Origin of the sequence: Herbaspirillum sp. GW103, from assembly GCF_000261365.1 — a bacterium.
Taxonomy (GTDB): domain Bacteria; phylum Pseudomonadota; class Gammaproteobacteria; order Burkholderiales; family Burkholderiaceae_D; genus Herbaspirillum.
In genome coordinates this window covers 799,570-894,898 of the sequence record NZ_AJVC01000006.1, presented here as the reverse complement: position 1 = coordinate 894,898, position 95,329 = coordinate 799,570, and the positions used below count along the sequence as shown (strand labels likewise).

The following is a 95,329-nucleotide window of genomic DNA, read 5'->3' as shown; positions in this document are numbered from 1 at the left end:
GACCAGAGCATCCCGGTCGGCCTGCGTACCCATGCCGTCACGCGTGCCAGGCTGGTGGCGGCGGGCGCGCTGGGCTATCGGCTGGGGGGGCTGCCCGACTTTGCCCTGCAGCCGCCGGACCCGGCGCGATGGGCCTGGATGCCGGAGCAGCCATATGTCGTGTTCCTGCATGGTACCGCCCGTGCCGCCAAGCAATGGCCGCAGGACCGCTGGATCGCGCTGGGGCAGGCGCTGGCCGGGCGCGGCTTGCCGGTTCTGCTGCCCTGGGGCAATGCCCGGGAGCAGGAGGCCGCCCGCCAGCTGGCCGCCGATATCCCCGGCGCGATCGTGCTGCCTGCACTGCCAATGATGCAAGCCGTGGCCCTGGTGCAGCAGGCGCGCCTGGTGATCGGCCTCGATACCGGACTGACTCATATCGCTGCCGCCTACGGCAAGCCCACAGTCGAGCTCTACTGTGACTCGCCGCGCTGGAAGACCGAGGGCAACTGGTCCCCGGCTATCGTCAACCTGGGTGATCTGGGGGCGTCTCCACGTGAAGAAGACGTGTTGCGCACCGCGCTGGAGCTGTTGTCCTGAGTTTTATCGCCCCTTGGGAGTCACTTGGGCATGTGTTGAAACAGATCAAACGCTCCGCGCAAAGCATCAATTTTGCGTGACAAGCCGCATCTGGCCTGCCTTCCAGACGTGCCAGGGCCAAGCTGTCGGCCACACGGGCAGGGCGCTTGCGGGCATAATACGCGCCATGGAATCGCAAATTATCGAGATTGGCCTGACCGAATGGCAGGTCGAGCATCCCAATGAGGACTGGATCACTGCACTGGAAGCCGGGAAGGTGCTGTATTTCCCGCAGCTGGCTTTCCAGCTCATGGAATCCGAGCGCAAGCTGCTGGATCCGGCCGTGCGCGCCCCCAAGTCGCGCAACATCAGCCTTGACGCGCGGGGGCACATCAAGGGGGCTGCCGGTGGAGCCGAGCAGCAGCTGGCGCTGGCGGCGATGATCGGGCGCTTCCGCGAGCAGGCGCTGTCGCTGGTGCACACGCTGCTGCCCAAGTACCGTGATGCCTTGCGCATTGCACCGACCAGCTATCGTCCGATGCAGGTGGAGACACGCGCCCAGTCCTGGCGTGCCGATGACCGCCGCATGCACGTGGACGCCTTTCCCTCGCGTCCCAATTACGGTGAACGTATCCTGCGCGTCTTCACCAATGTGAACCCCGATGGCGTGCCGCGCGTCTGGCGCGTCGGCGAGCCCTTCGAGACGGTGGCCCGGCGCTTTCTGCCACGCGCCAAGCCTTACGTGCGCTGGCAGGCCAGTGTGCTCAAGGCGCTGCACGTGACCAAGTCCTTGCGTAGCCAATACGATCACCTCATGCTGCAACTGCATGACGGCATGAAGAGCGACATGCAGTACCAGCAGGACGCCCAGCAGGTCACCATGCCCTTTGCCGCGGGCTCAGTCTGGATCTGTTTCTCGGACCAGGCCTCGCACGCGGTGATGTCGGGCCAGTACATGATGGAGCAGACCCTGCACCTGGCACCGGAACAGCAATACGACCCGCGATCCAGTCCGCTGGCCATCCTGACGCGCCTGGTCGGCCATCCTCTGGTCTGAGATGCGGCTGCTGTATTCCCTCGTCTGGTGGCTGGTGCTGCCTCTGGTGCTGCTGCGCCTGTGGCGGCGCGGCCGCAAGGAGCCCGGTTACCGGGCGCATGTGGCGCAACGCCTGGGTTTTTATTCGCACGATGCGCGCCTGTCTGATCCGCAGGCTCGGTTCATCTGGGTACACGCTGTCTCGGTCGGGGAGACCCGTGCCGCCGAACCGCTCATCGATGCCCTGCTGCAGCGCTATCCGCAACACTCCATTCTGCTGACCTGCATGACGGCCACCGGCCGCGCCGCGGGGGCTCAGCTCTATGGCAAGCACGGGGCGCGCGTGGTGCAGAGTTTCCTGCCCTACGACACGGGGTGGATGTGCGCGCGTTTCCTGCGCCACTTCCGTCCGGTCGTGTGCGTGCTGATGGAAACCGAGGTCTGGCCCAATCTGATCGAACAGTGTCGCCGCCATCACGTGCCGGTGATGCTGGCCAATGCCCGGCTGTCGGAGCGTTCGCTGCGGCGAGGATTGCGCTTTGCCGCGTTGCTGCGTCCGGCGGCCGAGGCCATCGACAGGGTCGCCGCCCAGTCAGCCGCCGATGCCGAACGTTTGCGTGCCTTTGGTGCAGGCCATGTGGAAGTGACCGGCAGTCTCAAGTTTGATGTCCAGCCTCCGGTCGAGATGGTCGAGCGCGGGTTGGCATGGAAGCGGGCGCTCGGCGGGCGCAAGGTATTGCTGTGCGCCAGTACCCGTGAGGACGAGGAAGCCTTGATTCTGGATGCGCTCGCCAAGCTGGGGCAGACCGACTGGCTGACGGTGATCGTTCCGCGCCATCCTCAGCGCTTTGATGAGGTGGCCGGAATGATTCTGGCGCATGGCTTGCGGCTGCGTCGGCGCGCCGAGCTGGAGCAGCACAACGATTGGAGTCAGGTTGATGTCGTGCTGGGAGACTCGATGGGTGAAATGTTCGCCTATTACGCCTTGTGTGATGTGGCCTTCATCGGCGGCAGTCTCCTCCCGCTGGGTGGACAGAACCTGATTGAGGCGCTGTCACTGGGCAGGCCGGTCCTCATTGGTGTGCATACCTATAGCCGGGGACCAGTTGCCCTCGGTCTTCCAGCGCGGCGAGTCACAGTAGAGCTCGACTGTGGGCTTGCCGTAGGCGGCAGCGATATGAGTCAGTCCGGTATCGAGGCCGATCACCAGGCGCGCCTGCTGCACCAGGGCCACGGCTTGCATCATTGGCAGTGCAGGCAGCACGATCGCGCCGGGGATATCGGCGGCCAGCTGGCGGGCGGCCTCCTGCTCCCGGGCATTGCCCCAGGGCAGCAGAACCGGCAAGCCGCGCCCGGCCAGCGCCTGCCCCAGCGCGATCCAGCGGTCCTGCGGCCATTGCTTGGCGGCACGGGCGGTACCATGCAGGAACACGACATATGGCTGCTCCGGCATCCAGGCCCATCGCGCCGGGTCCGGCGGCTGCAGGGCAAAGTCGGGCAGCCCCTCCAGCCGATAGCCCAGCGCGCCCGCCGCCACCAGCCTGGCACGCGTGACGGCATGGGTACGCAGGCCGACCGGGATGCTCTGGTCGTGGAAGATTCGGGAGAGAGCTTCATATCCAGAACCTTCGGTCGCATTGGCCAGGCCGATCCGACGGCCCTGCGGGGCCAGGCGAGCCATACGCATCACCACGCTGGTCTTGAGCAGGCCCTGGGTATCGAAGACGACGTCATAGCGCTCGGTCTGCAGTTGCCGACGGAAGGCCCCGATCTCGGCGCGAGTCGCTGTCGAGAAGAGGGTCTTGCGCCAGCGACGCAGGGCGATGGGGATGATCTGGTGCACATGGCGGTTGAGGCCGACCAGGCTGGTGTAGCCTTCTTCGACGACCCAATCGATCTGGGCACCGGGGAAATGACGATGGATGTCCGCCACCATCGGCATGTTGTGGACGACATCTCCCAGCGAGGAGACACGGACGATAAGAATTTTCAAGGCTGACCCACGTTGGCGTGACTTTAATGGTGGGCCAGCATCTTACCTCATCGGCTGGTCAGAACGGCAGTGTCACATCGGGACGGGCGGCCAGGATGACCTTGCGGAATTCTCCCTGGATACGCTCCAGAGCCTCCGGCGTCTCGGCCTCGAAGCGCAGCACCACCACCGGCGTGGTGTTGGATGAACGGGCCAGACCAAAGCCGTCCGGGTATTCCACGCGCAGACCGTCGATGGTGATGATGTCCTGGGCGCCATCGAACCTGGCATCGCTTTGCAGCTTGCCGATGAGGGCAAAGTTCTCGCCTTCCTGCAGCTTCAGTTGCAGTTCCGGGGTGCTGACCGATTGCGGCAGGGCATTGAGCACGGCCGAGGGGTCGCTCTGGCGGGCCATCAGTTCCAGCATGCGCACGCCGGCATAGAGGCCGTCGTCGAAGCCGAACCAGCGATCCTTGAAGAAGATATGGCCGCTCATCTCGCCGCCCAGCGGGGCCCCGGTTTCACGCAGTTTGGCCTTGACCAGGGAGTGGCCGGTCTTCCACATCAGCGGCTGGCCGCCGCGCGCGGTGATCCAGGGGGCCAGGTGGCGGGTGCACTTGACGTCGTAGAGGATTTCCTTGCCCGGGTTGCGGGTCAGCACGTCTTCAGCGAAGAGCATCAGCTGGCGGTCCGGATAGATGATCTGGCCGTCCTTGGTCACCAGGCCCAGGCGATCGCCGTCGCCATCGAAGGCCAGGCCGAGTTCGTTGTCGGATTCCTGCAGGCAGCGGATCAGATCCTGCAGGTTTTCCGGATGGGCCGGATCGGGGTGGTGGTTGGGGAAGTTGCCATCGACTTCGCAGAACAGTTCGGTGACATCACACCCCAGGGCGCGGTAGATTTCGCCGGCGAAGGCACCGGCCACGCCGTTGCCGCAGTCGACGGCGATCTTCAGCGGACGGGCCAGCTTCACATCCGAAATCATGCGGGCAATGTAGGTCGCCTTGATGTCGTGCGTGCTGTAGCTGCCGGCGCCCTGCGGGAATTCGCCCTTGACGATGGCGTGGTACAGGGCCTGGATGGTCTCGCCGTGGATGGCCTCACCAGCCAGCACCATCTTGAAACCGTTGTAGTCCGGCGGATTGTGGCTGCCGGTAACCATGATGCCCGACTGCGTATCCAGCACGTGGGTACCGAAATAGACCATGGGGGTCGCGACCATGCCCAGATCGATCACGTCCACGCCGACTGCCTGCAGACCCTTGGCCAGCGCGGCCGAGAGCGAGGGGCCGGAGAGACGACCGTCACGACCGATCACGACTTTCTTCTGGCCCCGGGCCAGGGCGGCTGCACCGAAGGCCTGGCCGATCTGGAAGGCGACCTGGTCATCCAGGGTTTTGTCGATGATGCCGCGGATGTCGTAGGCTTTGAATATGGAATGTGCGGGAGCGTTCATAGTGGCAATGTGGGAGTAGTGATCAATCTCGGAGAACCGTTTTTCTTCTTTTCATCATCATCCAGCGTGGAGACCTGAACCGAACAATGCGGGAATACAGCCAAAGATACGCAATGATGAAGACCAATGTGCAAGCCATCAGTAGCCAGGTATTGCGCCAGAACAACGTCGCAGGCACCACCGCCAAGGACGAAAGTAGCCACAGGTACGGTGAAGTCATCGAATTGCCTCTGATTAATGCACGAGCATCTTCGCGCCCCACCGCCCAACGTACCAAGCGACGGAAGATAAGGCTGTGCAAGTGGATGCCGTCAGGCATCCCAGCGGGCGTGCCTCGCACGAACACACGACGATAGACCGAAAATAACGTTTCAAATACTGGATAGATCAGCAGCAGCAACGCGTACCAAGAAGAGACGTCTGGGTTGCGCATGACCAACAGGATCGAAAGCTCACCGAGAACGAAGCCCAGGAAATAGGCCCCTCCATCGCCAAGGAAAATCATCCCGGCAGGGAAGTTCCATATAAAGAACCCTCCAACTGCACCAGCCACCACCAAAGCTGCAATCAGCACAAATGTATCATTGACCTGAAAAGCCACATAGCCAAGCGACATGAGCATGCAAATGGTCACAACTCCAGCGAGGCCATTGAAACCGTCAATGATATTGATGGCATGCGCAACTCCTGCCACGGCAAGAATCGTCAGAGGCAGCGCAATCCACAAGGACGTGATATGCCAAGTCATGAACCCGAGATGGAGGTGACTGATGCGAGCGTCCATGAGCACGAAGCCCATCCATGCAGCGATGAAGGTCAGCCCCAAACGACGGATTGGACTAACTTTGCGGGTGAAGTCCTCGACAAGCCCCCCTGCGAACGCCACTGAAGAACAAAGCAGTAACATGCCAATCTGAAGCGCCAACTCCTTGGTCCGAAAGGCAGAAATACAGCAATTGACAGCCACGGCAGCGAAAATGCACAACCCACCGATACGAGGTACTGCATGAACATGCACTTTCTGGATGCCGTCTAAGTCAACATCCAACCCCGCCTCATGAAGGTGAGCATGACGAATTACCAACAGGGTAAAAATGGCGGAAATAACAAAACTGATCAAAAAAGAAGACATGTATCGAGCTACCTGTGGGAGCTACCTAGGGATAGTTCGCTGTTTGAATGAGCATTCTAACGAGCAACGAAATTCACATACTCTTGAGCATGTTATGGAAGGCCAAGAACCGCATTGTCGCATGACGGCGAGAGGTTAAACGCATTTACCACGAAGCAATAAGAGTACGCAAACAACAAATTTTCTCACCCAACAGGATGAAATGGAAAGAAATGTTTGGTTTAAAATGAATGCCCATTTATTGGGTTGCGCCGATGCCCTGGTACCTTATCCATACAAAACCGCGGCAAGAGAAGGTGGCTTTAGAAAATCTAGAGCGTCAAGGCTACGTTTGCCTGCTGCCGATGCTCAAAAGAGAGAAGCTTCGCAAGCGCGCCATTGACGCAACCGCTGAGCCACTCTTTCCACGCTATCTCTTCCTGCAAATTAACGACAAGACCGCAGGACGCGGCCTTGCACCAATTCGCTCTACACGAGGAGTGAGCCGACTCGTATCGTTCGGACCAACACCAGTAGAGGTGACTCCACGCCTCATTGAATGGTTGCGCTCATTTGAGAACAGGGCCCCTGAACCTGTGCCACTGTTTGTTCCCGGGGAGAAAGTTATAGTAACCACTGGCCCATTCAGTGGTCTCGAAGCCGTTTACAAAATGGCCGATGGCGTCCGAAGAGCAATGATCCTTATCGAAATTCTGCACAGGGAAGTCCAACTGAGCATATCGCCGGCAGACCTGCGCAAATGCCAATAGGCTGCAATACCACGAGAGAGCAAAAAATGCTGCCTGAAATCAACGACGTATGGCACAATCCGTTCGCCGCATGAACACCCCTGCACCGACCCGCGCTTGCTGAACGTTGAACAGTAGGGCGGTAGCGTGTCCGGCGCCCTACACTATCAAATACCTCTCCATGACACATCGTCCGGAATTTCAGGAAGACCTCCAGTTCCAAGTGTTACGTAGACTTCAGGAAAAGCCAGGAGTGAGCCAGCGGTCGTTGGCGCGCGAGTTAAATATTAGCTTGGGAAGTATCAATTTCTGTTTTCGCGCGCTGATCGAAAAGGGCTTGGTGAAAGTCCAGAATTTTAGCAACAGCAAGCACAAGTTAGGCTACGTCTACCTCCTCACGCCGTCTGGAATAACTGAGAAGTCGCAGCTGACGGCCGCATTCCTCAAGCGCAAGGTCGGTGAGTACGAGGCGTTGAAAGCGGAGATTGATCAGCTCAAAGCCGAGCTCTCTGACGATCAGTGCTGACTCCGGCGGCACGACCACCGCCCCCCTCCTGCTTAATCTAGAAGAAGAGAAATGAGTTTGCCCAGCAAAATATATGTCGCCGGCCACCGTGGCATGGTTGGTTCAGCCATCGTTCGGATGTTGCAGCAAGAAGGACAACAACAGATCATCACTCGTCAGCACAGTGAACTGAATCTAACTGAACAGGCTGCCGTGCGCGCCTTCTTCGAAGAAGAAAAGCCGGACCAGGTGTACCTCGCGGCTGCGAAGGTGGGCGGAATACACGCCAACAATACGTATCCCGCAGACTTCATCTATGACAACTTGATGATAGAAGCCAACATTATCGACGCGGCATTCAGAAACGGAGTGAAGAAACTGCTCTTCCTGGGATCGAGCTGTATCTATCCGAAGATGGCCGAGCAGCCGATGAAGGAAGATGCCCTGCTCACGGGCGTGCTGGAGCCAACCAATGAGCCTTACGCACTGGCAAAGATCGCCGGCATCAAGCTCTGCGAGAGCTATAACCGTCAGTTTGGCGCATCCCATGGAATCGACTACCGCAGTGTGATGCCTACCAATCTGTACGGGCCTGGAGACAACTACCACGGTGAGAATTCACATGTCATTCCGGCCTTGATACGGCGCTTCCATGAGGCCAAGGAACAAGGCGTTCCAAATGTCACGATCTGGGGCAGTGGCACGCCAAGGCGCGAGTTCCTCTATGTGGACGACATGGCTCGAGCCTGCCTGCACGTCATGAAACTGCCGCAGGCAACCTATAACGAGCAAACCCGGCCGATGCTCAGTCACATCAACGTGGGCTTCGGTGACGACGTCACCATTGGAGAACTTGCCAGATTGATCCGGCACGTGGTCGGGTATGAAGGCAACATGAGCTTCGATCCAACCAAACCCGATGGAACAATGCGCAAGCTTATGGACAGCTCGCGTCTGCAATCTCTGGGCTGGAAGGCCCGTGTCAGTTTGGAGGACGGGTTGAAAATGGCCTATCAAGATTTTTTGCAATCCAGCTCCGTGCATAAGTAACAGGAAACCATCCACCATGACCACACAACAACCTAAAGTTGCCCTCATCACAGGCATTACTGGCCAGGACGGCGCATACCTAGCCGAACTGCTGTTGGAAAAAGGCTATATTGTGCACGGCATCAAGCGTCGTACCAGCCTATTCAATACGGATCGCATCGATCATCTATATCGTGATCGCCATGAATCAGGCGTCCGCTTCTTCCTGCATCACGGCGACATGACCGACTCGTCTTCGCTGATCCGCATCATTCAACAGACGCAGCCGGACGAAATCTACAACCTGGCGGCGCAAAGCCATGTGGCCGTCAGTTTCGAGGAGCCCGAGTACACGGCCAACTCCGACGGCCTGGGCGTGCTGCGATTGCTCGAGGCCATCCGCATCCTGGGACTGGAAAAGAAGACGCGGTTCTACCAGGCCAGCACCTCTGAGTTGTACGGTCTGGTCCAGGAGATCCCTCAAAAGGAAACCACTCCCTTCTACCCGCGCAGCCCGTATGCTGTGGCAAAGCTTTACGGCTACTGGATCGTGGTCAACTATCGGGAGGCCTACGGCATCTATGCCTGCAACGGCATCTTGTTCAACCACGAATCTCCTCGTCGCGGCGAGACATTTGTCACACGCAAGATCACGCGCGCGCTCGCACGCATCAAGCTGGGACTTCAGGAATGCCTTTTCCTCGGCAATATGGACGCCAAACGCGACTGGGGTCACGCGCGCGATTACGTCGAAATGCAATGGCTGATGCTTCAACAGGAGAAGCCAGAGGACTTCGTCATCGCTACCGGCGAGCAATACAGTGTTCGTGATTTCGTCAATGCCGCCGCCGCAGAGCTTGGCATGAAGCTGCGCTGGGAAGGCAGCGATGTCAACGAGAGGGGTTATGACGAAAAGGGTGTCTGTCGCGTCGCGGTCGACCCACGCTACTTCCGCCCGACCGAAGTCGAGACGCTGCTGGGGGATCCAACCAAGGCCAAAGAAAAGCTCGGCTGGACGCCCTCAACCTCCTTCGCCGACCTGGTCAGCGAAATGGTGCGCGAGGATCTCAAGTCAGCACAGCGTGACGAACTGATCAAAAAACATGGCTACCGGGCCATGGATTACAAAGAGTGAGTTATGTCGCGATTCACCGTCATTGACCTCCCTACCTACAGCGAGCCCAGGGGTTCGCTTACGGTAATGGAAAATGCCCTCCCATTCCCGGTGGTACGAACCTACTGGATCTATGGTGCGGACGGCCAAACCCGTGGCGGCCACCGTCATCGCTACACGCGACAAGGACTGGTCGCTATCAGCGGAACCGTTTCCATCTACATGAATGATGGGAAGGAAAGCGAAACCATCGTACTGAACAAACCCAGCCAGTGCCTGGTGGTCGAGCCAGAAGCTTGGCACACCATGACCTTCGGCCCGGGATCGATGTTACTTGTGATGTCCTCCCATAGTTACGACCGAAGCGAATATATCGACACCCCCTATGAATAAGTCGCCATTGATCGAATACGAAAGCCTCGCCAAGTCGAATACGACCTTCATGGCTGAACTGGAAGCAGCCGCAACACGTGTCATCCGTTCGGGCTGGTACGTGCTGGGCCAGGAAGTTGCAGCCTTCGAAGCGGAATTTGCCAGCTATACCGGCGCGCGTCACTGCATCGGCGTAGCCAACGGTCTGGATGCGCTGATTCTCTCCATTGAAGCCCTGGACCTCCCCGCTCAAAGTGAAATCCTGGTCGCCTCCAACACCTACATCGCGACTATCCTCGCCATCTTGCGCGCTGGTCACCGTCCGGTTCTGGTCGAACCGGAATTGGAGACTTTTAATATGGACCCGGACCATCTCGCTGCTGCCATGAGCTCACGCACCCGTGCCATCTGCGTGACCCACATGTTTGGCAAGAGCTGCAGGATGGATGAGATTTCAGCCTTCGCCAATTCACATGGACTAAAGCTGGTCGAGGACTGCGCGCAGTCGCATGGCGCGAGGTACAACGGTCGAATGACCGGCACCTTTGGAGACAGCGGTTGCTTCAGCTTCTATCCGACCAAAAATCTGGGAGCGATCGGCGATGCTGGTGCCGTCATCACGGACGACGACGATCTGGCTGAGCGCCTGCGACATCTGCGCAACTATGGCTCGAAGCAGAAGTACGTCAATCGCTATGTCGGCGTCAACTCCCGCCTGGATGAGCTTCAGGCAGCCCTCCTGCGCGTCAAACTGCGCCATCTCGACCAGATGACGCAGCATAAGAGGGGGCTTGCGGAGATTTATCATCATGAACTACCACAGTGGCTTTCCAAGCCGCTACAACGGGATGCGGAATATGATGTCTACCACATCTATGGGGTACGTCATGCTCAACGCGACGCACTACGCCAGCACCTGCTGGAAAACGGAGTCAAAACCGAAGTGCACTATCCAATCCCACCGCACCATCAGCAAGCAATGCAAGGTCTTCTCTTCGGGGAATACCCCATTGCTGATGAACAGCACGCAACCGAGTTAAGCCTACCTATTTCCGTGGGTCATACCCATGATGAGATCAAATACGTATGCGATGTAGTTCAACGCTTCAAAGCCTGACGATGACAGCACCACGCACTCCCCAAATTAGCGAGGCAGAAAGCCTGACCATCGAAGCAGGACGCGCCGATGCGCACTATTGGCGCGACCTTTGGCGCTTCCGGGAACTTCTTACCTTCCTGGCATGGCGCGACATCCTTGTGCGCTACAAGCAAACCGTCATCGGAGTTGCTTGGGGTCTGATCCGTCCATTATTGACCATGCTGGTATTCACGGTCATTTTCGGCACGCTGGCCAACCTTCCATCCCACGGAGTCCCTTACCCCGTGTTAGTTTTTTCGGCACTCCTCCCTTGGCAATTCTTTGCCAATGCGCTCTCTGATAGTAGCAATTCCTTGCTTAGCAATGCAGGGATGATTTCAAAAGTTTACTTCCCACGCCTGATAGTTCCGGCCAGCGCTATCGTAGTCAGCTTGGTGGACTTTGCCATTACCTTCGTTTTACTGCTAGCGGTGATGCTCTGGTATGGCATCTATCCTGACTGGCGCATGCTCACACTACCGGTGTTCATCCTGCTGGCATTGGCTACTTCCTTGGGAGCAGGTTTGTGGTTCGCTGCGCTCAACACCAAATTTAGGGATTTCCGCTACATAGTGCCCTTCGTGGTGCAGTTCGGGTTATATGTTTCTCCCGTAGGATTCAGCAGCGAAATAGTGCCCGAGAAATGGCGACTGCTCTATTCGCTCAACCCCATGGTCGCGGTAATCGATGGCTTCCGCTGGGCAGTCATCGGCGGTTCGGCCCAAATCTACTGGCCCGGCTTCCTCACTTCAGTACTCTTCATTAGCGTACTGCTCTTCAGCGGGATCATGTATTTCCGCAAAACTGAAAAAACCTTTGCGGACGTCATCTGACATGCCAGCGATCAAGATCGAAAACCTCAGCAAAAGATACGTGTTGCAACACGAAACTGCGGAAAAATATGTAGCCCTGCGTGACGTCATCGCTGGCGGCGCTCGAAAGCTGATTCGAGGACTTCGCCATCCACTTGGTGGAGGACATGGAGCAGATGCGGAGAGCGAGGAATTCTGGGCACTGAGCAACGTGTCACTGGAAATACCCCAGGGTGAACGAATTGGGATCATCGGTCGAAATGGCGCGGGAAAGTCGACTCTCCTGAAGATCCTTTCGCGTATCACCGAGCCGACCCGCGGCAGAGTGACCCTGAACGGGAGAGTAGCGAGCTTGCTCGAAGTCGGAACTGGCTTCCACCCTGAATTAACCGGTCGCGAGAATATCTTCCTCAATGGAGCAATTCTTGGAATGAGCAAGGCAGAGATCCGCAGCAAGTTTGACGCCATCGTCGATTTCGCTGAAGTCGAGCGCTTCCTGGACACGCCGGTGAAACGCTACTCTTCCGGTATGTATGTGCGTCTGGCTTTTTCGGTCGCTGCTCATCTGGAGTCGGACATATTGATCGTTGATGAAGTATTGGCAGTCGGTGATGCTGGCTTCCAAAAAAAATGTATGGGCAAGATGGAATCGGTCGCCAATGACGGACGCACGATCCTGTTCGTTAGTCACAACATGGGGGCCATCAGCGAACTGTGCACAAGCGCAGCTCTGCTGCATAAGGGCCAATTGCTTATGCAGGGCGCAGTGCCGCAGGTGATCGAGCAATACTCCCGTCTGACTCTTAACGATCAGGAAACCGGGGTGCAATTCGCAGATGACGAGCGAAAACCCAGTTCTATCCTGTCGGTGAATATACGTAATGCACGCGGCGAAAACAGCAACTCCTTCGACATCGCCGACGAGATCGTCATTGAGGTCACCTATCGTGTCAAGCAGGCAGCTGCCGGACTGCAACTCACCGTAACGCTGTCGCGAAACATGGTCGATGTCCTGCATTCCTTTGACACGGACGACGACGACGTTCTGCCCTTGCGCGAGGAAGGCCTCTATCTGGCGACGTATCGAATACCCGGAATGACGCTGAAGGCTGGCTCCTACTCAGCGTCGACATCGCTCGGTACGCCCGAAAAATTGATCCAGAATATGGAGCATGTACTTTCATTCGACATCGAAGAATGGTCGATCAATACGACTTCCAAGAGCTATCGTCGTGAACGCCCTGGTCTTGTTATTTCCCCCGGAAAATGGATCACTTCCTCCGTCGAGGCCGCATAGACAATGAAATCTCCGGATGAACGAATGACGCCCGCCCGTCCCCGCTTGCTGAGCGGGTTTAAAGAGCGAACTACGCGACGTCAACGGCGAGCAAAGATCCTTTCCAAATTACGATGCTTATTGGCCCCCCTTCGCTATATCTGGAGAAAGTTGAAGTGAATGATCTGACCAAGTCGTGGAACTCGTTCTCGGATGAGATCGCTAAGAAATATCTGAAAACGTTTGGACATCCTTCAACTTCCTCCAAGGAATTGTTGGTGGACGTACTGGAAGAGTTAACACGAGGTACCCGGCCACCTTCGCTTATCGAATTGGGATGTGGAAATGCTCAGATTGCCGAGTATTTTGTTGAGCGGGAGTTCGAATGCTCTTACACCGGAATCGATTTCTCTGAAGTCCTTCTCGGCGCCGCCAGGCAAGCAGTGCCAGGCGGCACATTTATTCAGGACGACGTAAACACTTTGACAAAGGTTTCCGGCAGGTACGATATCGCTCTCTACTCTCATGTGCTGGAGCTACTCACCTCACCAGAGGAATCCCTCGCTGCGGCGAAGCGGCTTGCCGATAAGATCGTGATCAGGTTCTATGAACCTCCTGAGTTTGACATTGACTCTGTCGAGCTTCGCTGGATGGATGTCGGACAGAAGGAACAAGTACCATTCATCCGAAGAAAGATGTCGCGTGACTACTATCGCCTCATTCTCGCCAGGATAGGCTGCAAGAATGTTGATATCTACCGGGACACTACCAAGGATCAAGTACACGTCCTGACGTTTTGATGGTTTAGTTCATTTTTATCAGTTTAAGAATACCTTATTAAAGCCCCTATGGCGTGCATTGTTAAACTCCCGTCCGAGCAATCTGTAGGTGTTCTCTCGTTCACTACCCAAGAACGGGATCGCCTTATCCTTGCTGATGAAGCGCTACGCAACTCCATCATGTCGCTGAAGGGACGCTGGCTCATTGGTCTGCATCACAACTGGCACGATTATCAATTCAAATACGATCCATTGTTTGATTTCAGTATGGCTGGCGAGGAGGATCTGCGGGAAATCAACGGCCAGCACGTTCCATTGGTAGCGATGGACGCATGCAACTTTGTGCCCAATTGCTTCGCACCAGGCCAGTCAGAAAAATTCTGGGATATTTTGTACGTCGCCCGCGCAGTTCAATTCAAACGTATTCCTGAATTTTTCCAGTGCATTCGCGCCTTGTATGATCAGGGCCACAAATACCGGGTGTTATTTATCTGCCCAATCCCACCCTATGCACGGAAAGAAAGAAAGACCGTTTTCTACGACATCAGAAACGTCTACGACAACATGTTTTCCGACTCAGAGCAGAGCTTGTTCACTCTGCTCACGATTGACTACCGCTACCCCTTTCCCTTTGATTTGCCGACCTTAAGCCATTTTTACCGGTCCTCCCGATTATTCGTTCATACCGCTGACGACGAACGTAGGTGTCGTGTAGCGGCTTACGCGTGGGCAAGCGGCAATCCCGTGGTCGGGATGGATTGCGTAGCAGGGCTATTGCCGGAAGCAGCGAGAACAGCCCCATATTTCTACTCCGTAAAAAGTTATCAGGAGTTTCCGGAGCGGATTATCACCGCGATATCTGACATCTCCGCTAAAAAGCATTGGGATCAGACCCTGATGAATCAGCTCTTCGCCGAAGAACAATCTGTAGATACTTTTCATAAGTCGATTGCGCGCATCGCTGAGTCGAAGAATCTGCCATATGACATGAGCAGGATTTCGCGCAAGAATCTGAGTATCCGATTGGGGAGACATCATCTGGGTGAAGACGGCCCAAACAGTCTGGGCTCGACACTCACGGAGTTTATTCAATTCATCACGGATAGAGCGGTCGATGAAATCGAACAATACATCCACCTCCCAGATCCGGAGCGAGCGCTCCCTCGTGCAAAAAATACGGCGAAGAAAAATGTCTTCGGAATATTTGCTAAGCGTTGACAGTGTGCAATATAACCCATCTCAATTCTTGTACGAGAGCATAAGTGCGCGAACATAAACTTGCTTTTTCTCCCCTTTTCCACAAACTGAACATCAAGATCAATTACTTGGATGTCGGAGCACGTGGAGACGTTGCTGCTCCCTGGTCGCTCTTTGCAGAAGGCACTTTGAATGTGATTGGATTCGAGCCTGATCCAATTGAATGCCAACGCCTGCAGCGTATCTATCCGGCGAGGACCTACTATCCGCATGCCTTGTGGGCAAGCAGAGAAGAACGCACTTTCTACCTTTACGACTGGGAATCAACTTCGTCGATGTACCCGCCCAATCTCACTGCCAACGAGCAATATGCGGAGCGCCATTGGACCGGACGAAAACCCAAAAAAGAATTTAATGTTCAGTGCGTGGCGCTGGACGATGTTCTGGAGTCCAAAGATACACCTGACTTCATCAAACTTGATACGCAAGGTTCGGAAGCTGCAATTCTCAGCGGAGCTCAAAATGTTCTGCGAGACCATCATCCGCTCATATTGGCAGAGACATGGTGCACAGAAGTATATAAGGGAGCCCCGCTCTCTCATGAAATCATGCGATTGCTCAACGAGCACGGCTATGAAGTTTTTGACCTGAATGTAGCAGCAGCGTGGTCGCATCGTTCGGCTTATTTGAGTGAAATCAACTCTAAGTCGCGCACGGTGGGTTTTGATCTCTTGTTCATCAAGAGATCCGATCAACTACGATTCCAAGACCATTTAACCTTGCTTAAGTTTGTGGCCCTTTGCGAGCTATTCGGGTTCCGCGACTATGCTCTGCTTACCTTGGAACGCAGTTCGTTCAGCTCTCATCCGGACATTCACGAGGCGATTGAAATACTTACCTCCAATTCCCGATGGGAACTGTCGTGGCGACGGAAGGTATCCGTCACGCTGAAAAGACTCTTGCGGACACCCACAGCGCTATGGCCGCAATTGCATTGATATCCTATTGATTGCGGCGGCCTGACCTCTAAAACTTTTTTACCAAATATAGATCATGCTCGACCGCCTGACATCATCTTTCAGAAAACTCGCAAACGTTAGAAAAACCGGGCTTATCGCTCGTTGCGCGACTCGTCTCGACTATCGAGCCAACAGGGCTGAGCTAAACAAGAAGCTACATGAGAGAAGTATCAAAAACGACGATATCTCGATAGTTGAAAAATTGGAGAAAGTGGGAATTGTAATAATCCCTGACTTCTGGACATCGGAAAAATGCGATCAAGCCCGGCTAGAAATAGATCGTCTTATTGTCGAGTATCCGGTGTATGTCAACAAGAATGCTAAAGCCGACCAGCGTATTTATGGCGCCAATAACGCCTCAGCGCTCATCGACAGCTTTGGCAGCGATCCTCGACTGGGATCCATCGCAACAGAATTCAATCGCTCGGACACCATCAATGCCTTTACTTTGGCGGCCCGCATGCCTGCATCGTCAGGCAATCTCGGTTCTGGGGAGGGATGGCATAGAGATGCGTTCTTCCGGCAATTTAAGGCAATCATGTACCTCTCCGACGTAGGCCTTGAGAATGGTCCGTTCCAATTGCTAGAGCATTCTCAACAGCCAGGTCAGATTATCAAGGACATGAAGCGCGCAAATCTTGCATACATGCAATACCGCGTCGAAGAGCAGCAGATCGCCCGACTGGTAAGGCAGGATCCCCAAAGATTGCGCACCTTCACGGCAAAGGCTGGCACATTGATCCTGGTGGACACAAGTACTCTGCACCGCGGCATGCCCATTCAAACTGGCACCCGCTATGCTTTAACCAACTACTACTTCCCGATCGACGCGGTCGATCACAGTATGTACGAAAAATTCGACGTACTACCCAAAGCATGATCTACAGCAACGAAATCAGCGACGCACTCGACAAATTCCACAGCTATATTGCCCGCAATATAGCTGCCTGCAAGGATCACCCCGCTGCCAAGGTATCTGCCTTCTGGTCTGAACACTTTGCAGACCGCACAAATTTCCCGGATGTGCGTGACTTCTTGGTGTTCCGTCGTGGCGATTACGTCTATGGCATCGGCGATACCGTGCCTGGCTCACCAGAGCGCAAGCAACAGGAGTTCGCCATGACCTTGCGCAGCATTGGCCTGTTCACGCCCGCTGCACACCTGCAAGCACTGCGAGAACCTATCGTTGGGTCACCGCTTGTCTATACCCTTGGCGAAAATCAGCTTAGCACCAGCTACCTTCTCAACGCAGGTACCTCATGGCGAGTTACCGAACTGCTGCGTCAGCACGGTTTAAGCGACCGCCCTCTTCGCATCTGTGAAATCGGCGCAGGCTGGGGCGCCTGTGCAAGTCAGTTGCATCAGGTATGCGAAGTCGACAGCTATACCATAGTCGACCTGCCAGAAAACCTCTGTCTTTCCAGCACTTATCTGACTACAACGATGCCTGGGCGACAGTCGACTTTCATAGAATGCGACTCTGCATCTGGAGCACAAGGAAAGCTGAACTTCGCGCTTCCTCCTGCAATTGATTATCTGGACGGCCCGTTTGATGTCATCATCAACACGATGAGCTTCCAGGAGATGGACCGCGAAACCGTGGACACCTATTTTGCCTGGGCTGGACGAACCTTGGCACCCGATGGACTGCTCATCTCATTCAATGCACACGACAAGGCAGGCATACTGCGTCCGTCCGATTACCTAAGGAAGGACCTTGAAATCTGCCATCTCATGCCCTTCCGCAAGGTACCGGCCGGATATTTCAACACCATTCCTTATGAGTCGGTATTTCGCCGCACCAATACGGACACGGACGCCCATCAGCTCATCTCTAGCGCAGTTGACGCTCTGGGTGAGATGGTGCAGCTTGGTCTGGATGGTGATCTTGCTCCGCTGTCCAGAAGGGCATTGGTCGAACGCGAGCAAGCCGCGTTGATTCTATTGACCAGGATCCGTGATTTTTTCTACGCTCCGGATGAAAAAGTGAGACAGACCGCCCTGGCGAGGCTACTGCAAGAAAGCCCATGCGCACTGACACTCTTCCTGGGCGGCAACTACTGGTTCGCGCAAGGTTGCTTCGAACTGGCCTGTAAACTCCTCGAAGGCAGTCTGGAGCAAGGCCTGCAAGATTTTGCCGCGACACGCGCACGTGTCATGCTGGCTTGTCAGCAAAACAAAATGTCGGACGCAAAGTTTGTGGAGACCCTGGCGGGCCGAGCCGGAGGCTTGGACGAAGACATTTCTCGGATCGTCTCTGCAAGAGATATCTCGGCACTTCAGAATCATATTGCCCGTATATACGACTGCCCGGTCACCACACCCGTCCGATCGGCAGGGCTGGTAGGTAGTGTATTCGCCCGCCTGCGTGGATCATTGTTAAATAACTGAACTTCTCATGACTGATATCCAGGATCATCGAATCGTTGCCATCATTCCTGCGCGTGGCGGATCAAAGGGCATCCCCAAAAAGAATATTCATATGCTTGCCGGCAAGCCATTGATCACCCATACGATTGAGCAGGCATTACATTCTGAGCTGGTGTCTTTAGTGGTGGTATCAACGGATGACGAACGTATTGCAGAAATCAGCCGCATGGCTGGTGCACAGGTAATCCATCGACCGGTCGATCTGAGCAACGACACGGCTTCCTCTGAGTCTGCGCTGGTGCACGCTATCAAGCAATTGGCTAATGATCACGATATTTCGCCGGAACTTGTGGTTTTTCTACAGTGCACGTCACCACTTCGGCACCCCCACGATATAGATCGTGCGATCCGGACATTGCGAGAGAAGGGGGCAGATTCGTTACTGTCGGTCTCACCGAGCCATCGCTTTCTGTGGGAGGAACACAATGGCGAGGCGCGTTCGTTGAACTACGACTACCGCCAACGACCGCGTCGCCAGGATATGGCGCCACAGTTTGCCGAAAACGGATCGATCTACGTATTTCGTCCTGAGCAGTTGCTCGCGAGCGGCAATCGTTTGTCCGGCAAAATTGCACTGTACAAGATGGACGAGGATGCTGCCCTGGACATCGATTCACTCGTTGACATGCAGATCGCCGAGGCACTTTTGGCGGGGCGCCGAGGCTTGAAATGACTGTTGAGACCAGATCACCGGAGAGCCTGTGCAGTCTCAAGGAGCGCAGACTGTTAATCGTCGGCAGCGGCTTCATTGCCACACACCTTGCAAATGCCGCCCATGCGAAGTGGGGCTGGCAGGTGCAAATGATTTACCGAAACCACCGTCCAGCAGTTCCAGAAGGAATTAGGCTACATCAGCTGCCCTCGGACGTTACCACCCTCTCCAGTCTGGTCACCGCGGTTGCGCCGACTGACATCATCATTGCCCTCGGGTCTTCATTTGTTCCCGAAATCAATCGCGATCTCGGCGAAGCAATGCGACAGCATCTGGATGGTCCACTGATGGTCATGGATGCGATTTCACGCTTGCCAGTAAGGTTAGCTGGTCATGTCCTGATAATCGGTTCGGCCTCAGAATACGGTCAGTTCCCTGAACATCCGGTAGATGAGTCGTTCCCAACCAATCCTCAGGATCATTACGGACACCTGAAATTGACCTTGCATGAGCTAGGTCTGTACTATCATCGCCACCATGGCGTTCCCGTTGTACACGTTCGTCAGTTCAACGTAACCGGTACACGGCAAGATAGCAGATTCGTGCTGCCTTCCATCTGCAGGCAGATCGTCGAAGGAGCTCGACAAGGACGCAAAGAATTCTCAATCGTGGCAGGCAATACCACTGTCAGTCGCGACTTCTTGGCCATAGATGATCTCTGTAGAGCCTACCAGACATTGCTACTGCATGGACAAGCTGGCCAAGTCTATAACGTATGCTCGGGCCAGGCCCATCGCATCAGTGAACTTATCGACCTAGGCGGCAAGCTGGTAGGCGCACGTGTAGAGGTAAAGGTCAGTGAGCACTTGCTGCGCGAAAACGACAAAGTACAATCCATCATTTGCGGCAACCCGGCACGCCTTCAGGCGTTGGGCTGGTCACCCAAGACCAGCATGCGAGATCTGCTTGCAAGCATGATCGCACACTACAATTCCCAGGCTTGAGCCTGGCCTTCTAAAAGATCAACGAGGTTTATTCATGTCCCGCATCGCATCACTTGGTAGCGACGGCCTGTACGTTATTGCCGAAATAGGTATTAATCACAATGGTTCATTGGATGAAGCAATCTATCTAATGCGACAGGCAGCCGAAGCAGGCGCCGATGCCGTCAAATTCCAGAAACGCGCCCTATCCGAAATTTATGTCCAATCCTTGCTGGATGATCCGAACAGTGCCGAGTGGTCGTTCCAGTATCTGATCCCACAATTGCAAGTACTTGAACTGAGCGAGGAGGACTTCGCTGCGCTCAGAGAGGAAGCCAGACGATTGGACGTCGAATTCATTGTCACCCCCTTTGACCAGGTGTCCGCAGACTTCGTGGCGACGCTTGAATTGGATGCAGTCAAATTCGCATCCGCCGATTTGACGAACTGGCCACTAATTTCCCACACGCTTGGCAAGCTGCATTGCCCCGCCATATTCAGCACAGGGATGTGGGACGATGCGACGATTCGCAAATCTGCCGACTTCATCAGGGAGAATTTCAACAATCGATATGCGATGTTGCTGTGTCAGTCCACTTATCCTGCACCGCCAGAGTCCCTCAATCTTCGCTATATCAATTCGCTCTCAAAGATGGCGCCAATGGTCGGATATTCCGGTCACGAGCTTGGCGTACAGGCATCTCTGCTAGCCCACGCGCTGGGCGCCACCATCATTGAGAAGCACATCACCCGCGACATCCATCAGCTGGGACCGGACCATAAGGCCTCGTTGACGCCAGCTCAGTTCTCAGAACTCGTGCGACAGCTGCATCTGACCCGCACAATGCTGGGAAATAACCAAAAGGTCATCACGCAAGCGGAACACCTGAATCGCGAAGTATTCGCCAAGTCGCTGGTTGCCAAACGAGACCTTGCCGTTGGCGAAACCCTCAAGCTTGAAGATCTCAAATTCATGAGCCCGGGCAAAGGCATCACACCTGATCGGCTTTCTGAATATCTGGGCAAGACTCTGACGAGGGAGAAGAAAGCCAGCGACTATATTACCGAACACGATTTTCGTGAATCAATAATGGTGAGTGACTGGCCGAGCTTCACCTTCTCCAAAGACTGGGGTGTCAAGTGTCGCTTCCATGACTTTGAAATTTATAAGCAGCTCAAGACACCGGTCATTGAGTTCCACTGCTCCGATCGTGATGTCATCGACGAAGTAAAAGCCCATAGTGAGCATTCCGAACTTATCATTCACGCCCCCGAAATTATCGGCCGGGACCTCTTCGACTTGTGCTCGGACAACCCTGACGTCATTCGCAAATCCGTCGATATTCTGGAGCGAACGCTTGTCCGTACACGAGAACTCGCCCCCGGTTTCCGCCAGACAGCCAAACCTAAGGTGGTCTTGCATGTGGGTGGTATGAGCCTGCTGGACGGCAATTACGATTGCGGTGCGCTCACAGCCAAGTCGGAAAAGATCCTGCGCGATCTCGATCTTTCCGGAGTCGAATTGCTCCCGGAAAATCTCCCGCCTCGTCCCTGGTATCTTGGCGGCCAATGGCATCAATACGGCTACATGCGCCCCGAGGATATGGCTGCGTACTGCAAATCGCTATCGCTAGGCATGACCTTTGACATTTGCCATGCACAGCTTTACTGCAAGTACGCGGGTATCAGCCTGGTGGACTATGCCAAGATCGTGATGCCCTATATTCGTCATGTCCACATATCGGATGCACACGGCATTGATGGGGAAGGTGTACAGATCGGCGAAGGAGAATTGGACTTCGACGCACTCTTCCGGCATCTTGAAAAATTACAATTCAGCTGGGTACCCGAGATCTGGAGTGGTCATGTCAACCACGGTGCCGGAACTCACCATGCGCTCTGTTGCCTTGAGAAATACGGTCACTCTCACGGGCTGTGACTCCCAGGCAGCCAAGATGAGTATCGACTTCGGGCATGACGGATTTGACTATACGCGCGATCTGTGTGATGCCATTGAACGCTATACGAACGCCGCTCTCAGCCAGTCACCGAAAGGATTTCATTATCGGGGACTGGACCTTTTACCGGCCATACAGCGTCTTCTCTATATTCACTGCATCAACTCCGTAGCCCTGTTTGAGCGCTATCGTAACCGGCCAAGCTCTCGGTCGCAATTGCAACTGAACACGCTGGACGACCTGGTTGCACCGTTCTTAGTCGACGCGCCAGCCATTCCGCGTGGCACCCGCCCCTCCCATATGTTTCATGTGGTGGCCCGCAGGATTTACGGCCTCGTGCGCGAGCGCCTGCAGAGACGTGTTGAACGCGCCAAGGAGGTCACTCGCAATCAAATCTTGTTTCATATCGGCAATCAAAAATTTGTACGGTATCTGAGCGCCATAACGAATGAACTGACTGACCATTCCTATGCGTTCTTGACCACCGGTAACGCATGCCTGGCAGAACAACTGCAGCAGCAGGGCAGACCTAGCATTCATTGGCCGGACCGGGGTGCGACTTTTCAATCTGTGACAGCAGCTCGGAAACTCGCTCCGTTCGAGCCATTGGTGCATGAAGCGGATCGACTGATCGAGGCAATTCACCGCCTCCAGCCCGCGTGTGTTGTCGTTGTAGAGGGAAATGCTCCCGCAGACGCGCTGATGGCAGAGGTTTGCAGAAAGCTTGGGGTGCCTTGCTACTGCATTCAGCAGGGCTGGTCGCCCTACATCCATACGGGATTTCGGAATATGCGTTTTACCGAAATGTTGGTGTGGGGGCCGTTATTTGCGGACATGTTGCGTCCCTTCAATCCGGGTCAACAATTCAGGATTACCGGAAGCCACATCCTGGCCCGTAGCGCTGCCTCTTCGGATGCAGGAAATCTCTTCAGCTTCTTCCTGCAGGCGCCATGTGCTTTACTCGGGCATACGGAATTTGAGGCATTTGTGACCCTCGCGGAAGACATCGCGGCTCTTTTCCCCAGCGCACAATTTGTGGTCCGTGAACACCCAGGTTATCCCTTGCAGGCAGAACGAAAACGCACCTTCAACCAACTGAACAATGTGCGCTTCTCGGATCCGGCACATGAATCGCTGTCGGATCTGATCAGTAGATCGGCCCTCGTGATCAGCGTATTTTCTACCGTGTTGCTGGAAGCTCTTGCACTCGATGTGCCATCCCTGATTTGCAGTATCGGTGCAATGAAGCGCTATCAACCCGAAATTGCGGCGGAGGGCGCCGCACTCGAAGTATCCAGCATTGATGAAGCCAGAGAGGCCCTGTCGAAATTGATCAGTACACCAAATCTGCTGGATGAAATGAAGCAGCGTATCCCAGCAGTGAAAGGCAAGTTCTTTTCTCCGGGAACGGCAGCGCAAACCATTTCTTCCATCCTGGAATCGACCATATCTGGCACCGCAGATAGACAACCAGGATCATTCTGACTTTATTCACCCGAATGAACATACTTAACCGGTTTTATTTTTCCCTCAGGCGCTGGCTGGCACACAGAAATGGAGCCACCCTGCAGCCACGAGTAACGTTTTATGGTGCAGCCCAGATCATCCGGCATCCTGGTAGCGTCATCAGCATTGGGGCTGATGCCGTCATCTGTTCTGACTCACGCTTTACCGCGTTAGCGCTGGATCACCCTGTCAAACTCTCTACAACGCGAGCCGATGCGCATCTTAGTATTGGGGCAGATGGTGGTATGAGCGGGGCATGTATCGTCTGCGCGAAACGCATTGAAATCGGAAATCAAGTCCTACTCGGTGCAAACGTACTCATTGTCGACACCGATTTTCATCCTCTGGCTCCGGAGAACCGGCGTCATAGTGATGAACTCGATAAGATCGGTACAGCGCCAGTAGTCATCGGTGATAACGTCTTTGTCGGTACTCGAGCCATCGTGCTCAAGGGAGTTGTCATTGGGAAGGACAGCGTGGTAGCTGCTGGTGCAGTGGTGACCGCCGGGACCTATCCCGATGGCGCAATTTTGGGTGGAAATCCAGCGCGCATCATTGGAAGTGTCTATCAAGTATGACCATTCATGTATTAATGCCAGTATTCAACCGCCTCGATATGACGAAAGCCATGTTGAGTTGTCTGCTGGCACAGAGAACAGATGAACCCCTGCATATTGTCGTGATCGACGACGGTTCCACCGACGGCACCGCCGAATTTCTGCGTAACCAGCCTCACGTCGAACGCCTGGAAGGCGACGGTTCCCTCTGGTGGGGCGGGGCCATTGATCTTGGAATCAAGGCTATCCAGAATCGGAGTGCGCCTGAGGACTGGGTATTATTCGTCAACAACGACACGCATATCGAGCCAGACTTTGTCCAGACCTTGCTTGATACGGCAAGGAACAACCCTCAGTCGGCAGTGGGCAGTACGGTGCGTAACGTCGAACGTCCCCACGAACTGCTATCGGTGGGCGCGGTAATCAATCCCTGGCGTTTCAAGGTCCAGGACGCCATGGCAATACGGCCCATAGCGGAGCTGGAGCGAGGTGACAGCGTGGAAGTCGATGCCTTGAGTGGCAGAGGCGTATTGTTCCCCTTGCGAGCCGTTACAGAGGTCAGAGGAATGCGTCCGCGACGACTACCCCACTATCTGGCTGACTATGAGCTGTCCCTGCGTATTCACAGAGCCGGATGGAAACTGCTGGTGAGTATGCAGGCTCCGGTTTACTCCTCCAACGAATTTGGAAATAGCTTCAAAGGCAAGAGTCTTCGCGAAGTACTGTTTTCGGTACGGTCGCCAAGCTATGTGCCGGCCAATCTAAGTTTCTGGTGGAGCGCTAGCAATCTTGTTCAAAAAATGACTCTGCCGGCGCGAGTGCTGGCCTATTTTATGGGACTGGCCATAAAGAAATAAAATGAAAATCACGATTCTAGACACATACTACCCCGCATTCCTCACAAACCATTACCTAAACGTTCCTGAGACGGGTAAGCAGAGCTATTCCCAGCAAATGATCCAATTGCTGGATCAATGCTTCGGCACATCAGATTTTTATTCGCGTCATCTCAACGCACTTGGCTGGGAAGCACAAGACCTCATTGTCAATTGCCTGCCGCTTCAGGAAACATGGGCCAGGGAAAATGGCATCCGCTTCAGTTCGGTGGCTCTGCGTGTCCGGCCGCGTTTCTTCCGTCTCCCCCTGCTGGGACGCTGGCTAGCCTCCCTGCCTGGTCTTGTAGAAATAGCCACCGCGCAGATCATACGCAACAAACCGGACGTTCTCTATTGCCAAGATCTTAGCTTCTTGCCCCCGTCCGCCATGGCGAAGCTGCGACCGCATGTCGGCATGATCGTAGGACAGATCGCCTGCCCCTTGCCTCCATCAGCGTTTCTGCAGAGTTACGACCTGATCCTGACATCTTTCCCCCACTTCGTACCCCGCCTGCGGGACATGGGCATTGCATCGGAATACTTCCGAATAGGATTCGATACACGCATCTTGGAAAAGTTGGGCAAGGTCGACAAGAACGTGGATGCAAGTTTCGTAGGTGGCATCAGCCGCCATCACGGGAAAGCGGTACCGGTACTTGAGTACTTGGCAGAGAAGACACCTATCGAGTTCTTTGGATATGGCTCCGACAGCCTGCCTCCAAATTCGCCCATCCGTCGCAAGCACCATGGTGAGGTCTGGGGTCTAGATATGTATCGTTCACTTGCTCGCAGCAAAATTACGCTCAATCGCCATATCAATGTTGCGGAAAATAATGCGAACAACATGCGTTTATATGAGGCGACAGGTGTCGGCGCGCTCCTCTTGACGGATCGCAAAGACAATCTGGGCGAGTTGTTCGATGTCGGCCGTGAAGTGGTCGCCTACTCTACTCAGGAGGAAGCGGCGGAACTGATCACTTACTTCCTCGCGCATCCGGAGGAAGCCGCTGCCATTGCTGCCGCAGGGCAACGACGGACCCTCTCGGAGCACACCTATGAACAGCGCATGAAGGAACTCGCTCCCATCCTACAGCGCCATTACAGGAGAAAGAGATGAAGCAGGCCTTACTAGCGCTGTTGTCACGCTTTCCCAAGCTGAAGCGTGCGCTGAGTCGGCTACGCAGCCGTTACGCAAATAGCGGATCTGTGTCGCATGGGTATCGACCCATCCCCAAATCGAATATTCACCAGGAAAGCGCCCGCCTGCGTTCTTCGTGGCAATCACAAGATCTGCCCGCCCGCCAGCGAAAGCTGGTCAACCAGCAACTAGCTGACTATACACGGGGGGTTGCAATCGATGTCTTCGATGTTCTTGTTGGCGCCTTGCGTACCATCAATCCTGCAGGCCGTCCTATGACTCTGCTGGAAGTCGGCTGCGCCAGCGGTTTTTACGGCGAGGTATTGAAGATCAAGCAGATGCCGGTGATTTACAGCGGCTGCGACTATTCACCTGCCTTCATCGAGCTCGGCAAGCGTTATTATCCTGAGATGCCTCTCTATGTTGAGGACGCCACGCAGATGAGTTTCAAGGATGCGAGTTTTGATGTTGTCGTCTCCGGCTGCTGCTTGCTGCATATTCCGGGATTTGAACAGGCCGTCGCGGAAACAGCGCGAACTTGCCGGGAATACGCCATATTCCATCGCACCCCTGTCCACACAAACCGCCCACATCGGTATTTTCAGAAACAGGCTTATGGAGTCGAGACCGTAGAAATCCATTTCAACGAAGAAGATCTGCTGCATCTATTCCTGCAGTATGGACTGGAATGTCTCCACACCTATACATTGTCGCAGGAGTCCGACCCCGATGACCCCTCGGTGATTCATTACACCCGTACCTATGTCTGCCGTAAAATCGCCCATGCCATCATCTAATACCCGCTACTTCTGCACCCTCTTCGACAGCGGCTACTTGATCAAGGGACTGTCCATGCTGCGCAGTGTGCACAGGCATTGTGACAATGTCAGGATCTTCGTACTCTGCATGGATGGCGAGGCGCAACGTATCCTGGAAAAGCTGCAGCTCCCTTATGTCACCTGCATACCGCTAGCGGACGTCGAGACGGATGAGTTGCTGAAGGTCAAGCCTGATCGCGGAGTGGCTGAGTATTGCTGGACTCTATCCCCATGTCTGCCTTGGTATTTGCTGCAAACCTATCCACAGATCGACTTCATTACTTATCTCGATGCTGACCTGTTGTTTTATTCTTCGCTACAACCGCTATTCGAAGAAATAGCCGACGCCTCTATCGCCATCATAGAGCATCGATTCAGCCCACGCCTTCAGGACCGCATCGTTAACGGACGATTCTGCGTCGAATGGGTCAGTTTCCGGCGAGACGACCAGGGTATGTCCTGCCTGTCACGATGGCGAGAACAGTGCATAGAATGGTGTTACTACCGCCTTGAAGAAGGTCGCATGGGTGACCAAAAGTATCTGGACCCTTGGCCTGAACTCTACAGCGGCTGCCACATCATCATGCACCCGGGGGCTGGCATCGCTCCCTGGAATTATTCGCAATATCAATTCGCATGCGATAGCGAAGGTAACATCATGGTGGACGGCACGCCTCTGCTGTTTTATCACTTCCATCAGTTCCAGCTGCTTGACGACGGGAGTTTTGATCGTCTCTCGACGTTCTACACTGCAGAGCGTCCTGAACCAGGTCAAGTCTACGAGAGATATGAGGCCGATCTGAAACTGCGGATTGCCGAGGTTCGTGCAGTGGCGCCCGGATTCAGAGGCGGATTCAAAAGAATCGGCAAAGTACGGGGACGCCGTTGGGTGCAACGTTTCGCACCGCGCTGGCTCAAGGATCTTGCGCGCAAAGTCATCCGTTATTGATGCCCTCAAGTCCCAGCACATGAACACCCCTAAGTCACTCAGGATTTCGGTCATCACCGTTTGCTACAACAGCGCATCCACCCTCGAAAAGGCCTTGCGATCGGTGGCAGATCAAAGCTGGCCATTGATCGAACACATCGTCATTGATGGAGGATCCACTGATGGCACCCTGCAAATCATCGAGAAATTCGGCCCGCATCTGGCCAAGATCATCAGCGAGCCAGACCAGGGTATCTATGACGCGATGAACAAAGGGCTGGCACATGCGAGCGGCGATATCATCTGTTTCCTGAATGCCGATGATCATTACGCATGGCCAGGCGCACTTGCAGAGGTCGCGCAACAGATGCAGGAGCACCACCTAGAAGCCCTGCTCGGCGATGTGGCATTCTTTCATGCTGACAATCCGGAACGCATCGTGCGTCGCTATCGCTCGGACCGTTTTCATCCAGCACGCCTGGCCTGGGGCTGGCAGCCCGCGCATCCCGCTCTATTCTTGCGCCGCTCCGTCATAGAGCGCGTTGGACGGTTCAAGACCAGCTATCGGATCGCAGGGGATTTCGAATTCATCTTGCGCGCCTTTCATGACACAGACCTGCGCTATCGCCACTTTTCCACAATATTCGTGCGCATGCAGACTGGAGGCGCCAGCACCGGCGGTATTAAGTCGAAGATCCGCCTCAACCGGGAAGTGCTACGAGCTTGCCGCGAAAACGGGCTGCGCACCAACATGCTCAAGATCCTTTCCAAATATCCTCTCAAGCTGCTCGAACTTGTCATCCGTTGACAAGGCAGCGGACATTGGCCCGAATCCTTCACCTCTTCTCGACATAAGAACTTCATGATCCTAGTCACTGGCGGCGCCGGCTTCATCGGTAGCAACTTCGTACTCGACTGGCTCGCTACTTGCGATGAACCGGTCGTCAATCTCGACCTGCTTACCTATGCAGGCAATCTCGCCAACCTGGCCTCGCTCAAGGGGGATGCACGACATCTATTCGTGCATGGCGATATCGCCGATGCAAAGTTGTTGAAGCGCCTGCTGGAGCAGCACCGGCCCCGCGCAGTGGTCCACTTTGCAGCCGAATCGCATGTGGACCGTAGCATTCATGGTCCCGAAGCCTTCGTGCAGACAAACGTGGTCGGCACCCAGCGCCTTCTGGAGGCCGTGAAGCAATACTGGCAGGCACTGGACGGGGTGGCGGCCTCAGCGTTCCGATTCCTGCACGTTTCCACCGACGAAGTCTACGGATCGCTGGAGAAGAGTGCTCCAGCCTTTACTGAAACCCATCCGTACGAGCCCAATAGTCCGTATTCAGCAAGCAAAGCCGCGAGCGACCACCTGGTCCGCGCTTACCACCATACCTACGGTCTGCCTACACTGACCACCAATTGCTCCAACAACTACGGTCCCTACCACTTCCCGGAGAAACTGATCCCGCTGTGCATACACAATGCACTCAAAGGGAAGCCCCTTCCCATCTACGGTGACGGCCAGCAGATCCGCGATTGGCTCTACGTGAGCGACCATTGCAGTGCGATTCGCCGGGTACTGGAAGCCGGCACCACCGGGCAAACCTACAACGTAGGCGGCTGGAATGAGAAGGCGAACCTGGATGTGGTACGGACGCTGTGTGCGACGCTAGATGAACTGCAACCACGTGCCGATGGGCAAGCCTATTCGAGACAGATTACCTTTGTGAGCGACCGCCCTGGGCATGATCGTCGCTACGCCATCGACGCCGGCAAACTTGAGCGCGAACTCGGATGGCGACCGGCAGAGACCTTCGAAACCGGAATCAGAAAAACGGTACGCTGGTATCTTGACCATGCGGACTGGGTAGAAAATGTAACCAGTGGCACCTACCGCACGTGGATTGATCAGCAATACGGAAAATAACCATGACCCAAGTACGCAAAGGCATCATCCTCGCAGGTGGTAGTGGCACACGCCTGTACCCGATGACCAAATCGGTCTCTAAGCAGCTCATGCCGGTCTACGACAAGCCGATGATCTACTATCCGCTGAGCACCCTCATGCTGGGCGGTATCCGGGATGTGCTCATCATCTCCACACCTCAGGACACACCGCGTTTCGAGGATCTGCTGGGTGATGGTAGTCAATGGGGCCTGAATCTGCGTTACGCTGTGCAAGATTCGCCGGATGGACTGGCGCAAGCCTTCCTGATTGGCAAGGACTTCATCGACGGGGATCCTAGTACTCTGATCCTGGGTGACAACATCTTCTTCGGAAACGAACTTACTCAGATGCTCAAGCGTGCCCGCGATAGCGTCGATCGCGCCAGTGTGTTCGCCTACCACGTTCAGGATCCTCAACGTTACGGCGTCGTCGAATTCGATAAACAGCAGCGCGCCCTCAGCATTGAGGAGAAGCCGACGGTCCCCAAGAGCAACTATGCCGTCACGGGGCTTTACTTCTATGACAAGCAGGTGTGCGATGTGGCAGCCTCCATACGTCCCTCTGCTCGTGGTGAACTCGAAATCACTGATATCAACAAGTTCTACCTCGAACATCAACTGCTCGACGTCGAGATACTGGGACGCGGTTATGCCTGGCTGGATACCGGCACCCACAGCAGCATGCTTGATGCCGCTAATTTCGTGGCCTCGGTACAGCAACGCCAGGGACTGATGGTGTGCTGCCCGGAGGAAATTGCCTTCCTCAATCGCTGGATTGATCGCGAACATATCCTGAAACTGGCGGCCCCTCTGGTCAAGACTGATTACGGTCGATACCTGATGCGCCTCGTTCAATAAAATGATGAACAGCCACGCTCGTTCGGATTCGCGTGTCTACGTCATCGGTGACCTGCAGGGATGCAATACGCCGCTGCAGCGCTTGCTGGCCAATATTCCGGAAGAAAACCAGCAGCAGCTCATCTTCGCCGGCGACCTCATCAACCGCGGCCCCCAATCCCTGCAAACCCTGCGCACCGTGATGCAGATGGGCGAGCGCGCCCGGGCTGTTCTGGGCAATCACGACCTGCACCTGCTGGCCGTGGCCTGCGGTATCCGACCCGCGCATCGCGACGATACCCTGGATGACATCCTCAATGCCCCCGACCGCCAAGAGCTCATCGACTGGCTGCGCCACCGGCCCCTGGCCATCCACCAACAGGGCCACCTGATCGTCCACGCCGGCGTGCTGCCGCAATGGGATCTGCACCAGGCCCTGGCCCTGGCCAACGAAGTGGAAACCATGCTGCGCAGCGACCAGTGGATGGTCTTCCTGCGTCACATGTACGGCAACCAGCCCGAACGCTGGTCCGATGAGCTCGTCGGCCACGACCGCCTGCGCTGCATCATCAATGCCTTCACCCGCCTGCGCTTCTGCCAGGCGGACGGGACCATGGATTTTTCGGTGAAGGAAGGTGCGGCAGCAGCGCCGGACGGCTTGATGCCCTGGTTCGAGGTGCCGGGACGACGTACCGAGGACGTGACCGTGGTCTTCGGGCACTGGTCCACGTTGGGACTACTGATGCGCCCCAACCTGATCGCTCTCGATACAGGCTGCGTCTGGGGCGGACAACTCAGTGCGGTGCGACTTGAGGATCGGGCGCTGTTCCAGGTGCCGTGCCCGCAGGCACGCCGGCCGGGCTGAGCGACTCCAGAGAATAGCCCAAACCCGTGGCAATGACTTCACGTGCCGTGCGCGCAAGGTCGCGCCGATGCGCACCCTCGGTGCTGATGAGCGGCAATTGCTTCAGTTCGGCCCTCATGCCGCGCGCCTTGAGGATGGTGACGATGCTCTCGGCAATGGACATCTCGCCGATGAAGTCAGCCGCACCATGCAGCTTGCCCCCGGCATCCACATACCGCAGCGCGTACGGCTGCACCGGTGCTCTCGCATCGATGGCAGCCTCGAACAGGTTCGCGTGGAAGGGCAAGAGCGTCCCTTGTGCCGCCGTCGTGCCTTCAGGAAAGAAGGCCACGTGTTCATCCTTTTCGATACTCTCGACCAGACCTTTGAAAATGCGCCGCACATCGCTGGCCTTGCCGCGCGAGATGAAGATGGTCCCGGTCTTGGCGCACAGCCAGCCGATGAGCGGCCAGCCGCGAATTTCCGACTTGGCCACGAAGCGACAAGGCTGCAGCGAATTGACCACGAAGATATCGAGCCAGCTCACGTGATTGGATACCAGCAGCGAACGCGGGATAGGCAACGGGCTGTCGATACGCACCTCGATACCGCAGATGCGCAACAGCTTGCGTGACCAGCGCCGGATATGCGCCTCCCGGCCCTTCTCGGAAGTGAACGGGAACAGGAAGGCGCACACCGCCATGCCCTTGAAGAGATGTGCGATCAGGCGCAGCAGACGAAAAACGAACATGGCGTAGTCGGATCGTGATCAGGTCGAGGTCGACGAAAAAACCGCTTAATCGAAAATCAAGAACGCACTTGCCCGAAGACAAGCATCGATCAAGTGAAAATCAAACGTCACAATATCAACGCTCGAAGGCAATGTGCCCCGACACGATGGTCGCCTTGACCACGCCAGGCAACTCGTAGCCCAGGAACGGGGTGTGCTTGCCCTGGCTGGCCAGGGCGGAACCCTGTACCTTCCACAGGATGTTCGGATCGAACAGGCAGAGGTCGGCCACGCTGCCCACGGCCAGATTGCCGGCCTTCAGGCCCGCCACCTTGGCGGCGCGGTGGGTGACCTTGGAGATGGCCTTGGACAGCACTTCCTTGCCCTCGCCTTCTGTCTCCAGCGCCCACTTCAGCGACAGCGACAGCAGCAGCTCCAGGCCGGTGGCGCCCGGCGAGGCTTCGCCGAAGGGCAGCAGCTTCTCGTCGTCATCGACCGGGGTGTGGTCGGAGCAGACGGCATCGATGGTGCCATCCAGCAAGGCGGTACGAATCGCTTCACGGTCGCGCTGCGAGCGCAGTGGCGGCGTCATGCGGGCGTTGGAATCGAAGAAGCCGATGTCGAGGTCGCACAGATGGATATGGTGTACGCCCACGTCGCAGGTCACCGGCAGTCCTTCGCTCTTGGCCTGGCGCACCAGCTCCAGCCCCGCCGCCGAGGACATGCGGCAGAGGTGAACACGGGCGCCGGTGGCGCGCATCAGTTCAAAGAGGGTGTAGAGCGCAATCGTTTCCGACATCACCGGCACCCCCGACAAGCCCAGGCGCGAGGCGGCCGGACCGCTGTGGGCGATACCCGAGCGCCCCAGGTGCGGGTCCTGCGGACGCAGCCAGACGGTGTAGTTGAAGGTCTTGGCATACTGCAGCGCCGAGAGCAGCACCGTGGTATCGGTGATGGGCTCTTCGGCTTGCGAGAAGCCGATGCAGCCGGCGTCGGTCAGCTCGGCCATTTCGGTCAGCGCCTTTCCTTTCAGGCCGGCGGTGAGCGCGCCCAGCGGATAGACGTGCGCCTGGTTCAGCGAACGGGCGCGGTGCTTGAGCATTTCCACCAGGCCGGGTTCGTCCAGCACCGGATCGGTATCGGGCGGACAGACCAGGCTGGTCACGCCGCCCTGGATGGCGGCCTGCATCTCGGACTCCAGCGTGGCCTTGTACTCGTAGCCGGGCTCGCGCAGGCGCGCCGACAGGTCCACCAGGCCGGGGGCCACGATCAGGCCGGTGGCGTCGATGGTCTTGTTGGCCACGAAGTCGGCCGGGGCCTGGCCCACACCGACGATCTTGCCGGCGGCCACATACACATCCTGCTGGGCATCGATGCCGTTGGCCGGGTCGATCAGGCGGCCGTTCTTGATATGCAGTTTCATCAGTTCTTGTCTTCTTAACGGATCGTTCAAAACGTCGCGGGGATAGTCGTCGTCAGCCTGGGATTCAATTGCCGGCCACGATGCTCATGACCGCCATGCGCACGGCGATGCCGAAGGTCACCTGCGGCAGGATCACGGCCTGAGCACCATCGGCCACGGCTGAATCGATTTCCACACCACGGTTCATCGGGCCAGGGTGCATGACGATGGCATCCGGCTTGGCCAGGGCCAGACGTTCCGGTGTCAGGCCATAGCTCTTGAAGAACTCCTGCGCCGAGGGCAGCAAGGCCCCGCTCATGCGCTCGTTCTGCAGGCGCAGCATGATGATCACGTCCACATCCTTCAAGCCCTCTTCCATGTTGTGGAAGACGCGCACGCCCATCTGCTCCAGGCCGCTGGGCAGCAAGGTGCGCGGGCCGATGGCGCGCACTTCCGGCACACCCAGGGTGGTCAGCGCGTGGATATCCGAACGGGCCACGCGGCTGTGCAGGATATCGCCCACGATGGCCACACGCAGGTTGGTGAAGTCCTTCTTGTAGTGACGGATGGTGTACATGTCCAGCAGACCCTGAGTCGGGTGCGCGTGGCGGCCATCACCGGCGTTGACCACGTGGACGTGCGACTGCTTCGTATCGATCAGGTGCTTGGCGATCAGGAAGGGCGCGCCCGATTGCGCATGACGCACCACGAACATGTCGGCGTGCATGGCCGCCAGGTTGTCGATGGTGTCCAGGAGCGACTCGCCCTTGCTGGTGCTGGAAGCCTGGATGTTGAGATTGATCACGTCCGCCGACAGACGCTTGGAGGCGATCTCGAAGGTGGTGCGGGTGCGCGTGGAATTCTCGAAGAACAGGTTGAAGACGCTCTTGCCGCGCATCAACGGCACCTTCTTGACTTCGCGGTCACCGATGCTGACGAAGGACGATGCGGTATCGAGGATGTGCGTCAGGATCGAGCGCGGCAGACCCTCGATGGTCAGCAGGTGTTGCAGTTCGCCGTTTTTGTTGAGTTGGGGATTAAGCATGGACCACCGTGAGTGAGAAGCGGCCGTCGTCGGCGCGTTGCAGTTGCAGGTTTTCTTGTTTGGTGAGTTCAACCGAGGTCGCCACGAAATCGGCGGCAATGGGCAGCTCGCGACCACCGCGGTCTACCAGCGCCGCCAGCAGCACGCGCGCCGGGCGACCATAGTCGAACAGTTCGTTGATGGCCGCACGCGTGGTCCGACCGGTATAGAGCACGTCGTCGACCAGCAGGATGGTAGCCCCCTCGACATCGAAGGGAATCTGGCTGGGCTTCACATCGGCGCGCAAGCCCTTCTCGGAAAAGTCGTCGCGATAGAAGGACACATCGACGAAGCCCAGGCGTTCGCCCAGGCCCAGTTCAGCCGCCAGGCGTTCGGCCAGCCAGGCGCCGCCCGAGTGGATGCCCACCAGCGCAACCTCGGTTGCGCCCTGCAGGCCGGCTTGGATCTGCTGCACCAGGGTCTGGTACAGCGCTTCTGCATCAAGCTGGGAAGGTGTTGTGCTCATGAATGTGCGTCGTCAAAGTATTGCTGCAAAATGATGGCGGCAGCCTGGTCATCGATCTGCTCGCCGCGCTGGTGCTGGATCACTGCCGAACTGTAGCGTTCATCCACCAGCGTGACTTCAAGTCCGTAGCGGCCGTGCAACTGGTTGGCAAAGCGGCGGCAGCGCACGCTCATCTCATGCTCGGCGCCGTCCGGATGCAGGGGCAGGCCAACCACGCAGCGCGCCGGTTGCCACTCCGCGATCAGGCGCGCAATGGCCGCGAACTTACCGTCGTTGGTCGCTTCGCTGATCACCGCCAGCGGCTGCGCCTGCTTCAGGCCCGTATTGCCCACGGCCACGCCGATACGCTTCAAGCCGAAGTCGAAGGCCAGGATGGTGTCCAAGCGTTCCTGCTCCTCAGGCCCGTCCGGCATCGCCAGACAGCATCACCGGGTCGATGCCCAGCAGCGCCAGTGCCGCCGTGAAGCGTTCCTCCACAGGCAACTCGAAGATGATGGACGGGTCGGCCTTGACAGTGAGCCAGCCATTGCGACCGATCTCGCCTTCCAGCTGGCCGGGGCTCCATCCCGAGCAACCCAGCGTCACCAGCACGCGCTGCGGGCCGTCCCCATGGGCGACTGCTTCGAGCACGTCCTTGGAGGTGGTCAGCGCCACTTCATCGGTGACCTGCAGGGTCGAGGAATATTTCTCCGAGGTCGAATGCAGCACGAAACCGCGCTCCACCTGCACCGGACCGCCGAACATGACCGGGCGGCGATACAGCTCGGGCATGGCATCGGGGGTGTCGGGCCGGATTTCCAGCTTGAGGTTGATGCGGTCGAACAGCACGTCCATGGTCATGTCGGTGGGCTTGTTGATGACCACGCCCAGCGCGCCGTTATGGTTGTGTTCGCACAGATAGACCACGGTGCCGCCGAAGATCGGGTCCAGCATGGACGGCATGGCGATCAGGAAATGGTCGGTCAGGTCCAGCTCCAGAGGCGGACGAGCCTCCTCGGAGGCAGCGTCCTCCCCCTCCGCCTGCTTGCCGTCATCGGCGGAGGCGGCATCGCGGGAGCTGGAGTCGGAATGGAACGGGTCGAAGGCGCCAAAGGAATCCACGGATTCGTCGAAATCCTCGGCTGAGAAACTGAAGGGAGAATTGCGTCTCTTGATCATCCCGGCATTTTAGCAGTTTTGGCCGGGATCCCATGCGGCTCATGGGCAAGCGCCCGTAAAGGCGGCCGCAAGCAGCCGCCTTTACACGGCCCTTAGTTGCTACAAAGCATCTTTCTGACGGCCTGCCGCGCTTGCGCTGCCAACTCGGTCAGATCCACGCCGGCAATGAGGTCATCGCTCACCACGGCGCGACCACCGACCCACATTGCCTTCAGGAAAGGTCGCCCACCCGAGACCACCGGCCCGATGGCCGGATCATGCAGGCCGAAATAGCGCGGATCATCCAGCCGGTACAGGACGATGTCAGCCTGCTGACCGACCTGCAGCCCCTGCAGTCCGTCCAGCCCCAACACGCGCGCACCGCCGGTGCTCCCCCAGCGCACCACATCTTCCACCGTCGCCTCGTCGGCCCCTCCTTCGAAATGGCCGCCGCGCACGGCCGGTATCGCCTCCTGTCCACGCCGCGCGCGCTGCATCAGCCAGGCGGCATGGGTTTCCGAGATCATGTCGGCAGCCTCGTTGGAGGCAGCACCATCCACGCCGATCGATACCGGCACGCCCGCCGCCTCCAGCGCGCGAATCGGGGCAATGCCACTGCCCAGCCGACCGTTGCTTTGCGGGCAATGGGCGATGCCCGTTCCGGTACTTCCCAGCAAGGCAATTTCCTCGGGATCGAGCTTGACCAGGTGCGCAAACCATACGTCCGGCCCCAGCCAGCCAATGCGTTCGCAGAATTCCACGGGACGGCAGCCGTGCATGGCTTGTGCGCTGTCCTGGTAGCCGACCGTCTCCGAGAGATGGCTGTGCAGGCGCAAACCCATTGCGCGGGCCGCCTTGGCGATCTCGCCCATTTCCTCGGGCGCCGCCGAATAGAGCGGCGTGGTCGGCGCCATCACCACGCGCCGCATCGATGCGGGCGCGGGATCATGGAAGCGCCGCGCCAGGCGCTGCATATCGGTGAGGAAAGCATCGAGGCTCTCCGGTCGCAGGGCACTGGGCAACTCCGCTTCCAGCTGCCGCGTGCGGGTCGCCGTCCCCCGACACAGCACGAAACGCAGGCCCAGTCGCTCGGCCTCCTCGAAGAGAATCTCCGAGGTATCGAAGGGCATGCCGGGGTAGTACAGGTAATTGTGATCGGCAATCGTGCCGCAACCCGAGCGCATCAATTCCACCATGCCGATGCGCGCGGCCAGGCGGAACAGCTCGGCATCGAACCTGGCCCGATAGCGATAGGGCGTGGCCGCCAGCCAGGGCGTGAGCGTGGCATTGATGCCCAGCGGATCCCCCTTCAACAGCGACTGGAACAAATGATGGTGGGTATTGACCCAGGCCGGATAGGCCACGCAATCGCTGGCATCGATCACGCTGTCACCCGGCAGCGCATCGAGCCGGCCGATGGCGGCAATGACGCCGTCGCTCACGCGGATGTCCGGACCGGCGTGGCGCGCAGCCTCACCGGGCAGGCCGGTCATGATGGCCTGCAGGTTCCTGATCAGGAAAGTGTTCATGAGGATTCGGCTCCTTGAGTTGGGATCATCATGCCATCTCGCTCTCATGCCAGCCAGCCAGCATGGCGCGGGAAAGCGCGCTCATGAGCCAGAACAGCAGGATGCCGGTCAGCGTGATCAGCAGCAAGGCGGCGAAGAGGCGCGGAATGTTGAGCTGGAAGCCCGCCTGCAGGATCTGATAGGCCAGCCCCGAACCAGTGCCGCCCGTGCCGGCCACGAACTCTGCCACCACGGCCCCGATCAGCGCCAGCCCGCTGGAAATGCGCAGGCCGCCGAAGAAGTAAGGCAGGGCGCTGGGAATGCGCAGACGCCGCAAGGTCTGCCAGCGCGTGGCCTTGTTCAGCCGGAACAGGTTGAGCAGGCCCGGATTGACGCTGCGCAGTCCCAGCGTGGTGTTGGAGATGATGGGAAAGAGCGCCATGATGGTAGCGCACACCGTCAGCGCCGCCGTGGTGTCCTTGACCCAGATGATGATCAGCGGCGCAATGGCGACGATGGGCGTGACCTGCAGGATGATCGCATAGGGGAACAGACTCACCTCGATGAAGCGGCTCTGCACGAACACGAAGGCAATCGCCACGCCCAGGATCACCGCCAGCACGAAGGCCAGGAAGGTAATCTTCAACGTCACCAGCAGCGAATCCATCAGCATGCTCCAATCGGCCACCAGTGTCTTGGCGATCAGCACCGGCGTGGGCACCAGGTAAGGCGGCACCTCCAGCAGCGTGCACACGATCTGCCAGGTCAGCAGCAGCGCAATACCGATGGACAGGGGCGCGGCCACGCGCCAGAAACCGGGACGATTGATCAGCGGATCAGTGTTGGGCTTCATGGCCGCCTCCCTGCTGGTTGGCCAGCGTCAGGTAATCCGAAAGCGTTTTGCAATACTGCATGAAGGGCGCCGAAATGCGAAAAGCTTCATCACGCGGACCAGGCGCATCGATGGCCACATCGGCAATCACCCGACCGGGGCGGGCCGCCATCACGATCACGCGCGAGGACAGGAACACTGCTTCATAGATGCTGTGGGTGACGAACACCACGGTGAGATCCTGCCGGCTCCAGATATCGCGCAGGTCGGCGTCGAGCTTGTTGCGGGTGAATTCATCGAGCGCACCGAAGGGCTCATCCATGAGCAGCAGGTTGGGCGATGTCGCCAGCGCACGGGCGATCGAGGCACGCATCTGCATGCCGCCCGAGAGTTCGCGCGGCAGCACCTTGTGGAATTTTTCCAGGCCGACCAGCTTGAGCGCCTCGGCCACGCGCGCATCGGCCTGCGCGCGCGGCACCTGGCGCAAGTCCAGCGGCAGACGTGCATTCTGCTCCACCGTGGCCCAGGGCATCAGCGTGGCCTCCTGAAACACCATGGCCAGGGTACGCTCAGGAGTGCCGACCGTGGCCAGGTTGCCGCCCCACCAGCGGAGATGGCCGTGGGAGGGCTCTTCCAGCCCGGCAAACATCTTCAGCAAGGTGCTCTTGCCGCAGCCCGACGGGCCCAGCAGCGAGACGAACTCACCGCGTCCGATATCGAGCCTGACCTCATCGAGCGCTCGGGTGCCATTGCGATAGGTCTTCTCGACCCGCTGCGCCGACAGCACCGGCGGTGCACCAGCAACTGCGGCCGCACTCTCCTGCTCCCATGCCGCGGCCTGCGACATGGCGTGTTCATCTCTGTCCATGGGATCTCCTGACGGGTTCATGCAGCGGGGTGGATGCGGAACACTTCGGATTCGCCGTGCTCTTCCAGCAATTGCAGCAACATGCGGCGCATGATGAGACCCGGACGGTCCGAGGCCATATGGAATTCCTGACGGCGACGCACGTCGATGCAGGCGTCGGGATCGGTGGCCTCCAGAATCTCCCGGTCCTCCACCAGGATGGGCGCATCCCAGGCGATCAGCTCGGCTTCGGAACACTGCTCTTCGGTATCGTTGCGATACAGCCATTGCGACAGCATGATGGCGCCGTCATCGATGGGCGTGGCGCAGTTGTAGATGATGTGGTGCCGGCCGCTCTCCGGATAAGTGCAGCCGAAGCGGCGCACGAAGGGCAGATACCAGCGGTTGAACATGTGGCGTACCGTGGTGTCGGCGGTGCTGCCGGTCACGCGATGGCTGGCCGGGACGTTCTTGATGGGCACACGGGTTTCGGCTTCGAAGCCGTAATCGGTTTCGTTGATCTCGTACTTCTCGGGCTTGGGCTGGTCGTACAGGCCGAAGGTGGCGCGGTGCACGTAGCTGAAGTGAGAATTGTCGAAGGAGTTTTCCATCATGCGCAACGGGCTGGTTTCCCAGCGCTCGTAGAACTGGAAGATGCGGCGGTAGCCCGGAGCGCCATCTTCGGGGAAATCGGGAATGTCGCGCAGCGGTTCTTCCAGTGCCACCCACACGTAGCCGTAACGTTCCTTGCAGAAATACGATTTCACGCACGCGCCCGAGGGCACGCTGCCATCCACGCTCTGCGGCACGCGCACGCAGGCGCCTTCCCCATTGAAGGTCCAACCGTGATAACCGCAGACGATGTTGCCGTTCTCCACGAAGCCTTTCGACAGCTTCGCCGTACGATGGCAACAGCGATCCTGCAGGGCGGCGGGCGTACCGTCCTCCTTGAGCCACACCACCAGCTTCTCGCCCAGCAGGGTGAAGGGCTGTGGACCGTCCTTCAATTGCGAGACGGGCATGAGCGCGTACCAGAACTTGCGCAAGACTTTTTGTTGGGTCACCAGCATGATGCTGCTCCTTCTGCTTGGACTGCGGACATCATGGTCCGCAGTGGTCCGGCCGGCGTGCCAACACGGTCGCCTTCGCCGGAAAATCTGTTCAGGCCGCCACCGATCCGAAGGTCTGCCGCACCTTCATTTCCAGGTACTCGCCGATGGTGCAGGGCGCATGGCGCGCCGGTCGTTCGGTGCTGCAACAGCTCGGCAGGCAGGCCACCACGGCGGCCTGGTCGCCATCCTGGAAGAACGGCAGGGAATAACGCGGCGCACTGCCGGCATTGAGAACGCGATGCGGATTGCTGTGATACAGGTCATTGCTCCAGCGCTGCAGCAGGTCACCAATATTGACCACGAAGCTGCCATCGATGGGTGGCGCGCTCACCCACTGACCATCGGCATTGCAGATCTCCAGTCCGCCGATGGCATCCTGCGCGAGGATGGTGACCAGGCCCCAGTCGGTATGCGCGCCGGCGCCGATCTGGTTGTGCTGCGCCCCGGCCGGTTGCGGCGGATAGTGCAGCATGCGCTGGGTGGCAATGGGTGTCTGCAAGACCGGCTCGAAGAAATCCTCCGGCATCTCCAGTGACAGTGCGATCACGCCCAGCAGGCGATGGGACAGCGCGCGTACCGCTTCGTAATATCGCCGCGCATGCGCTTGGAAACCTGGCAAGTCGTGCGGCCACAGGTTATGGCCGTAGCGCAGCAAGCCGCGTTGCACGTAAGGATGATCGGGCGCGATGTCGAAGCCGAACTGGAAGCCTTCCTTCAGATCGACAGGAGAACCTTCATCCAGCGCCTGCGCCCCCATGCGCTCATAGCCATAGCCGGAGGGAGAGTGACGCATGTCGATGGCCGACTTGCTGGCCAGGGGCAGCGCAAAGAAACGCCGTGCCCAGTCGAACTGTCCCTCAATGAGCGCCTGCGGCACGCCGTGGTTGACGAGGTAGAAGAAACCGACATCACGCGAGATCTTGTGGATCTCCCAGGCCAGCGCCTCGCGGCGGGCCAGCTCGGGAGAAAACGCGTCAGCAAAATCGATCACCGGAATGTGGCGCGCGGTCATCGGTGGTGTATAGGGAATCATGGCGTCCTCACGCGAAGAAGGATGGCTGCCCCGGCCTGCGCAACATCGCAGCCATCCGGACCATCAGCAAGCTCAGGGCATGACCTTCATGTCCTTGACGAACTGGGTGGTGTAGGCCTTGTGATAATCGGTCCCGGCCTTGAGCAGGCCCGTGGCCACCATGACGTCATAGGTCTGCTTCCAGCGCTCGTCGGTCATCACGCCGATACCCATCTTGGCCGCATCGCCACCGGTGACCACCTTCAGTTCCTTCAGTTTGCCGACGGCATAGGCCAGTTGTTCGTCGCTCATGTTCTTGTTGTCCGCCTTGATGAGCGCATTGGCCGGTGCCGGGTCTTCCAGGTAGCTCTTCCAGCCCTCGGCAGTGGCCTTGACGAAGCGCTGCACCAGGTCGGGCTTGGTCGCCACCGTCTTCTGCAAGGTCACGATGGTGGTGCCATACGGTGGATAACCTGCGCTGGCAAAGAGGAAGAACTTGCTCTTCACGCCCGCCTTGTCGGCCTGGAACAGTTCGGATGACGGATAGGCCTGCTGCGCGATGTTGGGGTCGGCAAAGAAAGGCTGCAGGTTGAAGGTATAGGCCCTGGACTGGGCATCGGTATAGCCGTACTTGGCCTTGAGCCACGGCCACCAGCTCGACTGGCCGGAGCCGGCGACCAGAATGGTCTTGTTCTTCAGGTCCCCCAGGCTGGTGACATCCTCATGCGTCATCATGCCCTGCAGGTCGGACTGGAAAGAAGTACCGACGGTCACCAGCGGCAGGCCCTGCTCGATCCCCTTCATCACGGTGAAGTCGTAGCCCATGCTGAAGTCCGCCTGCCCGGCCACCAGGATCTGCATGTTGTTGACCTGCGGGCCACCCATCTTGATGGTCACATCCATGCCATATTTTTTATAGATACCCTTGGCCACCGCCTGGTAGAAGCCGCCGTGCTCGGCCTGCGCGTACCAGTTCGACAGTAGCGTGACCTTGTCCTCGGCATGCGCCAAGCCCGGCATCGACAGGGCTGCTGCGCCCAGTCCCAGCCACACAGCGGCCACGTGCCGCAGGAATGTTCGCTTTTGCATCGTTTGCTTCTTCATCGCCTTCCTCTCCAGGTGGGTTGAACTTGCCTTGATCACTCGCCAATCACAGATCCAGTACCAGCCGCCGACCGACGCAACGCGACACGCACGGCAGGATGCGACGGCCACCGGCGCGCTCGGCGGCCGAGAGCACACTGTCGCGGTGCAGGGGCTGGCCTTCCAGTACGGTGCTCTCGCAGCTGCCGCAGAAACCCTCGCCACAGGACGTACCGATCACCACGCCCAGTCGCGCTGCCGCTGCCACGATGCTCTGACCGGGCGCGACCTCGCAGCGCAGGCCGGAGCGGTGCAGTACCAGCTCGAAAGCACGGTCGGCGACCTCGCTGAGCGGAGCTGCCTCTGCCTCTGCATCTGCATTTGCGGACGGCTTCACGGGTGCGGCGAACAGTTCGAAGTGAATGTCCTGCTCGTGCCAGCCTGCCAGTCGGGCGTGGCGGCGTGCAGCCTCGATGAAGGGTGAAGGTCCGCACACGTAGAGCGGGGACGAAGGCGGCACGGCTGCCATGGATGCGGCCAAGGCGCGCTCGGTCTCGGCCCCGTCCAGGCCCAGGTGCAGCGACATGCCTTGCGAACAGGCCGCCAGTTCATGAAAGAAAGCGGCGTGAGCGAGGCTGCGTGCAAAGTAATGCAGACGATGCCGCCTGCCTTGCACGGCCAGCTCGGCGGCCATCGCATGCAGTGGCGTGATGCCGATGCCGGCGGCCAGCAGCAGCGGCGCGCGCGTATCGGCGATGAGGGGGAAGGCATTCACGGGAGGCGATGCACTGATCGTCGTGCCCTCCTGCACCTGCGCATGCAGGAAGGCGGAACCCCCGCGCGAAGCAGCCTCGCGCTTGACGGCAATCACGTAGCAGTCGCGCTGTTGCGCAGTATTGCAGAGCGAATAGGCGCGCACCAGTCCATCCCGCAGATGCAGGCGCACATGCGCGCCCGGCGTCCAGGGTGGCAGCGCCGCGCCCTCCAGCGACACCAGTTCAAACAGACGGATATCCTCGGCAGCCTGACGCACTGCCCTCACCCGCAACATCAAAGTGGTGGTGGCGCTGCCATCGAAACGATCGCGCACGGCATTCATCGCGCACCTCGACTGCGGGTACCACGAGAAAGGCTAATCGAAAAGCGAAGCAGCTGGGATGCCGCGCGAAGCGGCGAGGGAAAAAGAAAGGGCGCGCGGGCAATGTGCATGGTCTCGTGTCCTGTCGAAACAGAGGGACCATCGGAGCGTTCCGATGGCGTCACGAGCAATGCCCCGCAAGAAGGTAAGTGGATTCGTTACCGACTGCTAGCCGCTTCTACTCACTGCCTTGTTTAGCAAACGGCGTGCCAAGGCCGGATATGCCGCAAACCCATGTGATTTTTCCGTGCATCAATGAAAAAGGGACGGAAAATACCGTCCCCTCACCTGCAAGCTGCACATCTTGGTGCGCCCTGCCTTGATCTGCATCAGAGGCGCACCAAGAAGAAGCCCCTCCGGTTTATGGCATCGGCATCAGGCCACGCCATGCTGCTTGAAGAAGGCCACCACCTTGCTCCACGCATCCTTGGCATCGGCTTCCACATAGCTGGGGCGGTAATCGGCGTTGAAGGCATGGCCGGAATTCATGTAGACGTGGAATTCCGACTTGTTGCCGGCCTTCTGCAGGGCTTCCTTCATCTGCTCCACGGTGGAGACCGGAATACCCTGGTCCTTGCCACCGTACAGGCCGATGACCGGCGTCTTGAGGGTGGCCGCGATATCGATGGGCTGCTGCGGGAACAGAGCGGTCCTGTCGCCCACCAGGCGACCGTACCAGGCGGCCCCGGCCTTGACCTTGGGATTGTGGGCGCTGTAGAGCCAGACGATGCGGCCACCCCAGCAGAAGCCGTTGATGCCCAGGCGCTTGAGGTCGCCGCCGTTTTCGCCGGCCCATTTGACGTAGGCATCGATATCCCCCATGACCTGGGCATCGGGCACCTTGGAAATGATTTCCTTCTGCAGTTCGGCAATGGAGGTATAGGCCATGGGATTACCCTGGCGCACGAAGAAATCCGGTGCGATGGCCAGATAACCCAGCTTGGCGAAACGGCGCGCGATATCGGCGATGTGCTCATGCACGCCGAAGATCTCGGAGACCACGATGATGACCGGCAGACCGGTCTTGCCCTCGGGCTGGGCACGATAGGCCGGCACGCGCTGGCCGTTGACCTCGATGGAGACCTCGCCGGCGGTGAGGCCCTGGGTATCGGTCTTGATCATGGTCTGCGCGCACACCGGCAGCACGGCGGCGGCAAAGCCGGTGCCCAGGGCGGTCTTGAGGAAAGTGCGGCGGTCAGCGTTGCCGCTCAGGGTACTCTGGCCCAGCAGGCTGTCGACATCATTGCGAAAGTCGTTCATCGGGTTCTCCATCTTGGTGGCACATGGCCTCGTTGTGGTGGAAGTGATGCGGGGCGAGAAGGCGGGCATGAAAAAGCGGCCCTTGCAGACCGCTTCCCTGGAACAGGACACCTGACGGGCCGGCACGCCGTGCGCGCCCGCTCATCCCTAGCCGGAGTCTAACCGCAATCGGCGCTACGCGTTGATGATGCCTCAGCCTTGCACGGCCAGCGCCGGGTTGCCGGGCGGCAGCTCGGGGGCAGCGGGAGTCACGTCGATGACGTGCTCGGTTGCTGCAGCCCGGGCGCGCGCGGAGGAAGCCACCTGCGCCTGCGCCGCATCGATGCGGAACACGCTCACCAGCTGCTGCAATCCGGCCGCCTGTTCCTGCAGCGAGCGGGCCGCCGCTGCAGCCTGCTCGACCAGGGCGGCATTCTGCTGCGTCATGTCGTCGATCTGGATGATGGCTTCGTTGACCTGCTCGATACCGCTGCTCTGCTCGCGGTTGGCGTGGGTGATCTCGGTCATCACGTCGGTCACGCGGCGAATGCTGGTGACGATCTCGGTCATGGTGCTGCCGGCCTGCTCGACCAGCTTGCTGCCATTTTCCACCTTGCCCACCGAATCGCCGATGAGCACCTTGATTTCCTTGGCCGCCGAGGCTGAGCGCTGCGCCAGCGAACGCACTTCGGACGCCACCACCGCAAAACCGCGTCCCTGCTCGCCTGCGCGCGCCGCTTCAACCGCGGCGTTGAGTGCGAGGATGTTGGTCTGGAAGGCGATGCCGTCGATCACGCTGACGATGTCGGCCACCTTCTGCGAAGACGCATTGATCGACTGCATGGTCTCCACCACCTGCGAGACGATACTGCCGCCCTGCACCGCGACATCGGAAGCGGCCAGCGCCAGATCGTTGGCCTGGTGCGCGTTCTCGGCATTCTGCTTGACGGTGGAATTGAGCTGCTCCATCGAAGAGGCAGTCTCTTCCAGCGCCCCGGCCTGCTGCTCGGTACGGCCCGACAGGTCGAGGTTGCCGCGCGCGATTTCGGTGGAGGCGGTGGTGATGGTTTCCGAACCGCGCCGCACCTCAGCCACGATGGCTGCAAGCTTGTCGCGCATGACCCGCATGGCCACCAGCAGGCTGTCGTTGTCGCCGGCGCGGGTATCGATCACCACGGCCAGGTCGCCTTCGGCAATCTGTCCGGCGATCTGCACGGCGTAGTCCGGTTCGCCGCCCAGCTTGCGCAGGATCTGGCGCGTGATCCACAGCGCTGCCAGGATCGCGCTCACCACGCCAACGGCGCTGATGATCAGCATCAGCAAGCGCGCACGGGCATAGGCGGCGGCACTGCTGTCGGCGGCTTCGCGGTTGAGCTTGTCTTCCAGCGCGGCCAGGGCCTTGAGTTCAACCTGCCAGGATTTCTGCACCGGCAGGTATTGCTCCTTCAGGAATTGCGCCAGCTCATAGGCTTCGCGGCGCTTGCCGAACTCGACCGCCTCGTTGATCAGCTTCTCGGCCTTGGTGGCCTGCGCCTGGATCTTGGGCAGGGCCGCCTTTTCTTCTTCGCTGGTATCGGCCGAGTCGGCGAAGAACTGTTGCAGCTTCTGCGCGGCCATCCTGTACTTGAGCGTCTGGGCTTCGATGTATTGCGCCTCGATGTCCACGTCCTCAGGCGCGGCCGGCAGCATGAGGTTGCGCAGCGAGATGGAGCGCTCACCGACGGTTTCCAGCATGTCCTTGACCAGCGCGCTCTCGGGATTCTTGACCTCCACCACGTGGTTGAAGCGTCCCTGCACCTGGTGCATGTTGAAGATGCCAAAGCCGGTCACCAGCACCAGCAGCATGACTACCAACGCAAACCCGAGCCCCAGGCGCGTACCCACTTTCATTGCAGACTTCATGACGTCTCCTCCCATGTGTTCATCGGAGGCCGGACGGAAAGACGGAGATGACGAAAGCCACGAGCCGCATGCGGTCATGCTCAGGTGTGAATGTGTTTGTCCCCTGCCTGCCTGCCTCAGCCTCGGTTGCCCGGACCCGGTCCGGTTCCACCCAGCGCGTCATCCCGTCTTCGTCGGTCTGCGGTTGTGACGCGATCCTGCTTGTCTTGTGATTCAGGTGTCGACTTGGCCGGCGTTGCTGACGCCTGCTGACGTGTTCGACCGGTCTCGGCCCGGTCGCGACGTCAGCTTGCCGTTCTGTCAATCTTGCTTTTTTGCCTAATCGTTCAGGTCCCCGCACTGTCGCGCGGGGGAAAACCGCTTGATCATGACACGGATGTGAAGATTAATGCGCTTCGTCCCAATTCTTACCGATTCCGACCTCGGCAAGCAAGGGAACTTTCAACTCCGCAACATTTTTCATCAATTCGGGCAGCTTTTCACGCACCCTGTCCAGCTCCTGTTGCGGCACTTCCAGCACCAGTTCATCGTGCACCTGCATGATCATGCGGCTGTGCATGCCGGTCGATTCCAGCCAGTCCTGCACGGCGATCATGGCCAGTTTGATGAGGTCGGCGGCAGTGCCCTGCATGGGTGCGTTGATCGCCGCGCGCTCGGCGCCCTGGCGGCGCGGACCGTTGGGGGAGTTGATCTCGGGCAGCCACAGACGACGCCCGAAGACGGTTTCCACATAGCCGCGCGCCTTGGCCTGCAGGCGTGTTTCATCCATGTAGCGCTTCACGCCCGAGAAGCGCATGAAGTACTTGTCGATGTACATCTGCGCCGCCGAACGTTCGATGCCCAGGTTGCCGGCCAGGCCAAAGGCGCTCATGCCGTAGATCAGGCCGAAGTTGATGACCTTGGCATAGCGGCGCTGCTCGGACTCGACCTGCTCGGGCGCGATGCCGAAGATTTCGGCGGCGGTGGCCTTGTGGATGTCTTCGTTGTTGGCGAAGGCCTTCAGCATGTTCTCGTCTTCCGAGATATGCGCCATGATGCGCAGCTCGATCTGCGAATAGTCGGCCGAGACGATCACGCTGCCTTCGGGCGCAACGAAGGCTTCGCGAATGCGACGACCTTCCGCGGTACGGATCGGGATGTTCTGCAGGTTGGGCTCGTTGGAGGACAGACGGCCGGTCACCGCCACGGCCTGCGCGTAATTGGTATGCACGCGACCGGTGGCCGGATTGATCATCTTGGGCAGCTTGTCGGTATAGGTGGACTTGAGCTTGGCCAGGCCGCGATAGTCCAGCAGCACCTTGGGCAGCGGATAATCCTCGGCCAGTTTCTGCAATACTTCTTCATCGGTGGATGGCGCGCCGGAAGCGGTCTTCTTGACCACCGGCAGTTCCAGCTTGCCGAACAGGATCTCGCCCAGTTGCTTGGGCGAATTCAGATTGAAGGGCTGACCGGCCAGATCGTAGGCCTGCTGTTCGATTTCCAGCATCCGCTTGCCAAGATCGTGCGATTGCTGGCCCAGACGGTCGCTGTCGATCAGCACGCCATTGCGCTCGATCTTCTGCAGTACCACCGAGGTCGGGACTTCGATCTTCTCGTAGATGAAGCGCAGCTTCTCATCATGCTCGATCTGCGGCCACATGGCCTGGTGCAGCGCCAGCGTGACCTCGGCATCTTCGGCGGCATATTCGGTGGCGCGCTCGATGGCCACTTCATTGAAGCCTATCTGGGAAGCGCCCTTGCCACATACCTCGGCATAGGTGATGGTCTTGCGCTCCAGGTGACGCGCAGCCAGGCTGTCCATGTCGTGCGGACGATGCGATTCGAAGACGTAGGATTCCAGCAGCGTATCGTGCTTGATGCCTGCAAGACGGATGCCGTAGTTGGCGAAGATGTGACTGTCGTATTTCAGATGCTGGCCGAGCTTGGGCTGGGTGGCGTCTTCCAGCCAGGGCTTGAGTTTTTGCAGCACGTGCTCGCGCGACAATTGCGCTGGCGCATCCTGGTAGTTGTGCGCTACCGGAATATAGGCGGCACGGCCCGCCTCGCAGCACAGCGAAATGCCGACCAGCTCGGCCTGCATCGCTTCCAGCGAGGTGGTTTCGGTATCGACGGCGGTGAGTTCAGCGGCATTGATGCGTGCGATCCACTGGTCGAGCTGGGCATCGGTGAGCACGGTTTCATACTCGACCTTGGACGCGGCGGCGAACAGGCCACCTTGCGCAGGAGCCTCCAGCGCAGCAGCGGCCGATGCTCCCGCCATCGGAGCCTTCGATGCACCCGCCTCACCGCCATCGCCGAGCTCGCGCAGCCAGGTGCGGAAGTTGTAGCGCGTGAAAATGTCCTTGAGTACGTCCTTGTCCTGCGGCTGCATGGTCAGCGATTCGAGGATGGACTGCATGTGTTGCGACAGATCGCAATCGGTCTTGACCGTCACCAGCACGCGGCCTTGCGGCAGCCAGTCCAAGGCCTTGCGCAGATTTTCTCCCACCACGCCGGTGATCTTGTCGGCATTGGCCATGACGCCATCGAGCGAGCCATAGGCGGTGAGCCACTTCACGGCGGTCTTGGGGCCGCACTTTTCGACGCCGGGCACGTTGTCGACGGTATCACCGATGAGGCTCAGATAATCGACGATGCGCTCGGGCGGCACGCCGAATTTGGCGGTCACGCCGGCAATGTCGAGAACTTCATTGCTCATCGTGTTGACCAAGGTCACGTGTTCGTTGACCAGCTGGGCCATGTCCTTGTCGCCGGTGGAGACGATGGTGTCGAGGCCGGCGGCGGTGGCTTGTACGGAGAGCGTACCGATGACGTCATCGGCCTCGATGCCCTCGACCATCAGGATCGGCCAGCCCAGGGCGCGCACGGCGGCGTGGATCGGTTCGATCTGCAATGCCAGGTCTTCCGGCATGGATTTGCGGGTGGCCTTGTAGTCGGGATAGAGATCATCACGGAAAGTCTTGCCCTTGGCATCGAACACACAGGCCACGTAACTTGCGGGATAATCGTTGCGCAGTCGGCGCAGCATATTGATGATGCCGTAGAGCGCACCGGTGGGCGCGCCTTCCGCGTTACGCATATCGGGCAGGGCATGGAATGCACGATAGAGGTAACTGGAACCATCAACTAACAACAAGGTTTTTTGCATATGGAACAGAGAGGAAAAAATGTCCCGCGTCTGCGGGAGGTGGGGGACATCGAACGCGCGACGGCCAAGAAGGCGCGCGAGTCGTGGCATGTACTCACGATTATGGCAGAATTCATCGAATCGACCGAACGTCTCTCCGAGCTGCGTCCTGCCGTTTCCATCTTCGGTTCTGCCCGGATCAAGCCCGACAATCCCCATTATCAACTGTGTGTGGAGATCGCCCGTCTGATCTCCGACGCCGGCTATGCCGTCATCTCCGGTGGCGGCCCCGGCATCATGGAGGCGGCCAACAAGGGCGCCTACGAAGGTGCCTCGCCCTCGGTGGGCCTGAACATCGAACTGCCGCACGAACAGCACGGCAATGCGTGGCAGGATATCTCACTGTCCTTCCGTCACTTCTTCGCGCGCAAGGTGGCGTTCGTCAAGTATGCCGATGCCTATGTGGTCTTGCCGGGCGGCTTCGGCACGCTCGATGAACTAACCGAAGCGCTGACCCTCATGCAGACCGGCAAGTCGCGCATGATGCCGGTGATCCTGGTGGGTAGCGAATTCTGGGCCGGTCTGGTGGACTGGATCAAGACCCGCCTGGTGGACGATGGCATGATCTCGCCCAAGGATGTCAACCTCCTGCAGGTGATCGACGAGCCTGCGGAAGTGCTGGCAGCGATCCAGAAATTCCACGCCGAGAAGGACAAGCCGGCGGAAACCCAGCAGGAAGCAGAGCGGCAGAGCGGGATGTATCTGTAAGCGGCTGCGGTTGTAGTCTTCCTCCATGCGGGCGGGACGTGAGAGCGTTTCGCCCGCTTGTTTTTTGAGCGGTTGCAGACAGAAAGCAACAACCAGGGCCTGTTCTCGTCACTCTTTAAATGATCGCATCCGATATTTCGATGTCGACGACCCTGACTATGAGAAGACGCTCTTCATGCCTCCACCTTGGGGTGATCGCCTCAGCACGTCAATACCTCTGTTTACCTTTGTTGCGGCAAGCATTACAGCTGGCATGCAATACGACTTCTTTCAACTTCTTTCCAATCTGGGCGGGTGCAATCGTCAACATAAAAATGTCACTTCACCGCTCGTCTGTAGCTGCACCGCCTCGCTGTCGGCACTCATCCTGAGATTGCCGGCGTCTTTGCACCACACTTCGCTCCATGCGCCCTGATTACTCGGAAACTCAATGGCAGCGGGCGGAAAAATGCCTGACATTTCACATCCCCCCTCATACGCCAATACCCCCCCCGCCTAAACGTCACCTCCCACAAGCCGCTCACCCCCCATGAGTGCAAAAAGCTTCACTTCCCTCACCAACGTACGATTTGAAACGACCGCGTGAGAATTCATGATGCAAGGCAACTACGTGAAGATTCATTTCATTTTCCCCTTGTTCCATCATGCCGGTCGCCCGCGTCTACCTCACCCAGCTGCTCTTGAGTACGCTCTACGCCGGGCTGTTCCTGAGCCTGGCGCCGATCGCCGCGGGTGTGGCCATGCTGTTGCTGCCCCCGGCGACCCTGCAGGAATGGGGACTCCACCCCGGACGGGCCGCCCTACAGCAGCATCGGGAGGCGCTCTACTGGCTGACGGCCGGGCTCATGAGCATCACCCTGGCGGCCTTCTACTACGGTATGGGCCGCGTCATCGTGCTGGCCAAGCCGCGCTGGCGTCCGGCCTACCAGACCACCACCCTGCTCTACATGCTGTTGATGAGCTATGGCGTGGCCATCGCGCTGGTCACCACTACCCGCCCGCACTACCGGCAATGCGAGATGTACACCCAGAAGCTCAATGGCGGCCTGCGCGAGTACCGGGGCGAACAGTTTCGCATCGAATTGTGCGGCAGCGGCAGCGATGCCGACCGGCGCGACCACATCCGCCTGCGCATCTTCGATGAAAAGGGCGAATGGCGCGCAGTACGTTACTTCACCGTGCGATGGGGTGGCCCCTACCCCGTGCTGCTGGACTATGCACGCGACCACTTCGCCTACTTCGATGCCAGCGAAGGCGAAGATGAAGATTTCGTCAAGGTCGTTCCCATGCCGCCCACCCTGGCAGACTGGCTCAGTACCCGCATCCCGCTGCTGGACTAGCATCGGCGGCAGGGTACTGTGCAAACCAGCGTACGTGCTCGCATCAGAACGTTGTCCAATTAACCATTCCTGTGAAGAAACGCGAGGGCCAGACCTTGATGGTTTGCTACAATGAAGAAAACGACACCCCCTTTTTCTTCACAAGATCATGAAACCATCCCAACTCCGGTTCAAAGAGTCCCTGGCAGCGCTGCTGCTGTGCGCATCGGCTGGCCTGGCCGCGCCGCTGGCCCTGGCGCAAACCCCGCCCGCCGGCCTGGCTGCCCAGCCCGCTCCGCCGCCGCCCGAACTGGAGAAGCTGGAAGAAGGCGAACCGCCAGCCGTGACCATCCGCAAGCCCGGCGAAGACAGCCGCAATCAGGGCAACAGCATCAAGGAACGCCGTGACCACGGCCAGACCAAGGAAATCGAGGTCAAGTCCGGCCCCAGCACCTATTACATCCGCCCCAATCCGCAACTGGGCGGCTCCACCCCCGGCGATGCACAAAGCCCGCCACCCAGCTCGGCCCAGTGGAAGGTCGGCGAGTTCGACTGGGGCGTGAAAAAGCCCCAGCAAGGCGAAACCGACGACACCACCAAGAAGTGATCCCGTGATCGCGCCCTTGCCCCTGCGGTGAAGGGCGCCTGCACTACCACGTTAGCCGGCCGCACTGCGCGGCCGGTCCAGGAACAGGAAGGTCGGCGTATCTGCCACCTGCCTCGCGCAGCTGCCGGACCTGTCGGCAATGCGCCTCAGCCAGTACCCTCTTTTCATTTTCGTCATGGCAGTCTTTACACCGGTCAGTCTGGAACAACTCTCGGACTGGATTGAACAATTCCCGCTCGGCCGCGCCACCTCGATCAAGGGCATCTCCTCGGGCATCGAAAACAGCAATTTCTTCATCGGCACGGAGCGCGGTGAATACGTACTCACCCTGTTCGAGAAGCTGCACATCGAACAGCTGCCCTTCTACCTGGAGCTGATGCGCCACCTGGCACAACGCGGCATTCCAGTACCCGCGCCGGTGCCCAACGACAAGGGCGCCATCGTCAGTCTGCTCAACGACAAGCCGGCGGCCATCGTCAGCAAGCTCGAAGGCCAGTCCCAGCTGGACCCGCAACCGGTGCACTGCGCCGCTCTGGGCGACATGCTGGCGCGCATGCACCTGGCAGCCAAGGATTTCAAGATCCTGCAGCCCAACCTGCGCGGCCTGGCCTGGTGGCTGGAGACCACCCCGGCCGTACTGCCCTTCCTGCCGACCGAACTGGGCCAGTTGCTCGCCAGCGAAGTGCAGTACCAGAAGGACTTCGCCGCCACCGCCGACTACCGCGCCCTGCCGCGCGGTCCGGTGCATGCCGACCTGTTCCGCAACAATGCGATGTTCGTGGGCGAGCAGCTCTCGGGCATCTTCGATTTCTATTTCGCCGGCTGCGATACCTGGCTCTTCGACCTGGCCGTGACCGTCAACGACTGGTGCGTCGACCTGGACACGGGCGTACTTGACACCACCCGCAGCGATGCCATGCTGGCCGCCTATCGCGCCGTGCGTCCGTTCTCGGAGGCCGAGCGCATTGCCTGGCAGCCCATGCTGCGTGCCGCCGCCCTGCGCTTCTGGCTGTCGCGCCTGTACGATTTCTACCTGCCGCGCGAAGCCGAAATGCTCACGCCGCATGATCCCACGCACTTCGAACGCATCCTGCGCCTGCGCATCCAGGATGCGCCACCATCGCTGTAAGCACTGGAACCATGGAAAAGATCCCCGCACACACCGGCTGGTCCTGGGTCAAACAGGGCTTCGCCTTGTTCAGAAAACAACCGGCCGAGATCTCGACGCTGTTCTTCGCCTACATGTTCCTGATGCTGGCCCTGGGCATCATCCCGGTGCTCGGCCAGATGCTGCCGCTGATCCTCATCCCGCTGTTCTCGATGTCCTTCATGCAGGCCTGCGCCCAGATCGAGCGCGGTGAACGGGTCTTCCCCAACCTGCTGCTGGTGGGCTTTCGCAGCCCGGCGCGCAATACGCTGTTGAAACTCGGCCTGCTCTACCTGCTGGTGGCCACGCTGGTGGTAGCAGCCTCGGCACTGGCCGATGGCGGCACCTTCTGGAAAGCCATGATGGGTGGCGGGCTGTCGACCAAGGAACTGGAAAGCGCCGCCGGCAGCATGCGCATGGCCATGCTGGTGGCCGCCGCCCTCTATGTACCGGCCGCCATGGCCTTCTGGTACGCGGCGCCCCTGATCATGTGGCAGCAGATGCCGCTGGGCAAAGCCCTGTTCTACAGCTTCTTCACGGTACGCCGTGCCGGTGGCGCTTTCCTGCTCTACGGCCTGGCCTGGATCGTGATCGCCATCGTGGTCCCCACCGTCATCAGCATGGTCATCACGCTGCTGACCGGCAGCATCACGGTGGTGTTCTTCATTTTGCTGCCGATCTCGATAATATTGACGGTCATCATGTACTGCTCGTTCTATCCGACCTACACTAGCGTCTTCGGAAAGCCCCGCAGAGGGTCCGACAGCCCGCAATCCGGAGACAATCCTACCGCCTGACGCCTCATTCCCGTCAGACGGGACCTGCGCCAGGCTGTCGCTGCCTGGCGCGCCCGGCTCGAAGCGTTCGCAAGGGAAAGACGAACGCTGCCTGCTCGACCGCCCCCCCGCCAGTTGGACTTTCCATCACCACACAGCTTCTTACACGGGGGTACCAGATGCGCATGAACATGCCGGTCACAGGACAGGAGCGCCTGCTCATCGATGGCCGGGCCATCGTTTCCAAGACCGATCTCCAGGGCAACATCACCTACGTCAATCCCTACTTCATCGAAATCAGCGGTTTCGAGGAAGAGGAATTGCTGGGGGCGCCGCAAAACCTGATCCGTCATCCCGACATGCCGTCCGAAGCCTTCGCCGACATGTGGGCCACGATCAAAGGTGGTACGCCCTGGACCGGGCTGGTCAAGAACCGCAGCAAGAACGGTGACCATTACTGGGTCCGTGCCAACGTCACGCCCATCCGCGAGAACGGCCAGGTGGTCGGCTACATGTCGGTGCGGACCAAGCCTGAACGCGCAGCCGTGGAGGGAGCCGAGCAACTCTACGCCCGCATCCGGCGCGGTCAGGCCAAGGGGATCGCCCTGCATCGCGGCGAGGTGGTGCGCACGGGACTGGCGGGATGGCTGGGAAAGCTCGGCCGCATGCAGTTGAATACGCGCCTCAATCTTTCCATGGGCGTGATGCTGGCCATCCAGATCGCGGTCGTGGTGGCCGGCATGATGACGCTGCACCAGTGGTGGATCAGCGCGCTGGCGGCGGCCGCGGCACTGCTGTCGGTGGTGCAGTGGATCGCCCTGCGCGCCGCGCTCATCAAGCCTTTGCAGCAGGCGCTGGACATTACGCATGCCATCACCGGTGGCGATCTCTCGGTGCGCATCGAGAGTGCCCGCCATGATGAGCTGGGGCGCCTGCTGGCCTCGCTGCGCCAGATGAATGTAAATCTGACCGCCATCATCGGCGACGTGCGCTCCAACGTCGAGACCATCAACCTGGCCACGCGCGAAATCGCTACCGGCAACATGGACCTGTCGCGCCGGACCGAACAGCAGGCGGCCAACCTCGAAGAAACCGCGTCTAGCATGCACCAGCTGGCCGGGACAGTGCGCCAGAATGCCGATCACGCGGGCCAGGCCAACGAGCTGGCCGGCACCGCATCGGCCATTGCCATGCGCGGTGGCGATGCCGTGGCCAGCACCGGCACGACGATGAACGAGATCAGCGAATCCTCCAACAAGATCGTCGACATCATTGGCCTCATCGACAGCATCGCCTTCCAGACCAACATTCTGGCGCTCAACGCCGCCGTGGAAGCAGCGCGTGCCGGCGAGCAGGGCCGCGGCTTTGCCGTGGTGGCCTCGGAAGTGCGCATGCTGGCGCAGCGCTCGGCGGCAGCGGCCAAGGAGATCAAGCAGTTGATCGACGACTCGGTAGCCAAGGTGGAAGTAGGCAACCGCCAGGTCGAGCAGGCCAGCAGCACCATGCGCGACATCGTGGCGTCGGTGCAGCGGGTCTCGGGCATCATGAGCGAGATCAACGAAGCGACCCAGCAGCAGAGCGCGGGCATCAACCAGGTGCACGAAGCCATCACGCAGATGGATGCCAGCACCCAGCAGAATGCCTCGCTGGTGGAAGAAGCGGCGGCCGCCGCCACCAGCCTGGAAGAGCAGACCATGCGTCTGCTGCAGGCGATTTCGGTGTTCAAGTTCAAGCGGCGATGAGACGCTACACCCGGATAGCGGATCTGTAGCGACGGGCTCGCTCAGGGCTGTGCAGCTCCCGCCAGCACCTGGTGATAAGTGATATAGACCTGCTCCCGCTCATAGCCCAGCGCTTCGTAAAGTCGCTGGGCGGTCAAGTTGGTCGTAGCGGTATCGAGCGTGATCCTTTGCGCCCCCCGCGCGCTGAAGTGATCGCGGAGATACTTCATCAGCGTGCGGCCATGGCCTTGCTGGCGCGCACTGTGGATGACATACAGATCGGAAAGATACTGGTAAGGACGCATGCTCAGTGAACAAGTTGCGGGATAGCACTGCGCGAAAGCAATCGCGTTTCCCGCGTCATCGATCAACAAGAACATCGAAGACCGACGCAATCGCAAGTTCTCTTCCAGAAAGTGACGACATGCCGGCAAGTCGTCCTGATATTCATAGAAGATTCGGTAGTCGTTGAACAAGCTGGCCAGGATATCGAGCTGGGCTTCACTGCATTCGATGACCTGCATATCTCTCCTCTGATTGAAGTTAAGGGCCCTCCCCGTGCAAGGGTGCAAACGGCGCATAGATGGCCCGATAGCGTTGCAAGCGCACCTGCAGGGCCGCATGCCTTGCCGCATCCGGCTGGTACAGCGCCTGCCGGGCCGGTTTGCGGCAGACCTCGGCTTCGTCACCCCCATCGGCCAGCCAGGCCAGCCGTGCCGCACCCAGCGCACCACCGGCTTCACTACCCACGTGCGTGACGATGCGGACCTCCAGCGCATCGGCGAGCAATTGTGCCCAATAGACGCTACGCGCTCCACCCCCTACCAGCGACAATTCGGCCACATCCGTGCCCGCTGCACGCAGTGCATCCAACCCATCCACCATGCCGAAGGCCACGCCCTCGAGTACCGCATAACCGAGGGCGGCACGCTGGTGTTCCGGGGTCAGCCCGTGGAAGACGCCGGTCGCATAAGGATCATTGTGGGGGGTGCGCTCGCCCGACAGATACGGCAGGAACAATGGGGCATTGTTGCGCGCTTCCTCATCGAGTTGCTCGATCTCGGCCAGCAGGCTTTTCTCGTCCACCGAACACAGACGGCAGAACCAGCGCAGGCAACTGGCCGCCGAAAGCATCACGCTCATCTGGTGCCAGCGCTGCGGCAGCGTATGACAGAAGGCGTGAATCGCGCGTCCTGGATTCGGGCGGAAGCGGTCATTGACCACGAACAGCACGCCCGAGGTGCCCAGCGAAAGGAAGCCATCACCCGGCCTGACTGCACCGATCCCGACCGCACTGGCCGCACCATCGCCAGCACCACCAGCAACGATGACGTCCGCATCCAGCCCCCACGCCTGCGCCACTTCCGGCAACAACGTACCGGACACTGCACTGCCATCGACCAGCATGGGCATCTGGTCGCGCCGCATGCCCGAGGCGGCCAGCAATTCATCGGACCAGTTGCGTCCTTCCACATCCAGCCACAGCGTGCCCGCCGCATCCGACGGATCGGAGACCTTGCCACCGGTCATCATCAAACGCAGCCAATCCTTGGGCAGCAGCACGGTAGCGATGCGCGCAAACAGCTGCGGCTCATGCCGCGCCACCCATAGCAGCTTGGGCGCGGTGAAGCCCGGCATGGCCAGGTTACCGGCGATGCCATGCAGGCGCGGCGCGCGGCGTTCCAGCTCGGCGCATTCGGGAGCACTGCGCGAATCGCTCCAGAGGATGGCCGGACGCAGCACGGCATCCTGCGCATCCAGCAACACCGCTCCGTGCATCTGCCCCGACAGGCCAATGGCGCGGATGCTGCCAAAACGCTCACTGCCGAGCTGCTCGCGCAGCTTGTCCACGGTGGCACAGGTGGCCTGCCACCAATCGGCAGGGTTCTGCTCGGACCAGCGCGGATGCGGGCGCGATACGCTCAGCGTACTTCCGGCCAATGCCAGCAGCGCGCCCGCGTCGTCAATCACCACCGCCTTGACCTCGGACGTACCCAGGTCGATCCCAAGATACATGGTGCTCCTCGTTATTCGTTATCCGTCATGGAACGGCAATTCTATGCTGCCTCGCCCACAAAGGGCAGCCTCAGCGCGCCTGCGTCAGCCACTGCTGCACGCGCTCATGGGCCGTACGTACCAGCGCCACCAGCCGCGCATCACCGGCCAGTTCGCCCCACAGCACGGCATCCTGACAGAAAGCCAGCACGACATCCTCGGCCTCCAGCATGCGGCGCGCAGCGGCTGCATCGAAGATGCCGTCCTGGTATTCGTAAGGCAGCTGGCCAGCCGCCCAGCGCTGCAGGAAGGCCAGGAACAGGGCTGGCAGCATGGCGGTGGCCTGCGGATGACGGCCCGCATCGAGGCTCTCCTGCAAGGTCGGACGGATGAAGCCGGGGATCTTGGAATAGCCATCGGCGGCCACGCGCTGGTTGGTGTCCTGGATGGCCGGGTTGGAGAAGCGCGCCAGCGTCGTATCGCGGTACGCCGCCAGGTCGATGGGGCTGGGCGTGAGACAGGGGATCACGTCCTGCGTTACGTAGTCATGCGCCATCTGGCCGATATCGTCGCGCAGCGTGCCCTCGTGGATGTATTGCAGCCCAACCAGCGTACCGGCCCAGGCGATGCAGCTGTGGCTGGCATTGAGGATGCGGATCTTGGCTTCCTCATAGGGCAGCACCGACTGCACCATCTCCACGCCCGCCGCCTCCAGGCGTGGACGACCGGCCTTGAAGTCGTCTTCGATCACCCATTGGATGAAGGACTCGCCCATCAGGGCGCAGGGATCGTCGACACCTGTCTTTTCCTTCACACGGGCCGCAACCGCCGGTGTTGGGCGGGGTGTGATGCGGTCCACCATGGCGTTCGGGCTGCTGGTGTTGGCCTCCATCCAGGCCACCAGTGCGGTCTCGCCGCGCAGCCTCAGGAACTGGCGCAGGCCATCACGAAAACGCTCGCCGTTGTGGCGCAGGTTGTCGCAGTTCAGGAGCGTCAGGGCCGCTTGCGGATGCGCCTGGCTGCGCGCACGCAGGATCGCGGCAATCGTGCCGTAGATGGTGCGGGGCGTACCGCTGCCATCGAGGGCGCAACGCAGATCATCGGCCAGGTCGGGGTTGCCGGTGTCGAGCTGGTAGTGGTGGTCGAGGTAGTAGCCGCCTTCGGTCACGGTAAAGGAGATGATGCGAGTACGTTCTTCGACACCAGCGGCGATCAGTTGCTTGAGCTGCGCATCCCACGGCAGGATGCGGCCGATGGCGGCGATGCGCTGGTAGCTGCGCTCACCCTGGGGCGTGACGGTTTCCAGCGTGTACTGGCCCTGCTGGCGCGCCAGCGCCTCCAGCAGCGGGCTCATGTCGGCGCGGATATTGGCCAGCGCCAGTTGCCAGCGACGGTCGGCACCACTCTCGCGCAAGGCATTGAGGTAGACCGCCTGATGGGCGCGATGGAAGGAGCCGGCGCCGATGTGCAGCCAGGTGAGGCTGTCGGCGGCGTCCTGGTCGGGAGAGGTGGCGGTACGGGTCATGCCTGGTCCTTGTCGATGAAGTGAATGTACGGAGAGGTCAATGCTGGCGCTGCGCCGCCCCGCTCGATGCCAGGCGCGGCAAGGCCTGACCGTCGGCACCGAACAGGTGACAGCGCGCCGGATCAGCGGCCAGGTGCAAGAGGCTGCCATGCGGCGGATCGAGACTGTCGGGAACCCGCAGGATCAACGCATCTTCGCTGCCCTCATAGGCCGCATAGAGGTAAGAGAAATCGCCCAGCAGTTCCAGTGCCGTGCAGCGTGCCTGCAGCGCGGCCTGGCCTTCGGCGATGTTGAGATGTTCCGGACGCACGCCCAGCGTGACCTTCTGGCCCGCCTGCAGCGTACTGCCGTCGACGGCTGCCCATTGCAGGCCGCCACCGGGCAACTGCACCTGTACACCCTCGGCCTGGATGGCGGCCACGCTGCCATCGATGAAGTTCATCTTGGGCGAACCGATGAAACCGGCCACGAAGCGATTGGCCGGATGGTGATAGAGCTGCTGGGGCGAGCCTACCTGTTCGATGCGGCCCTCGGAGAGCACCACGATCTTGTCGGCCAGGGTCATGGCTTCGATCTGGTCGTGGGTGACGTAGATCATGGTGGTCTTGAGTTCATCATGCAGCTTGGCGAATTCCAGGCGCATCTTCACGCGCAGGGCTGCATCCAGGTTCGACAGCGGTTCATCGAACAGGAACACGCTGGGCTGGCGCGTGATGGCACGACCGATGGCCACGCGCTGGCGTTGGCCGCCGGAGAGCGCACGGGGCTTGCGGTCCAGCAGGTGATCGATGTGCAGGATCTTCGCCGCATGCTGGACGGCGGCATCGATCTCGGCCTTGGACTTGCCGGCGATCTTGAGGCCGAAAGCCATATTGTCGTACAGGCTCATGTGCGGATACAGCGCATAGGACTGGAACACCATGGCCACGCCGCGCTTGGAGGCGGGTACGTCGTTCATGCGGCGGGTGCCGATGTCGAGGTCGCCATCGCTGATCTCTTCGAGTCCTGCGATCATGCGCAGCAAGGTCGACTTGCCGCAGCCCGAGGGACCGACGAAGACGACGAATTCGCCATCCTCGATGTCCAGATTGATGTCGCGCATGACTTCGTTGTCGTCGTAGCGCTTGGCCAGATTTCTGATGCTCACGGCTGCCATGGGATTCTCCTCGTTCTCTTGTAGGGGGACTGCGCGCTGCTTGTTGCTTGTTCAGCGCAGCCAGATCAATTCACTCACCAGTTGCGGAAACTGTTTCATGTCCTCGAAGACCTGATGCGCACCGGCCTCCTTCAGTTTGCGCGCCATCGCCTTGCGGTCATGCGCCACACCGGTGAAGCCCAGTACGTGCATGCCGGCGGCCACCGCCGCTCGCACGCCAGTGACGCTGTCATCGACCGCCACGCAACGCGCCGGTTCGACGCCGAATCCGGCGGCAGCGGCGAGATACACATCCGGCGCAGGCTTGGGATGGGCCACATCGTGACCGCTGTAGATTCGTCCGGCAAACTGCGGATACAAACCGCAGCGACGCAGGCCCGCCTCGATGCGTGGTGCGTCGCTGTTGCTGGCCACCGCGCGCGGCAGGCGGATCGCCTGCAAGGCCTCGACCACGCCCGGCACCGGCTGCGCTTCTTCGCCGCAGGCCAGCGCCACGCTCTGATGGATGCGCTCGGTGCGGATCGCATCCAGACCCAGCTCGAATTCCATATCGACTTCGCCCAGCAGGATGTCGGTGTACATGCCCAGACGATGCGCAATGGCGCTATGCAGGGCGGCACTGCGCTGTGCCTCATGCTGCTCGTCGTCAGCCCCGCTGCAGGCCGGCAGCAGCGGCAGCAATTCACGATGCAGCACGCGCAGCGCGATGCTCTCGCTGTCGAGCAATACGCCGTCGCAGTCACAGATCAGATGGGTGATCGCCTGACGGACCATCATCATTTCACCGCGCCGAAGGTCAGGCCGCGTACCAACTGCTTCTGTGCCAGCCAGCCCAGCGCCATGATGGGAGCAATGGCCAGCAGCGACGCCGCCGACAGCTTGGCCCAGAACAATCCTTCCGGATTGGAATAGGAGGCAATGAAGACCGTCAACGGCGCCGCATCGATGCTGGTCAGGTTGAGGCTCCAGAAGGCTTCATTCCACGACAGGATGACCAGCAGCAGGGCCGTGGAGGCCAGCCCCGGCATGGCCGTCGGCAGGAGCAGGTAAATCATTTCCTGCCAGGCGTTGGCACCATCGATGCGGGCTGCCTCGAGAATTTCCTTGGGCACGTCATTGAAGTAGGTGAAGGCCATCCACACCGCGATGGGCAGGTTGATGAGCGTGTAGATGATGGTCAGGCCGGTCACCGTATCGAGCAGGCCGGTATTCTTGGCCAGCAGGTAGATCGGGATCAGCACCCCCACCGCCGGCATCATCTTGGTGGAGAGCATCCACAGCAGCAGCTTCTGCGTGCGACCGGTCGGGAAAAAGGCCATCGAGTAAGCGGCCGGTACCGCCAGCAGCAGCGACAGCAGGGTCGAGCCCAGCGAGACGATCAGCGAATTCTGCACATAGCCCAGGTAGTGGCTGCGACTGAAGACTTCGCGGAAGGTGTCCAGCGTTGGCAGGAAGATCAGCGAGGGTGTATAGGCCTGAGATTCGGTCTTGAAGGCCGTCACCGCCACCCAGAAGATGGGGAAGAACAGCACGATGGCGCAGGTCCAGCCCAGCAGCGTTACCCACAGGGGGCTTTTCTTTGGATCGCTCATTTTTCGTTGACTCCCTTGAGGTTCCTGGCCAGCATGCGCACCAGGAAGAACGAGACGATATTGGCCAGTACCACCGCGAAGATGCCGCCGGCCGAGGCGATACCGATATCGAACTGCTGCAGGCCGATCGAATAGACCAGGAAGGTCAGGTTGGTGGTGGCCGTACCGGGGCCGCCTGCGGTGGTGGTGAAGATTTCAGCGAAGATCGACAGCAGGAAGATGGTCTCGATCATGATCACCACGGTGATGGCGCGCTTCAAGTGCGGCAGCACGATGTAGAAGAAGATGCGCACCGGTCCCGCGCCATCCAGTTGGGCGGCTTCCTTCTGGTCGGTATCGAGCGACTGCAGGGCCGTCAGCAGGATCAGGAAGGCAAAGGGAATCCACTGCCAGGCCACGATGATGATGACCGACAGCATGGGAAATTCGGCCAGCCAGTCGATGGGTTCCAGCCCCAGATGGCGCATCACGTAAGCCAGGATGCCGTAGACCGGGTGCATGATCATGTTCTTCCAGATCAGCGCGGCCACCGTGGGCATCACGAAGAAGGGGCCGATGACCAGCAGGCGCGCAATGCCGCGTCCGCGGAAAGGCTGGTCGAACAGCACCGCCAGCAAGGTGCCGCCGATCACGCTGATGGCCAGCACCGAACCGATCAGCAGGGCGGTATTGCCAATGGAGGGCCAGAAGGCCGGGTCCTGCAACAGGAAGGCGTAATTCTCCAGGCCGACGAAACCGGTCTGGTCAGGTGCCAGGAGGTTGTAGCGATTGACCGAGAAATAGATGGTCATCGCCAGGGGCACGATCATCCAGGCCAGCAGGATCAGCACCGAGGGCATCTGCATCAGGCGGATTGGATTTAAGCGCTCCTTGCGCGGCGGACTGGTCTGCTGCCTGCGGGCAGCAGGCTGGGAAGAACTCTGCATCATCGGTGAGGTGGACGACACCTGGGTGGAGTGGATCGTGGACATGACGGCCTCGGCATTTCAATCCGGCTGCCCGCTCGCAAGCAGCGGGCAGCCGGGGAGAACGGCGCGGCGCCGGTCGGCATAGAGGCATGCCGCTCACACCGCGCGCGGGGCATGCAGCACGCTGCATGCCATCGGAAGGACCTGCGCGACGCCTTACTTGAGGTAGCGCCCCTGGCGCATCATCCGCACGGCCTGAGCCTGGGCTGCATCCAGTGCGGCGTCGGCACTGGTCTTGCCGGCCAGCGCACCGGCAATGGCCTGGCCGGTGACGGTTCCGATCGACTGGAACTCGGGGATGGTGGCGAACTGTACACCGGTATAGGGCACCGGCTTCAAGGTCGGCTTGTTGGCATCCGCCGTCTGGATCGCATCGAGCACGAAGTCGGAGAAGGGCGAGACCTTCTTGTACTCGGCCGAGGCATAGGTCGAGTTGCGCGTACCCGGCGGCACCAGAGCCCAACCGGAATCCTTGGCCACCAGGTTGATGTATTCCCTGGAGGTGGCCCAGGCGGCAAACTTCCTGGCCGCGTCCTGCGATTTGGAGGACTTCGGTACGGCCAGCGACCAGATCCACAACCAGTGCGAACCCTTGTCGGTCACCTGCATCGGCGCCGGCGCAAAGGCGGTCTTGTCGGAGACCTTGGAATCCTTGCCGTGATAGAGCATGCCGGCGGCCACCGTGGCATCGACCCACATGCCGCACTTGCCGCTGGAGAACAACACCAGGTTTTCATTGAAACCATTGGAGCTGGCGCCCGGCGGACCGTACTTGCGCATCAGGTCGACATAGAAATTGACCGACTTCTTCCACTCCGGCGAAGACAGCTGCGGCTGCCACTTCTCATCGAACCAGCGACCACCCCAGGCATTGGCCATGGTGGTGATGATGGCCATGTTCTCACCCCAGCCGGCGCGGCCGCGCAGGCAGATGCCATAGACCCCCTTGGCCGGATCATGCAGTTGCGCGGCCAGCTTGGCGATCTCGTCCCAGGTCGGACGCTGCGGCATGGTCAGCTTCTTTTGCTCGAACAGATCCTTGCGGTAATAGGTCATCGAGCTTTCGGCGTAGAACGGCAGCGCGTAGAGCTTGCCATCGACCGTCAGTCCTTCGCGCACCGGCTTGATCAGGTCGGCTTCATCGTAGTCCGCCGGCAGGCCGGTCATCGGCGCCAGCCAGCCTTTCTTGGCCCAGATCGGCGCTTCATATGCACCGATGGTCATCAGGTCGAACTGACCGCTGTTGGTGGCGATGTCAGTGGTCAAACGCTGGCGCAGCACGCTCTCTTCCATCGTGACCCAGCGCAGCTTGATGTCGGGATGGGCCTTCTCGAAGGCCGGTGCCAGCTTCTGCAGCTCGATCATGTCGGGGTTGTTGATGGACGCGATGTTCAGCGTCACCGGCTCGGCCTGCGCCAGCCCGGCAGCAAACAGAGTCGAGATGGCCGCAGCGGCCAGGGTGAAGCGAACGCGGGTGAAGCCGGACGCACGAGGGCGCACGAGTTTGGACATGCTGGTCTCCGAATGTTATGGGCCCTCCTGCACGTTCTTCCTGGGTGGCAGCGGCCGGTCAGGCCCATGCACGCATGCAGGGAAAGGCGATTTTTGCGAACGAGTTTTGAGCAAATATTATTTTTATGGGCAAATATTCATCGATTCTCGAATTCATGTCAAGCATTTGCTTTTCGATTGAGCATTTGCCCAAGCTTCGCAATAATGGCGTGGTCAACTGGCCGTAAAATGGCGACCCAGCAGGGAATTCACCCCGATCAACATCACAGAGACAGTCCGCGCCCGCCTGCATGGTCATGGCGGGGCGGCTGGCGAGGAGAACATGTCTAGCAGCGCATCCAAACTGGACCTGGCGGCGCGCGCCGCGTGGATGTACTACGTGGCCGGCAACACCCAGAACGAAATTGCCGAGCGGCTCGGTATCTCGCGCCAGATGGCGCAGCGCATGGTGGCCTATGCGGCCGATGCCAACCTGGTGAGGGTGCAGATCACGCATCCGGTCTCCTCCTGCCTGGAGCTGGCGCAGGGCCTGCAAGAGCGCTACGGGCTGGAAGTCTGCCGGGTAGTGCCGGGGGCGGGCGGTGCGGACAATCCCAACGAATCGCAGGAAGTGCAGCAGATGCTGGCCGTGGCCGGGGCCGAGGTGATGGAGCAATATCTCAGTTCGCAGGCGCCGCTGGTGGTCAATGTCGGCTCGGGGCGCACGCTCAAGGCGGCCATCGAGCGCCTGTCGGAACTGGAGCGCCCGCAGCACCAGATCGTCTCGATGATCGGCGCCTTTGCCTCCGACGGGTCGGCCAATCGCTACGACGTCGCCCTGCAAGCGGCAGAAAAACTGGGTGCGCGTTTCTACCTGCTGCCCGCGCCGCGCGTAGCCGAGAGCGAACGCGACCGTCAGCAGTGGTGCAACCACCGCGCCTACAAGATCGTGACCGGCCTGGCCGAACGCGCCGACGTGACCTTCCTGGGCATCGGCACCATCGCCCTGCAGGGCGCGATGCACGAAGACGGTTTCATCGACGACGAGGAAGTGGCCGACCTGCAGCGCCAGGGCGCGGTGGGCGAGATGATCTGCCACGCCTTCGATCGGGACGGCGCCATGCTGAGCTCCTCGCTGGCCGCACGGGTGACCACACCGCCGCTGGCGCAGGCCCCGCAACGGCCCGTGATCGCGCTGTCCGGCGGCAGCAAGAAAGCCGACGCCGTGCGTGCGGCCTTGCGCGGCGGCTGGCTCACGGGTCTCGTCACCGACGAGACCTGCGCGCGCCACGCATTGCAGGATTGAGCCAGCTACGCATTGACTACCTTACACAACGACAAGCCCACGGAGACCAGCATGACCCAGAGCGCCGCATTCGTCGTCTTCGGCGAAGCCCTGACCGATTTCATCCGCCAGCCTGACGGCCAGTGGCGCGCCATTCCTGGCGGTGCCTGCTGGAACGTGGCGCGCGCCGCCGCCCGCCTGGGCGTGGCCACCGGCTATGCCGGCAGTGTCAGCACCGATGTCTTCGGGGCCGAGCTGTATGCCTTGACGCAAGCGGCCGGACTGGACATGCGCTTCACCCAGCAGCACGCCAAGGCTCCCTTGCTGGCCATGGTGACCTCGACCACGCCGCCCGATTACTTCTTCATCGGCGACGACAGCGCCGACCTGCATTTCGACCCGCAGCGCCTGCCGGCCGGATGGCTGGACGAGGCGCGCGTACTGCACTTCGGCTGCATCAGCCTGACCCGCGAACCATTGGCCTCGCGGCTGTTGCAGATCGCCCAGGAAGCGGCACTGCGCAACAAGAAGATCGCCTTCGATCCGAACTGGCGCAAGCTGATGGACAGCCCGTCGTATCGCATCCTGTTCCAGCAATTGCTGTCGCTGTCGCACTACGTGAAGGTTTCCGACGAAGACCTGGAGCGCCTCTTCCCCGGTGATACCAATGCGCTGGCCACCCTGCAATCCCTGGCCCCGCAGGCGGAGATTCTGTACACCCTGGGCGCCAGGGGCATGCAGTGGATCAAGGGCGAGCAGGTCATCGACCAGCCGGCCTATCGTGTCGAGGTAATCGACACCGTGGGCTGCGGCGACGCCTCCATGGGCGGCTGGATTGCCAGCCAGTTGCGCCAGCCGGAGGCCCCCGCCCAGGTCCATCTGCAATGTGCGGCGGCCGGCGCGGCCATTGCGGCCTCGAAGGCGGGCGCGTATGCCGCCACGTGGGACGAAGTACAAGCCATGATCGGTCACGGCTGACCGATTATTTGCGTTCCCCCTATACGGTTAGAATCCCTGCTTCTGAATTGCTCCCCCCTGACTTCCATGAATAAACCCCCTCTGCGCAGCGTCAGCATTGCCGATGCAAGCCAGGATGCGCCCCTCTCGCAAGCCCAGAAGAAGTTCAATGACCTGATCAAGCAGATCGGCAAGCGGCGCGCTGGTCTGCAGGAATGGGAGAGTGCCACGGCGGACTTCCAGAAAAAGTATCTTGCTCAATTCCTGCCGCTGGACCGGGAGTTGCAGGAGCTCAATGGCAGGCTGGTCCGGCGTCTGCATGAAGCATGGCCGCAGAAGGGCTTGACCAAGGGTGAGCGGGGCATGCTCTCGGAACTGATTGCCGACATGGCGCATCGCCTGCTTGTGAAGAATGATGACCCGGAACTCAAGCTCATCTACAACCAGCACAGTGCGTCCGACTATGATCTGGAGGCCGACGCGGATCTCAACGAGGTCAGGGAGGTAATCGAAGACATGCTGGACATTGATCTGGGTGACGACCTGGGCAGTGCAACGCCGGAAGAGATCATGCAGCGCATGGAAGCCCTGCTCGAGGAGCGGGAGCGGGAGCAGCTGGCAGCGGAGCAAGCACGCGAGGAGCGTCGCGCCAGCCGGAAGAAGTCGCCCCGCCAGCGCGCGGCGGAGGTCAAACGCGAGACTGAGCGTACCGAACTGAGCCAATCCATCCGCGCTGTCTACCGCAAGCTGGCCAGCGCCCTGCATCCCGACCGCGAACCTGACGCCACCGAGCGTGAACGCAAGACCTTGCTGATGCAGCAGGTCAACCAGGCGTATGAAAAGAACGATCTGCTCAGACTGCTTGAGCTCCAGCTGGAACTGGAACATATCGACCAGGCTGCATTGAACGACATCAGTGCGGAACGATTGAAGCATTACAACCAGATTCTCAAGGAACAGCTGGCCGAGCTGGATCAGGAAATTTTCCACGTCGAGCAGCATTTCAGGCAGACCTATGGACTGCCGCCGTTTGCGCGCGTGTCACCCAAGAGCGTCGTGCGCGATCTGAACAAGGAAATGACCTGGATGCGCGAAGACGGCAAGGCGCTGCGGTCGATGTTGGCGGATTTCGAGGATGTCCAGCAGATCAAGGTCTGGCTGAAGCAACAGAGACTAAGGGGGATGGGGGAGTTTTGAGGGGGTGTTCTCCCCGTTGTCCATTTCAACACAACGGGGCGTTTTCCTGTTCAACACCACCTCAACAGCGACAGTGGACCCTCAGATTTTCTCCAGCTTGGCCACCGACAGATCCAGCAGTTTCATGCCGAACTTGCCGAAGTTGATCTGCGCCCGTGCCGCGCCACCACCACCCTCGATGTTGACGATGACGCCCTCGCCAAACTTGGCATGCGACACGTTCTGACCGATGCGCCAGCCGGAATCGGTCTGGCGCGAGAAGCTCTGGGCAATCTTGTTGTTGCCCGCCTCCGGCACTTCATCCCAGGCCGACTTGGGATTGGCGAACCAGTGATGCTGGGCGATCTTGGGCGAGAGCCACTTGATCGACTGCTCCGGCATTTCATCGAAGAAGCGTGAGCGCATGTTGTAGCGCGTCTGGCCGTGCAGCATGCGGGTCTGCGAGAAGGTCATGAAGAGCCGCTTCCTGGCCCGCGTGATGGCCACGTACATCAGGCGACGCTCTTCTTCCACGCCCCCCTCTTCCTTGGCACTGTTCTCATGCGGGAACAATCCTTCTTCCATGCCGGTGATGAAGACCGCGTCGAATTCCAGTCCCTTGGCCGAGTGCACCGTCATCAGCTGCAAGGCATCCTGGCCGGCCTGGGCCTGGTTGTCGCCGGCCTCCAGCGAGGCATGCGAGAGGAAGGCCGACAGCGGCGACATGATGGTCACCAGCGGGGCATCGGCATCGAGCACTTCCACACCATCCGCGGTGGTGATGGCCGTGCCGGCCGTGGGTTGCGCCTGCGGGCCGAGGAAGGCCGGGGCGTCCAGGCCATAGCCTTCTTCCGAGACGAAGAGCGTAGCAGCACTGACCAATTGCTCCAGGTTCTCGATGCGGTCTGCGCCTTCCTTTTCGTTGCGGTAGTGGGTCATCAGGCCGGACAGGTCCAGCACCACCTTGACCATTTCGGGCAGCGGCAGATGCTGGGTCTCGAAGCGCGCACCTTCGATGAGCTTGATGAAGGCGTTCAGCGATGAGCCCGCCTTGCCCGCCACATAAGGCACGGCGGCATAGAGCGAGCAGCCATACTGGCGCGCCGCATCCTGCAAGGACTCCATGGCCTTGGCACCGATGCCGCGCGTGGGAAAGTTGACCACGCGCAGGAAGGCCGAGTCATTGTGCAGGTTGTCCATCAGCTGCAGGTAGGCAATCGCGTGCTTGATTTCGGCGCGCTCGAAGAAGCGCTGGCCGCCATAGACGCGATAGGGAATGGCCGAGCTGAAGAGCGCATGCTCCAGCACGCGCGACTGCGCATTGGAACGATAGAGGATGGCGATCTCGCTACGCGCCCAGCCTTCGGCGATCAGGTCCTTGACCTGTTCGATGATCCACTGCGCTTCCTGCAGGTCGCTGGTGGCTTCATAGACGCGCACCTGCTCGCCGTGACCGGCATCGGTGCGCAGGTTCTTGCCCAGACGCTTGCTGTTGTTGGCGATGAGCTCGTTGGCGGTGTCGAGGATATGACCGTGCGAACGGTAGTTCTGCTCCAGCTTGATCAGGTTTTCCACATGGAATTCCTGTTCGAAGGCCGACATGTTGCCAACGTTCGCCCCACGGAAAGCGTAGATGCTCTGATCATCGTCGCCCACCGCGAAGACCGCACCGTGCTGGCCGGCCATGAGTTTCAACCACTTGTATTGCAGGTCGTTGGTGTCCTGGAACTCGTCCACCAGGATGTGACGGAAGCGGCCCTGGTAGTGCTCGCGCAAGGGCTGGTTGCGCGAGAGCAATTCATAGGTGCGCAAGAGCAGCTCGGCAAAATCGACCACACCTTCGCGCTGACATTGCTGGTCGTAGAGCTCGTAGAGTTCGACGAACTTGCGGTTGTAGTCATCGTAGGCATCCACATCCTTGGCGCGCAGGCCCTGGTCCTTGGCGCTGTTGATGAAGTACATCAGGTTGCGCGGCGGATACTTCTCGTCGTCCACGTTCATCTGCTTCAACAAACGCTTGATGGCCGAGAGCTGGTCCTGCGTATCGAGGATCTGGAAGGTCTGCGGCAGTCCGGCATCCTTGTGATGCGCGCGCAGCAGACGATTGCAGAGTCCATGGAATGTGCCGATCCACATGCCGCGCGTATTGATGGGCAGCATGCCCGACAGGCGCGCGGTCATTTCCTTGGCGGCCTTGTTGGTGAAGGTCACCGCCAAGATGCCCGAGGGCGAGACCTGCCCGGTCTGGATCAGCCAGGCGATGCGGGTGGTCAGCACCCGGGTCTTGCCGGAACCGGCACCGGCCAGGATCAGCGCCGATTGCGCGGGCAGCGTCACGGCGGCGAGCTGCTCGTCATTGAGGTTGTGGAGAAGATTTTGCATCCCGCGATTATAAAGGGCGCGTGCCATGACCGGGCGGGCAGGCGCAGCGCTATACTGCGGCCAGTTGATTTATCCACAGCCGTTTTCAACTCACCACGCTCCCGCTCATGCGCCGTCTGTCTTCCCGCCCCCTCTACGCCCTCCCCCTGTTGGCCGCCCTGCTGCTCACCGCCTGCGCCACGACGCCCCCACCGGCATCGCGCAGCGATGTCGAACAACTGCTGACACTGCAGAAGACCCGCCTGGATGTGGCCACGCCCGTGGCCCGCAGCAAGTGGAACTCGCACGCCCCCATCGACGACCCGGTGCGCGAAGCGGTGATTCTCGACGACGTCGCTGCCCGCGCGCAGAAACTGGGCCTGGATGCCGCCTGGACGCGGCGCTTCTTCCAGGACCAGTTCGAGGCCGGCAAGATCGTGCAGCGCGACCTGCATCGCCAGTGGCGCGTGGAGCAACGCCCGCCCTTCACCAATCCGCCTGACCTGGCGCTGCAGGTGCGCCCGGTCCTGGATCGCCTCACGCCTGACCTGCTGGCGGCCCTGGCACGCCTGAACGGCCACTGGTGCGAACCGGCCGTGCAGCGCGATCTGGCCGAGCTGGAACCGGAAATCCTCGGCGCCGACTATGCGCCGGCCGTGCGCGCGCGGGCCACCGAAGCGCTGCGCTGCCAGCATTGAGATGCGCCCGGGCGGCAACATGCCGTCGCACAAAAACGACTAAGTTGCTGAATTGACAGGAAAAAATCTTTTGCTGTCCTGCAGCATTTTTAGGGCGGGAGTAGAATTCGGGTTGCTGTTCACGCGCACACCGGCGCGCGCGGCCTTCTCTTCCGGCTTGTTGTTCCGGATTCACGTTCCGATTTTCCCGCCATGTCCGACGATTCCTGTAGTCCCAGTTCCACCGGCACGTCCGTGCCTGCCGCCGCGCCGCGTCCGCTGACGCCGGCCAGGGTCACGCGGCAGATCATTTCTACTGCCTTCTTCACCTTCCTGGTTTATCTGGCCATCGGTATCCCGATGGCGGTGCTGCCGGGCTACATCCACCTGGACCTGGGCTATAGCTCGGTGATCGCCGGGCTGGGCATCAGCGTGCAGTACTTCGCCACCTTCGTGAGCCGCGCCAATGCCGGTCGCATGATCGATACCATGGGCGCCAAGCACACCGTCATGCGCGGCATGCTGCTGTGCTCGGCCAGCGGCGGCTTGTTGCTGCTCTCGGCCCTGGCGCAGCCGCTGCCCTTCCTGTCGCTGGTACTGCTGTTTGCCAGCCGCGCTTTCCTGGGCCTGGGCGAGAGTCTGGTCGGCACCGGCGCCATCATGTGGGGTGTGGGGCGCGTGGGTGCGGAGAACACCGCCAAGATGATCTCCTGGAACGGCATTGCCACCTATGCCGCGCTGGCCATCGGCGCCCCGCTGGGCGTGGTGCTGGATCGCTCGCTGGGCTTTGCCGTGATCGGCCTGACGGGCATGCTGCTCACCGTGCTGGGCTATCTGCTGGCGCGCGGTGGTCCGGTCACGCCGGTGGTCCCGGGTGAACAGCTGTCCTTCAAACTGGTGCTGCGCAAGGTGTTTGCGTATGGCATGGGCCTGGCCTTCGGCACCATCGGCTTCGGTTCGATCGCCACCTTCATCACCCTCTATTACGCCGACCAGCACTGGAGCGGGGCGGCCTTTGCGCTGACCGCCTTCTCCTCCGCCTTCGTCGGTGCGCGCCTGCTGTTTGCCAATGTCATTACGCGCTTTGGTGGATATCGCGTGGCCGTGGTGTGCTTCCTGACCGAGTCCGTCGGACTGTTGCTGCTGTGGAGCGCCACCACGCCGGCACTGGCGCTGCTGGGCGCGGGCCTGGCCGGCTTCGGCTTTGCGCTGGTGTTCCCGTCGCTGGGGGTGGAAGCGGTCAGCCTGGTGTCGCCGGCCAATCGTGGCGCGGCACTGGCGGCATATTCGGTATTCCTCGATCTGGCATTGGGCGTGACCGGCCCGCTGGCCGGGGCCATCGCAGGACAGCTGGGGTATGCGCAGGTGTTCCTGTTTGCCGCCATCGCAGCCATTGGTGGCGTGGCCTTGTCGCTGTCCTTGTATCGCAGTGCGCAGCAGGGCGCGAAGACTTGATCTGATTGCGATTGCAGGCAGTGCACCTCGGGCTGATAGGTTTTGATCTATCGGCCCGATTGATTTATAGGCGTGCATTTATCTCTAAAATCGATTGAAATAGGGAACGTCGGCCCCACTGTCTCATCAATAGTTGCGTGGTCGCAGTTTGTCCGTCTGCGATTTGCAATAGAATCGCGGAGTGCGCAGTGTTATGTACCCGCTTACGAAAAACCGAACAGCTAAGGAGCGAATGATGGCAAAGAAGAATGTGGCAGCCCCCTCGATCAACATCGGCATCAACGACAAGGACCGCAAGAAGATTGCTGACGGCCTGTCCAAGCTGCTGGCCGACACCTACACGCTGTACCTGAAGACCCACAACTTCCACTGGAACGTGACCGGTCCGATGTTCAACACCCTGCATCTGATGTTCGAAGGCCAGTACAACGAACTGGCACTGGCAGTGGACCTGATCGCTGAACGCATCCGCGCGCTGGGTTATCCGGCACCGGGTTCGTACAAGGAATTCGCCAAGCTGTCTTCGATCCCCGAAGCCGAAGGCGTGCCCAATGCGCAAGAGATGATCGCCCAGCTGGTGGCCGGCCAGGAAGCCGTGACCCGCACCGCGCGTTCGATCTTCCCGACCGTGGATGCCGCCGCTGATGAACCGACCGCCGACCTGCTGACCCAGCGCATGCAGCTGCATGAAAAGAATGCGTGGATGCTGCGCAGCCTGCTGGAAGGCTGACGCAAGAGTTGGTTCTTTTTGCGAGGCATGTAAAGCGCTCGCACGCTGTATCCTGCAGCCCCGGTCGTTCACTCGGCCGGGGCTGTTTTTTTATCGAGCGATAGCCTCGGCAGGCACGGTGTGAGTCAGTCGCGTCTTCAGCGCTTCATTGCCGAAGTCATCATCCGGGGGTTGCGGATTTCCGCAAGGAAACATTAGAATGCGGGCCAGTGTTGCATCAGGGAGGGATACTTGATGAGCACAGGATCTTCGCATGCCCAAAGCGCCCCCGGGTCTGGAACAGCTGCTTCCGGACTATCTCTACACCCGCATTCTGCGGCGGGTTTCCCCGTTTCACCTCGTCTCCCAACATGAACCGCTAGACAACCGGCTTGACGCCAGCGAGGCGTTGCCACGCGACTTCGCGCCCGTTCTTGAGCGCTTGGCCGATCACAGCTGGTTTGAAATCGAAGACTTGCCTTGCCTTCCGGTCGACATGACCTGGGATACAGTGTCATGACGACCAAAGGTGTCACCCTCGAACAGGCAGACAGGTCGTTCACGCGCATCGAACCACACGGTGGCGGAGCCAACGCAGCCATCAAGGCAGAGACTGCGGCCGAGAAAACGTTTTGGCAGAAGTCCAGTCCCTGGGTGCACGGTGTGCTAGGCGTGGCCAGTTTCGTTCCGGGCTTGTCGGTCATCACGGGTGCGATCGATGCGGCGATCTATACCGCCGAGGGCGACTACGTTGAAGCGGGGATCGCTGCGGCGAGCATGATCCCGGGTGGCAAGGTGGTCACGACGGCAGGCAAGGTCGCCAAGCGTGCGGTCAGTGCGACGAGAGTCGCCAAGGGCGCGCGCGACGCTGAAGAAACTAGCAAAGCCGTGAGGTCTGCAAGAGAAGCCGTAGAACGCGCCAAGGCCGCGAAGGACGCTAATCCCGGCAAAGCGACTCAGACAGGCGGTGGCAGCAAGAGGGGCGGCAAAGATACAACTATCAAGAAAAAGGAGAAAGGGCCTTGCGATCATTTACGACGGGGCAGTGGCAAAGGGCCTTATCGAGGAGGAGCACACAGCCAGACGAGCAAGCCTGTTAACGACGGAAAAGATTCGCATCATATGCCTGTTAGAGAGGTGAGCCCCTTAGATCCGAGGGATGGCCCCGCGATTCAAATGGCTCCCACAGATCACGGCAAGACAAAGAGTAACGGCAACAAGGGACTTCAAGGAGAATTGTATCGTGAGATGATTAAGGATCTGCTCAACAAAGGCGAATGGAGAAAAGCCATGGCCATCGAAATAAGGGATGTACGCCGGATATCAAGAAGTATTGATAGCCCGCGAAAATACAATGAAGCCATGCTTGAGATGCTCGAATATTTTAAGTGCCTCGAAAAACACGGATTACTAAAATAGTGCAAGGACTATGAATAGCCAATTTGAAATTCAGCCATATTCAGGCGTAGGTGATCTTCGCTTCGGCATGAACCGCGTAATGATTGAAAAGTTGATCGGTACGCCTATCGCGAAAGAAAAAGGCTTCTCTGGCGAGACCACAGAGTACCGGCGAGACAATGGATTACTGACGACTTACGATTTGAACAAGGACGCGCTTGTCGAAGTTGGATTTAGCCGGAACATACTTGAATTGGAGTTTGACGGCAGCAGGATCTTCACTGATCCACCAAAGGAAATATTTAGAAAGTTGGTCAATCTCGATGGCAATCCATACGAAAGCGTCGGGTTTATCGTTTTGCTCAATCTCGGTATCACGCTAACGGGATTTCATGACGATGATATCTACCAACGTGCAGTCACCGTGTTCACCCGAGGTCGTTGGGACGATCTGCTTCAAAAATTAAAGCCCTTCGATTTTGTGAATTTCTAGAACCCATTTCATAAATAGGCGTGAGTGCGAGCGAGTCCCGTTTGGGATGAAGTGCAAGGCGCGAATTTGGGTCAAGACTGGGCGTCTTGACCCAAATTCGTAACGCAGCAATTCGCCCAAACGGGCCGCTCCCTCCGGGTTCTGTCCAGAACGCATCTCACGCCTATTTATGAAATGGGTTCTAGAATCCGCCAAGTGATGCAAGACCTCCCGAATTGAAACCATTTTCTGCATGAGCATTGCGGCAGAAAACCACGCTGGACGGGATTCATCAGATATAAGGCGTCCTCGGTTGCGTTCATCAACGATACAGATCCGCCAACTGCCGCGTCTTGCGCTCCTCCACCGGCACCAGATAAACACTGCTGATGACGGCCACCATGTCAGCCCCCTGCGCCACCAGCGGCGGCGCGTTCTCCAGCGTGATGCCGCCGATCACCACCACCGGCAAGGGGATCTCGCGCTTGGATTGCGCAATGATTTCCGGTGCGGTGCGGAAATCGTATTTCTTGACGCGCGACGGATAGAAGCCGCCGAAGGCGACATAACTGGCACCATCGCGATACGCCGCATGGGCCAGCTCCAGCGTACCGTAACACGAGGCTCCAACGATGCGGTCGGGTCCCACGGCCTTGCGCACCTCGGCAATGGAGGCATCCGTGCCACCGACGTGAATGCCATCGGCATCGATCTCGAGGCACAGGTCCACATGATCATTGATGATGAGCGGCGCATCGTACTGTCGGCACAGAGCCAGCAGAGCCGAGGCTTGTGCACGTCGCTGCTCGACGCACGCGGTCTTGTGACGGTACTGCACCAGCGCGGCACCATTCTGCAGCGCCAGTTCAGTAGCGGCCATCAATTGGGACAGATCGTCCCAATCAGGCGTGACGATGTACAGCCCACGCAGATGCTTTGCATACTCGGGTTTCATGTCAGGCTCCTGCCGCAACGGCGGCGTCAATAACAGGTCCAAAGGCAGGCACGCGATTGGGGATGCGCTGCCCGTCAGCAATCGCATAGGACGTCGACAGCGCCTGCTGCGTGTACTGCTGCGCCAGGTCGATGGCATCGCGCATGGGCAGGCCACGCGCCAGGCAGGCCGACAGGGCGGCGGCCAGCGTACAGCCGCTGCCGTGGAATTCATCAGGCAGCCGCGTCCAGCGCCAGCGCGCGCTTTCAATGGCCTCTTGCGCAAATTCGGAACGGAACAATTGTCCGTACCAGCGATTGATCACATCCTGCTCCTGCGGGCCATGCCCGCCCTTGAGCAGCACGTGCGCACAGCCCCGCTCCATCAGCAAGGCCGCCTGCCGCGCCGGTTCATCGTCGCCACAGAGACGCCGCGCCTCGTTGAGGTTGGGGGTAATCACGGTGGCCAGTTCGTAAAGCGGCTCGATCACGCGTGCGGCATCATCGCGCGAGAGCTGGTCTCCCTTGCCGTTGGCCAGTACCGGATCAAGCACCACCGACAAGTGCGGATCGTGTACGCGCAGTTGGCGAATCAGGTCGGCGATTACTTCGGCATTTTCACGGCTACCGGCGATGCCGAGCTTGACCGCCGCGATGGCGAAGCGATCGATCAACACCTGCGCCTGATGCCGCACCAGCGCCGGATCGAGCGCATGCACTGCAAAGACGCTGACGTTGTCCTGCACCGTCAATGCGGTCGGCACCGACAAGGGATGCGCACCCAGTGCCGTGATGGCCGGGATATCGGCCTGCATGCCGGCCCCGCCGCTGGGGTCGGAGCCGGAGAAGACCAGCACGCAGGGTGGCGTGGAGCGATAAGCTGCCTGCATGCTCACGCCACGCGCCCGGCCATCGGCGAGGACGGCGAGGCGGCAAACTTGCGCGGGATGCGACCGGAGAGGAAGGCCTCGCGGCCCGCTTCCACCGCCAGTTTCATCGCACGCGCCATGCGGATGGGATCGCGCGCACCGGCAATGGCGGTATTCATCAGCACGCCATCACAGCCCAGCTCCATTGCAATGGCCGCATCGGAGGCCGTGCCCACGCCGGCATCGACCAGCACTGGCACACGCGCCTGCTCGATGATGAGCGAGAGATTCCAGGGATTCAAAATGCCCATGCCCGAGCCGATCAGCGAGGCCAGCGGCATGACGGCGGCCACGCCCAGATCTTCCAGCATGCGCGCCTGGATCGGATCGTCGCTGCAATAGACCATCACGTCGAAGCCATCCTTGACCAGGGTCTCGGCGGCTTTCAGCGTTTCGGGCATGTTGGGGAAAAGCGTCTTCTCGTCGCCCAGCACTTCCAGCTTGACCAGCTTGTGGCCGCCCAGCAGTTCGCGCGCCAGTTGCAGGGTGTAGACCGCATCGGTGGCGTTGTAGCAGCCGGCGGTGTTGGGCAGGATGGTGAATTCGGAAGGCGGCACCGCGTCCAGCAGGCTGGGCGCATTCGGGTCCTGGCCGATGTTGACGCGGCGGATCGCTACCGTGATGATCTCGGCGCCGCTGGCCACCGTCGCCGCGCGCGTTTCGTCGAGGTCCTTGTACTTGCCGCTGCCGACCAAAAGGCGCGAGCGATAGGTCTTGCCGGCGATGGTCAGGCCCTTGTCCTCGGTGAGGTGGGGGGCGTCGTTCATGTTCATGTCGATTCCTTGTCTGTGGGAGCTGCGTGCCACGGGAGGCGGCTGCTGGCGGCACTCGCGCGCCGCAGCAGAACAATCTTTCATCCGCCCCCGATGGCGCGCACTACGTCTACCTTGTCGGCCTCGGCCAGCGCGCGCTCAGGCCATTGCGCGCTGGGCACCACCTGGCGGTTCACCGCCACGGCCACCGCCTTGCCGGCCAGGGAGAGGCCGGCAATGAGCTGGTCCAGCGTGGCGCCGTCAGGCAGCGGGTGCGGCTTGCCGTTCAGTTCGATCTGCATGGCGCTTACTGCTTCGAATAGATCTCGGCGCCCATCTTGACGAACTCGACCGATTTCACCTGCATGCCCTGCTTCAGGGCATCGATCTCGGAGATGCCTTCCTTGGCGGCGTAATCACGCACTTCCTGGGTGATTTTCATGGAGCAGAAATGCGGGCCGCACATGGAGCAGAAGTGCGCCACCTTGGCCGAATCCTTGGGCAGGGTTTCGTCGTGGAATTCGCGCGCCTTGTCGGGGTCCAGGCCGATGTTGAACTGATCTTCCCAGCGGAACTCGAAGCGCGCCTTGGACAGCGCGTTGTCGCGGATCTGCGCACCCGGATGGCCCTTGGCCAGATCAGCGGCGTGGGCGGCGATCTTGTAGGTGATGATGCCGTCCTTCACGTCAGTCTTGTTGGGCAGGCCCAGGTGTTCCTTGGGGGTGACGTAGCACAGCATGGCCGTGCCATACCAGCCGATCTGCGCGGCGCCGATGCCGGAGGTGATGTGATCGTAGCCGGGCGCGATGTCGGTGGTCAGGGGGCCGAGGGTGTAGAACGGCGCTTCGTGGCACTGCTCCAGCTGCAGATCCATGTTCTCCTTGATGAGGTGCATGGGCACGTGGCCGGGGCCTTCGATCATCACCTGCACGTCGTGCTTCCAGGCGATCTGGGTCAGTTCGCCCAGGGTGCGCAGCTCGCCCAGCTGGGCTTCGTCGTTGGCGTCGTAGATCGAGCCGGGACGCAGGCCATCACCCAGGCTGAAGCTGACGTCATAGGCTTTCATGATTTCGCAGATCTCTTCGAAGTGTTCGTAGAGGAAGGATTCGCGGTGATGCGCCAGGCACCACTTGGCCATGATGGAACCGCCGCGCGAGACGATGCCGGTCATGCGCTTGGCCGTCAGCGGCACGTATTGCAGGCGCACGCCGGCGTGGATGGTGAAGTAGTCCACGCCCTGCTCGGCTTGCTCGATCAAGGTGTCGCGGAAGATTTCCCAGGTCAGGTCTTCGGCCTTGCCGTTGACCTTTTCCAGGGCCTGGTAGATCGGCACGGTGCCAATGGGCACCGGCGAATTGCGGATGATCCATTCACGGGTCTCGTGGATGTTCTTGCCGGTGGAGAGGTCCATGACGTTGTCGCCGCCCCAGCGGATGGCCCAGGTCATTTTTTCCACTTCCTCGCCGATGGAGGAGGTGACGGCCGAGTTGCCGATGTTGGCGTTGATCTTCACCAGGAAATTGCGGCCGATGATCATCGGTTCGACTTCCGGGTGGTTGATGTTGGCGGGGATGATGGCGCGGCCGCGTGCGACTTCGTCGCGCACGAATTCCGGGGTGATCTCGGCGGGAATCGATGCACCGAAGGATTGGCCCGGATGCTGGCGGCCCATCAGGTCGGCCAGCTTGTTGCCCATGGGGCCGGAGGCTTTGAGCTGTTCCAGATACTCCTTGCGGCGCAGGTTTTCGCGGATGGCGATGAATTCCATCTCGGGGGTGATGATGCCGCGGCGGGCATAGTGCATCTGGGTGACGTTGGCGCCGGATTTGGCGCGGCGCGGCTTGCGGTGCAGGTTGAAGCGCAGCTCGGCCAGGGCCGGGTCGTTCAGGCGCTGCTGACCGTATTCGGAAGTCGGGCCGGGCAGTTCCTCGGTATCGTTGCGTTCCAGGATCCAGGGCAGGCGCGGGGTGGAGAGACCAGCGCGGATGTCGATCTTCACGTCCGGGTCGGTGTAGGGGCCGGAGGTGTCGTAGACATAGATCGGCGGATTCTTTTCCGAACCGAACATGGCGGGGGTGTCGGCCTGGCTGATCTCGCGCATGGGCACGCGGATATCCGGGCGCGAGCCGGTCACGTAGATCTTGCGGGAATTCGGGAGAGGCTGGACGGCGGCCTCGTCGACGGTCGCCGTGGCGGACAGGAATTTAGGGTTGGCATTCATTTCGGCTCCTTTGCTTGATGACTCTTGGCTCGGAGCCAGCAAAGGAGGTTGCGGAAGAGGACGGACGGCGTGGAGGTGATACAGGGCCGTGGGTGCGTCATGCTGCCGGTTGCTTCCCTTCGCTGGCATTATCCAGATCAGGTTCAAGGGTATTTCTCACCCGGCTGCCAGAGCATGTGCTCCGGTGCCAGGACCCCTAGCGATGCGACGCGGGCTGCTTGCGCAGTCCTTGTCGTGGGCCGGATTCTACTCCAATCGGCGTGAGGAACAAGGTTTCATTTCAGATGGGCTGGGTGTGCAGCGCAGCATTTTCACTCAGCCCAAGGATCGATCACTTGCAGACCCGGGAACTGAAAATCTTTGCGATTGCGGGTCACCATGGTCAGTCCGTGTACGAGTGCAGTGGCCGCCAACAGGCTGTCAACCGCTGCAACCGGACGCCCCGCTTCCGCCTGAATGCGCCCCCATCGGTCTGCCACGACAACATCAATCGGCAAGATCCTTCCGGCAAAATAGGCGGGCAACTCAGTTTCCAGCCAGTCCATCAAGCGCAACTTTGCAGGGCCCGGCGGCTTGTTATCGGCACCTTTTCGTATTTCGCCCATGGTGAGGACGCTCAGGTACAAGGTTGCCGGAGGTCTGCGCGCAAACCATTCCACGACCCGGGGATTGGGCTCACGGCGACGCAGTTCCGACAGGACATTGGTGTCGAGCAGATAACTCAAAGGTCAACCTCCCTCGTCAGGCTGGTATCACGCTCGAATTCAACATCATCTGCATCGTAAAGCGGCGAACGCCGCATAAATTCCACCAAGGTCAAATTTGCGCCGCTGAGCCGCTCATAGTCGGCTTTCGACATGACCACCGCTACTGAGCGACCGTGCCAGGTGATTTCCTGCGGACCCGAGCGCTCCGTATCCCGCACCAGTTCCGAAAACTGAGCCTTGGCTTCTTGTATTTGCCATGTACGCATGAATACCTCCAATCTGACCAGACAGGTCAGATCATAGCAGCATTCGTTTGCAAACACCGCTGGTACCGGAATTCTTCGCCGGCTCGCGGCGACGTTTTGGGGCTTTGTACTATCCGTCCCTTATAATGTTGGGTTTCGCAAAAACACACGTCAAATCATGGAATTAGCCAAGTCGTTCGAGCCCGCCGAGATTGAGAAATTCTGGCGCGAGGAATGGGAAAAGCGCGGTTACTTCGCCGCCACCACCGACGCGGAGAAGCCCTCGTTTTCCATCCAGCTGCCGCCGCCCAATGTGACCGGCACCCTGCACATGGGTCACGCGTTCAACCAGACCATCATGGATGGCCTGACGCGCTACCACCGCATGCGCGGCTACAACACCGCCTGGATCCCCGGTACCGACCACGCCGGCATCGCCACCCAGATCGTGGTGGAACGCCAGCTGGATGCGCAGAAGGTCTCGCGCCACGACCTGGGCCGTGAAAAATTCGTCGAGAAGGTGTGGGAGTGGAAGGAAAAATCCGGCTCCACCATCACCGGCCAGATGCGCCGCATGGGCGCCTCCACCGACTGGGCCCGTGAATACTTCACGATGGACCCGAAGATGTCCAAGGCCGTCACCGAAGTCTTCGTGCGCCTCTACGAGCAGGGCCTGATCTACCGTGGCAAGCGCCTGGTGAACTGGGACCCCGTGCTGGGCACCGCCGTCTCCGACCTGGAAGTGGTGTCGGAGGAAGAAGACGGCTCCATGTGGCACATCAAGTACCCGCTGGCCGATGGCAGCGGCCATATCGTGGTGGCCACCACCCGTCCGGAAACCATGCTGGGCGACGTCGCCGTGGCAGTGGACCCGACTGACGAACGCTACGCAGCGCTGGTGGGCAAGATGCTCAAGCTGCCGCTGGTGGGCCGCGAAATCCCCATCATCAAGGATGAATACGTCGACAAGGAATTCGGCACCGGTTGCGTGAAGATCACCCCGGCGCACGACTTCAATGACTACCAGGTGGGCGCACGCCACAACCTGGAAAAGATCAGCATCTTCACCCTGAAGGCCACCATCAACGAGAATTCGCCCGAGAAGTACCAGGGCCTGGACCGCTTCGAGGCGCGCAAGCAGATCGTGGCCGACCTGGAGGCGCTGGGCCTGTTGGAACTGGTCAAGCCGCACAAGCTGATGGTGCCGCGTGGCGACCGTACCGGGGTGGTGATCGAGCCGATGCTGACCGACCAGTGGTTCGTCGCCATGAGCAAGCCGGCGCCGGAAGGGACCTTCTTCCCCGGCAAGTCGATTGCCGAAACGGCGCTGGAAAAAGTCTCCTCGGGCGAGATCAAGTTCGTGCCCGAGAACTGGACCAACACCTACAACCAGTGGCTCAACAACATCCAGGACTGGTGCATCTCGCGCCAACTGTGGTGGGGCCACCAGATCCCGGCCTGGTACGACGAGGATGGCGGCATCTATGTTGCCCGCACCGAAGAAGAAGCCAAGAAGCAAGCCGGCGGCAAGTCCGTCAAGCGCGATGAAGACGTGCTCGACACCTGGTTCTCCTCGGCGCTGGTGCCCTTCTCCACCCTGGGCTGGCCGGAAGAAACGCCGGACTACAAGCTGTTCCTGCCCTCCTCGGTGCTGGTGACGGGCTTTGACATCATCTTCTTCTGGGTGGCGCGCATGGTCATGATGACCACGCACTTCACCGGCAAGGTGCCCTTCGATACCGTCTACGTTCACGGCCTGGTGCGCGATGCCTCGGGCCAGAAGATGTCCAAGTCCAAGGGCAACACCCTGGACCCGATCGACCTGATCGATGGCATCGGCGTGGATGAACTGGTGGCCAAGCGTACGGTCGGCCTGATGAATCCCAAGCAGGCGGCCAGCATCGAGAAGGCCACCCGCAAGGAATTTGCGGACGGCATCCCGGCCTTCGGCACCGACGCGCTGCGCTTCACCTTCGCGTCGCTGGCCACCCTCGGCCGCAACATCAACTTCGACCTGAACCGCTGCGAAGGCTATCGCAACTTCTGCAACAAGCTGTGGAACGCCACCCGCTTCGTGCTGATGAATACCGAAGGCCAGGACTGTGGTTTCGACGGCCACGAGAAGGGTGTCTGCGACAAGGAGAAGCTGCAATTCTCCAAGGCTGACCGCTGGATCGTATCGCTGCTGCAGCGTACCGAAGCAGAGGTTGAAAAGGGCTTTGCAGACTACCGCTTCGACAATATCGCCACCGCGATCTACAAGTTCGTCTGGGACGAGTACTGCGACTGGTACCTGGAAATGGCCAAGGCCCAGATCCAGAGCGGCAACGAAGCGCAGCAGCGCGCCACCCGCCGCACCCTCTTGCGCGTGCTGGAAAGCGTGCTGCGCCTGGCCCATCCGGTGCTGCCCTTCATCACCGAACAGCTGTGGCAAAGCGTGGCCCCGCTGACCGATCGCAAGCCTGATCCGGCGGGCGACTCCATCATGCGCCAGGCTTATCCGCGCCCGGACCTGGACAAGATCGATGCCGAAGCCGAAGCCTGGGTTGCCCAGTTCAAGGCCTACACCGATGCCTGCCGCAACCTGCGCGGCGAGATGCAACTGGCGCCTTCCCTGCGCGTGCCGCTGATCGTGGAAGCCGCCGATGCGTCGGCAGTGGAATCCTTCCTGCCTTATCTGCAAGGCCTGGTGCGCCTGTCGGAAGCGACGGTGGTGGCGCAACTGCCGGAGTCACCCGCACCGGTGGCCATCGTCGGCGAAGTCAAGCTGATGCTGAAGGTGGAAATCGACGTGGCCGCCGAGCGTGAGCGCCTGGGCAAGGAAGTGACCCGCCTGACCGCCGAGATCGCCAAGGCCAACGGCAAGCTGTCCAACGAAAGCTTCGTGGCGCGCGCGCCAGAGGCGGTGGTGGCGCAGGAGAAGGAACGTGTCGCCAACTTCAGCGCTACGCTGGAAAAGGTGAAGGAACAGCTGGCCAAGCTGAAGTAAGCCGGCCTGTTTCTTGATGAAGCCGTCGTCCCTCACGGGGCGGCGGCTTTTGCTTTTTGTGCTTGCCTTGCGCGGCGGGCTTGTCTAGACTGGATCGAATAAATTAGAACAATCGTGCTTTTTTATGGCATTCGACTTGATAACAGGAGACAAGCATGAACCGTATTTCCTCCCCTTCCCGCCTGGCCACGCTATCGCTGCTGGCCGCCACCCTGCTTTCCAGTGCAGCCGCCTGGGCCGATGGCTCGCCGGTGGGCTTGTGGAAGAGCATCGATGACGCCACCGGCAAGCCCAAAGCGCTCATCCGCATCAGCGAAAGCAACGGTGAACTGAGCGGCAAGATCGAAAAGCTCTTCCGTGCACCAGATGAAGACCAGAACCCGGTCTGCCAGAAGTGCGAGGGCGAGCTGAAGGACCAGCCGGTCATTGGCATGACCATCCTGTCGGGTCTGAAGAAGGATGGGGACGAGTACAACGGTGGACAGATCATCGATCCGGCCAATGGCAAGGTCTACAAGAGCAAGTTGTCAGTGGTCGATGACGGGCAAAAGCTCAATGTGCGCGGTTATGTCGGCATGCCGATACTGGGCCGCACCCAGACCTGGCTGCGGGAGCAGTAAGGCCGTTGCACTCAGGCCGGACGTGAAGCTTTGAGCACGTAACGGTCCAGCTCGCGGGCGAAGGCGCGACCGTCGCTGGCGCTGAAGGCGGCCGGGCCGCTGGTCTCGATGCCGCTGCTGCGCAGCTCTTCCATGAAATTGCGGGTGCTGAGGTGATGGCCGATGTTCTGGGCGGTATAAAGCTCGCCGCGAGGATTGAGCGCCAGTGCGCCCTTGGCCACCACATCGGCGGCCAGCGGGATGTCGGCGGTGATGACCAGGTCGCCGGGTTCAACCTGGCGGGCGATTTCCTTGTCGGCCACATCGAAACCGGCAGGGACCACCATGGATTTGATATAGCGCGAAGGAGGCGTACGCAATGGCCGGTTGGTCACCAGCGTCACGATGATCGTGGTGCGGTCGGCCACCCGGAACAGCATGTCCTTGATGACGCCCGGACAGGCGTCGGCATCGACCCAGATGGCCATCAGCGCGGCGTCGCCCGGTTCAGACGAAGGAAACGGTGAGGCCCGGCAGGGTCACGCCCGAGAAGGCCGTGGTCCAGGTCTGGCCCGGCTCGATGGGACAGGCGTCGGTCCAGGTGCCGGTCGTGATGATCTCGCCGGCCTGCAACTGGCGGAAGCGGCTCTGCTTCTGCAACAGCTGGTGCAGGTGCCACAGGGCATGCAGGGGACTATCCATCTCGTCATTGCAGAAACCGGCGGCGCGCAGCACGCTGGACGATTCCGTGTTGCAGGACAGGGAGACGCTGGCGCTGGCCAGGATCTGCGGCAGGTGGTGCCTGGTCGCCGAGGACAGCACATGCGGCTCGCCCACGATGAGCGTGCCATGCAGGCCGAAGGCGGCAATCGAATCGGCTACCGTGAATTCCCAGTTGGGGAAGGGACAGACCACAATCTCGAAACCATGCGCCATCCACTCCAGGCAATCGGCCAGCTCGATGAGCGAGGCCCCCGGTGCCGGGGTCTTGCCGAGCTTGAAGACGATCTCCGGTTCGATGCGCGGCTGCACCGCACCGGTCAGCGACTGCGCACCGTGGTTGTCTTCGGCAAAGCGTACCGTGGCGTCATACATCGGCGCCCAGGTCGGAATACGCGCTTCATCGATGATGCCGTAGCGCTCCCAGTTCTTGCGCACCACGAAACCGATCTTGCGGCCTATGGGCTGCTCGCCCTGGGCGACACGGATATTGCGGATGTTGTGGGCGATTTCGTAGGCGTCTTCCACCGACAAGGGTTCGGACTCGGAAATGCGCGGGATGATCCGGGACTGGGCGCGGGCATCCAGCAGCTGATGCGCGTATCGAAGGGCTTGGCTCGACATTAGCATGGAGGGCTCACATCGAAAGATAGTGAATAGCTATCCATTGTCGATGACGATTAATTTTTGCACAAGCAAAAACTCGCTTTTATACGAGATCTGACAAAAATTTCATCAGATCGTGCTGCTGCGCGTCATGCTGTTTTCCATTGGCTGCAACAGTCCTGTCCAGCTTGAGAATGGCCGAGCTCAGCCGCCCCAGAGCTCACCATTCGGACCGGTTTGCGGTGCGGTCACGCCGAAGTGCTGGTAAGCCGCGCCGGTAGCGATGCGCCCGCGCGGGGTGCGCTGCAGGTAGCCCTGCTGGATCAGGTAGGGTTCCAGCACGTCTTCGATGGTGTCGCGTTCCTCACCGATGGCGGCCGCCAGGTTGTCCAGCCCGACCGGGCCGCCGCCGAACTTGAACAGCACCGCCTCCAGCAGCTTGCGGTCCATCAGGTCGAACCCGACCGGGTCCACGTCCAGCATCACCAGGGCGGCATCGGCCATTTCGCGGGTGATGCGGCCTTCGCCCTTGACCTCGGCATAGTCGCGCACGCGGCGCAGCAGGCGGTTGGCGATACGCGGCGTGCCACGGCTGCGGCGGGCGATTTCCAGCGCGCCTTCCTCGACGATGGGGGCGTTGAGCAAGCCGGCGCTGCGGGTCACGATGCGGGCCAGCTCGGGCGGGGTATAGAACTCCAGCCGGGCGACGATACCGAAGCGGTCACGCAGCGGATTGGTCAGCATGCCCGCACGGGTGGTAGCACCCACCAGCGTGAAAGGCTGCAGGTCCAGGCGCACCGAACGGGCGGCCGGGCCTTCGCCGATCATGATGTCGATCTGATAATCCTCCAGTGCCGGGTAGAGGATTTCCTCCACCACCGGCGACATGCGGTGGATCTCGTCGATGAAGAGCACGTCATTGGCTTCGAGATTGGTGAGCAGCGCGGCCAGGTCGCCGGCGCGCTCCAGCACGGGGCCTGAGGTCTGGCGCAGGTTCACGCCCATTTCGCGGGCGATGATGTGGGCCATGGTGGTCTTGCCCAGGCCGGGCGGGCCGAACAGCAGGGTGTGGTCGAGCGGCTCGCCACGCTTGCGGGCGGCCGAGATGAAGATTTCGAGCTGGGCGCGCACCTTTTCCTGGCCGACGTACTCGTCCAGCTGCTTGGGCCGCAGCGCACGCTCGATGGCTTCCTCGTTGGCCGAAGCCGGAGTGGCGGAGATGATGCGCTGTTCGGAGAAATCGTCGGTCTGGATGCTCATGCTCTAATCCTTGTCTGCCTTTTGCCTGTGCATCAGCCCTTGGAGAGCGCCTTCAGAGCCAGCTTGATGCCGTCCGAGACGCTGCTGTCCTTGGGCACCTGCTTCATGGCCAGGGCCGCTTCCTTGTCCGAATAGCCCAGTGCCAGCAAGGCGTTGAGGATGTCGGCCGAGGCATCGCTGTGGACCACGCCGGCCACCGCGCCCAGATCGGCGCCGAGCTTGCCTTTCAGTTCCAGCAGCAATCGTTCGGCGGTCTTCTTGCCGATGCCGGGCACCCGGGTCAGGCGGCCGGCTTCCTGCAGGGTCACGGCCTGGGCCAGGTCGGCCACCGACATGCCCGAGAGAATGGACAGCGCCGTGCGCGCACCCACGCCGGAAATCTTGATGAGCTCCTTGAACGTATTGCGTTCTTCGGCGGTCCCAAACCCGAACAGGATATGGGCATCCTCACGGATGGCCAGGTGGGTCAGCAGCGTAACCTTCTCGCCCAGGCCCGGCAGATTGTAGTAGGTGCTCATGGGCACGGCCACTTCGTAACCGACGCCCTGGCAGTCGACCAGCAGGTTCGGGGGGATTTTTTCCAAAAGAATTCCGGAGAGGCGACCGATCATGGCGTCAGGGATGTGCGTGGGAGGCAGCTTCTGTGATAATCCCGCGATGATACAGCACTGTTCGGATAAACAGTATCCAAGCCTCCCCCCCTTAGATGAAGACAAAGGAAAAACATGGCCGGTAGCGCCTTCTTCGCATTGATTGACGACATCGCCACCGTGCTCGATGACGTTTCCCTGATGACCAAGGTGGCCGCCAAGAAGACGGCTGGCGTGCTGGGCGACGACCTGGCCCTCAACGCCCAGCAGGTCGCGGGCGTACGCGCCGAGCGGGAGCTGCCGGTGGTCTGGGCGGTCGCCAAGGGTTCGTTGAAGAACAAGGCCATCCTGGTACCGGCGGCGCTGGCCATCAGCGCCTTCATCCCCTGGGCGGTGACGCCGCTGCTGATGCTGGGCGGTGCCTTCCTCTGTTTCGAAGGCTTCGAGAAGCTGGCCCACAAGTATCTTCCGCATGATGACGAACATCATGAAGTCGCCGCCAGGACCGACGACGACATCGACCCGCTGGTCTACGAGCAGGAAAAGATCAAGGATGCCGTGCGCACCGACTTCATCCTTTCAGCCGAGATCATCGCCATCACACTGGGCACGGTCGCCGGTGCACCGCTACAGCAGCAGATCACGGTGCTGGTGGGCATCGCACTGATCATGACGGCGGGCGTGTATGGGCTGGTGGCCGGCATCGTCAAACTCGATGACGGTGGCCTGTACCTGGTGCAGCACGCAGGCGCGAGCGCCTGGGGACGCTTCAAGGCCGGTATCGGACGGGCCGTCCTGGCGGCCGCACCGAAGATGATGCGCAGCCTGTCGGTGATCGGCACGATTGCCATGTTCATGGTCGGCGGCGGCATCCTGACGCATGGCCTGCCCTTCGCGCATCACGCCATCGAGGCGGCGGCGCACGCCGTGGAGGGTATCGCGGTAGTCGGGCCGGCCCTCGGGGCGATCACTCCGGCGGTCTTGAATGCCGTCTTCGGCATAGTCGCCGGTGCAGTGGTGCTGGTAGTCGTGAAGCTGGTGCAGCGCGTGCTGTCCCTCTTCAAAAAGCAAGCCTAACCGACCAGACGCCCGCCGCGCATGCGGATGCCCTTGCGCGCCAGCGCCGGGGCCAGCGCGCCAAGGTCCGACAGGACCCCTCCCCCATGCGCATGGCAGATCGCCACGCCCAGCGCATCGGCGGCATCGGTACCCGGCAGGCCGGGCAGCTTCAGCAGCCGCGCCACCATCTCCTGCACCTGCGCTTTCTGGGCGCGTCCATGGCCGGCTACGGCTTGCTTGACCTGCAGGGCCGTATATTCAGCGACTGCCAGGTCGGCGGCCACCAGCGCGCAAATGGCCGCGCCGCGCGCCTGCCCCAGCAGCAGGGTAGATTGCGGATTGACGTTGACGAACACTTTTTCGATGGCGGCGCAGTCCGGCGCATAGGACCTCACCACTTCGCCAACACTGGCCAGGATCACCTTCAGGCGTGAAGGCAGGTCGCCGTCCGGGGTCTTGATGGTGCCGGATGCGATATAGGAGAGCGTGTTGCCCTGCTTGTGGATGACCCCGAAACCGGTGGTGCGCAAGCCAGGGTCGATACCGAGGATTTTCATGCCCGCCAGTCTAACCGATCAGGCGGGCATCTCGCGTCAGAACAAGACGCCCTGCCCCGGATCCGGCATTTTCTGGCGTGGCGGGCGCCGGGCGGTCGACGGCAGGCCGCTCTTGCGCGAACCATGCCTGCCCTGGATGGCGTCGGCTTCCGCCCGCGCAGTACTGCTGCTGCGCTGGCCGTAGAGGGCGTCCTTGGCGTGCTTGAGCGCCGTCTTCTCATCCACGATGGGATCGGGATAAGCCGCCGTGCCGAATTCCGGCACCCAGCGCCGCACGTACTCGCCCAGCGGATCATGATCGCGCGCCTGCTTGGCCGGTGAATAAATGCGCAGCGTGTTGATGCCGGTGGTGCCGGACTGCATCTGCATCTGGCTCCAGTGGATGCCCGGTTCGAAATCCAGGAACTGCCGCGCCAGGAACAGCCCCGGCGCACGCCAGTGCAACCAAAGGTGGTAGGCGGCGAAGCTGACAAGCATGGCGCGCATGCGGAAGTTGAGCCAGCCGGTGGCGCACAGCTGGCGCATGCAGGCGTCGATCATGGGATAACCGGTTCGGCCTTCGCACCAGGCATCGAAACGCGCCTGCGCCTCCACGCCCCACGGACCGCCATCACCGGGGCGCAAGCCATCCAGCGAACGCGCGACGTTGCGCCATTCGATATCAGGCTGGTCTTCCAGCTTCTGCATGAAGTGGCAATGCCAGCGCAGGCGGCTGGAGAAGCCGCGCAGGCCGTAGGCCAGCTCGCGGTCGGCGGTGTGCTCGATGGCCAGCTCGGTGGCCTGATGCACGCTGCGCATGGAAATGGTACCGAAGGCCAGATGCGCGCTGAGTCGGCTGCAGGCGTCGGGTGCGGTCAGCGGACTGGACATGCCGCGCCGGTAATCCCGTGCACCACCACCGAGAAAGGCGCGCAGGGTGTCCCACGCTGCCGCCTCGCCGGCAGGCGGTTGCAGACGGACTTCGGGCAAACCCAGTTCGGTCAGCGTCGGCAGACGGTCCGGCTGCATGCCCGCAGGCGCGCGCAAGCCGACAGGATTGCCCACCTGCGGCGCCTCCATGCGCCGCACCCAGCGCGCAGCCCAGCCATCGCGGCTGCGCAGGCGCCGCACCACGCCGGTCTGCGGCCACTCCAGCCATTGCACGCCCTGGATGCGGCACCAGCGATTGACCGAGATATCGCGTGCATAGCTCCACGCCGGGCCGGTTTCTTCATGGCTGAACAGATGGGTGACACCCCATGCACGGCGCAAGGACTCCAGCACCTGCACCGCCTCGCCCACCCGCACCAGCAGCGGCAGTCCGCACCGCTGCAATTCCCGCTGCAAGGGCGCCAGCGAACGCAGCAGGAAATCCACATGGCGCGGATCGCATTCAACACTCTGCAACCACGCGGGCTCGATGATGAAGACCGCGAAGGCGCGCTCGCACTGCGCAGCCTCGGCCAGCGCCGCATGATCGCGCAGGCGCAGGTCGCGCTTGAACCAGACCAGGCCGACAGCCACGTCAGCCTCTTTCGCGGCGGCGCTCCAGGCGCACCACCAGCCGCCGCACGGCCGGGCGTACCTGCAGGAAAGCGCGATAGCTGCGTTCCATCAGCCACAACATGCCGGGCAGGCGCGCCAGCCCGGCCAGCCAGCGCCAGCCCGGCAAGCTCGCCCACAACTGGACGAAGGCCTCGGCACCGCTGAAGACCACACCATCGCTTCGACGCACATGAAAGCGCGCCAGTAGCTGCGCGCGCGTGAACCCTGCCGGAAGATCGGTCGGGGACACGTCGGTACGGCTGATATCGCAAAAGCGCAGGGGAGCCTCCTGCGCACCACGCTGGTAGAGGCTGATCTCGCGTCGGCACAGCGGACAGGCGCCATCGTAGAGCACGGTCAGTTCGTCCCGTGGCTTGGGATCGGCATCAGCCATCGCGCCGCTCCCTGCGCTCGGTGCGCGCCAGCAGCTCGGCAGCCGTCTGCAGACCTTGGGTACTGCGGCGCCACCATTGCGTGAACAGGTCACTGGGCTTGTCCACCACCGGGAACAGGTCCGGCGGCGCCACACATTGCGCCCACAGCGGCAGCCAGGGCGCAAGATGCGGATCGGCCAGGCAACGCACGCTGCGCGCCGCCTTGAGCGCGCGCCCGACGGTGGCGGCATCGCCATGCCAGCACAGCGGCGTGAGCTCACGCATGCGCGCTCCCACGAAGGCCCAGCGACGCTGGTCCCAGGGCCACAGCAGATGGAAGTCCGAGAGATAAAGACCGACCACTACCGTATCGGGCGACAGATCGGCGGGCAACTCGCCCAGGCTCCATGGATGAACCAGCCAGACATCCCGTCCGGCTACGGCGTCAGGCTCGGGCGCAATGCTGCCCAAATATTCAGGTGGCATTGACAGCAGTGCCGGCTCCTTGCAGCGCTCCCGCATGCGCTGGGCCGGTTCGGCCGCCACCGGGTCGGGATGGAGAGCAATTTCGCCTAAAGCTTCATAGGAGGTATCTACCACCGTACCCGGGCTGTGCCATTCGGACGGTGCGTATTTGGCCACGTTCTCGGCATTGAAAAGATAGGGCTTGTGACTGCCGGTACCGGCCACCCACTGCCAGCTCAGGTGATTGCTGGCCAGGTCGCCATCCAGCAGATGGCCGACCATCCAGTCTGCACCGGCGCGCCAATGGACCTTGCGCAGATGCACCACGTAGCTGGCCAGCCACATGCGCGCGTGATTGTGCAGGGTCCCGGTGGCATACAGGGTGCGCACGGCCTGGTCGATGACGGGCAGGCCGGTGGCGGCTTCGCGGATGTCGGCTGGCAGCTCGCGGGCGTAAGCCGACTCCGGCAGTGGCCCGGCGTGCAGCGAATCGAAGATGCGCGCCCCGCGCCGCGCCCACACGTAGCGATAGAAGGCGCGCCAGCCCAGCTCGTAGACGAACTTGTGCTGCACATCCAGCGCCTGTCGGCGGCATACCCCGGCCAAGACCTCGCGCAGACTGACCAGGCCGTGCGTGAGATAGGGCGACAGCCCGGTCACGGCACCGTCGAGACTGTTGCGGGTGCGTGCGTAAGCCCCCGGTCGCACGGCGGCAATGCGTTCGCGCGCGGCGGCCAGGGTCGGCAGCAAGGGCAGCAAGGCCAGGGGCTGGGCCAGCCGGTCTACGGGGGCGGGGGAAGCAGCGGGACAGTCTTCCGGGGAAGGCATATCCAGGATCAGGTCGAATTGATGTTTGCGGTACATGGCTCGACTCCTCAAAGACCAGGATGGACGCGCTTGCGGCGACAGGCTTGGGAACAGTATCGGACCTCCTCCCAGTTCTTCGCCCAGGCGCGCCGCCAGGTCATGGGCAGGCCGCACACGGCGCAGGGCTTGCTGGGCAAGTGCGCCTTGTTGCCGCGATGTCCGCTGATCTGGCTTTTGGGTTTCATGACGCAGAATTGTACCGAATAAATGCGTCACACTTGACTCATGACGCAGATTTAGCATTTATAATCTGTGTCAAATATGATTCATAGGAGGAAGCCATGAGCCTTGCCAATTCGACCACGCCCGCCACGTCCCCTGCCGCGGCCGCGGACAAACCCGCCGGTGAAGCCTTGCGCCGCACGGGCGCGGTGGCCCGCATGCTGCGCATGCCGGTCGCCACACTGCGGGTGTGGGAGCGCCGCTATGCCCTGACCCAGGGCAAGCTCTCCCCCAGCGGTCAGCGACTGTATTCGGAAGCCGACGTACGGCGTCTGGCGCTGATCCGGCAGTTGACTGAACTGGGTCACGCCATCGGCAGTCTGGCGGGGCTGGACATGGATCAGCTCCAGCAGGTCGCCGCCACCCACGCCGAACTGCACGCCGCGCGCCCCACGCCGCCGGAGGCAGCGCAGGGCCAGTGGCGGCTGGCCGTGATCGGCTCTACCCTGGCGCAGCGCCTGGACAAACCGGGTCTGCTGCAACGCCTGGGGCGGCCGCTGCAATTGCTGGGCCCGTTCGAAAGCATCGAGCAGGCGGCCATGGCCTTGAAGCGGGAGGAAGTCGATGCCCTGCTGCTGCATGAGCCGCAATTGCACGCCGGCTGGCTGGGCGCGCTGGAGAGTTCGGCGCCGGCCCTGAGCGGGCTGCCGATGGCGGTACTGTACGGTTTTGCCAGCGAGGCCGTGTGCGAGACCCTGGCGGCGGTCGGCATCAGCCTGCTGCGCGCGCCCCAGCCGGATGTGGTGATCCTGCAATGGTTGCGTGGCCTGGCGGCGCTGTCTTCACCGGGGCGTGATGCGTCAGGCGAGGACAAGTCCCTGCCACCGCGCCGCTGGGATGACAACCAACTGATCGCCTTCGCCAACCAGTCCACCACGGTGGCCTGTGAATGCCCGCGCCACGTGGCCGAATTGCTGATGCAGCTGTCGCAGTTCGAGCGCTACAGCGCCCAGTGTGCCAACCGCAACGTGGCTGACGCGCAATTGCATCAATACCTGCAACAGCTGACCTCGGAATCACGCCAGCGTTTTGAAGCAGCCATGACGCGAATTGCCCTGCATGAAGGATTCATCACCGAGGACAGTTGAAACCGGCCTGGCACGGCGCACGCGGCACCAACAAAAACGCCCGGCATGAAGCCGGGCGTCGTTTTTGCAGCAAGCCGCAATCAGTGACGGAAGTGACGGGTGCCGGTCAGCAGCATGACGACATCGCGCTCATTGGCGGCATCGATGACTTCCTGGTCGCGCATGGAGCCGCCCGGATGGATGACGCAGGTTGCGCCGGCATCAACCACCACGTCCAGGCCATCGCGGAACGGGAAGAAGGCATCCGAGGCCACGGCCGAACCGGCCAGTGTCAGGCCGGCATTCTGCGCCTTGATGGAAGCGATGCGGGCCGAATCGATGCGGCTCATCTGGCCCGCGCCCACGCCCAGGGTCATGCCATTGCCGCAGAAGACGATGGCATTGGACTTGACGAACTTGGCCACGCGCCAGGCGAACATCAGGTCCTGCAGTTGCTGCTGGGTCGGCTGCTTCTTGCTGACCACCTTCACATCGGCCAGCAGCACGTTCTTGGCGTCCGGCGACTGCACGAGCAGGCCACCGCCGACGCGCTTGAAGTCATAGCCGTTCAGGCCGGTACCCAGCGGGATTTCCAGCAGGCGCACGTTCTGCTTGGCGGCGAAGATCTGCTTGGCTTCGGCGCTGAAGGACGGGGCGATCAGCACTTCCAGGAACTGCTTGGCCACGGCTTCGGCTGCGGCAGCGTCCACTTCGCGGTTGAAGGCGATGATGCCGCCGAAGGCCGAGGTCGGGTCGGTCTGCAGGGCCTTGCTGTAGGCTTCCAGCGGGTTGGCGCCGATGGCCACGCCGCAGGGGTTGGCGTGCTTGATGATGACGCAGGCAGCTTCCGTGGCCGGGTCGAAGCTCTTGACGCATTCCCAG

The 95,329-nt window shown here is 60.4% G+C and carries 91 protein-coding genes, 2 pseudogenes and 1 riboswitch (1 of these 94 cut by a window edge); of the genes and pseudogenes, 48 read left to right on the top strand and 45 right to left on the bottom strand.

The window, feature by feature from the left end; all coding sequences use genetic code 11:
- The 3 genes and pseudogenes from GWL_RS22660 to GWL_RS23190 form a co-directional block, all read left to right on the top strand.
- On the top strand, positions 1-576 hold a 576-nt coding region (locus GWL_RS22660; protein ID WP_034351657.1), incomplete at its 5' end, for a glycosyltransferase family 9 protein.
- A gap of 166 nt (positions 577-742) precedes the next feature.
- Positions 743-1,612 (top strand): Kdo hydroxylase family protein, encoded by an 870-nt coding sequence (locus tag GWL_RS22655; protein WP_008334911.1) that lies wholly within the window; start codon positions 743-745, stop codon positions 1,610-1,612.
- A 1-nt stretch (position 1,613) separates the two neighbouring features.
- Positions 1,614-2,687, top strand: a pseudogene (locus tag GWL_RS23190) (3-deoxy-D-manno-octulosonic acid transferase); the annotation flags it as partial.
- Here GWL_RS23190 and waaC read toward each other — a convergent pair.
- The 3 genes from waaC to GWL_RS22635 are packed head-to-tail and all read right to left on the bottom strand — an operon-like array spanning position 2,646 to position 6,151.
- On the bottom strand, positions 2,646-3,584 hold the full coding sequence (waaC, locus tag GWL_RS22645; protein WP_008334910.1) for a lipopolysaccharide heptosyltransferase I: 939 nt from the start codon (positions 3,582-3,584) through the stop codon (positions 2,646-2,648). The pseudogene GWL_RS23190 and the gene waaC overlap by 42 nt on opposite strands.
- Before the next feature lie 58 nt (positions 3,585-3,642).
- Positions 3,643-5,019 (bottom strand): phosphomannomutase/phosphoglucomutase, encoded by a 1,377-nt coding sequence (locus GWL_RS22640; RefSeq protein WP_008334909.1) that lies wholly within the window; start codon positions 5,017-5,019, stop codon positions 3,643-3,645.
- A gap of 22 nt (positions 5,020-5,041) precedes the next feature.
- Positions 5,042-6,151 (bottom strand): glycosyltransferase family 4 protein, encoded by a 1,110-nt coding sequence (locus tag GWL_RS22635; RefSeq protein ID WP_034351653.1) that lies wholly within the window; start codon positions 6,149-6,151, stop codon positions 5,042-5,044.
- Between the two features lie 230 nt (positions 6,152-6,381).
- Between GWL_RS22635 and rfaH the strand changes: the two genes are divergently transcribed.
- The 26 genes from rfaH to GWL_RS22500 all read left to right on the top strand — a co-directional run bounded on the left by rfaH (position 6,382) and on the right by GWL_RS22500 (position 31,608).
- Positions 6,382-6,900 carry a transcription/translation regulatory transformer protein RfaH gene (gene rfaH, locus GWL_RS24150; protein WP_202799762.1) on the top strand — a complete coding sequence of 173 codons (519 nt, stop codon included), beginning with the start codon at positions 6,382-6,384 and terminating at the stop codon, positions 6,898-6,900.
- Between the two features lie 160 nt (positions 6,901-7,060).
- A complete protein-coding gene (locus tag GWL_RS22625) occupies positions 7,061-7,405 on the top strand; it encodes a MarR family EPS-associated transcriptional regulator (RefSeq protein WP_034351651.1) in 345 nt (114 codons plus the stop codon).
- A gap of 51 nt (positions 7,406-7,456) precedes the next feature.
- Entirely contained in the window at positions 7,457-8,434 is a 978-nt protein-coding gene (locus GWL_RS22620) for a GDP-L-fucose synthase (RefSeq protein ID WP_008334900.1), read from the top strand.
- Between the two features lie 16 nt (positions 8,435-8,450).
- Positions 8,451-9,548, top strand: coding sequence for a GDP-mannose 4,6-dehydratase (gene gmd / locus GWL_RS22615; protein WP_008334899.1), 1,098 nt, complete (start codon positions 8,451-8,453; stop codon positions 9,546-9,548).
- A 3-nt stretch (positions 9,549-9,551) separates the two neighbouring features.
- Entirely contained in the window at positions 9,552-9,920 is a 369-nt protein-coding gene (locus GWL_RS22610; RefSeq protein WP_034351650.1) for an FdtA/QdtA family cupin domain-containing protein, read from the top strand.
- Positions 9,913-11,016, top strand: a complete 1,104-nt coding sequence (locus tag GWL_RS22605) for a DegT/DnrJ/EryC1/StrS aminotransferase family protein (RefSeq protein ID WP_202799761.1) — start codon at positions 9,913-9,915, stop codon at positions 11,014-11,016. The genes GWL_RS22610 and GWL_RS22605 overlap by 8 nt, the downstream gene beginning before the upstream one ends.
- Positions 11,017-11,018: 2 nt before the next feature.
- The gene (locus GWL_RS22600) at positions 11,019-11,870 is read left to right on the top strand and encodes an ABC transporter permease (protein WP_034351648.1); all 852 of its coding nucleotides are present in this window, start codon (positions 11,019-11,021) and stop codon (positions 11,868-11,870) included.
- Between the two features lies 1 nt (position 11,871).
- Positions 11,872-13,146 carry an ABC transporter ATP-binding protein gene (locus tag GWL_RS22595; RefSeq protein ID WP_008334888.1) on the top strand — a complete coding sequence of 425 codons (1,275 nt, stop codon included), beginning with the start codon at positions 11,872-11,874 and terminating at the stop codon, positions 13,144-13,146.
- A gap of 155 nt (positions 13,147-13,301) precedes the next feature.
- A complete protein-coding gene (locus tag GWL_RS22590; protein WP_157174312.1) occupies positions 13,302-13,925 on the top strand; it encodes a bifunctional 2-polyprenyl-6-hydroxyphenol methylase/3-demethylubiquinol 3-O-methyltransferase UbiG in 624 nt (207 codons plus the stop codon).
- A gap of 159 nt (positions 13,926-14,084) precedes the next feature.
- A complete protein-coding gene (locus GWL_RS22585; RefSeq protein ID WP_157174311.1) occupies positions 14,085-15,122 on the top strand; it encodes a hypothetical protein in 1,038 nt (345 codons plus the stop codon).
- 44 nt (positions 15,123-15,166) lie between these two features.
- Positions 15,167-16,099, top strand: a complete 933-nt coding sequence (locus GWL_RS23185; RefSeq protein ID WP_081486116.1) for an FkbM family methyltransferase — start codon at positions 15,167-15,169, stop codon at positions 16,097-16,099.
- A gap of 55 nt (positions 16,100-16,154) precedes the next feature.
- Positions 16,155-17,000, top strand: a complete 846-nt coding sequence (locus tag GWL_RS22570; RefSeq protein WP_034351641.1) for a phytanoyl-CoA dioxygenase family protein — start codon at positions 16,155-16,157, stop codon at positions 16,998-17,000.
- Entirely contained in the window at positions 16,997-18,511 is a 1,515-nt protein-coding gene (locus GWL_RS22565; RefSeq protein ID WP_008334879.1) for a putative sugar O-methyltransferase, read from the top strand. The genes GWL_RS22570 and GWL_RS22565 overlap by 4 nt, the downstream gene beginning before the upstream one ends.
- Before the next feature lie 7 nt (positions 18,512-18,518).
- Complete coding sequence (locus GWL_RS22560; RefSeq protein ID WP_034351640.1) at positions 18,519-19,223, top strand: cytidylyltransferase domain-containing protein; 705 nt, start codon at positions 18,519-18,521, stop codon at positions 19,221-19,223.
- Positions 19,220-20,206 (top strand): NAD(P)-dependent oxidoreductase, encoded by a 987-nt coding sequence (locus tag GWL_RS22555; RefSeq protein WP_034351638.1) that lies wholly within the window; start codon positions 19,220-19,222, stop codon positions 20,204-20,206. Before GWL_RS22560 ends, GWL_RS22555 begins: the two co-directional genes overlap by 4 nt.
- A 34-nt stretch (positions 20,207-20,240) precedes the next feature.
- Positions 20,241-22,124: an N-acetylneuraminate synthase family protein gene (locus tag GWL_RS22550; RefSeq protein ID WP_008334876.1), complete on the top strand. Its 1,884-nt coding sequence runs from the start codon at positions 20,241-20,243 to the stop codon at positions 22,122-22,124.
- Positions 22,051-23,628, top strand: a complete 1,578-nt coding sequence (locus GWL_RS22545) for a hypothetical protein (protein WP_157174310.1) — start codon at positions 22,051-22,053, stop codon at positions 23,626-23,628. The genes GWL_RS22550 and GWL_RS22545 overlap by 74 nt, the downstream gene beginning before the upstream one ends.
- Before the next feature lie 14 nt (positions 23,629-23,642).
- Positions 23,643-24,227, top strand: a complete 585-nt coding sequence (locus GWL_RS23180) for a DapH/DapD/GlmU-related protein (RefSeq protein ID WP_081486115.1) — start codon at positions 23,643-23,645, stop codon at positions 24,225-24,227.
- Positions 24,224-25,063 carry a glycosyltransferase family 2 protein gene (locus GWL_RS22535; protein WP_034351633.1) on the top strand — a complete coding sequence of 280 codons (840 nt, stop codon included), beginning with the start codon at positions 24,224-24,226 and terminating at the stop codon, positions 25,061-25,063. Before GWL_RS23180 ends, GWL_RS22535 begins: the two co-directional genes overlap by 4 nt.
- Before the next feature lies 1 nt (position 25,064).
- On the top strand, positions 25,065-26,198 hold the full coding sequence (locus GWL_RS22530; RefSeq protein ID WP_034351632.1) for a glycosyltransferase: 1,134 nt from the start codon (positions 25,065-25,067) through the stop codon (positions 26,196-26,198).
- Positions 26,195-27,016: a class I SAM-dependent methyltransferase gene (locus GWL_RS22525; protein ID WP_034351630.1), complete on the top strand. Its 822-nt coding sequence runs from the start codon at positions 26,195-26,197 to the stop codon at positions 27,014-27,016. The genes GWL_RS22530 and GWL_RS22525 overlap by 4 nt, the downstream gene beginning before the upstream one ends.
- Positions 27,003-27,986, top strand: coding sequence for a glycosyltransferase (locus GWL_RS22520; protein ID WP_034351629.1), 984 nt, complete (start codon positions 27,003-27,005; stop codon positions 27,984-27,986). The genes GWL_RS22525 and GWL_RS22520 overlap by 14 nt, the downstream gene beginning before the upstream one ends.
- Before the next feature lie 19 nt (positions 27,987-28,005).
- On the top strand, positions 28,006-28,773 hold the full coding sequence (locus tag GWL_RS22515) for a glycosyltransferase family 2 protein (RefSeq protein WP_034351628.1): 768 nt from the start codon (positions 28,006-28,008) through the stop codon (positions 28,771-28,773).
- 54 nt (positions 28,774-28,827) lie between these two features.
- Positions 28,828-29,886 (top strand): dTDP-glucose 4,6-dehydratase, encoded by a 1,059-nt coding sequence (gene rfbB / locus GWL_RS22510; RefSeq protein ID WP_008334868.1) that lies wholly within the window; start codon positions 28,828-28,830, stop codon positions 29,884-29,886.
- A gap of 2 nt (positions 29,887-29,888) precedes the next feature.
- Positions 29,889-30,764, top strand: a complete 876-nt coding sequence (gene rfbA / locus GWL_RS22505) for a glucose-1-phosphate thymidylyltransferase RfbA (RefSeq protein ID WP_008334867.1) — start codon at positions 29,889-29,891, stop codon at positions 30,762-30,764.
- A 4-nt stretch (positions 30,765-30,768) separates the two neighbouring features.
- Positions 30,769-31,608: a symmetrical bis(5'-nucleosyl)-tetraphosphatase gene (locus tag GWL_RS22500; protein ID WP_034351785.1), complete on the top strand. Its 840-nt coding sequence runs from the start codon at positions 30,769-30,771 to the stop codon at positions 31,606-31,608.
- Here GWL_RS22500 and GWL_RS22495 read toward each other — a convergent pair.
- The 16 genes from GWL_RS22495 to polA all read right to left on the bottom strand — a co-directional run bounded on the left by GWL_RS22495 (position 31,538) and on the right by polA (position 50,227).
- Positions 31,538-32,338 carry a 1-acyl-sn-glycerol-3-phosphate acyltransferase gene (locus tag GWL_RS22495; protein WP_008334864.1) on the bottom strand — a complete coding sequence of 267 codons (801 nt, stop codon included), beginning with the start codon at positions 32,336-32,338 and terminating at the stop codon, positions 31,538-31,540. The two genes, GWL_RS22500 and GWL_RS22495, sit on opposite strands and share 71 nt — an antisense overlap.
- A 115-nt stretch (positions 32,339-32,453) precedes the next feature.
- Complete coding sequence (locus tag GWL_RS22490) at positions 32,454-33,740, bottom strand: dihydroorotase (protein WP_008334863.1); 1,287 nt, start codon at positions 33,738-33,740, stop codon at positions 32,454-32,456.
- Between the two features lie 64 nt (positions 33,741-33,804).
- Positions 33,805-34,764 carry an aspartate carbamoyltransferase catalytic subunit gene (locus GWL_RS22485; RefSeq protein WP_008334861.1) on the bottom strand — a complete coding sequence of 320 codons (960 nt, stop codon included), beginning with the start codon at positions 34,762-34,764 and terminating at the stop codon, positions 33,805-33,807.
- A complete protein-coding gene (gene pyrR, locus GWL_RS22480; protein WP_008334859.1) occupies positions 34,757-35,269 on the bottom strand; it encodes a bifunctional pyr operon transcriptional regulator/uracil phosphoribosyltransferase PyrR in 513 nt (170 codons plus the stop codon). Before pyrR ends, GWL_RS22485 begins: the two co-directional genes overlap by 8 nt.
- Positions 35,266-35,652, bottom strand: a complete 387-nt coding sequence (ruvX, locus tag GWL_RS22475) for a Holliday junction resolvase RuvX (RefSeq protein ID WP_008334858.1) — start codon at positions 35,650-35,652, stop codon at positions 35,266-35,268. Before ruvX ends, pyrR begins: the two co-directional genes overlap by 4 nt.
- Before the next feature lie 13 nt (positions 35,653-35,665).
- Positions 35,666-36,427: a YqgE/AlgH family protein gene (locus GWL_RS22470; RefSeq protein ID WP_008334855.1), complete on the bottom strand. Its 762-nt coding sequence runs from the start codon at positions 36,425-36,427 to the stop codon at positions 35,666-35,668.
- A gap of 92 nt (positions 36,428-36,519) precedes the next feature.
- Positions 36,520-37,935, bottom strand: a complete 1,416-nt coding sequence (locus tag GWL_RS22465) for an amidohydrolase family protein (RefSeq protein ID WP_008334854.1) — start codon at positions 37,933-37,935, stop codon at positions 36,520-36,522.
- Between the two features lie 28 nt (positions 37,936-37,963).
- A complete protein-coding gene (locus GWL_RS22460; protein WP_008334848.1) occupies positions 37,964-38,767 on the bottom strand; it encodes an ABC transporter permease in 804 nt (267 codons plus the stop codon).
- Positions 38,751-39,614: an ABC transporter ATP-binding protein gene (locus GWL_RS22455; protein WP_008334846.1), complete on the bottom strand. Its 864-nt coding sequence runs from the start codon at positions 39,612-39,614 to the stop codon at positions 38,751-38,753. The genes GWL_RS22460 and GWL_RS22455 overlap by 17 nt, the downstream gene beginning before the upstream one ends.
- A gap of 17 nt (positions 39,615-39,631) precedes the next feature.
- On the bottom strand, positions 39,632-40,663 hold the full coding sequence (locus GWL_RS22450; RefSeq protein ID WP_008334842.1) for an aromatic ring-hydroxylating dioxygenase subunit alpha: 1,032 nt from the start codon (positions 40,661-40,663) through the stop codon (positions 39,632-39,634).
- 91 nt (positions 40,664-40,754) lie between these two features.
- Complete coding sequence (locus GWL_RS22445; RefSeq protein WP_008334840.1) at positions 40,755-41,738, bottom strand: isopenicillin N synthase family oxygenase; 984 nt, start codon at positions 41,736-41,738, stop codon at positions 40,755-40,757.
- A gap of 72 nt (positions 41,739-41,810) precedes the next feature.
- On the bottom strand, positions 41,811-42,806 hold the full coding sequence (locus GWL_RS22440) for an ABC transporter substrate-binding protein (RefSeq protein WP_034351783.1): 996 nt from the start codon (positions 42,804-42,806) through the stop codon (positions 41,811-41,813).
- A 61-nt stretch (positions 42,807-42,867) separates the two neighbouring features.
- Positions 42,868-43,899: a PDR/VanB family oxidoreductase gene (locus GWL_RS22435; protein ID WP_008334837.1), complete on the bottom strand. Its 1,032-nt coding sequence runs from the start codon at positions 43,897-43,899 to the stop codon at positions 42,868-42,870.
- 414 nt (positions 43,900-44,313) lie between these two features.
- Positions 44,314-45,198 carry a dienelactone hydrolase family protein gene (locus GWL_RS22430; protein ID WP_008334835.1) on the bottom strand — a complete coding sequence of 295 codons (885 nt, stop codon included), beginning with the start codon at positions 45,196-45,198 and terminating at the stop codon, positions 44,314-44,316.
- 192 nt (positions 45,199-45,390) lie between these two features.
- A complete protein-coding gene (locus GWL_RS22425) occupies positions 45,391-47,079 on the bottom strand; it encodes a methyl-accepting chemotaxis protein (RefSeq protein WP_008334833.1) in 1,689 nt (562 codons plus the stop codon).
- A 385-nt stretch (positions 47,080-47,464) separates the two neighbouring features.
- Positions 47,465-50,227, bottom strand: coding sequence for a DNA polymerase I (gene polA, locus GWL_RS22420; RefSeq protein ID WP_008334831.1), 2,763 nt, complete (start codon positions 50,225-50,227; stop codon positions 47,465-47,467).
- Between polA and GWL_RS22415 the strand changes: the two genes are divergently transcribed.
- The 6 genes from GWL_RS22415 (at position 50,228) to GWL_RS22390 (ending at position 56,565) form a co-directional block, all read left to right on the top strand.
- On the top strand, positions 50,228-50,974 hold the full coding sequence (locus GWL_RS22415) for a TIGR00730 family Rossman fold protein (protein WP_008334829.1): 747 nt from the start codon (positions 50,228-50,230) through the stop codon (positions 50,972-50,974).
- Positions 50,975-51,618: 644 nt separating this feature from the next.
- Positions 51,619-52,314: a hypothetical protein gene (locus tag GWL_RS22410; RefSeq protein WP_008334826.1), complete on the top strand. Its 696-nt coding sequence runs from the start codon at positions 51,619-51,621 to the stop codon at positions 52,312-52,314.
- A gap of 148 nt (positions 52,315-52,462) precedes the next feature.
- Entirely contained in the window at positions 52,463-52,900 is a 438-nt protein-coding gene (locus GWL_RS22405) for a hypothetical protein (protein ID WP_008334824.1), read from the top strand.
- A 175-nt stretch (positions 52,901-53,075) separates the two neighbouring features.
- On the top strand, positions 53,076-54,029 hold the full coding sequence (locus GWL_RS22400; protein WP_034351627.1) for a homoserine kinase: 954 nt from the start codon (positions 53,076-53,078) through the stop codon (positions 54,027-54,029).
- 11 nt (positions 54,030-54,040) lie between these two features.
- A complete protein-coding gene (locus GWL_RS22395) occupies positions 54,041-54,844 on the top strand; it encodes a BPSS1780 family membrane protein (RefSeq protein ID WP_008334820.1) in 804 nt (267 codons plus the stop codon).
- Between the two features lie 158 nt (positions 54,845-55,002).
- Positions 55,003-56,565, top strand: coding sequence for a PAS domain-containing methyl-accepting chemotaxis protein (locus GWL_RS22390; RefSeq protein WP_008334814.1), 1,563 nt, complete (start codon positions 55,003-55,005; stop codon positions 56,563-56,565).
- Between the two features lie 41 nt (positions 56,566-56,606).
- Here GWL_RS22390 and GWL_RS22385 read toward each other — a convergent pair whose 3' ends face one another.
- From GWL_RS22385 to GWL_RS22350, 8 genes and pseudogenes are all read right to left on the bottom strand, one after another.
- Entirely contained in the window at positions 56,607-57,068 is a 462-nt protein-coding gene (locus GWL_RS22385) for a GNAT family N-acetyltransferase (RefSeq protein WP_008334812.1), read from the bottom strand.
- A gap of 19 nt (positions 57,069-57,087) precedes the next feature.
- The gene (xylB, locus tag GWL_RS22380; protein ID WP_008334811.1) at positions 57,088-58,560 is read right to left on the bottom strand and encodes a xylulokinase; all 1,473 of its coding nucleotides are present in this window, start codon (positions 58,558-58,560) and stop codon (positions 57,088-57,090) included.
- A 70-nt stretch (positions 58,561-58,630) separates the two neighbouring features.
- Complete coding sequence (gene dalD / locus GWL_RS22375) at positions 58,631-60,064, bottom strand: D-arabinitol 4-dehydrogenase (protein ID WP_008334809.1); 1,434 nt, start codon at positions 60,062-60,064, stop codon at positions 58,631-58,633.
- 37 nt (positions 60,065-60,101) lie between these two features.
- The gene (locus tag GWL_RS22370; RefSeq protein ID WP_008334806.1) at positions 60,102-61,220 is read right to left on the bottom strand and encodes an ABC transporter ATP-binding protein; all 1,119 of its coding nucleotides are present in this window, start codon (positions 61,218-61,220) and stop codon (positions 60,102-60,104) included.
- 51 nt (positions 61,221-61,271) lie between these two features.
- The gene (locus tag GWL_RS22365) at positions 61,272-61,997 is read right to left on the bottom strand and encodes an HAD family phosphatase (protein ID WP_008334804.1); all 726 of its coding nucleotides are present in this window, start codon (positions 61,995-61,997) and stop codon (positions 61,272-61,274) included.
- Positions 61,997-62,776, bottom strand: a pseudogene (locus GWL_RS22360) (carbohydrate ABC transporter permease); the annotation flags it as partial. The pseudogene GWL_RS22360 and the gene GWL_RS22365, both read right to left, overlap by 1 nt.
- A gap of 32 nt (positions 62,777-62,808) precedes the next feature.
- Complete coding sequence (locus GWL_RS22355; protein WP_008334799.1) at positions 62,809-63,783, bottom strand: carbohydrate ABC transporter permease; 975 nt, start codon at positions 63,781-63,783, stop codon at positions 62,809-62,811.
- 153 nt (positions 63,784-63,936) lie between these two features.
- Positions 63,937-65,292 (bottom strand): sugar ABC transporter substrate-binding protein, encoded by a 1,356-nt coding sequence (locus tag GWL_RS22350; protein ID WP_008334797.1) that lies wholly within the window; start codon positions 65,290-65,292, stop codon positions 63,937-63,939.
- A 322-nt stretch (positions 65,293-65,614) separates the two neighbouring features.
- Between GWL_RS22350 and GWL_RS22345 the strand changes: the two genes are divergently transcribed.
- From GWL_RS22345 to GWL_RS22335, 3 genes are all read left to right on the top strand, one after another.
- Complete coding sequence (locus GWL_RS22345; protein ID WP_008334792.1) at positions 65,615-66,577, top strand: sugar-binding transcriptional regulator; 963 nt, start codon at positions 65,615-65,617, stop codon at positions 66,575-66,577.
- Positions 66,578-66,628: 51 nt separating this feature from the next.
- Positions 66,629-67,534, top strand: coding sequence for a carbohydrate kinase (locus tag GWL_RS22340; protein ID WP_008334791.1), 906 nt, complete (start codon positions 66,629-66,631; stop codon positions 67,532-67,534).
- A 66-nt stretch (positions 67,535-67,600) separates the two neighbouring features.
- A complete protein-coding gene (locus GWL_RS22335; RefSeq protein ID WP_008334789.1) occupies positions 67,601-68,710 on the top strand; it encodes a J domain-containing protein in 1,110 nt (369 codons plus the stop codon).
- Positions 68,711-68,791: 81 nt separating this feature from the next.
- Here GWL_RS22335 and GWL_RS22330 read toward each other — a convergent pair whose 3' ends face one another.
- Complete coding sequence (locus GWL_RS22330; protein WP_008334786.1) at positions 68,792-71,071, bottom strand: UvrD-helicase domain-containing protein; 2,280 nt, start codon at positions 71,069-71,071, stop codon at positions 68,792-68,794.
- 107 nt (positions 71,072-71,178) lie between these two features.
- Here GWL_RS22330 and aroQ point away from each other — a divergent pair, with 107 nt between their 5' ends.
- The 6 genes from aroQ to GWL_RS22300 all read left to right on the top strand — a co-directional run bounded on the left by aroQ (position 71,179) and on the right by GWL_RS22300 (position 75,782).
- Entirely contained in the window at positions 71,179-71,748 is a 570-nt protein-coding gene (gene aroQ, locus GWL_RS22325; RefSeq protein ID WP_034351626.1) for a gamma subclass chorismate mutase AroQ, read from the top strand.
- A 192-nt stretch (positions 71,749-71,940) separates the two neighbouring features.
- The gene (locus tag GWL_RS22320; protein ID WP_034351625.1) at positions 71,941-73,182 is read left to right on the top strand and encodes an MFS transporter; all 1,242 of its coding nucleotides are present in this window, start codon (positions 71,941-71,943) and stop codon (positions 73,180-73,182) included.
- Positions 73,183-73,417: 235 nt separating this feature from the next.
- Entirely contained in the window at positions 73,418-73,912 is a 495-nt protein-coding gene (locus GWL_RS22315; protein WP_008334773.1) for a Dps family protein, read from the top strand.
- Positions 73,913-74,165: 253 nt separating this feature from the next.
- Entirely contained in the window at positions 74,166-74,411 is a 246-nt protein-coding gene (locus GWL_RS22310; protein WP_034351624.1) for a hypothetical protein, read from the top strand.
- Positions 74,408-75,310, top strand: coding sequence for a hypothetical protein (locus GWL_RS23995; RefSeq protein WP_237713621.1), 903 nt, complete (start codon positions 74,408-74,410; stop codon positions 75,308-75,310). Before GWL_RS22310 ends, GWL_RS23995 begins: the two co-directional genes overlap by 4 nt.
- Positions 75,311-75,320: 10 nt before the next feature.
- Positions 75,321-75,782: a hypothetical protein gene (locus tag GWL_RS22300; RefSeq protein WP_157174309.1), complete on the top strand. Its 462-nt coding sequence runs from the start codon at positions 75,321-75,323 to the stop codon at positions 75,780-75,782.
- Between the two features lie 301 nt (positions 75,783-76,083).
- On the opposite strand, the gene thiE is transcribed toward GWL_RS22300, so the two are convergent.
- The 7 genes from thiE to GWL_RS22265 all read right to left on the bottom strand — a co-directional run bounded on the left by thiE (position 76,084) and on the right by GWL_RS22265 (position 81,569).
- On the bottom strand, positions 76,084-76,716 hold the full coding sequence (gene thiE / locus GWL_RS22295) for a thiamine phosphate synthase (RefSeq protein WP_008334756.1): 633 nt from the start codon (positions 76,714-76,716) through the stop codon (positions 76,084-76,086).
- A gap of 1 nt (position 76,717) precedes the next feature.
- Positions 76,718-77,584: a hydroxymethylpyrimidine/phosphomethylpyrimidine kinase gene (locus tag GWL_RS22290; protein ID WP_008334755.1), complete on the bottom strand. Its 867-nt coding sequence runs from the start codon at positions 77,582-77,584 to the stop codon at positions 76,718-76,720.
- Positions 77,585-77,586: 2 nt separating this feature from the next.
- Positions 77,587-78,396, bottom strand: coding sequence for a thiazole synthase (locus GWL_RS22285; RefSeq protein ID WP_008334754.1), 810 nt, complete (start codon positions 78,394-78,396; stop codon positions 77,587-77,589).
- An 80-nt stretch (positions 78,397-78,476) separates the two neighbouring features.
- Positions 78,477-78,677 carry a sulfur carrier protein ThiS gene (gene thiS, locus GWL_RS22280; RefSeq protein WP_008334753.1) on the bottom strand — a complete coding sequence of 67 codons (201 nt, stop codon included), beginning with the start codon at positions 78,675-78,677 and terminating at the stop codon, positions 78,477-78,479.
- A gap of 5 nt (positions 78,678-78,682) precedes the next feature.
- Positions 78,683-80,596 carry a phosphomethylpyrimidine synthase ThiC gene (thiC, locus tag GWL_RS22275; protein ID WP_008334751.1) on the bottom strand — a complete coding sequence of 638 codons (1,914 nt, stop codon included), beginning with the start codon at positions 80,594-80,596 and terminating at the stop codon, positions 78,683-78,685.
- Positions 80,597-80,693: 97 nt separating this feature from the next.
- Positions 80,694-80,804, bottom strand: a riboswitch (TPP riboswitch).
- Between the two features lie 103 nt (positions 80,805-80,907).
- Positions 80,908-81,321 (bottom strand): type II toxin-antitoxin system VapC family toxin, encoded by a 414-nt coding sequence (locus tag GWL_RS22270; protein ID WP_034351622.1) that lies wholly within the window; start codon positions 81,319-81,321, stop codon positions 80,908-80,910.
- The gene (locus GWL_RS22265; RefSeq protein ID WP_034351621.1) at positions 81,318-81,569 is read right to left on the bottom strand and encodes a type II toxin-antitoxin system Phd/YefM family antitoxin; all 252 of its coding nucleotides are present in this window, start codon (positions 81,567-81,569) and stop codon (positions 81,318-81,320) included. Before GWL_RS22265 ends, GWL_RS22270 begins: the two co-directional genes overlap by 4 nt.
- Positions 81,570-81,726: 157 nt before the next feature.
- Between GWL_RS22265 and GWL_RS22260 the strand changes: the two genes are divergently transcribed.
- On the top strand, positions 81,727-84,537 hold the full coding sequence (locus GWL_RS22260; protein ID WP_008334748.1) for a valine--tRNA ligase: 2,811 nt from the start codon (positions 81,727-81,729) through the stop codon (positions 84,535-84,537).
- Between the two features lie 155 nt (positions 84,538-84,692).
- Complete coding sequence (locus GWL_RS22255; RefSeq protein ID WP_008334746.1) at positions 84,693-85,157, top strand: DUF2147 domain-containing protein; 465 nt, start codon at positions 84,693-84,695, stop codon at positions 85,155-85,157.
- An 11-nt stretch (positions 85,158-85,168) separates the two neighbouring features.
- On the opposite strand, the gene GWL_RS22250 is transcribed toward GWL_RS22255, so the two are convergent.
- From GWL_RS22250 to ruvA, 4 genes are all read right to left on the bottom strand, one after another.
- Positions 85,169-85,624: a YaiI/YqxD family protein gene (locus GWL_RS22250; RefSeq protein ID WP_008334744.1), complete on the bottom strand. Its 456-nt coding sequence runs from the start codon at positions 85,622-85,624 to the stop codon at positions 85,169-85,171.
- Between the two features lie 19 nt (positions 85,625-85,643).
- Positions 85,644-86,486: a 2-keto-4-pentenoate hydratase gene (locus tag GWL_RS22245; protein ID WP_034351620.1), complete on the bottom strand. Its 843-nt coding sequence runs from the start codon at positions 86,484-86,486 to the stop codon at positions 85,644-85,646.
- 180 nt (positions 86,487-86,666) lie between these two features.
- Positions 86,667-87,722, bottom strand: coding sequence for a Holliday junction branch migration DNA helicase RuvB (gene ruvB / locus GWL_RS22240; RefSeq protein WP_008334738.1), 1,056 nt, complete (start codon positions 87,720-87,722; stop codon positions 86,667-86,669).
- A gap of 32 nt (positions 87,723-87,754) precedes the next feature.
- The gene (gene ruvA / locus GWL_RS22235; RefSeq protein ID WP_008334736.1) at positions 87,755-88,333 is read right to left on the bottom strand and encodes a Holliday junction branch migration protein RuvA; all 579 of its coding nucleotides are present in this window, start codon (positions 88,331-88,333) and stop codon (positions 87,755-87,757) included.
- A gap of 114 nt (positions 88,334-88,447) precedes the next feature.
- Here ruvA and GWL_RS22230 point away from each other — a divergent pair, with 114 nt between their 5' ends.
- Positions 88,448-89,389 carry a DUF808 domain-containing protein gene (locus tag GWL_RS22230; RefSeq protein ID WP_008334735.1) on the top strand — a complete coding sequence of 314 codons (942 nt, stop codon included), beginning with the start codon at positions 88,448-88,450 and terminating at the stop codon, positions 89,387-89,389.
- Here the strand turns inward: GWL_RS22230 and ruvC are convergent.
- Genes ruvC through GWL_RS23175 form a run of 5 tightly spaced genes read right to left on the bottom strand, consistent with a single transcriptional unit; the run spans position 89,386 to position 93,343 of the window.
- Complete coding sequence (gene ruvC, locus GWL_RS22225) at positions 89,386-89,928, bottom strand: crossover junction endodeoxyribonuclease RuvC (RefSeq protein WP_008334734.1); 543 nt, start codon at positions 89,926-89,928, stop codon at positions 89,386-89,388. The two genes, GWL_RS22230 and ruvC, sit on opposite strands and share 4 nt — an antisense overlap.
- 36 nt (positions 89,929-89,964) lie before the next feature.
- Positions 89,965-91,431 (bottom strand): FAD-binding domain-containing protein, encoded by a 1,467-nt coding sequence (locus GWL_RS22220; RefSeq protein ID WP_008334733.1) that lies wholly within the window; start codon positions 91,429-91,431, stop codon positions 89,965-89,967.
- Between the two features lies 1 nt (position 91,432).
- Positions 91,433-91,846 (bottom strand): thiol-disulfide oxidoreductase DCC family protein, encoded by a 414-nt coding sequence (locus GWL_RS22215; RefSeq protein WP_008334732.1) that lies wholly within the window; start codon positions 91,844-91,846, stop codon positions 91,433-91,435.
- Positions 91,839-93,155 (bottom strand): FAD-binding domain-containing protein, encoded by a 1,317-nt coding sequence (locus GWL_RS22210; protein ID WP_008334731.1) that lies wholly within the window; start codon positions 93,153-93,155, stop codon positions 91,839-91,841. Before GWL_RS22210 ends, GWL_RS22215 begins: the two co-directional genes overlap by 8 nt.
- 11 nt (positions 93,156-93,166) lie before the next feature.
- Complete coding sequence (locus GWL_RS23175) at positions 93,167-93,343, bottom strand: DUF2256 domain-containing protein (RefSeq protein WP_081486114.1); 177 nt, start codon at positions 93,341-93,343, stop codon at positions 93,167-93,169.
- A gap of 96 nt (positions 93,344-93,439) precedes the next feature.
- Here GWL_RS23175 and GWL_RS22205 point away from each other — a divergent pair, with 96 nt between their 5' ends.
- Positions 93,440-94,468: a MerR family transcriptional regulator gene (locus tag GWL_RS22205; RefSeq protein ID WP_008334726.1), complete on the top strand. Its 1,029-nt coding sequence runs from the start codon at positions 93,440-93,442 to the stop codon at positions 94,466-94,468.
- 80 nt (positions 94,469-94,548) lie between these two features.
- Here the strand turns inward: GWL_RS22205 and purH are convergent, their stop codons facing one another.
- Positions 94,549-95,329: the 3' portion of a bifunctional phosphoribosylaminoimidazolecarboxamide formyltransferase/IMP cyclohydrolase gene (purH, locus tag GWL_RS22200; RefSeq protein WP_008334724.1), read on the bottom strand. Its footprint extends 791 nt past the window's final position; 781 of the gene's 1,572 nt are visible here — the last part of the coding sequence; its start codon lies off the right edge, out of view; the stop codon is at positions 94,549-94,551.

Bases quoted from the DNA above. Each gene is read 5' to 3' on its own strand.
- GWL_RS22655 (WP_008334911.1), top strand. From the start codon at position 743: ATGGAATCGCAAATTATCGAGATTGGCCTGACCGAATGGCAGGTCGAG.
- GWL_RS22640 (WP_008334909.1), bottom strand. From the start codon at position 5,019: ATGAACGCTCCCGCACATTCCATATTCAAAGCCTACGACATCCGCGGC.
- GWL_RS22635 (WP_034351653.1), bottom strand. From the start codon at position 6,151: ATGTCTTCTTTTTTGATCAGTTTTGTTATTTCCGCCATTTTTACCCTG.
- rfaH (WP_202799762.1), top strand. From the start codon at position 6,382: ATGCCCATTTATTGGGTTGCGCCGATGCCCTGGTACCTTATCCATACA.
- GWL_RS22625 (WP_034351651.1), top strand. From the start codon at position 7,061: ATGACACATCGTCCGGAATTTCAGGAAGACCTCCAGTTCCAAGTGTTA.
- GWL_RS22620 (WP_008334900.1), top strand. From the start codon at position 7,457: ATGAGTTTGCCCAGCAAAATATATGTCGCCGGCCACCGTGGCATGGTT.
- gmd (WP_008334899.1), top strand. From the start codon at position 8,451: ATGACCACACAACAACCTAAAGTTGCCCTCATCACAGGCATTACTGGC.
- GWL_RS22610 (WP_034351650.1), top strand. From the start codon at position 9,552: ATGTCGCGATTCACCGTCATTGACCTCCCTACCTACAGCGAGCCCAGG.
- GWL_RS22605 (WP_202799761.1), top strand. From the start codon at position 9,913: ATGAATAAGTCGCCATTGATCGAATACGAAAGCCTCGCCAAGTCGAAT.
- GWL_RS22600 (WP_034351648.1), top strand. From the start codon at position 11,019: ATGACAGCACCACGCACTCCCCAAATTAGCGAGGCAGAAAGCCTGACC.
- GWL_RS22595 (WP_008334888.1), top strand. From the start codon at position 11,872: ATGCCAGCGATCAAGATCGAAAACCTCAGCAAAAGATACGTGTTGCAA.
- GWL_RS22585 (WP_157174311.1), top strand. From the start codon at position 14,085: ATGTCGCTGAAGGGACGCTGGCTCATTGGTCTGCATCACAACTGGCAC.
- GWL_RS22570 (WP_034351641.1), top strand. From the start codon at position 16,155: ATGCTCGACCGCCTGACATCATCTTTCAGAAAACTCGCAAACGTTAGA.
- GWL_RS22565 (WP_008334879.1), top strand. From the start codon at position 16,997: ATGATCTACAGCAACGAAATCAGCGACGCACTCGACAAATTCCACAGC.
- GWL_RS22560 (WP_034351640.1), top strand. From the start codon at position 18,519: ATGACTGATATCCAGGATCATCGAATCGTTGCCATCATTCCTGCGCGT.
- GWL_RS22555 (WP_034351638.1), top strand. From the start codon at position 19,220: ATGACTGTTGAGACCAGATCACCGGAGAGCCTGTGCAGTCTCAAGGAG.
- GWL_RS22550 (WP_008334876.1), top strand. From the start codon at position 20,241: ATGTCCCGCATCGCATCACTTGGTAGCGACGGCCTGTACGTTATTGCC.
- GWL_RS22545 (WP_157174310.1), top strand. From the start codon at position 22,051: ATGTCAACCACGGTGCCGGAACTCACCATGCGCTCTGTTGCCTTGAGA.
- GWL_RS23180 (WP_081486115.1), top strand. From the start codon at position 23,643: ATGAACATACTTAACCGGTTTTATTTTTCCCTCAGGCGCTGGCTGGCA.
- GWL_RS22535 (WP_034351633.1), top strand. From the start codon at position 24,224: ATGACCATTCATGTATTAATGCCAGTATTCAACCGCCTCGATATGACG.
- GWL_RS22530 (WP_034351632.1), top strand. From the start codon at position 25,065: ATGAAAATCACGATTCTAGACACATACTACCCCGCATTCCTCACAAAC.
- GWL_RS22525 (WP_034351630.1), top strand. From the start codon at position 26,195: ATGAAGCAGGCCTTACTAGCGCTGTTGTCACGCTTTCCCAAGCTGAAG.
- GWL_RS22520 (WP_034351629.1), top strand. From the start codon at position 27,003: ATGCCATCATCTAATACCCGCTACTTCTGCACCCTCTTCGACAGCGGC.
- GWL_RS22515 (WP_034351628.1), top strand. From the start codon at position 28,006: ATGAACACCCCTAAGTCACTCAGGATTTCGGTCATCACCGTTTGCTAC.
- rfbB (WP_008334868.1), top strand. From the start codon at position 28,828: ATGATCCTAGTCACTGGCGGCGCCGGCTTCATCGGTAGCAACTTCGTA.
- rfbA (WP_008334867.1), top strand. From the start codon at position 29,889: ATGACCCAAGTACGCAAAGGCATCATCCTCGCAGGTGGTAGTGGCACA.
- GWL_RS22500 (WP_034351785.1), top strand. From the start codon at position 30,769: ATGAACAGCCACGCTCGTTCGGATTCGCGTGTCTACGTCATCGGTGAC.
- GWL_RS22495 (WP_008334864.1), bottom strand. From the start codon at position 32,338: ATGTTCGTTTTTCGTCTGCTGCGCCTGATCGCACATCTCTTCAAGGGC.
- GWL_RS22490 (WP_008334863.1), bottom strand. From the start codon at position 33,740: ATGAAACTGCATATCAAGAACGGCCGCCTGATCGACCCGGCCAACGGC.
- GWL_RS22485 (WP_008334861.1), bottom strand. From the start codon at position 34,764: ATGCTTAATCCCCAACTCAACAAAAACGGCGAACTGCAACACCTGCTG.
- pyrR (WP_008334859.1), bottom strand. From the start codon at position 35,269: ATGAGCACAACACCTTCCCAGCTTGATGCAGAAGCGCTGTACCAGACC.
- GWL_RS22470 (WP_008334855.1), bottom strand. From the start codon at position 36,427: ATGATCAAGAGACGCAATTCTCCCTTCAGTTTCTCAGCCGAGGATTTC.
- GWL_RS22465 (WP_008334854.1), bottom strand. From the start codon at position 37,935: ATGAACACTTTCCTGATCAGGAACCTGCAGGCCATCATGACCGGCCTG.
- GWL_RS22460 (WP_008334848.1), bottom strand. From the start codon at position 38,767: ATGAAGCCCAACACTGATCCGCTGATCAATCGTCCCGGTTTCTGGCGC.
- GWL_RS22455 (WP_008334846.1), bottom strand. From the start codon at position 39,614: ATGGACAGAGATGAACACGCCATGTCGCAGGCCGCGGCATGGGAGCAG.
- GWL_RS22450 (WP_008334842.1), bottom strand. From the start codon at position 40,663: ATGCTGGTGACCCAACAAAAAGTCTTGCGCAAGTTCTGGTACGCGCTC.
- GWL_RS22445 (WP_008334840.1), bottom strand. From the start codon at position 41,738: ATGATTCCCTATACACCACCGATGACCGCGCGCCACATTCCGGTGATC.
- GWL_RS22440 (WP_034351783.1), bottom strand. From the start codon at position 42,806: ATGCAAAAGCGAACATTCCTGCGGCACGTGGCCGCTGTGTGGCTGGGA.
- GWL_RS22435 (WP_008334837.1), bottom strand. From the start codon at position 43,899: ATGAATGCCGTGCGCGATCGTTTCGATGGCAGCGCCACCACCACTTTG.
- GWL_RS22430 (WP_008334835.1), bottom strand. From the start codon at position 45,198: ATGAACGACTTTCGCAATGATGTCGACAGCCTGCTGGGCCAGAGTACC.
- GWL_RS22425 (WP_008334833.1), bottom strand. From the start codon at position 47,079: ATGAAGTCTGCAATGAAAGTGGGTACGCGCCTGGGGCTCGGGTTTGCG.
- polA (WP_008334831.1), bottom strand. From the start codon at position 50,227: ATGCAAAAAACCTTGTTGTTAGTTGATGGTTCCAGTTACCTCTATCGT.
- GWL_RS22415 (WP_008334829.1), top strand. From the start codon at position 50,228: ATGGAACAGAGAGGAAAAAATGTCCCGCGTCTGCGGGAGGTGGGGGAC.
- GWL_RS22410 (WP_008334826.1), top strand. From the start codon at position 51,619: ATGCCGGTCGCCCGCGTCTACCTCACCCAGCTGCTCTTGAGTACGCTC.
- GWL_RS22405 (WP_008334824.1), top strand. From the start codon at position 52,463: ATGAAACCATCCCAACTCCGGTTCAAAGAGTCCCTGGCAGCGCTGCTG.
- GWL_RS22400 (WP_034351627.1), top strand. From the start codon at position 53,076: ATGGCAGTCTTTACACCGGTCAGTCTGGAACAACTCTCGGACTGGATT.
- GWL_RS22395 (WP_008334820.1), top strand. From the start codon at position 54,041: ATGGAAAAGATCCCCGCACACACCGGCTGGTCCTGGGTCAAACAGGGC.
- GWL_RS22390 (WP_008334814.1), top strand. From the start codon at position 55,003: ATGCGCATGAACATGCCGGTCACAGGACAGGAGCGCCTGCTCATCGAT.
- GWL_RS22385 (WP_008334812.1), bottom strand. From the start codon at position 57,068: ATGCAGGTCATCGAATGCAGTGAAGCCCAGCTCGATATCCTGGCCAGC.
- xylB (WP_008334811.1), bottom strand. From the start codon at position 58,560: ATGTATCTTGGGATCGACCTGGGTACGTCCGAGGTCAAGGCGGTGGTG.
- dalD (WP_008334809.1), bottom strand. From the start codon at position 60,064: ATGACCCGTACCGCCACCTCTCCCGACCAGGACGCCGCCGACAGCCTC.
- GWL_RS22370 (WP_008334806.1), bottom strand. From the start codon at position 61,220: ATGGCAGCCGTGAGCATCAGAAATCTGGCCAAGCGCTACGACGACAAC.
- GWL_RS22365 (WP_008334804.1), bottom strand. From the start codon at position 61,997: ATGATGGTCCGTCAGGCGATCACCCATCTGATCTGTGACTGCGACGGC.
- GWL_RS22355 (WP_008334799.1), bottom strand. From the start codon at position 63,783: ATGTCCACGATCCACTCCACCCAGGTGTCGTCCACCTCACCGATGATG.
- GWL_RS22350 (WP_008334797.1), bottom strand. From the start codon at position 65,292: ATGTCCAAACTCGTGCGCCCTCGTGCGTCCGGCTTCACCCGCGTTCGC.
- GWL_RS22345 (WP_008334792.1), top strand. From the start codon at position 65,615: ATGTCTAGCAGCGCATCCAAACTGGACCTGGCGGCGCGCGCCGCGTGG.
- GWL_RS22340 (WP_008334791.1), top strand. From the start codon at position 66,629: ATGACCCAGAGCGCCGCATTCGTCGTCTTCGGCGAAGCCCTGACCGAT.
- GWL_RS22335 (WP_008334789.1), top strand. From the start codon at position 67,601: ATGAATAAACCCCCTCTGCGCAGCGTCAGCATTGCCGATGCAAGCCAG.
- GWL_RS22330 (WP_008334786.1), bottom strand. From the start codon at position 71,071: ATGCAAAATCTTCTCCACAACCTCAATGACGAGCAGCTCGCCGCCGTG.
- aroQ (WP_034351626.1), top strand. From the start codon at position 71,179: ATGCGCCGTCTGTCTTCCCGCCCCCTCTACGCCCTCCCCCTGTTGGCC.
- GWL_RS22320 (WP_034351625.1), top strand. From the start codon at position 71,941: ATGTCCGACGATTCCTGTAGTCCCAGTTCCACCGGCACGTCCGTGCCT.
- GWL_RS22315 (WP_008334773.1), top strand. From the start codon at position 73,418: ATGGCAAAGAAGAATGTGGCAGCCCCCTCGATCAACATCGGCATCAAC.
- GWL_RS22310 (WP_034351624.1), top strand. From the start codon at position 74,166: ATGCCCAAAGCGCCCCCGGGTCTGGAACAGCTGCTTCCGGACTATCTC.
- GWL_RS23995 (WP_237713621.1), top strand. From the start codon at position 74,408: ATGACGACCAAAGGTGTCACCCTCGAACAGGCAGACAGGTCGTTCACG.
- GWL_RS22300 (WP_157174309.1), top strand. From the start codon at position 75,321: ATGAATAGCCAATTTGAAATTCAGCCATATTCAGGCGTAGGTGATCTT.
- thiE (WP_008334756.1), bottom strand. From the start codon at position 76,716: ATGAAACCCGAGTATGCAAAGCATCTGCGTGGGCTGTACATCGTCACG.
- GWL_RS22290 (WP_008334755.1), bottom strand. From the start codon at position 77,584: ATGCAGGCAGCTTATCGCTCCACGCCACCCTGCGTGCTGGTCTTCTCC.
- GWL_RS22285 (WP_008334754.1), bottom strand. From the start codon at position 78,396: ATGAACATGAACGACGCCCCCCACCTCACCGAGGACAAGGGCCTGACC.
- thiS (WP_008334753.1), bottom strand. From the start codon at position 78,677: ATGCAGATCGAACTGAACGGCAAGCCGCACCCGCTGCCTGACGGCGCC.
- thiC (WP_008334751.1), bottom strand. From the start codon at position 80,596: ATGAATGCCAACCCTAAATTCCTGTCCGCCACGGCGACCGTCGACGAG.
- GWL_RS22265 (WP_034351621.1), bottom strand. From the start codon at position 81,569: ATGCGTACATGGCAAATACAAGAAGCCAAGGCTCAGTTTTCGGAACTG.
- GWL_RS22260 (WP_008334748.1), top strand. From the start codon at position 81,727: ATGGAATTAGCCAAGTCGTTCGAGCCCGCCGAGATTGAGAAATTCTGG.
- GWL_RS22255 (WP_008334746.1), top strand. From the start codon at position 84,693: ATGAACCGTATTTCCTCCCCTTCCCGCCTGGCCACGCTATCGCTGCTG.
- GWL_RS22250 (WP_008334744.1), bottom strand. From the start codon at position 85,624: ATGGCCATCTGGGTCGATGCCGACGCCTGTCCGGGCGTCATCAAGGAC.
- GWL_RS22245 (WP_034351620.1), bottom strand. From the start codon at position 86,486: ATGCTAATGTCGAGCCAAGCCCTTCGATACGCGCATCAGCTGCTGGAT.
- ruvB (WP_008334738.1), bottom strand. From the start codon at position 87,722: ATGAGCATCCAGACCGACGATTTCTCCGAACAGCGCATCATCTCCGCC.
- ruvA (WP_008334736.1), bottom strand. From the start codon at position 88,333: ATGATCGGTCGCCTCTCCGGAATTCTTTTGGAAAAAATCCCCCCGAAC.
- GWL_RS22230 (WP_008334735.1), top strand. From the start codon at position 88,448: ATGGCCGGTAGCGCCTTCTTCGCATTGATTGACGACATCGCCACCGTG.
- ruvC (WP_008334734.1), bottom strand. From the start codon at position 89,928: ATGAAAATCCTCGGTATCGACCCTGGCTTGCGCACCACCGGTTTCGGG.
- GWL_RS22215 (WP_008334732.1), bottom strand. From the start codon at position 91,846: ATGGCTGATGCCGATCCCAAGCCACGGGACGAACTGACCGTGCTCTAC.
- GWL_RS22210 (WP_008334731.1), bottom strand. From the start codon at position 93,155: ATGTACCGCAAACATCAATTCGACCTGATCCTGGATATGCCTTCCCCG.
- GWL_RS23175 (WP_081486114.1), bottom strand. From the start codon at position 93,343: ATGAAACCCAAAAGCCAGATCAGCGGACATCGCGGCAACAAGGCGCAC.
- GWL_RS22205 (WP_008334726.1), top strand. From the start codon at position 93,440: ATGAGCCTTGCCAATTCGACCACGCCCGCCACGTCCCCTGCCGCGGCC.